At 67.3% G+C, this 111,589-nt stretch carries 103 protein-coding genes, 2 tRNA genes and 1 pseudogene (2 of these 106 running past the window's edge); 56 read left to right on the top strand and 50 right to left on the bottom strand.

Features of this window, described 5'->3' with window-relative positions:
- Positions 1-539 carry the 3' portion of an oligoribonuclease gene (orn, locus tag ACI766_RS26880; RefSeq protein ID WP_003095671.1) on the top strand. The gene continues 4 nt to the left of window position 1, outside the view, so 539 of the gene's 543 nt are visible here — the last part of the coding sequence; the start codon falls outside the window, past its left edge; it ends in the stop codon at positions 537-539.
- A 33-nt stretch (positions 540-572) separates the two neighbouring features.
- Here the strand turns inward: orn and queG are convergent, their stop codons facing one another.
- Entirely contained in the window at positions 573-1,658 is a 1,086-nt protein-coding gene (gene queG, locus ACI766_RS26875; RefSeq protein ID WP_003102040.1) for a tRNA epoxyqueuosine(34) reductase QueG, read from the bottom strand.
- A gap of 81 nt (positions 1,659-1,739) precedes the next feature.
- Here queG and ACI766_RS26870 point away from each other — a divergent pair, with 81 nt between their 5' ends.
- The 12 genes from ACI766_RS26870 (at position 1,740) to ACI766_RS26815 (ending at position 14,747) form a co-directional block, all read left to right on the top strand.
- Positions 1,740-3,248 (top strand): bifunctional ADP-dependent NAD(P)H-hydrate dehydratase/NAD(P)H-hydrate epimerase, encoded by a 1,509-nt coding sequence (locus ACI766_RS26870; RefSeq protein WP_076939051.1) that lies wholly within the window; start codon positions 1,740-1,742, stop codon positions 3,246-3,248.
- Complete coding sequence (gene tsaE / locus ACI766_RS26865) at positions 3,236-3,703, top strand: tRNA (adenosine(37)-N6)-threonylcarbamoyltransferase complex ATPase subunit type 1 TsaE (RefSeq protein WP_003106408.1); 468 nt, start codon at positions 3,236-3,238, stop codon at positions 3,701-3,703. The genes ACI766_RS26870 and tsaE overlap by 13 nt, the downstream gene beginning before the upstream one ends.
- An 8-nt stretch (positions 3,704-3,711) precedes the next feature.
- A complete protein-coding gene (gene amiB / locus ACI766_RS26860) occupies positions 3,712-5,139 on the top strand; it encodes an N-acetylmuramoyl-L-alanine amidase AmiB (RefSeq protein ID WP_003123571.1) in 1,428 nt (475 codons plus the stop codon).
- On the top strand, positions 5,139-7,040 hold the full coding sequence (gene mutL / locus ACI766_RS26855) for a DNA mismatch repair endonuclease MutL (protein ID WP_003106411.1): 1,902 nt from the start codon (positions 5,139-5,141) through the stop codon (positions 7,038-7,040). Before amiB ends, mutL begins: the two co-directional genes overlap by 1 nt.
- A 57-nt stretch (positions 7,041-7,097) precedes the next feature.
- Positions 7,098-8,069: a tRNA (adenosine(37)-N6)-dimethylallyltransferase MiaA gene (gene miaA, locus ACI766_RS26850; RefSeq protein ID WP_003121153.1), complete on the top strand. Its 972-nt coding sequence runs from the start codon at positions 7,098-7,100 to the stop codon at positions 8,067-8,069.
- A gap of 105 nt (positions 8,070-8,174) precedes the next feature.
- Positions 8,175-8,423, top strand: coding sequence for an RNA chaperone Hfq (gene hfq / locus ACI766_RS26845; protein WP_003095657.1), 249 nt, complete (start codon positions 8,175-8,177; stop codon positions 8,421-8,423).
- 12 nt (positions 8,424-8,435) lie between these two features.
- Positions 8,436-9,737: a ribosome rescue GTPase HflX gene (hflX, locus tag ACI766_RS26840; protein ID WP_003113930.1), complete on the top strand. Its 1,302-nt coding sequence runs from the start codon at positions 8,436-8,438 to the stop codon at positions 9,735-9,737.
- A gap of 94 nt (positions 9,738-9,831) precedes the next feature.
- Complete coding sequence (gene hflK / locus ACI766_RS26835; RefSeq protein ID WP_003106427.1) at positions 9,832-11,034, top strand: FtsH protease activity modulator HflK; 1,203 nt, start codon at positions 9,832-9,834, stop codon at positions 11,032-11,034.
- Positions 11,034-11,903, top strand: coding sequence for a protease modulator HflC (gene hflC, locus ACI766_RS26830; RefSeq protein WP_003106429.1), 870 nt, complete (start codon positions 11,034-11,036; stop codon positions 11,901-11,903). The genes hflK and hflC overlap by 1 nt, the downstream gene beginning before the upstream one ends.
- 95 nt (positions 11,904-11,998) lie before the next feature.
- Positions 11,999-12,184 carry a DUF2065 domain-containing protein gene (locus tag ACI766_RS26825; RefSeq protein WP_003095647.1) on the top strand — a complete coding sequence of 62 codons (186 nt, stop codon included), beginning with the start codon at positions 11,999-12,001 and terminating at the stop codon, positions 12,182-12,184.
- Between the two features lie 34 nt (positions 12,185-12,218).
- On the top strand, positions 12,219-13,403 hold the full coding sequence (locus ACI766_RS26820) for an ATP phosphoribosyltransferase regulatory subunit (RefSeq protein ID WP_003095644.1): 1,185 nt from the start codon (positions 12,219-12,221) through the stop codon (positions 13,401-13,403).
- Between the two features lie 51 nt (positions 13,404-13,454).
- Positions 13,455-14,747, top strand: a complete 1,293-nt coding sequence (locus ACI766_RS26815; RefSeq protein WP_003095642.1) for an adenylosuccinate synthase — start codon at positions 13,455-13,457, stop codon at positions 14,745-14,747.
- 156 nt (positions 14,748-14,903) lie between these two features.
- Here ACI766_RS26815 and ACI766_RS26810 read toward each other — a convergent pair.
- Positions 14,904-14,990: transfer RNA gene (locus ACI766_RS26810), tRNA-Leu, on the bottom strand.
- 129 nt (positions 14,991-15,119) lie between these two features.
- Positions 15,120-15,206 (bottom strand) — tRNA-Leu (locus tag ACI766_RS26805).
- Positions 15,207-15,410: 204 nt separating this feature from the next.
- Here ACI766_RS26805 and rnr point away from each other — a divergent pair.
- The 8 genes from rnr (at position 15,411) to alr (ending at position 23,807) form a co-directional block, all read left to right on the top strand.
- Entirely contained in the window at positions 15,411-18,128 is a 2,718-nt protein-coding gene (rnr, locus tag ACI766_RS26800) for a ribonuclease R (RefSeq protein ID WP_004347671.1), read from the top strand.
- Positions 18,125-18,871 (top strand): 23S rRNA (guanosine(2251)-2'-O)-methyltransferase RlmB, encoded by a 747-nt coding sequence (rlmB, locus tag ACI766_RS26795; protein ID WP_004347672.1) that lies wholly within the window; start codon positions 18,125-18,127, stop codon positions 18,869-18,871. Before rnr ends, rlmB begins: the two co-directional genes overlap by 4 nt.
- Before the next feature lie 214 nt (positions 18,872-19,085).
- A complete protein-coding gene (gene rpsF, locus ACI766_RS26790; protein WP_003095636.1) occupies positions 19,086-19,505 on the top strand; it encodes a 30S ribosomal protein S6 in 420 nt (139 codons plus the stop codon).
- Between the two features lie 29 nt (positions 19,506-19,534).
- A complete protein-coding gene (rpsR, locus tag ACI766_RS26785; RefSeq protein ID WP_003095634.1) occupies positions 19,535-19,765 on the top strand; it encodes a 30S ribosomal protein S18 in 231 nt (76 codons plus the stop codon).
- A 36-nt stretch (positions 19,766-19,801) separates the two neighbouring features.
- Positions 19,802-20,671: a hypothetical protein gene (locus ACI766_RS26780; RefSeq protein ID WP_004347675.1), complete on the top strand. Its 870-nt coding sequence runs from the start codon at positions 19,802-19,804 to the stop codon at positions 20,669-20,671.
- A gap of 21 nt (positions 20,672-20,692) precedes the next feature.
- Complete coding sequence (gene rplI, locus ACI766_RS26775) at positions 20,693-21,139, top strand: 50S ribosomal protein L9 (protein ID WP_003095627.1); 447 nt, start codon at positions 20,693-20,695, stop codon at positions 21,137-21,139.
- Positions 21,140-21,267: 128 nt separating this feature from the next.
- The gene (dnaB, locus tag ACI766_RS26770; RefSeq protein WP_003100012.1) at positions 21,268-22,662 is read left to right on the top strand and encodes a replicative DNA helicase; all 1,395 of its coding nucleotides are present in this window, start codon (positions 21,268-21,270) and stop codon (positions 22,660-22,662) included.
- A gap of 68 nt (positions 22,663-22,730) precedes the next feature.
- Positions 22,731-23,807 (top strand): alanine racemase, encoded by a 1,077-nt coding sequence (alr, locus tag ACI766_RS26765; RefSeq protein WP_003100010.1) that lies wholly within the window; start codon positions 22,731-22,733, stop codon positions 23,805-23,807.
- A gap of 1 nt (position 23,808) precedes the next feature.
- On the opposite strand, the gene ACI766_RS26760 is transcribed toward alr, so the two are convergent.
- A complete protein-coding gene (locus ACI766_RS26760) occupies positions 23,809-25,710 on the bottom strand; it encodes a diguanylate cyclase (RefSeq protein WP_003112285.1) in 1,902 nt (633 codons plus the stop codon).
- A gap of 213 nt (positions 25,711-25,923) precedes the next feature.
- Between ACI766_RS26760 and ACI766_RS26755 the strand changes: the two genes are divergently transcribed.
- The 5 genes from ACI766_RS26755 to ACI766_RS26735 all read left to right on the top strand — a co-directional run bounded on the left by ACI766_RS26755 (position 25,924) and on the right by ACI766_RS26735 (position 33,846).
- Positions 25,924-28,167 carry a YgiQ family radical SAM protein gene (locus ACI766_RS26755; protein ID WP_003100007.1) on the top strand — a complete coding sequence of 748 codons (2,244 nt, stop codon included), beginning with the start codon at positions 25,924-25,926 and terminating at the stop codon, positions 28,165-28,167.
- A 261-nt stretch (positions 28,168-28,428) separates the two neighbouring features.
- On the top strand, positions 28,429-30,927 hold the full coding sequence (locus ACI766_RS26750; protein WP_003116170.1) for a circularly permuted type 2 ATP-grasp protein: 2,499 nt from the start codon (positions 28,429-28,431) through the stop codon (positions 30,925-30,927).
- Entirely contained in the window at positions 30,927-31,862 is a 936-nt protein-coding gene (locus tag ACI766_RS26745; protein WP_003121150.1) for a transglutaminase family protein, read from the top strand. The genes ACI766_RS26750 and ACI766_RS26745 overlap by 1 nt, the downstream gene beginning before the upstream one ends.
- A 250-nt stretch (positions 31,863-32,112) precedes the next feature.
- A complete protein-coding gene (locus ACI766_RS26740) occupies positions 32,113-32,964 on the top strand; it encodes a mechanosensitive ion channel family protein (RefSeq protein WP_003457447.1) in 852 nt (283 codons plus the stop codon).
- A 186-nt stretch (positions 32,965-33,150) separates the two neighbouring features.
- Positions 33,151-33,846: a peptidoglycan DD-metalloendopeptidase family protein gene (locus ACI766_RS26735; protein ID WP_003112288.1), complete on the top strand. Its 696-nt coding sequence runs from the start codon at positions 33,151-33,153 to the stop codon at positions 33,844-33,846.
- Between the two features lie 12 nt (positions 33,847-33,858).
- On the opposite strand, the gene ACI766_RS26730 is transcribed toward ACI766_RS26735, so the two are convergent.
- On the bottom strand, positions 33,859-34,446 hold the full coding sequence (locus ACI766_RS26730; RefSeq protein ID WP_023104783.1) for a TIGR00730 family Rossman fold protein: 588 nt from the start codon (positions 34,444-34,446) through the stop codon (positions 33,859-33,861).
- Positions 34,447-34,721: 275 nt separating this feature from the next.
- Here ACI766_RS26730 and azu point away from each other — a divergent pair, with 275 nt between their 5' ends.
- Positions 34,722-35,168, top strand: a complete 447-nt coding sequence (gene azu, locus ACI766_RS26725) for an azurin (RefSeq protein ID WP_003095591.1) — start codon at positions 34,722-34,724, stop codon at positions 35,166-35,168.
- A 68-nt stretch (positions 35,169-35,236) separates the two neighbouring features.
- Here azu and choE read toward each other — a convergent pair whose 3' ends face one another.
- The 4 genes from choE to ACI766_RS26705 form a co-directional block, all read right to left on the bottom strand.
- Entirely contained in the window at positions 35,237-36,160 is a 924-nt protein-coding gene (gene choE / locus ACI766_RS26720) for a cholinesterase ChoE (protein ID WP_003100000.1), read from the bottom strand.
- Positions 36,161-36,293: 133 nt separating this feature from the next.
- Complete coding sequence (gene nadE / locus ACI766_RS26715; RefSeq protein ID WP_003099998.1) at positions 36,294-37,121, bottom strand: ammonia-dependent NAD(+) synthetase; 828 nt, start codon at positions 37,119-37,121, stop codon at positions 36,294-36,296.
- 28 nt (positions 37,122-37,149) lie between these two features.
- On the bottom strand, positions 37,150-38,349 hold the full coding sequence (pncB, locus tag ACI766_RS26710) for a nicotinate phosphoribosyltransferase (RefSeq protein ID WP_003099996.1): 1,200 nt from the start codon (positions 38,347-38,349) through the stop codon (positions 37,150-37,152).
- A 2-nt stretch (positions 38,350-38,351) separates the two neighbouring features.
- Positions 38,352-39,011, bottom strand: a complete 660-nt coding sequence (locus ACI766_RS26705; protein WP_003095584.1) for a nicotinamidase — start codon at positions 39,009-39,011, stop codon at positions 38,352-38,354.
- Positions 39,012-39,120: 109 nt separating this feature from the next.
- Here ACI766_RS26705 and ACI766_RS26700 point away from each other — a divergent pair, with 109 nt between their 5' ends.
- Together ACI766_RS26700 and ACI766_RS26695 are read left to right on the top strand one after the other, a co-directional pair.
- Positions 39,121-39,723 (top strand): adenylyltransferase/cytidyltransferase family protein, encoded by a 603-nt coding sequence (locus ACI766_RS26700; RefSeq protein WP_003123559.1) that lies wholly within the window; start codon positions 39,121-39,123, stop codon positions 39,721-39,723.
- Positions 39,724-39,737: 14 nt separating this feature from the next.
- Positions 39,738-40,433: an NUDIX domain-containing protein gene (locus ACI766_RS26695; RefSeq protein WP_003095579.1), complete on the top strand. Its 696-nt coding sequence runs from the start codon at positions 39,738-39,740 to the stop codon at positions 40,431-40,433.
- A gap of 46 nt (positions 40,434-40,479) precedes the next feature.
- Here the strand turns inward: ACI766_RS26695 and ACI766_RS26690 are convergent, their stop codons facing one another.
- Positions 40,480-42,105 carry a methyl-accepting chemotaxis protein gene (locus ACI766_RS26690; RefSeq protein ID WP_003099990.1) on the bottom strand — a complete coding sequence of 542 codons (1,626 nt, stop codon included), beginning with the start codon at positions 42,103-42,105 and terminating at the stop codon, positions 40,480-40,482.
- A gap of 56 nt (positions 42,106-42,161) precedes the next feature.
- Positions 42,162-43,100, bottom strand: coding sequence for a LysR substrate-binding domain-containing protein (locus ACI766_RS26685; RefSeq protein ID WP_019372223.1), 939 nt, complete (start codon positions 43,098-43,100; stop codon positions 42,162-42,164).
- Positions 43,101-43,719: 619 nt separating this feature from the next.
- On the opposite strand from ACI766_RS26685, the gene ACI766_RS26680 reads away from it, so the two are divergent.
- From ACI766_RS26680 to ACI766_RS26645, 8 genes are all read left to right on the top strand, one after another.
- Positions 43,720-44,844: a branched-chain amino acid ABC transporter substrate-binding protein gene (locus tag ACI766_RS26680; RefSeq protein ID WP_003099985.1), complete on the top strand. Its 1,125-nt coding sequence runs from the start codon at positions 43,720-43,722 to the stop codon at positions 44,842-44,844.
- A 234-nt stretch (positions 44,845-45,078) separates the two neighbouring features.
- Positions 45,079-45,993, top strand: coding sequence for an ABC transporter permease subunit (locus tag ACI766_RS26675; RefSeq protein ID WP_003095571.1), 915 nt, complete (start codon positions 45,079-45,081; stop codon positions 45,991-45,993).
- Positions 45,994-46,003: 10 nt separating this feature from the next.
- Positions 46,004-47,281, top strand: a complete 1,278-nt coding sequence (gene livM / locus ACI766_RS26670) for a high-affinity branched-chain amino acid ABC transporter permease LivM (protein WP_003099983.1) — start codon at positions 46,004-46,006, stop codon at positions 47,279-47,281.
- Positions 47,278-48,150, top strand: coding sequence for an ATP-binding cassette domain-containing protein (locus ACI766_RS26665; protein ID WP_003095566.1), 873 nt, complete (start codon positions 47,278-47,280; stop codon positions 48,148-48,150). Before livM ends, ACI766_RS26665 begins: the two co-directional genes overlap by 4 nt.
- The gene (locus ACI766_RS26660; protein WP_003095563.1) at positions 48,147-48,863 is read left to right on the top strand and encodes an ABC transporter ATP-binding protein; all 717 of its coding nucleotides are present in this window, start codon (positions 48,147-48,149) and stop codon (positions 48,861-48,863) included. Before ACI766_RS26665 ends, ACI766_RS26660 begins: the two co-directional genes overlap by 4 nt.
- Positions 48,864-48,933: 70 nt before the next feature.
- Positions 48,934-49,866: an ornithine cyclodeaminase family protein gene (locus tag ACI766_RS26655; protein WP_003099980.1), complete on the top strand. Its 933-nt coding sequence runs from the start codon at positions 48,934-48,936 to the stop codon at positions 49,864-49,866.
- Between the two features lie 356 nt (positions 49,867-50,222).
- Positions 50,223-50,984 (top strand): SDR family oxidoreductase, encoded by a 762-nt coding sequence (locus ACI766_RS26650; RefSeq protein ID WP_073652123.1) that lies wholly within the window; start codon positions 50,223-50,225, stop codon positions 50,982-50,984.
- A 63-nt stretch (positions 50,985-51,047) separates the two neighbouring features.
- Entirely contained in the window at positions 51,048-51,761 is a 714-nt protein-coding gene (locus tag ACI766_RS26645; protein ID WP_003099978.1) for a GntR family transcriptional regulator, read from the top strand.
- Here ACI766_RS26645 and ACI766_RS26640 read toward each other — a convergent pair.
- A complete protein-coding gene (locus ACI766_RS26640) occupies positions 51,758-52,711 on the bottom strand; it encodes a PDR/VanB family oxidoreductase (RefSeq protein ID WP_003121141.1) in 954 nt (317 codons plus the stop codon). The two genes, ACI766_RS26645 and ACI766_RS26640, sit on opposite strands and share 4 nt — an antisense overlap.
- A gap of 14 nt (positions 52,712-52,725) precedes the next feature.
- Positions 52,726-53,781, bottom strand: coding sequence for an aromatic ring-hydroxylating oxygenase subunit alpha (locus tag ACI766_RS26635; protein ID WP_003146261.1), 1,056 nt, complete (start codon positions 53,779-53,781; stop codon positions 52,726-52,728).
- A 378-nt stretch (positions 53,782-54,159) separates the two neighbouring features.
- On the opposite strand from ACI766_RS26635, the gene ACI766_RS26630 reads away from it, so the two are divergent.
- Positions 54,160-55,494 carry an MFS transporter gene (locus tag ACI766_RS26630; RefSeq protein ID WP_003095547.1) on the top strand — a complete coding sequence of 445 codons (1,335 nt, stop codon included), beginning with the start codon at positions 54,160-54,162 and terminating at the stop codon, positions 55,492-55,494.
- Between the two features lie 14 nt (positions 55,495-55,508).
- On the opposite strand, the gene ACI766_RS26625 is transcribed toward ACI766_RS26630, so the two are convergent.
- The gene (locus ACI766_RS26625; protein WP_003095545.1) at positions 55,509-56,405 is read right to left on the bottom strand and encodes a LysR family transcriptional regulator; all 897 of its coding nucleotides are present in this window, start codon (positions 56,403-56,405) and stop codon (positions 55,509-55,511) included.
- A 100-nt stretch (positions 56,406-56,505) separates the two neighbouring features.
- On the opposite strand from ACI766_RS26625, the gene mdlC reads away from it, so the two are divergent.
- The 4 genes from mdlC (at position 56,506) to ACI766_RS26605 (ending at position 62,372) form a co-directional block, all read left to right on the top strand.
- A complete protein-coding gene (gene mdlC / locus ACI766_RS26620) occupies positions 56,506-58,092 on the top strand; it encodes a benzoylformate decarboxylase (protein WP_003121139.1) in 1,587 nt (528 codons plus the stop codon).
- 86 nt (positions 58,093-58,178) lie between these two features.
- Positions 58,179-59,519 carry an MFS transporter gene (locus ACI766_RS26615; RefSeq protein ID WP_003112299.1) on the top strand — a complete coding sequence of 447 codons (1,341 nt, stop codon included), beginning with the start codon at positions 58,179-58,181 and terminating at the stop codon, positions 59,517-59,519.
- A 22-nt stretch (positions 59,520-59,541) separates the two neighbouring features.
- The gene (locus ACI766_RS26610) at positions 59,542-61,011 is read left to right on the top strand and encodes an aldehyde dehydrogenase family protein (protein WP_003107137.1); all 1,470 of its coding nucleotides are present in this window, start codon (positions 59,542-59,544) and stop codon (positions 61,009-61,011) included.
- 107 nt (positions 61,012-61,118) lie between these two features.
- Positions 61,119-62,372, top strand: a complete 1,254-nt coding sequence (locus ACI766_RS26605; protein WP_003121137.1) for an OprD family porin — start codon at positions 61,119-61,121, stop codon at positions 62,370-62,372.
- A gap of 144 nt (positions 62,373-62,516) precedes the next feature.
- Here ACI766_RS26605 and ACI766_RS26600 read toward each other — a convergent pair whose 3' ends face one another.
- A complete protein-coding gene (locus ACI766_RS26600; RefSeq protein WP_277610290.1) occupies positions 62,517-65,453 on the bottom strand; it encodes a TonB-dependent receptor in 2,937 nt (978 codons plus the stop codon).
- Positions 65,454-65,650: 197 nt separating this feature from the next.
- Here ACI766_RS26600 and ACI766_RS26595 point away from each other — a divergent pair, with 197 nt between their 5' ends.
- Positions 65,651-66,187, top strand: a complete 537-nt coding sequence (locus ACI766_RS26595; protein WP_003112302.1) for a sigma-70 family RNA polymerase sigma factor — start codon at positions 65,651-65,653, stop codon at positions 66,185-66,187.
- A complete protein-coding gene (locus ACI766_RS26590) occupies positions 66,180-67,202 on the top strand; it encodes a FecR family protein (RefSeq protein ID WP_031628302.1) in 1,023 nt (340 codons plus the stop codon). The genes ACI766_RS26595 and ACI766_RS26590 overlap by 8 nt, the downstream gene beginning before the upstream one ends.
- A 16-nt stretch (positions 67,203-67,218) precedes the next feature.
- On the opposite strand, the gene ACI766_RS26585 is transcribed toward ACI766_RS26590, so the two are convergent.
- From ACI766_RS26585 to desT, 5 genes are all read right to left on the bottom strand, one after another.
- Entirely contained in the window at positions 67,219-67,791 is a 573-nt protein-coding gene (locus ACI766_RS26585; RefSeq protein WP_003112304.1) for a HupE/UreJ family protein, read from the bottom strand.
- Between the two features lie 29 nt (positions 67,792-67,820).
- Positions 67,821-68,435 carry an urease accessory protein UreG gene (ureG, locus tag ACI766_RS26580; protein WP_003095530.1) on the bottom strand — a complete coding sequence of 205 codons (615 nt, stop codon included), beginning with the start codon at positions 68,433-68,435 and terminating at the stop codon, positions 67,821-67,823.
- A gap of 10 nt (positions 68,436-68,445) precedes the next feature.
- The gene (locus tag ACI766_RS26575) at positions 68,446-69,117 is read right to left on the bottom strand and encodes an urease accessory protein UreF (protein WP_003095528.1); all 672 of its coding nucleotides are present in this window, start codon (positions 69,115-69,117) and stop codon (positions 68,446-68,448) included.
- A complete protein-coding gene (gene ureE, locus ACI766_RS26570; RefSeq protein ID WP_003095526.1) occupies positions 69,114-69,617 on the bottom strand; it encodes an urease accessory protein UreE in 504 nt (167 codons plus the stop codon). The genes ACI766_RS26575 and ureE overlap by 4 nt, the downstream gene beginning before the upstream one ends.
- Before the next feature lie 229 nt (positions 69,618-69,846).
- A complete protein-coding gene (gene desT, locus ACI766_RS26565; protein ID WP_003107570.1) occupies positions 69,847-70,476 on the bottom strand; it encodes a TetR family transcriptional regulator DesT in 630 nt (209 codons plus the stop codon).
- 158 nt (positions 70,477-70,634) lie between these two features.
- Between desT and ACI766_RS26560 the strand changes: the two genes are divergently transcribed.
- The 3 genes from ACI766_RS26560 to ACI766_RS26550 all read left to right on the top strand — a co-directional run bounded on the left by ACI766_RS26560 (position 70,635) and on the right by ACI766_RS26550 (position 74,380).
- On the top strand, positions 70,635-71,735 hold the full coding sequence (locus ACI766_RS26560; protein WP_010793714.1) for a ferredoxin reductase: 1,101 nt from the start codon (positions 70,635-70,637) through the stop codon (positions 71,733-71,735).
- Complete coding sequence (desB, locus tag ACI766_RS26555; RefSeq protein ID WP_087823874.1) at positions 71,732-72,844, top strand: fatty acid desaturase DesB; 1,113 nt, start codon at positions 71,732-71,734, stop codon at positions 72,842-72,844. Before ACI766_RS26560 ends, desB begins: the two co-directional genes overlap by 4 nt.
- A 219-nt stretch (positions 72,845-73,063) precedes the next feature.
- Positions 73,064-74,380, top strand: a complete 1,317-nt coding sequence (locus ACI766_RS26550; protein ID WP_003095519.1) for an MFS transporter — start codon at positions 73,064-73,066, stop codon at positions 74,378-74,380.
- Here the strand turns inward: ACI766_RS26550 and ACI766_RS26545 are convergent.
- Positions 74,371-75,762: a sensor histidine kinase gene (locus ACI766_RS26545; protein WP_003099516.1), complete on the bottom strand. Its 1,392-nt coding sequence runs from the start codon at positions 75,760-75,762 to the stop codon at positions 74,371-74,373. The two genes, ACI766_RS26550 and ACI766_RS26545, sit on opposite strands and share 10 nt — an antisense overlap.
- Positions 75,741-76,430, bottom strand: a complete 690-nt coding sequence (locus tag ACI766_RS26540) for a heavy metal response regulator transcription factor (RefSeq protein WP_003095515.1) — start codon at positions 76,428-76,430, stop codon at positions 75,741-75,743. Before ACI766_RS26540 ends, ACI766_RS26545 begins: the two co-directional genes overlap by 22 nt.
- Positions 76,431-76,567: 137 nt before the next feature.
- Between ACI766_RS26540 and ACI766_RS26535 the strand changes: the two genes are divergently transcribed.
- The 3 genes from ACI766_RS26535 to ACI766_RS26525 are packed head-to-tail and all read left to right on the top strand — an operon-like array spanning position 76,568 to position 78,623.
- Positions 76,568-77,191 (top strand): hypothetical protein, encoded by a 624-nt coding sequence (locus ACI766_RS26535; protein ID WP_003116116.1) that lies wholly within the window; start codon positions 76,568-76,570, stop codon positions 77,189-77,191.
- Between the two features lie 53 nt (positions 77,192-77,244).
- Positions 77,245-77,859, top strand: a complete 615-nt coding sequence (locus ACI766_RS26530; protein WP_003161310.1) for a cytochrome b/b6 domain-containing protein — start codon at positions 77,245-77,247, stop codon at positions 77,857-77,859.
- Positions 77,856-78,623, top strand: coding sequence for a molybdopterin-binding protein (locus ACI766_RS26525; RefSeq protein WP_003099511.1), 768 nt, complete (start codon positions 77,856-77,858; stop codon positions 78,621-78,623). Before ACI766_RS26530 ends, ACI766_RS26525 begins: the two co-directional genes overlap by 4 nt.
- Positions 78,624-78,736: 113 nt before the next feature.
- Here ACI766_RS26525 and ACI766_RS26520 read toward each other — a convergent pair whose 3' ends face one another.
- Entirely contained in the window at positions 78,737-79,078 is a 342-nt protein-coding gene (locus tag ACI766_RS26520) for a hypothetical protein (protein WP_003123547.1), read from the bottom strand.
- A 275-nt stretch (positions 79,079-79,353) separates the two neighbouring features.
- Positions 79,354-79,887: a ferritin-like domain-containing protein gene (locus tag ACI766_RS26515; protein ID WP_003095503.1), complete on the bottom strand. Its 534-nt coding sequence runs from the start codon at positions 79,885-79,887 to the stop codon at positions 79,354-79,356.
- Between the two features lie 295 nt (positions 79,888-80,182).
- Between ACI766_RS26515 and ACI766_RS26510 the strand changes: the two genes are divergently transcribed.
- The gene (locus tag ACI766_RS26510) at positions 80,183-82,252 is read left to right on the top strand and encodes an AsmA family protein (protein WP_087823873.1); all 2,070 of its coding nucleotides are present in this window, start codon (positions 80,183-80,185) and stop codon (positions 82,250-82,252) included.
- 1 nt (position 82,253) lies between these two features.
- Here ACI766_RS26510 and brlR read toward each other — a convergent pair whose 3' ends face one another.
- The gene (brlR, locus tag ACI766_RS26505; protein ID WP_003095496.1) at positions 82,254-83,066 is read right to left on the bottom strand and encodes a c-di-GMP-binding multidrug transporter transcriptional regulator BrlR; all 813 of its coding nucleotides are present in this window, start codon (positions 83,064-83,066) and stop codon (positions 82,254-82,256) included.
- A gap of 146 nt (positions 83,067-83,212) precedes the next feature.
- Here brlR and ACI766_RS26500 point away from each other — a divergent pair, with 146 nt between their 5' ends.
- Positions 83,213-83,620: a Rho termination factor N-terminal domain-containing protein gene (locus tag ACI766_RS26500; RefSeq protein ID WP_003095492.1), complete on the top strand. Its 408-nt coding sequence runs from the start codon at positions 83,213-83,215 to the stop codon at positions 83,618-83,620.
- Between the two features lie 43 nt (positions 83,621-83,663).
- Here the strand turns inward: ACI766_RS26500 and osmE are convergent, their stop codons facing one another.
- Positions 83,664-84,008 carry an osmotically-inducible lipoprotein OsmE gene (osmE, locus tag ACI766_RS26495; RefSeq protein ID WP_003095488.1) on the bottom strand — a complete coding sequence of 115 codons (345 nt, stop codon included), beginning with the start codon at positions 84,006-84,008 and terminating at the stop codon, positions 83,664-83,666.
- 88 nt (positions 84,009-84,096) lie between these two features.
- Complete coding sequence (locus ACI766_RS26490) at positions 84,097-84,636, bottom strand: MOSC domain-containing protein (RefSeq protein WP_003095483.1); 540 nt, start codon at positions 84,634-84,636, stop codon at positions 84,097-84,099.
- A gap of 154 nt (positions 84,637-84,790) precedes the next feature.
- On the opposite strand from ACI766_RS26490, the pseudogene ACI766_RS26485 reads away from it, so the two are divergent.
- Positions 84,791-84,910 (top strand): annotated as a pseudogene (locus ACI766_RS26485) (PsiF family protein); the annotation flags it as partial.
- A 27-nt stretch (positions 84,911-84,937) separates the two neighbouring features.
- Complete coding sequence (locus ACI766_RS26480) at positions 84,938-85,207, top strand: PsiF family protein (RefSeq protein WP_058133593.1); 270 nt, start codon at positions 84,938-84,940, stop codon at positions 85,205-85,207.
- Between the two features lie 174 nt (positions 85,208-85,381).
- Here ACI766_RS26480 and ACI766_RS26475 read toward each other — a convergent pair whose 3' ends face one another.
- Entirely contained in the window at positions 85,382-86,647 is a 1,266-nt protein-coding gene (locus tag ACI766_RS26475; protein ID WP_003099398.1) for an Hsp70 family protein, read from the bottom strand.
- 207 nt (positions 86,648-86,854) lie between these two features.
- Here ACI766_RS26475 and ACI766_RS26470 point away from each other — a divergent pair, with 207 nt between their 5' ends.
- The gene (locus ACI766_RS26470) at positions 86,855-87,718 is read left to right on the top strand and encodes an isocitrate lyase/PEP mutase family protein (protein ID WP_003121125.1); all 864 of its coding nucleotides are present in this window, start codon (positions 86,855-86,857) and stop codon (positions 87,716-87,718) included.
- Positions 87,719-87,809: 91 nt separating this feature from the next.
- Here the strand turns inward: ACI766_RS26470 and ACI766_RS26465 are convergent, their stop codons facing one another.
- On the bottom strand, positions 87,810-88,424 hold the full coding sequence (locus tag ACI766_RS26465; protein WP_078459239.1) for a hypothetical protein: 615 nt from the start codon (positions 88,422-88,424) through the stop codon (positions 87,810-87,812).
- A 125-nt stretch (positions 88,425-88,549) separates the two neighbouring features.
- Here ACI766_RS26465 and ACI766_RS26460 point away from each other — a divergent pair, with 125 nt between their 5' ends.
- Entirely contained in the window at positions 88,550-88,816 is a 267-nt protein-coding gene (locus tag ACI766_RS26460; RefSeq protein WP_003099395.1) for a DksA/TraR family C4-type zinc finger protein, read from the top strand.
- 9 nt (positions 88,817-88,825) lie between these two features.
- Here ACI766_RS26460 and ACI766_RS26455 read toward each other — a convergent pair whose 3' ends face one another.
- From ACI766_RS26455 to ACI766_RS26355, 21 genes are all read right to left on the bottom strand, one after another.
- Positions 88,826-90,193 (bottom strand): hypothetical protein, encoded by a 1,368-nt coding sequence (locus tag ACI766_RS26455; RefSeq protein ID WP_003162684.1) that lies wholly within the window; start codon positions 90,191-90,193, stop codon positions 88,826-88,828.
- A 118-nt stretch (positions 90,194-90,311) separates the two neighbouring features.
- Entirely contained in the window at positions 90,312-92,012 is a 1,701-nt protein-coding gene (ureC, locus tag ACI766_RS26450; RefSeq protein WP_003095453.1) for an urease subunit alpha, read from the bottom strand.
- A gap of 68 nt (positions 92,013-92,080) precedes the next feature.
- Complete coding sequence (locus ACI766_RS26445) at positions 92,081-92,386, bottom strand: urease subunit beta (RefSeq protein ID WP_003095450.1); 306 nt, start codon at positions 92,384-92,386, stop codon at positions 92,081-92,083.
- A gap of 16 nt (positions 92,387-92,402) precedes the next feature.
- Complete coding sequence (locus ACI766_RS26440; RefSeq protein WP_003121122.1) at positions 92,403-92,921, bottom strand: L-methionine sulfoximine N-acetyltransferase; 519 nt, start codon at positions 92,919-92,921, stop codon at positions 92,403-92,405.
- An 8-nt stretch (positions 92,922-92,929) separates the two neighbouring features.
- Positions 92,930-93,232 carry an urease subunit gamma gene (locus tag ACI766_RS26435; protein ID WP_003099389.1) on the bottom strand — a complete coding sequence of 101 codons (303 nt, stop codon included), beginning with the start codon at positions 93,230-93,232 and terminating at the stop codon, positions 92,930-92,932.
- Between the two features lies 1 nt (position 93,233).
- Complete coding sequence (locus ACI766_RS26430) at positions 93,234-94,076, bottom strand: urease accessory protein UreD (RefSeq protein ID WP_003121120.1); 843 nt, start codon at positions 94,074-94,076, stop codon at positions 93,234-93,236.
- 8 nt (positions 94,077-94,084) lie between these two features.
- Entirely contained in the window at positions 94,085-94,537 is a 453-nt protein-coding gene (locus ACI766_RS26425) for a GNAT family N-acetyltransferase (RefSeq protein ID WP_003121119.1), read from the bottom strand.
- A gap of 83 nt (positions 94,538-94,620) precedes the next feature.
- Positions 94,621-95,319, bottom strand: a complete 699-nt coding sequence (urtE, locus tag ACI766_RS26420; protein ID WP_003105134.1) for an urea ABC transporter ATP-binding subunit UrtE — start codon at positions 95,317-95,319, stop codon at positions 94,621-94,623.
- Positions 95,320-95,455: 136 nt separating this feature from the next.
- A complete protein-coding gene (gene urtD, locus ACI766_RS26415; protein WP_003105136.1) occupies positions 95,456-96,313 on the bottom strand; it encodes an urea ABC transporter ATP-binding protein UrtD in 858 nt (285 codons plus the stop codon).
- Entirely contained in the window at positions 96,310-97,389 is a 1,080-nt protein-coding gene (urtC, locus tag ACI766_RS26410; RefSeq protein ID WP_003112319.1) for an urea ABC transporter permease subunit UrtC, read from the bottom strand. Before urtC ends, urtD begins: the two co-directional genes overlap by 4 nt.
- Positions 97,386-98,975 carry an urea ABC transporter permease subunit UrtB gene (gene urtB / locus ACI766_RS26405; protein WP_087823872.1) on the bottom strand — a complete coding sequence of 530 codons (1,590 nt, stop codon included), beginning with the start codon at positions 98,973-98,975 and terminating at the stop codon, positions 97,386-97,388. The genes urtC and urtB overlap by 4 nt, the downstream gene beginning before the upstream one ends.
- Positions 98,976-99,121: 146 nt before the next feature.
- Entirely contained in the window at positions 99,122-100,387 is a 1,266-nt protein-coding gene (gene urtA / locus ACI766_RS26400) for an urea ABC transporter substrate-binding protein (RefSeq protein ID WP_087823871.1), read from the bottom strand.
- Positions 100,388-100,811: 424 nt separating this feature from the next.
- On the bottom strand, positions 100,812-101,405 hold the full coding sequence (locus ACI766_RS26395) for a MarC family protein (protein WP_003095417.1): 594 nt from the start codon (positions 101,403-101,405) through the stop codon (positions 100,812-100,814).
- Between the two features lie 243 nt (positions 101,406-101,648).
- Positions 101,649-104,477, bottom strand: a complete 2,829-nt coding sequence (gene retS, locus ACI766_RS26390) for a hybrid sensor histidine kinase/response regulator RetS (protein ID WP_003095412.1) — start codon at positions 104,475-104,477, stop codon at positions 101,649-101,651.
- A gap of 103 nt (positions 104,478-104,580) precedes the next feature.
- The gene (gene purD / locus ACI766_RS26385) at positions 104,581-105,870 is read right to left on the bottom strand and encodes a phosphoribosylamine--glycine ligase (RefSeq protein ID WP_023089679.1); all 1,290 of its coding nucleotides are present in this window, start codon (positions 105,868-105,870) and stop codon (positions 104,581-104,583) included.
- A gap of 103 nt (positions 105,871-105,973) precedes the next feature.
- Entirely contained in the window at positions 105,974-107,581 is a 1,608-nt protein-coding gene (purH, locus tag ACI766_RS26380; RefSeq protein ID WP_003105151.1) for a bifunctional phosphoribosylaminoimidazolecarboxamide formyltransferase/IMP cyclohydrolase, read from the bottom strand.
- 79 nt (positions 107,582-107,660) lie between these two features.
- Positions 107,661-107,984 carry a DNA-binding transcriptional regulator Fis gene (fis, locus tag ACI766_RS26375; protein ID WP_003121116.1) on the bottom strand — a complete coding sequence of 108 codons (324 nt, stop codon included), beginning with the start codon at positions 107,982-107,984 and terminating at the stop codon, positions 107,661-107,663.
- Positions 107,981-108,979: a tRNA dihydrouridine synthase DusB gene (gene dusB, locus ACI766_RS26370; protein WP_003095402.1), complete on the bottom strand. Its 999-nt coding sequence runs from the start codon at positions 108,977-108,979 to the stop codon at positions 107,981-107,983. Before dusB ends, fis begins: the two co-directional genes overlap by 4 nt.
- A gap of 203 nt (positions 108,980-109,182) precedes the next feature.
- Positions 109,183-110,460 carry a DUF3426 domain-containing protein gene (locus ACI766_RS26365; protein WP_003161322.1) on the bottom strand — a complete coding sequence of 426 codons (1,278 nt, stop codon included), beginning with the start codon at positions 110,458-110,460 and terminating at the stop codon, positions 109,183-109,185.
- 95 nt (positions 110,461-110,555) lie between these two features.
- The gene (prmA, locus tag ACI766_RS26360) at positions 110,556-111,440 is read right to left on the bottom strand and encodes a 50S ribosomal protein L11 methyltransferase (protein WP_003107506.1); all 885 of its coding nucleotides are present in this window, start codon (positions 111,438-111,440) and stop codon (positions 110,556-110,558) included.
- A gap of 80 nt (positions 111,441-111,520) precedes the next feature.
- Positions 111,521-111,589, bottom strand: the final stretch of a protein-coding gene (locus tag ACI766_RS26355; RefSeq protein WP_003112326.1) for an EI24 domain-containing protein. Its footprint extends 798 nt past the window's final position; the window shows 69 of its 867 coding nt (coding positions 799-867); its start codon lies off the right edge, out of view; the stop codon is at positions 111,521-111,523.

Raw genomic sequence — 111,589 nt, 5'->3', positions numbered from 1 at the left:
AGAACCCGCAGAACCTTATCTGGATCGACCTGGAGATGACCGGCCTCGATCCGGACCGGGACGTCATCATCGAGATGGCCACCATCGTCACCGACAGTGACCTCAACACCCTGGCCGAAGGACCGGTGATCGCCATCCACCAGCCAGAGGAAATCCTCGCCGGCATGGACGAGTGGAATACCCGCCAGCACGGCCAATCTGGCCTGACCCAGAGGGTTCGGGAAAGTACCGTGAGCATGGCCGAGGCCGAGGCGCAGACCCTGGCCTTCCTCGAGCAGTGGGTGCCCAAGCGCAGCTCGCCGATCTGCGGCAACAGCATCTGCCAGGACCGCCGCTTCCTCTATAGGCACATGCCCAGGCTGGAAGGCTACTTCCACTACCGCAACCTCGACGTCTCCACCCTCAAGGAGCTGGCCGCGCGCTGGGCGCCGCAGGTCCGCGAGAGCTTCAAGAAGGGCAACACCCACCTGGCGCTGGACGATATCCGCGAGTCGATCGCCGAGCTGCGCCACTACCGCGACCACTTCATCAAGCTCTGATCCGTCCGGACCGGGCGGCAGGCGCCGGCCGGGCTAGGTTTCCCCGTGGCGCCGCAGGGCCCATTCCACGTGCTCGCGGACCAGCTCCGAAGGGAACCCGCGGCGCGCCTTCAGCGCCTCCAGCACCGGGATGGTCGAGGGCGCGTTGCCCAGCCCCACCGCCAGGTTGCGCAACCAGCGCTCGTAGCCGGCGCGGCGCAGCGGCGAACCCTCGGTGCGGCCGAGGAACTCCTCCTCGCTCCAGAGGAACAGTTCGGCGAGTTCGGCGTTGTCCAGGCTGTGGCGCGGCTGGAAGTCGCCCTGCCCGGTGGGGCGGGCGAAGCGATTCCATGGGCAGACGATCTGGCAGTCGTCGCAGCCGAATACCCGGTTGCCGATCAGTGGTCGCAGCTCCAGCGGAATCGCGCCCTTGTACTCGATGGTCAGGTAGGAGATGCAGCGTCGCGCGTCCAGCCGGTAGGGGCCGACGAAGGCCGCGGTCGGGCAGATGTCCAGGCAGGCCGAGCAGCGTCCGCAATGCTCGCTGTCCATCGCCGGGTCGACGGGTAGCGGCATGTCGACGAACAGCTCGCCGAGGAAGAAGTAGCTGCCGGCCTTGCGGTTGAGCACCAGCGTGTTCTTGCCGATCCAGCCGAGGCCGGCCTGTTCGGCGATGGCCTTTTCCAGCACCGGCGCGCTGTCAACGAAGGCGCGGAAACCGAACGGGCCGACTTCGGCCTGGATGCGCTCGGCCAGTTGTTGCAGACGCTTGCGGATCAGCTTGTGGTAGTCGCGGCCGAGGGCGTAGCGCGAGACGTAGGCTTTTTCCGGCGTCGCGAGGACCTGCGCCATGCGCGTGTCGCCGGGCAGGTAATCCATGCGCAGGGAGATCACCCGCAGCGTGCCGGGAACCAGCTCGGCAGGTCGCGAGCGCTTGCTGCCGTGCGCCGCCATGTAGTCCATCTCGCCGTGGTAGCCGGCCTCCAGCCAGCGCTGCAGGTGCGCTTCGTGCTCGCCCAGCTCGACGTCGCTGATACCGACCTGCTGGAACCCCAGCTCGCGGCCCCAGTCCTTGATGGACTGGGCGAGGCGGGTGGGGTCCGGCGGGGAAAGGTTGTCGGCCAGAGGTTGGGGAGTCATGGGAGGCAACGAAGACGAGGGAAAGCGAAATGGGATAGGTATAATTCTGCCAGACTGCGCGCCTGACGCCGAATCGATCCGATGACCATGACCTTCCAGCACGACGACCTGCCACTCGCCCTCTATTCCGCCGCCCAGGTGCGCGACCTGGATGCGCGCCTGATCGCCGCCGGCACGCCGGGCTTCGAACTCATGCAGCGCGCCGCCCACGCCGCCTGGCGTGCCTTGCGCCGCCGTTGGCCGGAGGCCGCGGCGCTGACGGTGCTCGCCGGGCACGGCAACAATGCCGGCGACGGCTACCTGATCGCGGCGCTGGCGCAACGTGCGGGTTGGCGAGTGCGGGTGCTGGCGGTCGCGGCGCCGCAGCGGCTTGCCGGCGACGCGGCGCAGGCGCATGCCGCCGCGCTGGCGACCGGGGTCGTGGTGGAGCCCTGGAGCGAGTGCGCCGTGCTCGAGGGCGTAGTAGTGGATGCATTGCTCGGCACCGGCCTGGCAGGTGCCGTGCGCGAGCCCTTTGCGCAGGCCATCCGCCTGGCCAACGCCGCCGACCTGCCGGTGCTGGCGGTGGATATTCCTTCCGGCTTGAGCGCCGACACCGGTGCGGTATTGGGGGAAGCGATCAGGGCGGATCTGACAGTGACTTTCATCGGCCTGAAGATCGGGCTGTTCACTGGCGAGGCGCCGGCACGGGTCGGCGAGCTGGTGTTCGACGAACTCGGCAGCGACGCCGTCGTGTTGCAAGGGCTCCAGCCCCGGGCCCACCGTTTGGCACGAAATGCCCTGCCGAGTCTGGCAGCGCGGCCGCGGACCGCGCACAAGGGGCTGTTCGGCCACCTGCTGGTGGTCGGCGGCGACACCGGCATGGGCGGGGCAGTGCTACTGGCCGCGGAAAGCGCCCTGCGCTGCGGCGCCGGGCTGGTCTCGGTGGCGACCCGCGTCGAATATGTGCCGGCGTTGCTGAGCCGTTGTCCCGAGGTCATGGCCCATGGCGTGGCGTCGGCGAACCAACTGCTGGCCCTTGCCGAACGCGCCAGCGTGCTGGTGCTCGGTCCCGGTCTTGGCCAGCGCGCCTGGGGGCGTAGCCTGCTGAGCGCTGTCCGGTCGCGACCGTTGCCGCAGGTCTGGGATGCCGACGCGTTGAACCTGCTGGCCCTGGAACCGGTCGGAGCAGGGCCGCGGACATGGATTCTGACGCCGCATCCCGGCGAGGCCGCGCGCCTGTTGGGTCGCTCGACCACCGAGGTGCAGGCGGACCGCCCGGCGGCGGCGCTGGAACTGGCGCGTCGCTACCAGGCGGTGGTGGTGCTGAAGGGCGCCGGCAGCCTGGTCGCCGCGCCCGACGGACGACTTGCCGTCTGTTCCCAGGGGCATCCGGCGATGGCTGGTGCCGGCCTGGGTGACGTGCTGTCGGGCATCACCGGTGCCTTGCTGGCCCAGCGCGTGGAGGCGTTCGAGGCGGCCTGCCTGGCGGTCTGGCTGCATGCCGCCGCCGGTGAGCGGCTCGGCGCCCAGGGGCGTGGGCTGGCGGCGACCGATCTCATACCTACCGTTCGTCAGTTGCTCGAGGAGTGCAGTCCGTGTCTGAAGTGATCCTGTCCGCCGAAGGGGAAGACGCGATGCTCGAACTGGGCGGGCGCATCGCCCGGGCCAGCGGGGGGCAGGGGGTGATCTACCTGCATGGCGACCTCGGCGCCGGCAAGACCACCCTCTCGCGCGGCATCCTGCGCGGCCTCGGCCATGCCGGCTCGGTGAAAAGCCCGACCTTTACCCTGGTCGAGCCTTACGAAATCGGCGAGCTGCGCGCCTACCATTTCGACCTGTACCGGCTCGCCGATGCGGAGGAATTGGAGTTCTTCGGCATCCGCGACTATTTCGACGGCAGCGCACTCTGTCTGATCGAGTGGCCCGAGCGCGGTGCGGGCGTTTTGCCAACCGCCGATCTGGACATTACCATTACTGCCCAAGCGGGTGGACGGACACTGCGCCTGGTACCGCACGGTGCGCGGGGCGAAGCCTGGTGTGCCACCCTGACCATGGGAGCATGAGAAAAACGATGGGTTGGGGCTTGCGTCTGCGGACGTTGTTGACTGGGGTGATGATTCTGCTGGCCTGCCAGGTCGGCGAGGTTCTGGCCGCCGCGCAAATCAAGAGCGTGCGGATCTGGCGCGCTCCGGACAACACCCGTCTGGTCTTCGATCTCTCCGGTCCGGTGCAGCACAGCCTGTTCACCCTGGCCGCACCCAACCGTATCGTCATCGACGTCAGCGGCGCCCAGCTGGCGACCCAGCTCAACGGTCTCAAGCTCGGCAACACCCCGATCACCGCGGTGCGCTCCGCCCAGCGCACGCCCAACGACCTGCGCATGGTCCTCGACCTGTCGGCGCAGGTCACCCCGAAAAGCTTCGTCCTGCCGCCCAACCAGCAATACGGCAACCGCCTGGTGGTCGATCTCTACGACCAGGGCGCCGACCTGACCCCGGACGTACCCGCGACGCCGACCCCGAGCGTGCCGGTCACTCCGGTGACGCCGACCCAGCCGGTGGCCAAGCTGCCGCTGCCGACCAAGGGCGGTACCCGCGATATCGTCATCGCCATCGACGCCGGCCACGGCGGTGAAGACCCTGGCGCCCTTGGCCCGGGCGGGTTGCACGAGAAGAACATCACCCTGTCGATCGCTCGCGAGCTGCAACGCCAGATCAACCAGGTGCGCGGTTACCGGGCCGAGCTGACCCGTACCGGCGACTATTTCATCCCGCTGCGCAAGCGCACCGAGATCGCCCGCAAGAAGGGCGCTGACCTGTTCGTCTCGATCCATGCCGACGCCGCGCCGAGCCGCAGCGCCTTCGGTGCCTCGGTGTTCGCCCTGTCCGACCGCGGCGCCACTTCGGAAACCGCGCGCTGGCTGGCCGACAGCGAGAACCGTTCCGACCTGATCGGCGGCGATGGCAGCGTCAGCCTCGGCGACAAGGACCAGATGCTCGCCGGCGTGCTGCTCGACCTGTCGATGACCGCCACCCTCTCGTCGAGCCTGGACGTCGGCCACAAGGTGCTGACCAATGTCGGCCGCATCACTTCGCTGCACAAGCGTCGTGTCGAGCAGGCCGGGTTCATGGTGTTGAAGTCGCCGGACATCCCGTCGATCCTGGTGGAAACCGGCTTCATCTCGAACGTCAACGAGTCGCGCAAGCTGGCCAGCGCCAGCCATCAGCAGGCTTTGGCGCGTTCGATCACCAGCGGCATCCGCCAGTATTTCCAGCAGAGCCCGCCGCCCGGCACCTACATCGCCTCTTTGCGCGCCCAGGGCAAGCTCTCCATGGGGCCGCGCGAGCACGTGGTGCGGCCCGGAGAGACCCTGGCGATGATCGCCCAGCGCTATGAAGTGAGCATGGCCGCGCTGCGCAGCAGCAACAGCCTGTCCAGCGACAACCTGAAAGTCGGCCAGGCACTGTCCATCCCGAGCACCGCCCTGGCGGCCCAGTGATGAGTGAAGCACCGCGTATCCAGCTGCTGAGTCCGCGGCTGGCGAACCAGATCGCCGCCGGTGAGGTGGTCGAGCGTCCCGCCTCGGTGGCCAAGGAACTCCTGGAAAACAGCCTTGACGCCGGTTCCCGGCGCATTGATGTGGAGGTCGAGCAGGGCGGCATCAAGTTGCTGCGAGTGCGCGACGACGGTCGCGGCATCCCCGCCGACGACCTGCCGCTGGCCCTGGCTCGCCACGCCACCAGCAAGATCCGCGAGCTGGAAGACCTGGAGCGGGTGATGAGCCTCGGCTTCCGTGGCGAGGCGCTGGCCTCGATCAGTTCGGTAGCGCGCCTGACCATGACCTCGCGTACCGCCGACGCCGGCGAAGCCTGGCAGGTGGAAACCGAGGGCCGCGACATGCAGCCGCGGGTACAGCCGGCGGCGCACCCGGTGGGGACCAGCGTCGAGGTTCGCGACCTGTTCTTCAACACCCCGGCGCGGCGCAAGTTCCTGCGTGCCGAGAAGACCGAGTTCGACCATCTGCAGGAGGTCATCAAGCGCCTGGCGCTGGCCCGCTTCGACGTGGCTTTCCACCTGCGCCACAACGGCAAGACCATCTTCGCCCTGCACGAGGCGCGAGACGAGCTGGCCCGCGCGCGCCGGGTCGGCGCGGTGTGCGGCCAGGCATTCCTCGAGCAGGCGCTGCCGATCGAGGTCGAGCGCAACGGCCTGCACCTGTGGGGCTGGGTCGGCTTGCCGACCTTCTCCCGCAGCCAGCCGGACCTGCAGTACTTCTATGTGAACGGGCGCATGGTGCGCGACAAGCTGGTCGCCCACGCGGTGCGCCAGGCTTATCGCGACGTGCTGTACAACGGCCGGCATCCGACCTTCGTGCTGTTCTTCGAAGTCGATCCGGCGGTGGTGGACGTCAACGTGCACCCGACCAAGCACGAAGTTCGCTTCCGTGACAGCCGGATGGTCCATGACTTCCTCTATGGCACCCTGCATCGTGCGCTGGGCGAGGTCCGTCCCGACGACCAGCTCGCGCCGCCCGGGGCGACCAGCCTGACCGAGCCGCGTCCGACCGGCGCTGCCGCCGGCGAGTTCGGCCCGCAGGGCGAGATGCGCCTGGCCGAGAGCGTGCTGGAGAGTCCGGCGGCACGGGTGGGCTGGAGTGGCGGCTCATCGGCCTCCGGCGGCTCCTCCGGCTATTCCGCCTATACCCGGCCGGAGGCGCCGCCCTCTCTGGCCGAGGCCGGTGGCGCCTACAAGGCCTACTTCGCGCCGTTACCCGCGGGCGAGGCGCCAGCCGCGTTGCCCGAGAGCGCCCAGGACATCCCGCCGCTGGGTTACGCCCTGGCGCAGCTCAAGGGCATCTACATTCTCGCCGAGAACGCCCACGGCCTGGTGCTGGTGGACATGCACGCGGCCCACGAGCGGATCACCTACGAGCGCCTCAAGGTGGCGATGGCCAGCGAAGGCTTGCGTGGGCAGCCGTTGCTGGTGCCGGAGTCGATCGCGGTCAGCGAGCGCGAGGCGGATTGCGCGGAAGAGCATTCCAGCTGGTTCCAGCGCCTGGGCTTCGAGCTGCAGCGCCTGGGGCCGGAAAGCCTGGCGATCCGGCAGATCCCTGCGCTGCTCAAGCAGGCTGAGGCGACCCAGTTGGTGCGCGATGTCATCGCCGACCTGCTGGAATACGGCACCAGCGACCGTATCCAGGCGCACCTGAACGAGTTGCTCGGCACCATGGCCTGCCATGGCGCGGTGCGCGCCAACCGGCGCCTGACCCTGCCGGAAATGAACGCCCTGTTGCGCGACATGGAAATCACCGAACGCAGCGGCCAGTGCAACCATGGGCGTCCGACCTGGACCCAGTTGGGCCTGGACGAGCTGGACAAGCTCTTCCTGCGCGGACGCTGAGCCTTGCAGCTTCGGGCGCAAAGCCCGAAGCTATGCGCTTTGTCCAAGAGCGTTCCGATGTCTTCCCTGCCTCCCGCCATCTTTCTCATGGGGCCGACCGCCGCCGGCAAGACCGACCTGGCGATGGCGCTGGCCGATGCGCTGCCCTGCGAGCTGATCAGCGTCGACTCGGCGCTGATCTACCGCGGCATGGATATCGGTACGGCCAAGCCTTCCCGGGAGCTGCTGGCGCGCTATCCGCACCGCCTGATCGATATCCGCGATCCGGCGGAGAGCTATTCGGCCGCGGAATTCCGCGCCGACGCCCTGGCGGCGATGGCCGAGGCCACCGCGCGCGGCAGGATTCCCCTGCTGGTGGGGGGCACCATGCTCTATTACAAGGCGTTGCTCGAGGGCCTGGCCGACATGCCCGGCGCCGATCCCGAGGTGCGCGCGGCGATCGAGGCCGAGGCCCTGTCCGAAGGTTGGGAGGCGCTGCACCGGCAACTCGCCGAGGTCGACCCGGAGTCGGCTGCGCGCATCCACCCCAACGACCCGCAGCGACTGATGCGGGCGCTCGAGGTGTATCGCCTCGGCGGGGTGTCGATGAGCGACCTGCGTCGCCGGCAAAGCGCTGAAAAGGCGGATTTTGACGCGTCAGGCAGGAATCAATTGCCGTATACTGTCGCTCAGCTGGCGATTGCTCCCGAGCAGCGCCAGGTGTTGCACGCGCGGATTGCGCAGCGTTTTCGCCAGATGCTGGAACAGGGTTTCATCGCCGAGGTCGAAGCACTGCATGCCAGAAGTGACTTGCATGCAGGATTACCGTCTATTAGAGCCGTGGGTTACCGTCAGGTGTGGGATTACCTGGATGGCAAGCTGTCCTACGCTGAAATGACCGAGCGCGGCATCATCGCTACCCGCCAGTTGGCCAAGCGCCAGTTCACCTGGCTGCGAAGCTGGAGCCATCTACACTGGATGGACAGCCTAGCAGGTGACAATCTGCCGCGTGCCTTGAAATACCTGAAAACGGTCTCCATATTGGCCTGAGACCTTAATTTGTCCGTCTGTTTCCGGAACGACTCCGGAGTTTGGACGGCGCCAAGTCACCCTATTCGACTACTTCAAACTACGATCCTTAAAGGAGTGCGGCACATGTCAAAAGGGCATTCGCTACAAGACCCTTACCTCAATACCCTGCGGAAAGAACGCGTCCCGGTTTCCATCTATCTGGTCAACGGCATCAAGCTGCAAGGCCAGATCGAGTCCTTCGACCAGTTTGTCATCCTGCTGAAGAACACCGTCAGCCAGATGGTTTACAAGCACGCGATCTCCACCGTGGTACCGAGCCGTCCGGTGCGTCTGCCGAGCGGTGACCAGCCGGCCGAGCCGGGCAACGCTTGACGGGAGTCCGCTTTGTTCTTTGAGCGCCCAGGTGGTGGGGAACAGGCTGTTCTGGTGCATCTGGAAGGGCAGAACCCCGAGGCGCGTGAAGACCCGCAGGAGTTCCAGGAGCTGGTGCGTTCGGCCGGCGCGGAAACGGTGGCATTCGTCAGCGTCTCCCGCCACCAGCCGAGCGCCAAATATCTTATCGGCAGTGGCAAGGTCGAGGAGTTGCACGACCTGGTCAAGGCCGAAAACGTCGAGCTGGTGATTTTCAACCACACCTTGACGCCCAGCCAGGAGCGCAACCTCGAGCGTGCGTTCGAGTGCCGCGTACTCGACCGGACCGGGCTGATCCTCGACATCTTCGCCCAGCGCGCACGTACCCACGAAGGCAAGTTGCAGGTGGAACTGGCGCAACTGGAGCACATGAGCACGCGGCTGGTACGCGGCTGGACCCACCTCGAACGGCAGAAAGGCGGTATCGGTCTGCGCGGTCCGGGCGAGACCCAGCTGGAAACCGACCGACGCCTGCTGCGCGTGCGCATCCGCCAGATCAAGCAGCGCCTGGAGAAGGTCCGCAGCCAGCGCGAGCAGGCTCGACGCGGGCGCAAGCGCGCGGATATCCCGGCGGTCTCCCTGGTCGGCTATACCAACGCCGGCAAATCGACCCTGTTCAATTCGCTCACCGCCTCCGAGGTGTATGCCGCCAACCAGTTGTTCGCCACCCTCGACCCCACCCTGCGTCGCCTGCAACTGGACGATCTCGGGCCGGTGGTGCTGGCCGACACGGTGGGCTTCATCCGCCACCTGCCGCACAAGCTGGTGGAGGCCTTCCGCGCTACGCTGGAAGAGTCGAGCAACGCCGACCTCCTGCTGCACGTGATCGACGCCTACGAGCCCGAACGGGATGCGCAGGTCGAGCAGGTGCTGGCGGTGCTCGGCGAGATCGGCGCCAACGAATTGCCGATGCTCGAGGTCTATAACAAGGTTGACCTGCTACCCTCGGTCGAGCCGCACATCCAGCGCGACGACTCCGGCAAGCCGGTGCGCGTCTGGCTGTCGGCGCAGACCGGCGAAGGCCTCGACCTGTTGCGCCAGGCCATCGCCGAGCTGCTTGGCGAGGACCTGTTCGTCGGAACCTTGCGCCTGCCCCAGCGGCTCGGGCGCCTGCGCGCCCAGTTGTTCGAACTGGGCGCGGTGCAGTCCGAGGCGCACGATGAGGAGGGTTGTACCCTGCTGCAGGTGCGCCTGCCGCGGGCCGAGTTGAACCGCCTGGCGAGCCGCGCTGGCTGGCAGCCGGCGGAGTTCGTTGCGCAACACACTTTGCAATAAAGCCCGTATCGCTGCTTTTGGCAGCGGGCAGGGCATTCGGTAGCATGGGTGGCCGCGCCGCAGGCGCGTTTCGCGTTACTAGATGGAGAGCGCTATGGCTTGGAACGAGCCGGGTGACAACTCGAACAACAACGATCGAGACCCGTGGGGAGGCCGCCGCGGTGGTGGTGGCGGCGGTGGTGACCGCAAGGGGCCGCCCGACCTGGATGAGGCTTTCCGCAAGCTTCAGGACAGCCTGAACGGGCTGTTCGGTGGAAAAAAACGCAGTGGCAACGGTTCCGGCTCCGGTTCCGGCGGCAAGGGCGGTGGCCTGGGCCTGTTCGGCATCGGCCTGGCGATCCTCGCCGTGCTCTGGCTGTACAACGCCATCTATGTGGTGGACGAGCAGGAGCAGGCGGTCATCCTGCGCTTCGGCAAGTATTACGAGACGGTCGGTCCCGGCCTGAACTTCTACTTCCCGCCGATCGACAAGCGCTTCCAGGAGAACGTCACCCGCGAGCGTGCGTACAGCAAGCAGGGGCAGATGCTCACCGAGGACGAGAACATCGTCGAAGTGCCGCTGACCGTGCAGTACAAGATCAGCAACCTGCAGGACTTCGTGCTCAACGTCGACCAGCCCGAGGTCAGCCTGCAGCAGGCGACCGAGAGCGCGCTGCGGCATGTCGCCGGCTCCACCACCATGGACCGGATCCTCACCGAAGGCCGCGAGCAGATGGCGACCGAGGTGCGCGAGCGCCTGCAACGCTTCCTGGATACCTACAGGACCGGTATCACCGTGACCCAGGTGAACATCCAGAGCGCCCAGGCACCGCGTGAGGTGCAGGAAGCGTTCGACGATGTGATCCGGGCCCGCGAGGACGAGCAGCGCGAGAAGAACCAGGCCGAAGCCTATGCCAACGGCGTGGTGCCGGAGGCACGTGGCCAGGCCCAGCGCATCATCGAAGAAGCCAACGGTTACCGCGACGAGGTGATTTCGCGCGCCCAGGGCGAGGCGGATCGCTTCTCCAAGCTGCTGGTGGAATATCGCAAGGCTCCGGAAGTGACGCGCGAGCGTCTGTACCTGGACACCATGCAGGAAGTCTTCAGCCAGACCAGCAAGGTGCTGGTGACCGGTCAGCAGGGGCAGAACAACCTGCTCTACCTGCCGCTGGACAAGATGATCGATGGTCGTAACGCCGCGCCCGCTACGGGGGCCGGTGCTTCCGCCGGTGGTGGCAGCGCCAGCGCTTCCGACCTGGGGTCGCGGATCGTCAACGATCTGCGGCAGCAAGACGCGCGTACGAGGGAGAGCCGCTGATGGGCAACAAGTCTTTGATCGCTCTGATCGTCGGTGTCGTCGCCGCCATCGTCCTGTGGAACAGCGTCTACGTAGTCCAGCAGACCGAGCGCGCGGTCATGTTGCGCTTCGGCCGGGTGGTCGAGTCCGACGTCAAGCCGGGCCTGCACTTCAAGATCCCGTACGTCAACCAGGTGCGCAAGTTCGACGCTCGCCTGCTGACCCTGGATGCCCCGACCCAGCGCTTCCTGACCCTGGAAAAGAAAGCGGTGATGGTGGATGCCTATGCCAAGTGGCGGGTGGCGGATGCCGAGCGCTTCTACACCGCTACCTCGGGCCTCAAGCAGATCGCCGACGAACGCCTGTCGCGGCGTCTCGAAGCGGGTCTGCGCGACCAGTTCGGCAAGCGTACCCTGCATGAAGTGGTATCGGGCGAGCGCGACGCGCTGATGGGCGACATCACCGCTTCGCTGAACCGCATGGCGCAGAAGGAACTGGGTATCGAGGTGATCGACGTGCGGGTCAAGGCCATCGACCTGCCGAAGGAAGTCAACCGCAGCGTCTTCGAGCGGATGAGCACCGAGCGTGAGCGCGAGGCCCGCGAGCACCGCGCCAAGGGTCGCGAACTGGCCGAAGGCATTCGTGCCGACGCCGATCGCCAGCGCCGGGTAATCGTTGCCGAAGCCTACCGCGAGTCGGAAGAGACCCGCGGTGACGGCGACTCCAAGGCTGCCGCGATCTATGCCAAGGCCTACAACCAGGATCCGGAGTTCTATTCCTTCTACCGTAGCCTGAAGGCGTATCGCGAAAGCTTCGCCGAGAAGCGCGACGTACTGGTGCTCGATCCGAGCAGCGAGTTCTTCCGCTATCTGAACAAGGCCAACAAGTAATACTCGGTTCTCCGGCGGGCGGCAGCGCCCGCCGGAGAAATCGTGTTATGATGAGCCAGCCGGGAAATCCCGGCTTTTTTGCGTCCGCGAGAATCATGTGGCAGGAATTCGGCATCGCTTTTTGTCTCGTGCTGGTGCTGGAAGGCATCCTGCCGTTTCTGTGTCCGCGACAATGGCGCGAGGCGGTCACCGGCATCGGCCGGCTGAGCGACCGTCACCTGCGTCTCGTGGGGCTGGGCAGCATGCTGCTCGGCACCCTGCTTCTTTACTGGATTCACTGATGATGTGCCGCCCGGCTGAAAGGGGAGAGGCGAAATGGCAACGGTAGACCGCTGGCTGCTGCCAGATGGGATCGAAGAGGTGCTGCCCCCGGAGGCGGCGCGCATCGAAGCAGCCCGCCGTCAGGTGCTGGATCTGTTCCACCGCTGGGGTTACGAGTTCGTCGTGACCCCGCATATCGAATACCTGGAGTCGCTGCTCACCGGCGCGGGACAGGATCTTGACCTGCGCACCTTCAAGGTGACCGACCCGGCGTCCGGCCGGCTCATGGGTTTCCGTGCCGACATTACGCCGCAAGTGGCGCGGATGGATGCGCACAGCCTGCGCCGCGAGGGACCGAGCCGCCTGTGCTATGCCGGCAGTGTGCTGCATGCGCAGCCGCGCGCGCTGTCCACTTCGCGTAGTCCGATCCAGCTGGGCGCCGAGCTGTACGGCGATCCGAGCCCTGCCAGCGATGTCGAGGTGATCAGCCTGATGCTGGAAATGCTCGAGATGGCGGAAGTGCCGGACGTGCACATGGACCTCGGCCATGTCGGTATCTACCGCGGCCTGGCGCGCGCGGCAGGGCTGTCCGGCGAAGTCGAGCAGCAGTTGTTCGATGCCTTGCAGCGCAAGGCGGTGGACGAGGTCGAGGCGCTGACTGCAGACCTGCCTGCCGAGCTGCGCGGCATGTTGCGTGCGCTGGCCGAGCTATGCGGCGGCCGCGATGCGCTGGAGCAGGGCCGTGCCCGTCTGGCGGCGGCGCCGGCCGATGTCCAGGTGGCGCTGAACGAGCTGATCGAGATCGCCGATTCGCTGGCTGGACGTTTCCCCGGCTTGCCGCTGTATTTCGACCTCGGCGAGCTGCGTGGCTATCACTATCACACCGGCGTGGTGTTTGCGGCCTTCGTGCCCGGCGTTGGCCAGTCCATCGCCCAGGGCGGTCGCTATGATGATATCGGTGCCGATTTCGGGCGCGCCCGCCCGGCCACCGGTTTCTCCACCGATCTGAAAAGCCTGGTCACTCTCGGCCAGGCCCGGTTGGACCAGGCTGTATCGGGTATCTGGGCGCCGGCCGAAGGGGCCGGGCTCTGGCAGGCGGTGCAACGACTGCGCCGCGACGGGCAGCGTGTCGTCCAGGCTCTGCCCGGGCAGGATGCGGCTTCTGCGCGCGAGGCGGGCTGCGACCGGCAGCTGGCGCTGCGCGATGGCAATTGGCAGGTGGCGCCGCTGGCGTCCTGAGATTCCGCCGGCCGCGGCCGGCATCGAACTTCCACGATGGGGACAAGTGTTATGGGTAAGAATGTCGTAGTCCTGGGCACCCAATGGGGTGATGAGGGCAAGGGCAAGATCGTCGACCTGCTCACCGAGCAGGCGGCTGCCGTAGTTCGCTACCAGGGTGGTCACAACGCTGGCCACACCCTGGTGATCGATGGCGAGAAAACCGTCCTGCATCTGATTCCATCGGGCATCCTGCGCGAAGGCGTGCAGTGCCTGATCGGCAATGGCGTGGTGCTGGCGCCGGATGCGCTGCTGCGCGAAATCACCAAGCTGGAAGAGAAGGGCGTGCCGGTGCGCGAGCGCCTGCGCATCAGTCCTTCCTGTCCGCTGATCCTGTCCTATCACGTCGCCCTCGACCAGGCGCGCGAGAAGGCCCGCGGCGAAGCCAAGATCGGCACCACCGGTCGTGGCATCGGCCCGGCATACGAGGACAAGGTGGCGCGTCGCGGCCTGCGCGTCGGCGACCTGTTCCACCGCGAGCGCTTCGCCGCCAAGCTGGGCGAGCTGCTGGACTACCATAACTTCGTCCTGCAGCACTACTACAAGGAGCCGGCCATCGACTTCCAGAAGACCCTGGACGAGGCGATGGAGTATGCCGAGCTGCTCAAGCCGATGATGGCCGATGTCGCTGCGACCCTGCACGACCTGCGCAAGCACGGCAAGGACATCATGTTCGAAGGCGCCCAGGGATCGCTGCTGGACATCGACCATGGCACCTATCCCTACGTGACCAGTTCCAACACCACCGCTGGCGGTACCGCCACCGGTTCCGGCTTCGGCCCGCTGTACCTGGACTACGTACTGGGTATCACCAAGGCCTATACCACTCGCGTCGGCTCCGGTCCGTTCCCGACCGAGCTGTTCGACGACGTCGGCGCCTACCTGGCCAAGCGCGGCCACGAGTTCGGCGCCACCACCGGTCGCGCTCGTCGCTGCGGCTGGTTCGATGCCGTGATCCTGCGCCGCGCCATCGAGATCAACAGCATCTCCGGCCTGTGCCTGACCAAGCTCGACGTGCTCGATGGTCTGGACGTGGTGCGCCTGTGCGTCGGCTACAAGAATGCCGATGGCGATGTGCTGGAAGCGCCGACCGATGCCGACAGCTACATCGGCCTGCAGCCGGTCTACGAGGAAATGCCCGGCTGGAGCGAGTCGACCGTGGGTGCGAAGACCCTGGAAGAGTTGCCGGCCAACGCCCGCGCCTACATCAAGCGCGTGGAAGAACTGGTGGGTGCGCCGATCGATATCATCTCCACCGGTCCGGATCGCAACGAAACCATCATCCTGCGCCATCCATTCGCCTGAGGCGGATAGCGGGGCGATGACGGAACGGGCTGCGCATGCGGCCCGTTTTCATTTCCGGGGTCGGCGCCGCGGCGAGCGGGGGGAGGTGGCGTGGCTCGAAGGGAAAAATCGCGGACAACAAAAAGCCGAGCGATGCTCGGCTGTTTGTCTTGAAGATGGTGCCCAGGAGAAGACTCGAACTTCCACGGTGTTGCCACCGCTAGGACCTGAACCTAGTGCGTCTACCAATTCCGCCACCTGGGCATGCTTTTCAGCATTGTGCGATGATCGCTCATCGACTTGGGTGTTGCAAACCTTGTCGCAGTTTCAATGCCTGGTAGTGGCTGAACTGCTGAAACAAAAACGGTCTAATGTCCGGCTTTGTCTGAAATATGGTGCCCAGGAGAAGACTCGAACTTCCACGGTGTTGCCACCGCTAGGACCTGAACCTAGTGCGTCTACCAATTCCGCCACCTGGGCACTGGAGTCGATGATCGCTCATCGTTTCCGTGTTACAACGTCTCAGCAACGTTGTGGGCGCGAACTATACGAGTACGTATTCTGCTTGTAAACCCCTGATGCGATAAAAATTATTCTGTTGCCGAAGCTGACCGACGAAGCGTTTTCGCGCTTCAATAGAGCAATGGCAGCAAACGCTAAAGAAGAAAAGGTGACCTACCTCTAATGGCCGATTGGCAAAACCTCGATCCCGAGGCCGCTCGCGAAGCGGAAAAGTACGAAAACCCCATCCCCAGCCGGGAACTGATCCTGGCTCACCTATCCGAGCGGGGCGCTCCGGCGACTCGCTCCCAGTTGCTCGACGAGTTCGGGCTCGCCGGCGAGGAGCCGGAAGAGGCCTTGCGTCGTCGCCTGCGCGCCATGGAGCGCGACGGGCAGCTTATCTATACGCGTCGTGGCGCCTATGCGCCGGTGGACAAGCTGGACCTGATCCGCGGCCGCATCAGCGGGCACCGCGACGGCTTCGGCTTCCTGATCCCCGACGATGGCAGCGACGACCTGTTCCTCAGTCCCACCCAGATGCGCCTGGTGTTCGACGGCGACCGCGCCCTGGCCCGGGTGTCCGGCCATGACCGGCGCGGACGCCGCGAAGGCCAGCTGGTCGAGGTGATCGAGCGGGCCCACGAGATCGTGGTCGGCCGCTACTTCGAGGAAAGCGGCATCGGCGTGGTGGTCGCGGACAACCCGAAGATCCAGCAGGAAGTCCTGATCCCGCCGGGCAAGGCCGGCAAGGCCAGGCACAACCAGTTCGTCCAGGTGCGCATCGAGCAATGGCCGAGCATCCACCGCCAGGCCCAGGGCGAGATCGTCGAGGTGCTCGGCGACTACATGGCGCCGGGGATGGAGATCGAAGTCGCCCTGCGCAGCTACGATATCCCCCACGTCTGGCCGGCCGCAGTGGAGAAGGAAGCGGCCAAGCTCAAGCCGGAAGTGGCGGAGAAGGACAAGGAAAAGCGTGTCGACCTGCGCCAGGTGCCCTTCGTCACCATCGACGGCGAGGATGCCCGCGACTTCGACGACGCGGTGTACGCCGAGGCCAAGCGCGGCGGCGGCTGGCGCCTGTTCGTGGCGATCGCCGATGTCTCGCACTACGTGAAGGTCGGTTCGGCGCTGGACGAAGAGGCGGCCAGGCGCGGCAACTCGGTGTATTTCCCCGAGCGGGTGATCCCGATGCTGCCGGAGGTGCTGTCCAATGGTCTCTGCTCGCTGAATCCGCTGGTCGACCGGCTGGCCATGGTCTGCGAGATGACCCTGTCCAAGGCCGGCAAGCTGACCGGCTATCAGTTCTACGAAGCGGTGATCCACTCCCATGCGCGCCTGACCTACACCAAGGTCAGCCAGTTGCTCGAGCATCCCGACAGCGTCGAGGCCGAGAACCTGCGCCAGCAGTTGCCCGGCGTGGTGCCGCACCTGCAGCAGTTGTATGCGCTGTATAAAGCGCTGCTGGCCGGCCGCCATGTCCGCGGCGCGATCGATTTCGAGACCCAGGAAACCCGCATCGTCTTCGGCGCCGACCGGAAGATCTCGGAAATCCGCCCGACCCAGCGCAACGATGCGCACCGCCTGATCGAAGAGTGCATGCTCTGCGCCAACGTGGCGACCGCACGCTTCCTGCAGAAGCACGCCATCCCGGCGTTGTACCGGGTGCATGACGGCCCGCCGCAGGAGAAGCTCAACAACCTGCGCCAGTTCCTCGGCGAGCTGGGGTTGAGCCTCGGCCGCGGCAAGGCCGCGCCGACCCCGGGCGACTACCAGGAGTTGCTGGAGAAGATCCACGACCGCGCCGACTTCCGCCTGATCCAGACGGTCATGCTGCGTTCGCTCAGCCAGGCGGTGTACAGCCCGGACAACAATGGCCACTTCGGCCTCAACTACGACGCCTACACCCACTTCACCTCGCCGATCCGGCGCTACCCGGACCTGCTGGTGCACCGTGCGATCCGCAGTGTGATCCGCTCCAAGGCGGAGACTCCGCACGTGCAGCGGGCCGGCGCGGCGAGCATGCCCAAGGCGCGCATCTATCCGTACGACGAATTGCGCCTGGACCAGTTGGGCGAGCAGTGCTCGATGACCGAGCGGCGTGCCGACGAGGCCACCCGCGACGTGACCAACTGGCTGAAGTGCGAATACATGCGCGAGCGGGTCGGCGAGACCTTCCCTGGCGTAATCACCGCGGTCACCGGTTTCGGTCTGTTCGTCGAGCTGACCGACATCTTCGTCGAAGGCCTGGTCCATGTGACCGCGCTGCCCGGCGACTACTATCATTTCGACGCCGTGCACCATCGCCTCAGCGGCGAGCGCACCGGGCGCAGCTTCCGTCTCGGCGACACCACGGAAGTGGTAGTGGCGCGGGTCGACCTGGACGAGCGGAAGATCGATTTCGAGCTGGCCGGAAACGTGCTGAGCGCGCCGATCGGACGCAAGAAGCGCAACGGCGACAAGTCGGCGAACGCCGGCAAGGCGCCGAAGGGGCGCAAGGGCGCATCCGTGCCCGAGGTCGACCTGGAGCCGGCGCTGGCCAGTCCCGACGCCGCGGTGGTGCCGCGGCGCAAGGCCGGCAAGGTGCAGGCGCTGCCGCCGGTCGCGCCGGAGCTGCTGGCGCAGGCCGCGGAGATGCTCGGCAACACCGACGTGCGCAAGAGTCGCGAGGTGAAGCAGGCGCTGCTCGCCGAGGCGCGCGTCGGCGGCGGCAAGGACAAGGGCGGGAAGAAGGGCAAGGTCGTTCCTGCGGGCAAGAGCGCGAAGGGCAAGGCCAAGGGCGGCAAGCCCGCCGCTGCCGCCAAGCCGGGAAAGCCGACCAAGCATCGCAAGGGGCCTTCCAAGCCGAAGGCCGACAACGCTCCGGCCGCCACCGGGGCGCGCAAACGTAAGGCCAAGTCATGAGTCAGTGGGAAAAGGTCTACGGCGTGCATGCCGTGGAAGCGTTGTTGCGTCATCACCCGAAGCGGGTCAAGCAGTTGTGGCTGGCCGAGGGGCGGCATGATCCGCGGGTCCAGGTGCTCACCGAGCTGGCCGCCGGGTTCCGTATTCCGGTAGGGCAGCGCGACCGGCGCGAACTCGACGAGTGGGCGGAAGGCGTCCACCAGGGCGTGGTCGCGGAAGTCAGCCCCAGCCAGGTCTGGGGCGAAAACATGCTCGAGGAACTGCTCGAGCGGGGCGAGGGCGTGCCGCTGCTGCTGGCCCTGGATGGCGTCACCGATCCGCACAACCTCGGCGCCTGCCTGCGTACCGCCGATGCGGCGGGGGTGCAGGCGGTGATCGTGCCCAAGGACAAGTCCGCGACCCTCAACGCCACCGTGCGCAAGGTCGCTTGCGGCGCCGCCGAGGTGATCCCGCTGGTGGCGGTGACCAACCTCGCGCGCACCCTGGAAAAGCTCCAGCAGCGCGGCCTGTGGGTGGTCGGCACCGCTGGCGAGGCGGACAAGACCCTCTACCAGCTCGACCTCAAGGGGCCGACCGTGCTGGTGATGGGCGCGGAAGGCAAGGGCATGCGCCGGCTGACCCGCGAGCACTGCGACTTCCTCGCCAGGTTGCCGATGGCCGGCAGCGTCAGCAGCCTGAACGTCTCGGTCGCCACCGGCGTCTGCCTGTTCGAGATCCTCCGCCAGCGCACCCCGCTGGAGTGAGCGCGTGCGGGGCCGCCGCGGCGCGGCCCCGCGCCATTCCATCCGCTGTACAAATATTCGCCAATCTTCCTTGCTTCGCCGGTTGCCCTTCTCTAGAATGTCGCCCCTTGCCGCGTGGGCAGGCGTTCGTTCGCCTCTCCACCAGGCAAGCCAAGAAAACATTCACTCCTTGCCTGACCGTTCTGCGGCAGGCTGCAACCCGTAAGGAGCATTTATGCGTCATTACGAAATCGTGTTCCTGGTTCACCCGGACCAGAGCGAACAAGTCGGTGGCATGGTCGAGCGTTACACCAAGGCCATCGAAGAAGACGGCGGCAAGATCCACCGTCTGGAAGACTGGGGCCGTCGTCAGCTGGCCTACGCCATCAACAACGTGCACAAGGCCCACTACGTTCTGATGAACGTCGAGTGCAGCGCCAAGGCCCTGGCTGAGCTGGAAGACAACTTCCGTTACAACGATGCCGTGATCCGTAACCTGGTCATGCGTCGCGACGAAGCTGTCACCGAGCAGTCCGAGATGCTCAAGGCTGAAGAAAGCCGCAACGAGCGTCGCGAGCGTCGTGAGCGTCCGAACGATAACGCTGAAGGCGCCGATGGCGACGACAACAGCGATAGCGATAACGCTGACGAGTAATTCCGGACCAGTATTGAGGAGCCAATCACATGGCACGTTTCTTCCGTCGTCGTAAGTTCTGCCGCTTCACCGCCGAAGGCGTGAAAGAGATCGATTACAAGGATCTCAACACCCTGAAGGCCTACGTTTCCGAAACCGGCAAGATCGTTCCGAGCCGTATCACCGGCACCAAGGCCAAGTACCAGCGTCAGCTGGCGACCGCTATCAAGCGCGCCCGCTACCTGGCCCTGCTTCCTTACACCGACAGCCACGGCCGTTGAGATCGGGCAGTCGAACGCTGGTAAGGGATAGATCGCATGCGCGCACTGGCTGAGTTCACCATGCGCGGCCGCATGCAGGCCACGCTCGCCGTGGCAGGCTCCGCGGTTGTTCCACTGTTGTTCTGGCTGAGTGCCGCCGCCGGTAGCCTGTTGCTGCTGCGGCGCGGATTCGGCGACGCCTTCGGCGTCCTGGCCTGGGCGGTGCTACCGGCGATGTTCTGGTGGTACCTGGGCGATCCGAGCATCCTTCTGGTCCTGCTCGGTACCCTGACGCTGGCGCAGATCCTGCGCGCCAGCACGTCCTGGAGCCATGTGCTGCTGGGCAGTGTTGCAGTTGGCGTGGTATTCGCGCTGGTGCTGGGGCATACCTCCAGCGAGCTGATCGGCGCCCTGGCGACGGAAGTCACCAAGGTCCTGACCCAGCTTCGCGGGGAGTCCCAGCTGTCGGGCGAAGAGCTGGACAAGTTGCAGGTGGCGCTGGTGCCGACCCTGACCGGGGTCATGGCTTCCTCGCTGCAGGTGACCTGCCTGCTCTGCCTGATGCTCGCGCGGTACTGGCAGGCTTCGCTGTACAACCCGGGCGGCTTCGGCCGCGAATTCCGGAGTTTGCGGCTGGCGCCGGCGGTTGCCGTGATCCTGCTGCTGGGGGCCGTCGTGGTCCCGGCGCTGGAAGTGCAGGCCGCGGTGCTCGGTCCGTTGTGCAGCGTGCCGCTGATCATCGCCGGCGTGGCGCTCGGGCATGGCCTGATCGCCCTGAAGCGCCTCGCGGGTGGTTGGCTGGTGGGCCTGTACCTGGCTGTATTGCTGCTGGGGAACCTGATCTGTCTTTTGGCGGTTGTCGACAGTCTGTTTGATTTTCGTGGACGCCTGGCCCGGCGCCAGGGTTCCACGAACGGTGAAGGTTAAAAGTTAAGAGGTAAGACTCAAATGGAAGTCATCCTGCTGGAAAAAGTCGCCAACCTGGGCAACCTGGGCGACAAGGTGAACATCAAGGGCGGTTACGCCCGTAACTTCCTGCTGCCGCAGGGCAAGGCCACCGTCGCCACCGCCGAGAACGTCGCTGCGTTCGAAGCACGCCGCGCCGAGCTGGAAAAGGCTGCCGCCGAGAAGAAGGCCGCTGCCGAAGCCCGTGCTGCCCAGCTCTCCGAGCTGGTGGTAACCCTCGGCGCCCACGCTGGCGACGAAGGCAAGCTGTTCGGTTCGATCGGCACCCGCGACATCGCCGAAGCCGTTTCCGCTGCCGGTTACCCGCTGGAAAAAGCCGAAGTTCGCCTGCCCAACGGCGCGCTGCGCAACACCGGTGAGTTCGACGTCGCCGTGCACCTGCACACCGACGTGGAAACCACTCTGAAGCTGATCATCGTCGCTGAGTAAGCGATCCGATCGGTAGGGCTGGGCGGGCATATGCGTGTCCGCGGCAGTCCGCTAACATCGGGCACGGTACCGGCAACGGCACCGTGCCCGTTGTTTTTTCCGCTGTTCCTTTTTCTTGCGTCGAGTCTATGAACGAGATCACCAGCCCCGAGCAATACGACCTGGAAACCACAGCCCTGAAGGTGCCGCCGCACTCGATCGAGGCCGAGCAGGCCGTGCTGGGTGGCCTGATGCTGGACAACAACGCCTGGGAGCGTGTGTCGGATTCGGTGTCCGACGGCGATTTCTACCGCCATGACCATCGCCTGATCTTCCGCGCCATCTACAAGCTGGCCGAGGCCAACCAGCCGATCGACGTGGTGACCCTCTCCGAGCAGTTGGAGAAGGAAGGACAACTGGCCCAGGTCGGCGGCCTGGCCTATCTCGGCGAACTGGCGAAGAACATTCCCTCGGTCGCCAACATCAAGGCCTACGCGCAGATCATCCGCGAGCGCGCCACCCTGCGCCAACTGATCGGCATCAGCAACGAGATCGCCGACAGCGCCTTCCACCCGGAAGGGCGCGGCGCCAACGAGATCCTCGACGAGGCCGAGCGGAAGATCTTCGAGATCGCCGAAGCGCGACCGAAGACCGGCGGGCCGGTAGGGATCAGCGATATCCTGGTCAAGACCATCGACCGCATCGACTACCTGTTCAACACCACCGAGGCGCTGACCGGGGTGTCCACCGGTTTCACCGACCTCGACGAGAAGACCAGCGGCCTGCAGCCGGCCGACCTGATCATCGTCGCCGGGCGTCCGTCGATGGGTAAGACCACCTTCGCCATGAACCTGGTCGAGAACGCGGTGATGCGCACCGACAAGGCCGTGTTGGTGTACTCCCTGGAGATGCCCTCCGACTCGATCGTGATGCGTATGCTCTCGTCGCTCGGGCGTATCGACCAGACCAAGGTGCGTTCCGGCAAGCTCGACGACGAGGACTGGCCGCGCCTGACTTCGGCGATCAACCTGCTCAACGACAAGAAGCTGTTCATCGACGATACCGCTGGCATCAGTCCCTCGGAAATGCGCGCGCGGACCCGTCGCCTGGTGCGCGAGCACGGCGACCTGGCGCTGATCATGATCGACTACCTGCAACTGATGCAGATACCCGGCTCCAGCGGCGACAACCGGACCAACGAGATTTCCGAGATTTCCCGCTCGCTGAAGGCCCTGGCGAAGGAATTCAACTGCCCGGTGATTGCCCTGTCGCAGCTCAACCGCTCCCTGGAGCAGCGACCCAACAAGCGCCCGGTGAACTCCGACTTGCGCGAATCCGGGGCGATCGAGCAGGACGCCGACGTGATCATGTTCGTCTACCGCGACGAGGTGTACCACCCGGAGACCGAGTTCAAGGGCGTCGCCGAAATCATCATCGGCAAGCAGCGTAACGGTCCGATCGGTACGGTGCGCCTGGCCTTCATCGGCAAATACACGCGCTTCGAGAACCTTGCCGCCGGCATGTACAACTTCGAGGACGAATGACCCGGCTTGGGTCTTGCCCGGCGGGCGCCTTACCATAGGCACCCGTTTCAGTTGCAGGACCCGATGCCATGCGTCCCCTCGTTGCCACCGTCGACCTTTCCGCCATTCGCCACAACTATGCCCTGGCCAAGCGCTGCGCGCCGCAGCGCCAGGCGTTCGCGGTGGTCAAGGCGAACGCCTATGGCCACGGTGCGCGCGAAGTGGTTACCGCGTTGCACGACGATGCCGATGGCTTCGCCGTGGCCTGCCTGGAGGAGGCCGCGGAAGTCCGCGCCTTGCACGCCAGCGCGCGCATCCTGTTGCTGGAAGGCTGCTTCGAGGCGAGCGAATACGCCCTCGCCGGGCAATTGCGCCTGGACCTGGTGATCCAGGGCGCGGAACAGGGCGAGGCGTTCCTCGCCGCCGGCCTGGATATTCCACTCAACGTCTGGCTCAAGCTCGACTCCGGCATGCACCGCCTGGGCTTCGATCCTGCCGCGCTGCGCGCCTGGCATGCGCGCCTGCGCAACCATCCTGGTGTGCGCGAGCTGAACCTGATCAGCCATTTCGCCTGCGCCGACGAACGCAACCATCCGCTCACCGAGCAGCAGCTGGAGAGTTTCCTCGGCCTGCTCGACCTGGATTTCGACCAGCGCAGCCTGGCCAATTCGGCGGCGGTGCTGACTATCCCGGCCGCCCACATGGACTGGCTGCGGCCGGGAATCATGCTCTACGGGTCGACCCCGCTGGCCGACCTGAGCGCCGCCGAACTGGGCCTGAGGCCGGCCATGAGCCTGGGCGCGCAGTTGATTTCACTGCGCGAGGTGGCCGTGGGCGAGAGCGTCGGCTACGGCGCCACCTGGATCGCCGAGCGGCCGGCGCGGATCGGCACGGTCAGTTGCGGCTACGCCGACGGCTATCCGCGTACCGCGCCAGCCGGGACTCCGGTACTGGTCGGGGGACGCCGCGCGACCCTGGCCGGGCGGGTCTCGATGGACATGCTGGCGGTCGACCTCTCCGACCTGCCGGAGGCTCGCGTTGGCGACCCGGTGGAGTTGTGGGGCGCCGGGTTGTCGGTGGACGAGGTCGCCCGTGCCTGCGGCACCCTTGGCTACGAGCTTCTGAGCAAGGTCACGGCTCGGGTTCCGCGACGCTACAGCCACTGATTCAGGAGATACGCTCCGGTGCCAGGGCGGTCGGCCAGGGGAGCGCCGGCGCGGTCTCGCGTTCATCGTCGGCAGCCATCGCATAGCCGGCGCGCCCGGCGCCCTTGACCCGGTACAGCGCCTGGTCGGCGGCCTTGTAGAGTTTGCCGAACTGCAGGGCGTCGCCGGGAAACAGGGCGACGCCGATGCTCGGTGTGATCACCAGCCACTGCTTGGCGAACTCCACCGGTTTCGCCAGTTCTCGCAGCAGGCGTTCGGCGATGTCGCGGGCATGCTGCTCGGCATTCGACCCGCCGACCAGCACGGCGAATTCGTCGCCGCCGAGGCGCGCCACGCAATCCTCGGTGCGCACGCAATGGCGCAGCCGCTGGGCCACGTTCTGCAGGACGAAGTCGCCGGCATCGTGGCCATGGGTATCGTTGATCGGCTTGAAGTGATCCAGGTCGATCAGCAGCAGCGCCATGCTGTTGCCGTGGCGGCGCGCGTCGTCCAGGGCGCTTTCGGCGAACTCCATCAGGTGCCTGCGGTTGCCAAGCCCGGTCAGCGGGTCGTGATGGGCGGCGTACTGCAGTTGCGCTTCGCGCATCTGCAACTGGCGATTGGCCTCGCTCAACTCGTTGGTACGGACTTCCACGGCGCGTGCCAGGTCGCGCTGGGCGCTGTGCAGCAGGGCCAGGCGCGCGTTCTTTTCCTGGTCGGCCTGGTCCAGGGCCAGGGCCCTTTCCTGCTTCAGATCCTGGATGCGCGAGGCGAGCGCCAGGGAGAACAGCAGGGCCTCCAGGGTCAGCGCCAGCGGGAAGACCATGGCGTTGGCCGAGGTCGGCTGGACCAGCGCGGTGGCGCGCATCACGCCAAGGCTGACGCTGCCGAGCACCAGGCCGAAGCCGACCAGGTACAGGCGCGCCGTGGCCGAACCCTGGCGCCAGCGCTGCACTGCCAGGCCGATGGCGATCGGCAGGTTGGCCAGCAGGGTCAGCGCCAGCACGCCGGCCGCCTGCCAGCGCCAGCCGGCGGCGTTGAACGCCAGGCAGGCAAGGAACAGCAGGCAACAGGCGTTCAGCAGGTGATGGGCCCAGCGTGCGTGCTGCCGGCTTTGCAGCAGGTTCTGGCTGAAGCGGATCACGCAGATGCCCCAGATCGCCAGCAGCGCCAGGCGGTCAAGCCACCAGGGCACCGCCCGCTCGGGCCAGAAATACTCGAAACCATGGCCGCTGATGCTCAGGGTCAGCACCAGCGCGCTGGCAGCGGTCAGCACGTACCAGAAATAGGCGCGATCGCGCAGGCTGGTGAAGAGGAACAGGTTGTACAGCAGCAGGGCGAGGATCAGCCCGTAGGCCATGCCGAACAGCAGGTTGCCCTGGCTGCGGTATTCCAGCAGTTCGTCGTGGCTCCAGAGCCTCAGCGGAAAGGCGTTGCCGCCGGGATCGTAGCTGCGCAGGTAGACGCGCAACGGCCCATCGCCGGGAGGGATCCGGAACAGCGGATGACGATAGGCGTGGTCGCGGCCCTCGGCGAAGGGCACCGCTTCGCCGCTGCGATGTTCACGGAACCCGCCGCGCTCGTCGGGGAGGTACAGGCGCAGGTCGTGCAGGCTGGCGCTGGCGACTTCCAGCCACCAGCCGCCGGATACCGCCTCGCGTCTCGGCAGGTCGAGGCGCAGCCACCAGGCGCTGCGGCTGAGGCCGACGCTGGTGCGGCCGGCGGCGGCGACGAAGCGGCCGGCCTGCTCCGCTTGTTCGAGGTCCTCCACCGCCAGGTTGCCATCGGGGTCTTCGAGCAGGTCCAGCGAGCCGTTCAACCAGGCGCCGCTGGCCGGAGGCGCCGGAAACTCCGGCGCGGCGCGCGAAACGGCGCTGGCCAGTAGCAGGAAGATGACCGCGAGCAGGGCAAGAGGATGGCGCACGATGACTCTCCCGGGGGCCTGCCTTAGAGGCCGGGTGAGATGACGATGAATGGAGTATAGAAACAAGATGGCTAAATGATGGCATTTTTTCGAAGCCGGCCGACGACAGGCAATACCCAGTGAAAACGTCGGAATTGCTCATTTTTTGTGCTATATTCCGCGCCCCGCGTTTTCGCGACCCCCCATTCCTAGAGATACCCCCTGGTGCCCGTGATGCAAGCCGCCAAGCCGCTGTTCGACTATCCCAAGTACTGGGCCGAGTGTTTCGGTCCGGCGCCCTTCCTGCCTATGAGTAGAGAAGAGATGGATCAGCTCGGCTGGGACTCCTGCGACATCATCATCGTCACCGGCGATGCCTACGTCGACCACCCGTCCTTCGGCATGGCCATCATCGGCCGCCTGCTGGAGGCCCAGGGGTTCCGCGTCGGCATCATCGCCCAGCCGGACTGGCAGTCGAAGGACGACTTCATGAAGCTCGGCGAGCCGAACCTGTTCTTCGGCGTGGCGGCCGGCAACATGGACTCGATGATCAACCGCTACACCGCGGACAAGAAGGTCCGTTCCGACGACGCCTACACCCCCGGCGGCCTGGCCGGCAAGCGCCCGGACCGCGCCAGCCTGGTCTACAGCCAGCGCTGCAAGGAGGCCTACAGCCATGTGCCGGTGATCCTCGGCGGGATCGAGGCCTCGTTGCGGCGCATCGCCCATTACGACTACTGGCAGGACAAGGTCCGCCGCTCGATCCTGATGGACGCCACGGCCGACATCCTGCTCTACGGCAACGCCGAGCGTGCGGTGGTGGAAATCGCCCAGCGCCTGGCCCAGGGCGAACTGGTGAGCGCGATCACCGACGTGCGCGGCACCGCCTTCGTCCGTCGCGACACCCCGGAGGGCTGGTTCGAGATCGATTCCACGCGGATCGACCGGCCGGGCAAGATCGACAAGATCATCAATCCCTACGTGAACACCCAGGACACCGCCGCCTGCGCCATCGAGCAGGAAAAGGGCGCGCAGGAGGACCCGCAGGAAGCCAAGGTCGTGCAGTTGCTGGCGAACCCCAGGCTGACCCGGGAGAAGACCGTGATCCGCCTGCCGTCTTTCGAGAAGGTGCGCAACGACCCGGTGCTCTATGCCCACGCCAACCGCGTGCTGCACCTGGAGACCAACCCGGGCAACGCCCGTGCCCTGGTGCAGAAGCACGGCGAAGTGGATGTCTGGTTCAACCCGCCGCCCATTCCGATGAGCACCGAGGAAATGGACTACGTGTTCGGCATGCCCTATGCCCGCGTGCCGCACCCGGCCTACGGCAAGGCGAAGATTCCCGCCTACGAGATGATCCGCTTCTCGGTGAACATCATGCGTGGCTGCTTCGGCGGCTGCACCTTCTGCTCGATCACCGAGCATGAGGGACGGATCATCCAGAACCGCTCGCACGACTCGATCATCCGCGAGATCGAGGAGATGCGCGACAAGGTGCCCGGCTTCACCGGCGTGGTCTCCGACCTTGGCGGACCGACGGCGAACATGTACCGCATCGCCTGCAAGAGCCCGGACATCGAGCGGCACTGCCGCAAGCCATCCTGCGTGTTCCCCGGCATCTGCGAGAACCTCGATACCGACCACAGCTCGCTGATCGAGCTGTACCGCAAGGCCCGGGCGCTGCCGGGGGTGAAGAAGATCCTGATCGCCTCCGGCCTGCGCTACGACCTCGCCGTCGAGTCGCCCGAGTACGTCAAGGAACTGGTGACCCACCACGTCGGCGGCTACCTGAAGATCGCCCCGGAGCACACCGAGCGCGGTCCGCTGGACAAGATGATGAAGCCGGGGATCGGCACCTACGACCGCTTCAAGCAGATGTTCGAGAAGTTCTCGAAGGAAGCCGGCAAGGAGCAGTACCTGATCCCGTACTTCATCGCCGCCCATCCCGGGACCACCGACGAAGACATGATGAACCTGGCCCTGTGGCTCAAGCGCAACGGCTTCCGCGCCGACCAGGTCCAGGCGTTCTATCCTTCGCCGATGGCCACTGCCACCGCGATGTATCACTCGGGCAAGAACCCGCTGCGCAAGGTCACCTACAAGAGCGATGGCGTGACCATCGTCAAGAGCGACCAGCAGCGGCGCCTGCACAAGGCCTTCCTGCGCTACCACGACCCGAAAGGCTGGCCGCTGCTGCGCGAGGCGCTGGAGCGGATGGGGCGCGCCGACCTGATCGGCAATGGCAAGCACCACCTGGTCCCGACCTACCAGCCGGATACCGGCGAATACCAGAGCGCCCGGCGGAAGAACTCGACGCCGGCCGGCAGCAAGAAGGCCGGCAAGCTGCTGACCCAGCATACCGGCCTGCCGCCACGCGCCAGCGACGGCGGCAAGCCGTGGAGCAAGGGCCAGCAGAACAAGGCGACGGCCTTCGCCAAGGGCAAGAAGAAGTCGCGCCAGCCGAACATCCCGCGCTGATCGCCGGGGCGGCCCTGCCGCCCGCAAAGCGTGCGCGGCTGCAACCTTGCCTGCGGTCGCGCACCGTCGCAGTGCATTGCCGCGGCACGACCTCCTGGCCGCCCGGGCCTGACGGCGCTGGCACAAGTCTTGCGCTTCCGGGGCATCCCGGTCTTCACGAAGAACCGTCGTGGCGGACCCGGCAACGCCTCGTCGCTTCGCTCCGGCGTCGCGCCGCCGACTCCGCTACAGTGACCGCAACCCCAGCCCCGCGAGCCTTCGATGCCCGAGCTGCTTGCCCACTATCCGTTCACCGATACGGCCTACCACGAGTTGCTCGATCGCCAGGGCGGCGTGCGTCCCCATTGGCAGCGGCTGTTCCGCCAACTGGAGCGCAGCAGCCCTGAGCAATTGCGCCAGCGCCAGGCCCTGGTGGAACGGCAGATCCAGGAGAACGGCGTCACCTACAACGTTTACGCCGATCCCAAGGGCACCGACCGCCCCTGGGCGCTGGACCTTCTGCCGAACCTGCTGTCCGCCGCCGAGTGGCAGCCGATCGCCGCTGGTGTGGCGCAGCGTGCTCGGCTGCTCAATGCGCTGCTGGCCGACCTGTACGGGGACCAGCGTCTGCTCGCCGAAGGGCTGCTGCCCAGCGAACTGGTCTTCGGCCATCCGAACTTCCTCTGGCCGGCGCTCGGCATCCGGCCGCCCGGCGGGATTTTCCTGCACAGCTATGCCGTGGACCTGGCGCGCGATGCCGACGGACGCTGGCAGGTCCTTGCCGACCGCACCCAGGCTCCGTCCGGCGCGGGCTATGCGCTGGAGAACCGGCAGATCGTCTCGCGGGCCTTGCCGGAACTCTATCGCGACCTGCGCGTGCAGCATCTCGCCGGGTATTTCCGCACCCTGCAGGAGACCCTCGCCAGCCAGGCCGCCGGCGACGGCGAGACGCCGCTGGTGGTGCTGCTGACTCCCGGACGTTTCAACGAAACCTACTTCGAGCATCTCTACCTGGCGCGCCAGCTCGGTTTTCCGCTGGTCGAGGGGCACGACCTGACGGTGCGCGACGCCACCCTCTATCTCAAGACCCTCGGCGGCCTGAAACGGGTGCACGCGGTATTGCGGCGCCTCGATGACGATTTCTGCGACCCACTGGAATTACGTACCGACTCGGCGCTGGGCATTCCCGGCCTGCTCGAGGCGGTACGCCAGGGACGCGTGCTGGTGGCCAACGCACTGGGCAGCGGAGTGCTGGAGTCGCCCGGCCTGCTCGGCTTCCTGCCGCAGGCCTGTCGCCGCCTGCTTGGCGAGGAACTGGCGCTGCCCTCGCTCGACACCCGCTGGTGCGGCGAGCCGCAAGCCCTCGAGGCGATACTCGCGGCACTGCCCGACCTGGTGATCAAGCCGGCCTTTCCCGGCCAGCGCTGCGAACCTCTGTTCGGCCACGCCCTCGACAGTGCCGGCCTGGCATCCCTCGGCGAGCGCTTGCGCGAGCGCCCGCAGGCCTACGTGGCGCAACGCCTGGCGCAGTTGTCCCAGGCACCGGTCTGGCGCGACGGCAAGGCCGGCGTCGGCCTGCAGTCGCGGGCCATCGGCATGCGCGTATTCGCCGTCGCCGCCAGCGACGGCCGCTACTGGGTGATGCCCGGCGGCCTGACCCGCGTAGCCTCGGCGGCGGACGCCGAAGTGGTGTCGATGCAGCGCGGCGGGGCGAGCAAGGACACCTGGGTGCTGGCCGAGCGAGCAGTCGGCGGCGAGCCGTTGCGACCGCGCCGGCTCGGCGTGCGCGACCTGGTCCGCGAAGACCCCTACCTGCCGTCGCGGGTGGTGGAGAACCTGTTCTGGTACGGCCGCTATGCCGAGCGTTGCGACGACCATGCGCGCCTGTTGCGGGTGGTGCTGTCGCGCTACGTGGATGCCGATGGCGACGAAGAGGCGTTGCGCAGCGCCCTGGCCCTGGCCGGCGGCATCGGCCTGCTGCCCGGGGATGGCGAGCCGTTGGAAAGGTGCCTGTTGCGGGCGTTGCTCGACGAGCACTGGCCGGCGAGCCTGTGCGCCAACCTGCGGCGCCTGCACTGGGCGGCGGCGCAGGTGCGCGGGCGCTTGTCCGGGGAGAACTGGCTGGCCTTGCTGGAGCTGCAACGCGACATGCAGGCGCTCGATCCGGCACGCACCGACCTCGGCGAAGCGCTGGACTTCCTCAACCGGCTAGTGATGTCCCTGGCCGCGTTGTCCGGTTTCGCCCTCGACGACATGACCCGCGACGACGGCTGGCGTTTCCTGATGATCGGCCGGCGCATCGAGCGCGTGCGCTTCTTCGCCGAGAGCATCGCCGCCTTCCTCGACGGCGGTAGCGCCTGGGACGCCGGCGCGCTGGAGTGGCTGCTGGAGCTGGGTAACAGCGGCATCACCTACCGCTCGCGCTACCTGGCGTCGCCGCAGCTGGTCCCGGTGCTCGACCTGCTCCTGTTGCACGAGCAGAACCCGCACTCGCTGCGCTTCCAGTTGCAGGCCCTGGAGCGTTCGCTGGAGCGCCTGCACGAGGAGTTCGGCGCGCCACGCGAGCGGGAACTCAGGACCCTGGGCGAACGCCTGCGCAGCTTCGATCTGGCGGCCCTGGAAAGCCCGCTGTTCGGCGCGGCAGGACTCGACGAGGTGCTCGTCGGGCTGGCGCGACTGCTGCGCGACATCGCCGCCTGCGCCGGACAGGTCTCCGATCGGCTAGGCTTGCGCTATTTCGCCCATGTCGACGATGTCAGCCAGAGAACGGTATCCACCTGATGTCCGCACCCGCGCTTCGCTCCGTTCCGCTCCAGGGCGCCCGCTACCAGGTGCTGCACGACACCCATTACCGCTATGCGACGCCGGTCTCGCTGTCGCGGCAACTGGCGCATCTCTGGCCACGCGAATGCGCCTGGCAGGCCTGTCATGAGCGGGCACTGTTGATCGAGCCGGGGCCGAGCCGGCGCGAGGATGGCCACGACGCATTCGGCAATCCGCTGAGCCGGCTGGCCTTCGAGCGTCCTCACGAGGCGCTGCGGGTCAGTGCGCGACTGCAGGTCGAAGTGTTCGCCCATGCGCCGGCGCAACTGACCGCGTCGCCGGCATGGGAAACCGTCGCCGCCGGGCTGGCATTTTCCGGGCGGGCGCTGTCCGCCGCCGAGCTGGAAGCCTGCCGCTATCGCGTCGAGTCGCCCTATGTGCGCATCCAGCGGCGATTCGCCGAGTTCGCCGCCGACTGCTTCCCGCCCGGACGGCCGTTGCTGGTGGCGGCGGCGGCACTGATGGAGAAGATCTTCCGCGAGTTCGCCTTCGATGCGCAGGCCACCCAGGTGGCGACGCCGCTGGACGAAGTGCTGGAGCGCCGTCGCGGGGTCTGCCAGGACTTCGCCCACCTGATGCTCGCCTGCCTGCGCGCGCGCGGACTGGCGGCGCGCTACGTCAGCGGCTACCTGCTGACCCGCCCGCCGCCCGGACAGGCGCGACTGATCGGTGCCGACGCCTCGCATGCCTGGGTCTCGCTGTATTGCCCGGAGAACGGCTGGGTGGATTTCGACCCGACCAACGACCTGTTGCCCGACCTGGAGCACATCACCCTGGCCTGGGGGCGGGATTTTTCCGATGTGTCGCCGCTGCGCGGGGTGATCCTCGGCGGCGGTAGCCATGACCCGGAGGTGCGGGTGACGGTGCTGCCGCTACGGGAAACTGCCGGCTGATCAAAAAGTGATCGGTTCCGCGGAGGCCCTGCCGCCCGGGACTCCCGGACCTTTTCACTCAGGTTGTCCACAGCCTCGCCCACGCCGTTTGGGGACAACGAAGCGGTGCTCCGGCAAATTCGCGGCGCCGTGCTAGCTTTTCCAGAATCCGCTACGGACGTTGTCGGGCCAAGGGCCGGAGCCTGCCTTTCCGGTGCCAGGGGCGGTTCTCGTACGGAGCCAGACTCCTTCCTTGCGCACGGTGAGCGATATGGATGACACGACGATCGTCAACGTAGGTACCGAGAAGATCAACGCGCTCTGGGCGACGGTGTCCCAGTACGCCTTCGCCTTCGGCATCAAGATTCTCGCGGCCATCGCCTTCTGGGTGATCGGTCGTTGGCTGATCGGCTTCGCCGTCGGCATGGTGCAGAAATCCCTCGAGCGGCAAAAGGTCGATCCCACCGTGCTGCGCTACGTGGGTTCGTTCATCACGGTGACCCTGAACGTGCTGCTGGTGGTGGGCATCCTCGGTTTCTTCGGCATCCAGACCACCAGCCTGGCGGCGCTGATCGCGGCGGTCGGCCTGGCCATCGGCATGGCCTGGTCGGGATTGCTGGCGAACCTGGCGGCCGGCGGCTTCATCATCGTCCTGCGGCCGTTCAAGGTCGGCGACTTCATCTGCGCCGGCGGAGTGACCGGCACGGTCAAGGAGATCGGCCTGTTCACCACGGCGATCAACACTCCGGACAACGTGCTGACCATGGTCGGCAACAACAAGATATTCGGCGACAACATCCAGAACTTCACCCACAACCCGTTCCGCCGGGTCGAGTTGAAGGCGCAGCTTTCCGGTGCCGCCGACTACCAGGCGGCCATCGCCCTGCTCAGGCAGCGCGTCGCGGCGATTCCCAACGTGCTCGGCGAGCCGCCGGTGGACGTGGAAATCCTCGAGTTCAACCTGGTCGGGCCGGTGCTGGCGGTGCGCCCGTATTGCCACAACGACCATTACTGGCAGGTCTATTTCGATACCAACAAGGTGATCAAGGACGCCCTCGGCGCCGACTTCCCGGCACCGATGCCGGCGCAGACGGTGATCGTGCAGCAGTCCGCCGGCGCCTGACGTTTCCCGCTCGGCACCGACGCCCCGCCCTGCGGGGCGTTGGCGTTTGTGCGCGGACCGGGTGGCGGGCCGCGCGGAGAAAACGGGCCATCGGCGAGTCCAACGGGCACCCCGGCGAACAAGGTATAGTGCGGGCCTGCAACCGTCGCCGCAGCCGGCCGGGTTTCATCGGGAAAAGGATTCCGTGTGTTCTTCAGATTGCTCTTGATCGCCGTCCTGCTGGCGGTATCCGCGTGCAGCTCCAAGGCTCCCGGCCCGGGGGCGTCGGTGCCGAAGGTCGTGCGCGGCGAGTATCGCGTCAAGCGCGGCGACACCCTCTATTCGATCGCCACCCGGCACGGCTGGAACTACAAGGACCTGGCGCGCGCCAACGGCATCCGCCCGCCCTACGCGGTCAAGGTCGGCCAGGTGGTGCGCTTCGACGGGCGCAAGTCGACCTACGTCGCCAGTAGCCGCTCTTCGTCTAACACCCGTGCGCGCAAGCCGCCGCCTCCGCCGCCGTCGGTGACCCTGCGCGGCTGGCAGTGGCCGATGAAGGGGCCGGTGATCCGCCGCTTCTCAAGTTCCGACAAGCTCAACAAGGGCATCCGCATCGCCGGCACCCTGGGCCAGCCGGTGCAGGCCTCGCTGGCCGGCAAGGTGGTGTTCGCGGTGAACAACATGCGTGGCTACGGCAACCTGGTGATCATCCAGCACGGTACCTCGTACACCAGCACCTACGCGCACAACAGCCGCTTGCTGGTGAAGGAGGGGCAGATGGTCGGCAAGGGCCAGAAGATCGCCGAGGCCGGTTCCTCGGATGCCGACCGGGTGCAGCTGTACTTCGAGATCCGCCAGAACGGCCGGCCGCTCGACCCGCTGAGCCTGCTGCCGCCGTCCTGAGAGAGGAGCGGATCACTGCGGGGTGCGGTCGACCCACTTCGGCGCCACGCTCGGCGTCCAGGCGGCGAGGGCATCGAGCAGCGCCTCCGGGCTGGCGCCGCGCTGCAGCATGCCGCGGTGTTCGGCGCGGACGAAACGTTCGTCGACCAGGTGGTCGAGGAAAGTCAGCAGCGGGTCGTAGAAACCGTTCACTTCGAGCAGGCCCAGCGGCTTGGCGTGGTAGCCCAGTTGGCCCCAGGTCCAGACCTCGAACAGCTCTTCCAGGGTGCCGAGCCCGCCAGGCAGGGCGATGAAGGCGTCGGCCAGTTCGGCCATGCGTGCCTTGCGCGCGTGCATGCCGTCTACCACTTCCAGGCGGGTCAGGCCCTTGTGGCCGATCTCGGCCTCCTGCAGGCTCTGCGGGATGATCCCGATCACTTCGCTGCCGGCGGCCAATGCGGCGTCCGCCACGGTGCCCATCAGACCGACCGCGCCGCCACCGTAGACCAGGGTCAGGCCGCGCTCGGCCAGGTGCCGGCCGAGGGCCACGGCGGCTTCCTGGTAGACCGGGGAAGCGCCGGGGCTGGCGCCACAGAATACGCAGACGGAACGCAAGGTCATGATCGACTCCTGTCGGGGGTGGAAAAAGGCGCACAGGGTAGCGGCTGGGAGCGCTTCGACCAAGCCGTGCGAAGCGTTGCCGGACGTTGCGTCGCAGGCGCGAAGCGGCACATCTGTGCTAAAACAGGAGTTCCCCGTAGTAAACGCCGGGCAGATCCCGCTCGATGCCCCGCCACGTCCGGTTCGGGTTTGACCTGAATCAGTGGAACTCGGTGCCCGATCGGGCAGTCTGCTCTTTCAGGATTCATCGCCCAACCTGCCTAGGAGGCTGCTCCATGCTACGTAAACTCGCTGCGGTATCCCTGCTGTCCCTGCTCAGTGCGCCGCTGCTGGCTGCCGAGTGCTCGGTGGACATCCAGGGTAACGACCAGATGCAGTTCAACACCAATGCCATCACCGTCGACAAGAGCTGCAAGCAGTTCACCGTCAACCTGTCCCACCCCGGCAACCTGCCGAAGAACGTCATGGGCCACAACTGGGTACTGAGCACCGCCGCCGACATGCAGGGCGTGGTCACCGACGGCATGGCTTCCGGCCTGGACAAGGATTACCTGAAGCCCGACGACAGCCGCGTCATCGCCCACACCAAGCTGATCGGCTCGGGCGAGAAGGACTCGGTGACCTTCGACGTCTCCAAGCTGAAGGAAGGCGAGCAGTACATGTTCTTCTGCACCTTCCCGGGCCACTCCGCGCTGATGAAGGGCACCCTGACCCTGAAGTGATGCGCGAGCGATCCGCTGCATGAAAAAGCCCGGCCGCTGCCGGGCTTTTTCATGGGCGCGCGCCGGGCTCAGCGCGCGTAGCGTGCCGCCATCGCCTCGCCGGCCAGTTGGTGCACGCGCCGGGTCGGATGCCACTCGTCCCAGAAGTAGTACTGGTCCGGGTTGGCGCAGGCCGGGCGGACGCTGGGCTGGGTCGGCTGGCAGGGCGCGTCCAGCTCCACCAGGCCATAGCGCGCCGGGTTGCGCCGCAAGTGGCGGCTGAAGGTGAGATGGTCGAACCAGCTCAGCTCCAGGCCGCGGGTCTTGCGCAGGGCGGCGAGCTGGATCGGCAGGCTGGCGTTGACTGCCTGCAGGTAGCGCTGCGCCCGCTCGACCCGGTTACCGGCGACCACCGCCGGGACCACGCTCAGGTCGGTCGAACTGACCACCAGGAAGCGTCGTGCGCCGGCCTCTCCGAGACGCTGCACCGCGGCGCGGATGTTCGCCACGCTGCTGCCGGCCAGTTGTTCCAGGGGCTGCTCGCCGGCGAAATCCTCGTGCTCGAAGAAATCGTTGGCGGAGACGAAGATGAAGTGCAGCGCCTGGCCATCGACCGGCTTGCCGTCCAGCGTGGCGAGGTAGGCGTCGACCTGGCCGGCGAGGCCGGTATGGCGGTAGGCGCTCATCCAGCCGTAGTAGTTGTCCGCTCCGCTCTTGGCGCCGCCCACCGCATGGTCGGCCAGTTGCGCACCAAGCTGGCGGGCGAGCACCTCGACGGCGGTCGGGCCGTTGCTCCAGCGGCCCTGCCAGTAGACTTCGCCGGGCAATGCCTGGGCGCCGGCGATGCCCTTGGCGAGCATCTCGCGGGTCAGTCGCTGGCTTTCGCCGTTGTCCGAATAGCTGTCGCCGAAGGCGTGGATCTGCCGTACCGGCGCGAGCAGCGGGGATGTGTGTCCGCAGGCCTGGCCGGCCAGCAGGACACCGAGGAGCAGGGCGGGGAGACGGGTGCGCATGGCTGGCCTTCGCAGGGATACAGCTTCCTTCTAGCGCGCCGCCGCGCGGACTTGAAGACCTGGTTGCGACAGGCACATTCCCGCCCGCGACAAAGGCCCGTCGACGACGGGCCTGCCGCACGGACCGGGAGGCTCAGGGCGCCTTCGGCAGTTCGCGCTTGTGCTGGGTCTTGTGGTAGGTGTCGACGATCACCCGCGCAGCTTCCTCGCGCAGCGGCTGGCCGTGCAGGAAGGCGTCGATCTCGGCATAGGTGACGCCGTGGGAAGCCTCGTCCGGATGGCCGGGGCGCAGGTCCTCGAGGTCGGCGGTGGGGATCTTCTCCACCAGGTTCTCCGGAGCGCCGAGGGCGCGGGCGAGGGCGCGCACCTGATGCTTGGCCAGGCCGCTGAGCGGAGCCAGGTCGCAGGCGCCATCGCCGAACTTGGTGAAGAACCCCATGACCGCCTCGGCGGCATGGTCGGTGCCGATCACCAGGCCGCCGCGGGCGCCGGCGATGGCGTACTGGGCGACCATGCGGATGCGCGCCTTGATATTGCCGATGACGAAGTCGCTCTTCGCCGGCTCGAGTCCTTCCAGGGCTTCCAGCTGTTCCGCCAGGGCTTTCACCGACGGACCGATGTTGACGGTCTGCTCTTCGTCGGCGCGGATGGTCGCCAGCGAGGCCTGGGCATCGGCCTCGTCCTGCTGCACCTGGTAGGGCAGGCGCACGGCGATGAAGCGGTAGGCCTGGTCGCCGGTCTGCTCGCGCAGTTGCTCGACGGCGCGCTGGGCCAGCAGGCCGGCGGTGAGCGAGTCGACGCCGCCGCTGATCCCCAGCACCAGGGTCTTCAGCCCGGAATCCTTCAGGCACTGCTGGATGAAGGCGATGCGCCGGGCGATCTGCGCCTGCACGTCGGCCTCCGACTGGAACGGCGGCTGGACCTGCAGGGCTTGGGCGATGTCGCGTTGGATCTGTTGCATGTTCGGGCTCCCGTTAGGTGCGAAAGGATTAGGCCGGCACGTTGAAGACGTGGCGGAGGTAGGCGACGAAGTTCTCGTCGCGGCATTGGGTCTTGCCCGGGGCGTCGGATATCTTCGCCACCGGATGGCCGTTGCAGGCCGTCATCTTCAGGACGATGTTCATCGGCTCGACCCCCGGGATGTCGCAGGTCAGGTTGGTGCCGATGCCGAAGCTGACGTTGATCTTGCCACGTAGCGCGCGGAACAGCTGCAACGCCTTGGGCATGTCCAGCCCGTCGGAGAACACCAGGGTCTTGCTCAGCGGGTCGATACCCAGGCGGCGGTAGTGGGCGATGGCTTTCTCCGCCCAGGCCAGCGGGTCGCCCGAATCGTGGCGCAGGCCGTCGAAGAGCTTGGCGAAGTACAGGTCGAAGTCGTCGAGGAAGGCATCCATGGTAATGCAGTCGGTCAGGGCTATGCCGAGCTGTCCGCGGTACTCGCGGACCCAGCAGTCCAGCGCCGCTTGCTGGCTGTCGACCAGCCGCGGGCCGAGTTGCTGATGGGCCATCAGCCATTCGTGGGCCATGGTGCCGATCGGCTTGAGGTCGTACTCGCGGGCCAGGTGCACGTTGCTGGTGCCGACGAAGCGCCCGGGGAAGTCGCGCTTGAGGATATGCACCACTTCCTCCTGGGTGCGGTAGGAGAAGCGCCGGCGGGTGCCGAAGTCGGCGACCTGGAATTCCGCGAGTTCCTCGCTGCTGGCCTGGGCGGAGAGCCAGTCGAGCTTGCGATAGAGCTGCTCGCCGACCTGTTCCAGGACCACCTCGCGGTAGCGATAACGGTTGCGCACCTCGCTGACGATGGCCAGCAGCGGCACCTCGAAGAGGATCACGTGCAGCCATGGGCCGCGCAGGCGGATTGCCAGTTGGCCATCCTCGATGCCGGTGTGCACGTAGCGCAGGTTGAAGCGGAACAGGCTGAGGAAGCGGATGAAGTCCGGCTTCATGAACGGGATGCGTTCGAGGAAGGCGAGCTGGTCGGCGGTTACCTCGACTTCGGCGAGGCGCTCGATCTGGTAGCGGATCTCCGCCAGGTACGGACGCAGGTCCTCGGCGTTGCGGCAGCGGAATTCCCACTCCACTTCGGCGTTGGGGTAGTTGTGCAGCACCGCCTGCATCATGGTCAGCTTGTAGAAATCGGTATCGAGCAGGTTCTGCACGATGCGCTCGGCAAAGACGCTTTCGGCCATGTTCACTTCTCCTTGTCGGCGCCGGCGAGGGCGCTATCCAGTCGTTCCAGGTCGGCGCAGAGGATCACCCCGGCGTCGCGCATCTCGTCGCAGGCCCGCTGCGCGGTGTCCTCGGCGATGGCCCGGCAGGCGGGCAGGTAGAGCAGCACCTCGAAACCGGCGCGGCGCAGTTGCAGGGCGGTGTTCTTCACGCAGTAGTCCAGCGCCAGGCCACCCACCAGCACATGGCTCACGCCATTCTGCCTCAGGTATTCGATGACCCCGGTGCTGCGGCGTTCCGCCAGATCGTGGTAGCAGGCGCCGTAGGGATGCAGGTCCGGCTCCACGCCCTTCCAGACGAAGAAGTCGTAGTCGATCGGCCGCGGCAGTTCGTCGAGCAGCTCGAAACCCGGCGTACCCGGTACGCAGTGGCTCACCCAGGTCAGGTCGGCATCCGGATAGGCCAGCGGCCGCAGCATCTGCTCGGCGCTTTCCACTACCCAGGCAGCCTTCGGGCTGTGCGCGTCCTTGCTGCCCAGGCGCAGCGCGGCGCGGCTGGCCAGTTGGTTGAGGGCGGCGCCGATGGCGTCGCCGCCGGGCACCGGCAGTTCGTCCGGGCACAGCGGGGTGAAGCCTTTCTGGGCGTCGACATCGAAGCTGGCGATCTTGCTGGGACGATTCATGGAAGCCTCCGCTTGACGGGTTGGGGCTGAATGTGGGTACATAATTCATCACGTGAAATAAGTCGTCAAGCACTTGTACTACAAAATTTCGCAGTGGAAGGTATTTTCTATGCGTGATGAAATAAGTTCCCGGATTCGCCGACTGCCTGCCGGGATGAGCGGCGGACGCGCCCCCGACTTCGCCCTCGCGGTCTACGGTGGGGCGTTCGACCCGCCGCACCCCGGCCATGAGTCGGTGATCCGCCGGGCGCTGCTTTGCGCCGAACGGGTCGCCCTGGTGCCGAGCCACCGCCACGCCTTCGGCAAGCGCATGGGCGATTTCGAGCTGCGCTGCCGCTGGCTGGCGCGGCTGGCTCGGCGGATCGATCCGCGGCGGGTGTATTGCGAACCGATCGAAGCAGGATTGATGCCTGATCGTCCGGCGGTCTACAGCATCGACCTGCTGGAAGCGCTGGCCGCGCGTAGCGGCCTGGCGTCACCGCGGATCGCCCTGCTGATCGGCGCCGACAACGAGGCGGAGCTGCCGCGCTTCGAACGCGCCGCCGAATTGTGCTGGCGCTTCGGCCGGCTGGTGGCGGAGGAGCGGCTGCCGCTGCACAGCTCGATGATCCGCCAGCGCCTGCGTGAAGGGCTGGCGGTACCGGAGGCCTGGTGCCTGCCGGAAGTGAAGGACGAACTGCACTGCTATGGCGGCGAACGCCAGGCGGGCTGAAGAGAGGAGTGACGATGAGTTCAGCGGAAGTATTGGCCAGCGTGGATATCGTGGCGTTGCGCCTGAACCCCGGGCACGGACTGGAGCTGTTGCTGATCCGCCGCGCCCAGGCGCCTTTCGCCGGCCAGTGGGCCTTGCCCGGCGTGCTGGTCAACGGCCGCAGCGCCGACCACAGCCTCGACGACGCGGCGGTGCGCGCCCTGCGCGACAAGGCGCGGCTGGAGCCGGCCTACATCGAGCAGGTGGCCACGGTCGGCAACGCGGTACGCGACCCGCGCGGCTGGTCGCTGAGCGTGTTCTACCTGGTGCTGGTCGGTCCGGACACCCGGGTGGAGGACGACGACCTCGACTTCGTGCCGCTGCGCGACGTTCGCAGCGAGCGCTTCGCCCTGCCGTTCGACCACGCCCAACTGGTACAGCAGGCCTGCGAGCGCCTGGCGAGCAAGTCGGTGTACAGCGCCCTGCCGCTGTTCCTGCTGGCGCCGCGCTTCACCGTGGCCGAGGCGCTGAAGGCCTTCGAGTGCGCCATCGGCCAGGAAGTCCAGCATTCCAGCCTGCGCGGGCGCCTGGAGCGGATGAAGGAGGCTGGCTGGGTCGAGGACACCGGCGAACGCCAGCGTCCGCCCATGGGGCGCCCGCAACACGTCCTGCATTTCACCCCGAAGCCGGGCGGCGCCTTCGTTTTCGACCGCAGCCTGCTGGCGTCCTGACAAACGGGTGCGGCAGGGCCGGTGAGGCCGCTCCCTGCCGCGCTTGCTAGACGGTGAAGCGCTGGATCTGCTGCTCCAGTCCGTTTGCCAGCTTCGCCAGCTCGACACTGGAGGTGGAGGTCTTCACCGCGCCCTCGGCGACTTCGCCGATGCTGGCATTGAGCGAGTCGATGTTCTGGCTGACCTCGCTCGCGGTGGCGGTCTGTTCTTCCGTCGCCGTGGATATCTGCGCGTTGCTCTGGGCGATACCTTCGACCGCCTGGGCGATGAGACCGAGCGCCTTTCCCGCCTCGTGGGCGCGCTGGACGCTGACCTGGGCCTGCTCGCGTGACTGCTGCATCACGCTGACCGCGCTGCTGGCGCCTGCCTGCAGGGCTTCGATCATCTCGCGGATGGTTTCGGTGGCCTTGTGCGTATTGGTGGCCAGGCTGCGCACTTCATCGGCGACCACCGCGAACCCGCGCCCGGCCTCGCCCGCCCGTGCGGCTTCTATCGCGGCATTGAGGGCGAGCAGGTTGGTTTGCTGGGCGATGTTCTGGATGACTTCCAGAACGGTGCTGATTTCCTCGGTCTTGTTGCGTAGCGTGTCGATGACGGCTCCCGCCTCTCCGACCATGACCGACAGGCCCTGGATGGCGTCGAGGTTCGCATGCACGAGTCCGGTTCCGGTGTGCGCCTCGCTGTTCGCCGATTCCGCGCTGGCTGCGGCGGCCTGGGCGTTCCGCGCCACGTCCTGGACCGCCATGCTCATCTGGTGTACCGCCGTGGCGACCATGTCGGTCTGGTCGCCCTGGGACGTGGCGACATGGCTGACCTGGTTGCTGATGGCACTCATCTCGTCCGAGGTGATGGTGAGCTTCCTGGCTGTCTCGGCGAGATGCCGAAGCAGCGCCTGCTGGCTTTCCAGCATCATATTGAAGGCGCGCGCCGTATCGGACACTTCGTCGCGCCCGCGCGCATCGGCGCGGAGCGTGAGATTCGAGGAGTCCTGCACGCGGCGGATCACCCCGCGCAGATCGGAAAGCGGGCGCATGATCGACAGGCTGATGAACCAGGCCGCGGCGACGATGAGGACCAGGGCTGCGGCGCCGATGAGCAGGAAGGTGGTGCGCATGGAGTCGTAGCGTTTCTCCATCTGCTCGTTGAGCTTGGCGCCTTCACTGAGCTGCAGGTCGATCAGCGTCGACAGCGCGGTTCCCAGCGGATCGAACGCACCATACATCTCGCGATTGAACGTGCCGGCCTCGACGTTTCGCAGGCTTCCGGCCCTGGCCTGCTCGCCGTATGCCAGGGTCATCCGCTTGACCCGTTCCAGGGTGGGGACCAGCGACTCGATGATTTCCTTCTCGGCGGCAGTCCGGTGGTCTGCGGAATAGTCGGCCCACGACTTCTCGATGCGCGACAGCGCCCCACTCAACTCCTGCTGCAGGCGCTCTTCATCGAAGACCCCCGCACGGTACTTGTGCAGGGCGTCGACCACGCTGACCGCAACGGCGTCGGCGACGATCTTGAGCTGGCTGATGGGCTTCATCCGGTTGTTGAAAAGGTCCTGGAAGCTGGCATCGAGTCGACTGGCGTTGGCCAGCGCCATCGCGATGACCGTGACGAGCATCGTCAGCGGTAGCAGCGCCAGGACCAGCAGGCGGATTCGAACCGTGACGCCAGTGAGCATGGGACGTTCCGAGGTGAACCGAGTGAGAGTAAAGATGGTTCCGCGCAGCGGAAACGTCAAACCGGGCCGTGGCGCGTCTGGCGGGGGCCCGCTGAGGGTTGCTCCTGCTCCAGGCGCTCTACCATCCACTCGATGAAATGGCGCACCTTGGGGACTTCCGCGGCATGCTCGGGATAGGCCAGGTAGTAGGCCTCCTGGCTGGGCAGGGCGTGCGGCCAGGCGATCGCCAGCTTGCCTTCGGCGAGTTCCTCCTCGACCAGGAAGCGCGGTAGCAGGGCTACCCCGCAACCGGCCTGGGCGGCGCGGATGCACATGTAGAAGGTGTCGAAGCGTGGACCGTGGTAGCAACCCTGGCAATTTCGCTCCAGGCTGGTGAACCAGTCGTGCCAGGCCTCCGCGCGGCTGGCGTTCTGCAGCAGCACCAGCCCCGCCAGTTGGGTCGGTTCGTCCAGTCCGCCGGCCGGCAACAGGGATGGCGCGCAGACCGCCACCAGTTGTTCGCCGAACAGGCGGATGCACTCGGCGCCCGGCAGGGTGCCGGGGCCGAAGAAGAACGCCAGGTCGCAATGGCCCTGGCGCAGGTCGTCCGGTTCCAGTTCCTGGCGCAGGTCGAGGTGGATGTTCGGGTGGCGGTGGCGCCAGCCGTTCAGTTGCGGGATCAGCCAGCGCGCGCCGAAGGTCGGCGGGGTCGCCACTCGCAGCACTTCGGTCTCGCCGCCGTAGGAAAGCAGGAAGCGGGTGGACAGCTCTACCTGTTGCAGGATGCGTCGTACCTCGGCCAGGTACAGCTCGCCGGCCGGGGTCAGTTGCAAGCGCTTGCGCACCCGGCGGAACAGGGCGTGCTGCAGTTGCTCCTCGAGTTGCGCGACCTGCTTGCTCATGGCGCTCTGGGTCAGGCTCAACTCTTCGGCGGCGCGGGTGAAGCTCAGGTGCCGGGCTACCGCTTCGAAGCATTGCAGGGCGGTCATCGACGGCAGGCGGCGTTTGTTCAGCATGGCGGGTTTCCTGGCGCGGGTGGAGCGGGCGGAACGCGTTATATGAATAAACGGAATGACGTAGGGAGGAAAGCTCGCTTGCCGGAGTGCCGGGCGACGCTTATTACTGCCGGCAAGTCTCGCGATAGAGCATTCGCTGGCTTATGACGAATCCGTCACAGGGTTTTGCGCCGAACGTGGCGTCGCTAACGGATATGTTCATGTCGTATTCGAATCGACTTTTTCCGCCAAGTACCGAATTCCGGGAAGTTCATGTTCATATTAATTTTAAAAACCGCTCTGTCCTGCACTTTCATTGAAAAAGAGGACCTCAATTAGTGCGTGGAACGCACCAGTGACGTGCAGTTTCTAACCGCTTCAATATCGTTGTAGAGTTATTCCTAGGAACGGTTCAGGCCTTGTGAAGCCTGGGCTGTAGCTCTCCGAAGGGGATTCGGAGAAATGCCTAAATGACTGATTTCCAATAACAAAGATAAAAACGGAAAGGAGGGCTAAAGTTCTTGTGGCCGGCCACTCAGGAAAAAAACGAATGGCACGCCGCTTGCTCTGCCTGTTGAGCGAAACACAACAACAACATCGTAGTTACGAGCGCCAACATCATCCTCAGGAGCAACACCCCATGTCCAAGAAGCTGTTCAGAAAAGGCATCCTGGCTCTCGCGGTTTCATCCGTGATGGGTCTTTCCACGCATGCGCTGGCCGACGTCGTGATCGGCGTGGCCGGACCGCATACCGGCGCCAACGCCTCCTTCGGCGAGCAATACTGGCGCGGCGCGTCCCAGGCGGCGGAAGACATCAACGCGGCGGGTGGGATCAACGGCGAGAAGATCAAGCTGGTCAAGGCCGACGACGCCTGCGAACCGAAGCAGGCCGTGGCCGTGGCCAACCGCCTGGTGGACCAGGACAAGGCCATCGCCGTGGTCGGCCATTTCTGCTCTTCTTCGACCATCCCCGCATCCGAGGTCTACGACGAGGCCGGGATCATCGCCATCACCCCCGGTTCCACCAACCCGCAGGTCACCGAGCGCGGACTCTCCGGGATGTTCCGCATGTGCGGCCGCGACGACCAGCAGGGCGTGGTCGCCGGCGACTATATCGTCAACGTGCTCAAGGCCAAGAAGGTCGCGGTGATCCATGACAAGGACACCTACGGCCAGGGCCTGGCGGACGCCACCAGGGCGCAACTGAACAAGCTCGGCGTGAAAGAGGTTCTCTACGAGGGCCTGACCCGCGGCGAGAAGGACTTCAACGCGCTGGTCACCAAGATCCGCGCCTCCGGTGCCGAGGTCGTCTACTTCGGCGGCCTGCATCCGGAAGCCGGTCCGCTGGTACGGCAGATGCGTGAACAGGGACTGACCGCCAGGTTCATGTCCGACGACGGCGTGGTCACCGACGAACTGGCGACCACCGCCGGCGGTCCGCAGTACGTCAAGGGCGTGCTGATGACCTTCGGCGCCGACCCGCGGCTGATCCCCGACGGCAAGGCGGTGGTGGAGAAGTTCCGTGCCGGCGGTTTCGAGCCGGAAGGCTACACCCTCTACTCCTACGCCTCGATCCAGTCCCTGGCGGCGGCCTTCAACGGCGCCGGCGCCAACGATCCGGCCAAGGCCGCCGAGTGGCTGAAGTCGCATCCGGTGCAGACCGTGATGGGCAAGAAGGAATGGGACAAGAAGGGCGACCTGAAAGTCTCCGACTACGTGGTCTACGAGTGGGACGACAAGGGCAAGTACCACCAGTTGCCCTGATCGCGCTCGACCGCCATGCGCCGGGCACAGGCCCGGCGCATGGGTAAGTCCGGGAGCTGCTGAAGTGCTCGCCCGTGCTTGCCGCCGTAGTGCGGATTCACCGAAGACGTCTGCGTGTGGTCGGTCTGGAGTCCCGCGATCCGGGGCCGTTTCAGTAGCACCCGTCCGCTTTCACCGGCGAGCGCCGGCGCGCCTTACAAAGGCCGTCGCGATTCGCCCTGAAGAGACTGAAAAATGGACGGCATCTTCCTCCAGCAAATGATCAACGGGCTGACCCTCGGCTCGGTCTACGGCCTCATCGCCATCGGCTACACCATGGTCTACGGCATCATCGGCATGATCAACTTCGCCCACGGCGAGGTGTACATGATCTCCGCCTACCTGTCGGCCATCGCCCTTGCCCTGCTGGCCTTCTTCGGCCTGCAGAACTTCCCGCTGCTGATCCTCGGCACCTTGCTGTTCACCGTGCTGGTGACCTGCACCTACGGCTGGGTGATCGAGCGCATCGCCTACAAGCCGCTGCGCAACTCCACGCGCCTGGCGCCGCTGATCTCGGCGATCGGCATGTCGCTGATCCTGCAGAACTACGTGCAGGTGGCGCAGGGACCGCGCCAGCAGGGGATCCCGACCCTGCTCGACGGCGCCCTGAAATTCCACGTCGGCGACGGTTTCGTCCAGCTCACCTACACCAAGCTGTTCATCCTGATCGCTTCGCTGATCGGCATGGCGGTGCTGACCTACGTGATCCGCTACACCAAGCTCGGGCGCATGTGCCGGGCGACCCAGCAGGACCGCAAGATGGCTTCGATCCTGGGGATCAACACCGACCGGGTGATCTCCTACGTGTTCGTCATCGGCGCGGCGATGGCCGCCCTGGCCGGGGTGCTGATCACCATGAACTACGGCACCTTCGACTTCTACGCCGGCTTCATCATCGGCATCAAGGCGTTCACCGCGGCGGTGCTCGGCGGCATCGGCTCGCTGCCCGGGGCGATGCTCGGCGGCCTGGTGCTGGGAGTGGCCGAGGCGCAGTTCTCGGGGATGGTCAACACCGACTACAAGGACGTGTTCGCCTTCTCGTTGCTGGTACTGATCCTGATCTTCCGTCCCCAGGGCCTGCTCGGCCGCCCGCAGATCGCCAAGGTGTAAGGGGACGACGATGAGCAACGAGACTTCCATCGATCTCAAGCAGTGCGTCCTCGATGCCGTGCTCTCCGGGTTGATCGCCCTGGTGGTGTTCGGCCCCATCGTCGGCGTGGTCCTCGACGGCTACGGCTTCAACCTGCATTACGAGCGGGTCGGCTGGATCATCGCGATCGTGATGGCCGGGCGCTTCCTGCTCAGCCTCTACCTGCAGACCCGCGGCGGGCGCGCCGTGCTGGAGCGCTTCGAGGGGGCTGGCAGCGGCGTCCACGTCCTGCCGCCGGGCTACAAGACCCGCTTGCGCTGGATCGTGCCGCTGATCCTGGTGGCCGCGGTGATCTTCCCGTTCTTCGCCAGCAAGTACCTGCTGGCGGTGGTCATCCTCGGCCTGATCTACGTGCTGCTGGGCCTGGGCCTGAACATCGTGGTCGGCCTCGCCGGGCTGCTCGACCTCGGCTACGTGGCCTTCTATGCCATTGGCGCCTATGGCCTGGCGCTGGGCTACCAGTACCTCGGCCTGGGCTTCTGGACCGTCCTGCCGCTGGCCGCGCTGACCGCCGCGGTGGCCGGGGCGATCCTCGGCTTCCCGGTGTTGCGCATGCATGGCGACTACCTGGCGATCGTCACCCTGGGCTTCGGCGAGATCATCCGCCTGGTACTGAACAACTGGCTGTCCTTCACCGGCGGGCCGAACGGCATGCCGGCGCCGGCGCCGACCTTCCTCGGCCTGGAGTTCGGCCGCCGGGCCAAGGATGGCGGGGTGCCGATCCACGAGTTCCTCGGCATCGCCTACAACCCCAACATGAAGTTCCTGTTCATCTACGTGGTGCTGTTCCTGGTCGTGCTGCTGGTGCTCTACATCAAGCACCGGCTGACCCGGATGCCGGTCGGGCGCGCCTGGGAGGCGCTGCGCGAGGACGAGATCGCCTGTCGCGCGATGGGCCTCAACCATGTGCTGGTGAAACTCTCGGCGTTCATGCTCGGCGCCTCCACCGCGGGACTGGCCGGGGTGTTCTTCGCCAGCTACCAGGGCTTCGTCAACCCGTCCTCGTTCAACTTCTTCGAGTCGGCGCTGATCCTCGCCATCGTCGTGCTCGGCGGCATGGGCTCGACGGTCGGGGTGGTGATCGCCGCCTTCGTCCTCACCGTGGCGCCGGAGCTGCTGCGCAGCTTCGCCGACATCCGCGTGCTGCTGCTCGGGATACTCATGGTGGTAATGATGATCTGGCGGCCGCGCGGGCTGATCCGCATCAGCCGGGTGGGCTTCGCCCCGCGCAAGGGGGTGGCGCCATGAGCGACAAGATCCTCAGCGTCGAGCACCTGATGATGCACTTCGGCGGCATCAAGGCGCTCAACGACGTCAACCTCGACGTCGAGCGCGGTTCGATCACCGCGCTGATCGGCCCCAACGGCGCCGGCAAGACCACCGTGTTCAACTGTCTCACCGGCTTCTACAAGGCCACCGGCGGCAACATCCTGCTCAACACCCAGGGGCGCACCACCGACGTCATCCAGGTGCTCGGCGAGCCGTTCCAGCTGGACGACTTCGTCAAGCCGCCGCAACTGGGCAGTCGCCTCTACTACAAGATGTTCGGCGGCACCCACCTGGTGAACCGCGCCGGGCTGGCGCGGACCTTCCAGAACATCCGCCTGTTCAAGGACATGTCGGTGGTGGAGAACCTGCTGGTGGCGCAGCACATGTTCGTCAACCGCAACCTGCTCGCCGGCATCCTCAACACTCCCGGCTATCGCCGCGCCGAGAGCGAGGCGCTGGACCACGCGTTCTACTGGCTGGAGGTGGTCGACCTGGTGGACTGCGCCAACCGCCTGGCCGGCGAGATGTCCTACGGCCAGCAGCGGCGCCTGGAGATCGCCCGGGCCATGTGCACGCGGCCGGAACTCATCTGCCTGGACGAACCGGCCGCCGGCCTCAACCCGGCCGAGACCCACGCCCTGAGCAACATCGTCCGCTACCTGCGCGACCACCACGGGATCACCGTACTGCTGATCGAGCATGACATGGGCATGGTGATGAACATCTCCGACCACATCATCGTGCTCGACCACGGCGACGTGATCGCCCGTGGCAACCCCGAACAGATCCGCCATGACGAGAAGGTGATCGCCGCCTATCTCGGTGCCGACGAAGAGGAGCTGTCATGAGCGCGGCGTTGCTGGAATTCCGTGAGGTGGACGTGTTCTACGGGCCGATCCAGGCGCTGAAGAAGGTCTCGCTGCAGGTCAACGAGGGCGAGACGGTGAGCCTGATCGGCGCCAACGGCGCGGGCAAGTCGACGCTGTTGATGTCGATCTTCGGCCAGCCGCGTGCGGCGGCCGGGCAGATCCTCTATCGCGGCCAGGACATCCGCCAGAAGTCGGCGCACTACGTGGCGTCCAACGGCATCGCGCAGTCGCCGGAAGGACGCCGGGTGTTCCCCGACATGAGCGTCGAGGAAAACCTGCTGATGGGTACCATTCCCATCGGCATGGACCACGCCGAGGAGGACATGCAGCGCATGTTCGAGCTGTTCCCGCGCCTGAAGGAGCGGCGCAACCAGCGCGCCATGACCATGTCCGGCGGCGAGCAGCAGATGCTCGCCATCGCCCGCGCGCTGATGAGCCGGCCGAAGTTGCTGTTGCTCGACGAGCCCTCCCTGGGCCTGGCGCCGATCGTGGTCAAGCAGATCTTCCAGACCCTGCGCGAGCTGGCCAGGAGCGGCATGACCATCTTCCTCGTCGAGCAGAACGCCAACCATGCGCTGAAGCTCTCCGACCGCGCCTACGTGATGGTCACCGGGGAAATCCGCATGAGCGGCAGCGGCGAAGAACTGCTCGGCAACCAGGAGGTGCGCAACGCCTATCTCGGCGGACATTGAGCGCGCCCCGCCCCGGCTGCCTGGCCGCCGGGGCGGGCGCTGCCCTGGAGCCACGGAGGAAACTCGACTTATGCACAGCCTGCGCTTTTTCAGCAACGCCGAGGTCGCCGAGCGCCTGGCTTATCCACAACTGATCGAGGCGTTGCGCATCGGCCTGGCCAAGCCTTGCAGCGCGCCGCTGCGCAACTGCCATGCCTTGCCGGCGCAGGCCTCGCTGCTACAGATGCCGGTGTGGCAAGCCGGCGCGGGGATCGGCGTGAAACTGGTGACGGTGTTCCCTGGCAATGGGGCGCGTGGCCTGCCGGCGGTGGCCGCGGTGTTCGCTCTGTTCGACGGCGAAGACGGTCGCCCACTGGCGTTGCTGGAGGCTTCGGAGCTGACCGCCCGGCGTACCGCCTGCAGCTCGGCGCTGGCCGCCGACTACCTGGCGCGGGACGATGCGCGGCGCCTGCTGGTGGTCGGCTGCGGAACCCTGGCTGCGCACATGGTGCGGGCCCACGCCTGCGTGCGCGACTATCGCCACATCGACATCTGGGGCCGCGATCCGGCCAAGGCCGCCGCGCTGGCCGCCCGGCTGCGCGAGGAGGGCTACCCGGCGCGAGCGGCCGACGGGTTGCGCGCGGCGGTGGAGGCGGCCGACTGCGTCAGTTGCGTTACCACCTCCCGCGAAGCGCTGGTGCGCGGCGCATGGCTGAAGCCGGGCGTCCATCTCGACCTGGTCGGCGCCTTCCTGCCGTCCATGCGCGAGACCGACGCCCTGGCGGTGGCGCGCGCGCGGGTCGTGGTGGATACCCGCGCAGGCGCGCTGGAAGAGGCCGGCGACCTGTTGCAGGCGATCGCCGAAGGCGCCATCGGGCGCGAGGCGATATCCACCGAACTGCGCGACTTGCTGGGCGGGGCAGGGCGGCGCGGCGATCCCGGGGAAATCACCCTGTTCAAGTCGGTGGGTTATGCGCTGGAGGACCTGGTCGCCGCGCGCCGGGTTGTGGATAACGCCGCCTGAGGTTGTTCAGGATTTCTGTGCGGGGGCTTGTGGATAAGGTGGGTAAGAACCGCCAAACCCCCGAATCGGCGAGGGTTATGCGTGGCTGGTCAGAAAATGAACAGCGCTCGCGCCAGGTACTTATCCCCAGCGCGTGGTCATCCCGCTGCCACAGTTGTTCAGGAAAACTGTGCGACGCCCTGTGGACAAGTTGGTGGCTGTTCGCTGCGGCCCAGGCACGGTGCGGGTTCCGCGAGGTTGGTCGTTTTTTGAGCAGACGCCTCGGCAAACTCGTGCGCAACTGTATGGCCAACCGGGCACGGCGAGGCTCTAGAATCCCCGGACATCGTTTTTCCGCCCCGTACGAGGAGATGCCCATGTCGTCCACCCTGTTCATCACCGGCGCCACCTCAGGCTTCGGCGAAGCCTGCGCCCGTCGTTTCGCCGAGGCCGGCTGGTCGCTGGTGCTCACCGGCCGTCGCGAGGAGCGTCTGCAAGCCCTGGCCGGTGAGCTTTCGGCGAAGACCCGGGTGTTGCCGCTGACCCTGGACGTGCGCGACCGCGCGGCGATGAGCGCGGCCGTGGACAACCTGCCGGAAGAGTTCGCCACCCTGCGCGGCCTGATCAACAACGCCGGCCTGGCGCTGGGCACCGACCCGGCGCAGTCCTGCGACCTGGACGACTGGGACACCATGGTCGACACCAACATCAAGGGCCTGCTCTACAGCACGCGCCTGCTGCTGCCGCGGCTGATCGGCCACGGCGCCGGGGCGAGCATCGTCAACCTGGGTTCGGTGGCCGGCAAGTGGCCCTATCCGGGTAGCCATGTCTACGGCGGCACCAAGGCTTTCGTCGAGCAATTCTCCCTGAACCTGCGTTGCGACCTGCAGGGCACCGGGGTGCGCGTGACCAACCTCGAGCCGGGGTTGTGCGAGAGCGAGTTCTCCCTGGTCCGCTTCGGCGGCGACCAGGCGCGCTACGACAAGACCTACGCCGGAGCCCATCCGATCCAGCCGGAAGACATCGCCGAGACCATCTTCTGGATCATGAACCAGCCCGCCCACCTGAACATCAACAGCCTCGAGATCATGCCGGTGAGCCAGTCCTGGGCCGGCTTCGCCATCCACCGCGAAAGCTGACCGGCGGAGGCGGCCGGGGCACGCTATGATGCCCCGGTCGTCCCGATCGAATAAGCGAATTCCATGAGCAAACCGGGCCAACGCGTGCTGGCCGAGCTACGCAAGCTGATCGCTTCCGGCGAACTCGCCGCCGGCGAGCGCATCGTCGAGATTCCCACCGCCGAACGCCTGCAGGTCTCGCGCATGCCGGTGCGCATCGCCCTGCGTACCCTTGAGCAGGAAGGCCTGCTGTGCAAGACCGGGCGCGGCTACAGGGTGCGCGCGGTGACCCGCGAGGATATCGCCGGCGCGGTCGAGGTGCGCGGCGTTCTGGAAGGCCTGGCGGCACGCCAGGCGGCCGAGCGCGGGCTGTCCGCCGAGGCACGGGCGACCCTGGAGGAATGCCTGGCCGAGGGCGACCGATTGTTCGCCAACGGCCAGGTCCTGCTGGAGGAGCTGGAGCGCTACCAGCGCATGAACATGCGTTTCCACCGCACCATCATCGAGGCCAGCGGCAACCCGGCGATCGCCGTGGCGCTGGCGCGCAACGACCACCTGCCGTTCGCCTCGGTGAGCGCCCTGGCGGTGGATCGCGACAATCTCGAGCAGGAATTCCGCCGTTTCAACTTCGCCCACATGCAGCACCACGCGGTGGTCGACGCGCTGGTCAACGGCCAGGGGGCGCGCGCCGAGGCGATCATGCGCGAGCACGCCAACGCGACCCTGCGCTACGCCGACTACTTCGATCCGGCGCGGCAGGGTGTCACCGTGCTTCACGGCGACGTCGCCGCCGACTAGAGATCCAGCACCAGCCGTGGGCTGCGCGAACGCGAACAGCAGGGCGTGAAGCAATCGTTGGCGGCCTGCTCCTCTTCGCTGAGGTAGAGGTCGCGATGCTCCGGCTCGCCGTCCAGCACGCGGGTCAGGCAGGTGCCGCAGATGCCCTGCTCGCAGGAGGCCGGCAGGTCCACCCCGGCTTCGCGCAGGGCCGCCAGCACGGTCTGCCCGGCGGCGACCCGGATCAGCGCCCCGTTGCTCGCCAACTGCACTTCGAAGGTGCCGTCCGCACTGGCGTCTCGTGGCGCGGCGGCGAAGTGCTCGCGATGCAAGCGGCTTGCTTCCCAGCCCAGTTCGCGGGCGCTTTCTTCGATCCACTGCATGAAGCCCGCCGGCCCGCAAAGGTATAGCTGGGCGTCGCGCGGACTGGTCGCCAGCAGGGCGCGAAGGTCCGCGCGCCGGCTGCTTTCGCCGTGGTCGAAGTGGCAGTGCACGCGGTCGGCGAAGGCGCACCGGCCAAGGTAGTCGACGAAGGCCGCGCGCTCGGCGGAATGCGCGCAGTAGTGCAACTGGAAGTCGGCGCCATCGCGGGCCAGGCGTTCGGCCATCGCCAGCAGCGGCGTGATGCCGATGCCGCCGGCGAACAGCAGGCGCGGACCGGGCTCCGGCGACAGCGGGAAGAGATTGCGCGGCTCGCCGATGTGCAGCCGCTGGCCGACCCGCAGTTCGGCGTGCAGCGTGGCCGAGCCGCCGCGCGAATCGCGGCAGCGGAGTACGGCGATACGGTAGTGGCGCGGCCGTTCGGCGGGGCCGCAGAGGGAGTACTGGCGGACCAGGCCGTTGGGCAGGTGCAGGTCGATGTGTGCGCCCGGCTCGAAGGACGGCAGGGCCGCCCCGTCGGCCCGGAACAGTTCGAAGCTGTGGATATCCTGCGCCTCCAGGCGGATGGCGCCGACGATGACCTCGATCATGGCGAAGGCTCCCGTCAGGCCTGGGCGCGGTTGGGGGCGGCGGCCTGGCGCTCGTCCGCCAGCAGGCGCTCGATGATGCGCCGGGCCTGCACGCCGCCGGCGTCGATGTTCAGTTTCAGCAGGTCGCGCCGTGGATGGCGCAGCAGGTTGCGCTGCTGGCTTTCGAGCATTTCCAGGTCTTCGCCGAAGATCCTTCCCTGGCCTTCGCGAATGCTCTCGGTGAGCGCCTGGTCGTGAGCCTGGAAGTTGCGCGCCATGCCCCAGAAGTACCAGATGGAAGTGGCGCTCTCCGGGGTGATGAAGTCGACCACGATGCTCGCCGCCTTGCGCTCCGCCGGCGCCTGGTAGCCGCCGTGGCCGGCGTGGGCCACGCCGACCTCGATCAGCACGTGGCTGGGCGGCGTGAAGCGGCAGATCTGCCAGCGGTCCACCGCCACGTCGTCGGCCAGGCCGTTGCCGCGCAGAGCCATGCGCCAGAACGGCGGGGCCATGACATTCTGCATGTGGCGGCTGGTGATCACCTCGTCGCCTTCCACCCGCGTGGTCGGCGCGGCCTCGTCGATTTCCTTCTGGCCGATGCTGGACGCATGGACATAGGTCTCGTGGGTCAGGTCCATCAGGTTATCGATCATCAGGCGATAGTCGCAGTGGATGTGGTACAGCCCGCCGCCATAGGCCCAATCGGGGCTTTCCGCCCATTCCAGGCGGGGTATCAGCGCGGCGTCGGCCTGTTCTTCCGCGCCCGGCCAGACCCAGACGAAGCCGTGCCGTTCCTGCACCGGGAAGCGACGGATGCAGGGGAAGCCGCGGACCCGCTGGCCGGGCATCGCGCGGGTGCGACCGTCCTCGCCCATTGCCAGGCCGTGGTAGCCGCAGACCAGCACGCCGTCCTCGACGAAGCCCAGCGACAGCGGCGCGCCACGGTGCGGGCAGAAATCCTCGAGGGCCGCCACGCGGCCGTCCTCGCCTCGGTAGAAAACCATCGGCTCGTCGCAGATGCGTCGGCCGAGCGGCTTGCCGGCCAGTTCGTCGGGGGTGCAGGCCACGTACCAGGCGTTCTTCGGAAACATCGTCGGATCCTCTCGTTGTTTTTGTAATTGGATCCAATGATTCGCGAGGCAACTTTTCCAAGTCAACCGCTTCTGTACAAAAAATAATCTGTTCGATAGTCGCACATAAAAAACTTCAGGAATAAATTGCCAAATTATCTCGTTCCAGAGCCTTTCTCGGATTTCGCTGACAGTGGGATATCCGCTGGCCATCCGTTTTCTTGTCGCCAAAATGGATCCAATAGGATTGCGGCATCGACGCAACGGTGCCAGGGTGCCTGCGCTTGCCGTGCCTACAACAACAAGAAAAAGGGTCTTCCCGATGATGGATTCCTGCATTCCCGCGCCTCGCTCCCGCCTGCCGTCGCTTCTTTCCTGTCCGCTCGGGGAGGGCCGCCCATGAACCGGGACTTGCGCCGCGCTCTCGACGACGAACCGATGCGTCCGTTCCAGTGGCTGGCGGTGGCTGTGTGCATCGTGCTCAACCTGATCGATGGCTTCGACGTGCTGGTGATGGCCTTCACCGCATCCTCGGTGGCCGCCGAATGGAACCTTGGCGGCGCCGAGATCGGCCTGCTGCTCAGCGCCGGCCTCTTTGGCATGGCCGCCGGCTCGCTGTTCATCGCGCCCTGGGCCGACCGCTGGGGGCGCCGCCCGCTGATCCTCGCCTGCCTGGCGCTGTCGGGCCTGGGCATGCTCGCCTCGGCGCTGAGCCAGGCGGCCTGGCAACTGGCGTTGCTGCGCGGGCTGACCGGACTGGGTATCGGCGGCATCCTCGCCAGCAGCAACGTGATCGCCAGCGAGTACGCCTCGCGCCGCTGGCGCGGCCTGGCGGTAAGCCTGCAGTCCACCGGCTACGCGCTCGGCGCGACCCTTGGCGGACTGCTCGCGGTATGGCTGATCGGCGCCTGGGGCTGGCGCTCGGTGTTCGTCTTCGGCGCTGGCCTGACCCTGGCGGTGATCCCGCTGGTCTGCCTGTGCCTGCCGGAGTCGCTGGACTTCCTCCTGGCGCGCCGGCCGCCGCGGGCGTTGCAACGGGTCAACGCGCTGGCCCGGCGCCTGGGCCGCGCGGCGCTCGCGGAACTGCCGAGCCCGCCCGGTGGCGGAGCGGAGCACGGTAGCCGCCTCGCCCGGTTGCTTTGCGTTGCCCAGCGACGTACCACGCTGCTGCTCTGGGCGCTGTTTTTCCTGGTGATGTTCGGCTTCTACTTCATCATGAGCTGGACGCCGAAGCTGCTGGTCGCCGCCGGCCTGTCCACCGCCCAGGGCATCACCGGCGGCACCCTGCTGAGCATCGGCGGGATCTTCGGTGCCGCCTTGCTCGGCGGGCTTGCCGCGCGCTTTCGCCTGGAACGGGTGCTGGCGCTGTTCATGCTGCTTACCGCCGCTCTGCTCGCGCTGTTCTCGCTGAGCGCCGGGCTGCCCGGCGCGGCCTTGCCGCTGGGACTGCTGATCGGGCTTTGCGCCAACGCCTGCGTGGCCGGCCTGTATGCCCTGGCGCCGAGCCTCTACGACGCTTCGGTGCGCGCCACCGGGGTCGGCTGGGGGATCGGCGTCGGTCGCGGCGGGGCGATCCTCTCGCCGCTGGTGGCCGGGCTCCTGCTCGACGACGGCTGGCAGCCGCTGTCCCTCTATGGGGCGTTCGCGGCGGTGTTCGTCGCCGCGGCCGCCGTGTTGCCGCTGCTCGGTGCGCGGCGTCGCGAGCGCTCGCCGACGCTGGGAGACGCTGCGTGAGGGCCGCCGGCGTTTCAGCGTTGGGCGGCGATGATCGCCTCGGCGATGGTGGTGCGGAACCAGTTCAGCGCCGCCGAGCGTTCGCTGCTCTCGTGCCAGTGCAGGGAGACGTCGAACGGCGGCAGGGTGAAGGGCAGTTCGAGCATGCGCATGCCGCCTTCGGCGACGAAGCGATAGGCGATCTGCGCCGGCAGGATGGTCAGCAGCTCGGTACCGGGAATGATCTTCGGCAGCACCGAGAAGTGCGGCACCCGCAGGCTGATGCGGCGCTGCACCTGCATGGCCTCGAGCACGTCCTCGGCGATGCCGTGGCCGGAGGTACGGGTCACCACGATGTGCCGCTCGGCCAGGTACTGCTCCAGGCTCAGGCTGTCGCCGATCCGCGGGTGGCGGTCGCTGAGCAGGCACACGTAGCGCTCGTGCAGGACCCGCTGGCTGCGCGCGCCGGGCACCGGCTGGCGGCAAATCGCCGCGTCGACCTTGGCGCTGCTCAGCCAGGCGCCGACCTCGTCCACCTGCAGCGGCAGCACTTCCACTTCGGCGAACGGCGCGTCGCGGGTCAGGCGTTCGAGGATCAGCGAGAGGAAACCCACTTCGCCGAGATCGGTGAGGGCGATGCGGAAACGTCGCTCGGTGGTCGCCGGATCGAAGTGGCGAACGCTCTGTACCGCGCCCTCGATGCGCGTCAGCGACTCGCGGAAGGTGCCGTAGAGCTGCTCGGCGACGAAGGTCGGCTGGATGCCGTCGCGGGTGCGGGTGAACAACGCGTCGTCGAACAGTTCGCGCAGGCGCGCCAGGGCGTAGCTCACCGATGGCTGGGTGACGAACAGGCGCTCCGCGGCGAGGGTCACGCTGCCGGCTTCGTAGAGGGTGACGAAGGTGCGGATCAGGTTGAGATCGATCGGACTCATATAGACCAGTTCTATTTTTTATAGAAAGAGTATCGATTTGATTGATTATCGAGCGGCTGCAACAGTAGCGCAAATCCAGGAAACGAGCTTGAAGGCCTGCATGAAAACCGTCCATTCCGCGTCTTACGAGATCCTCCGTCGCCACGGCCTGACCACCGTCTTCGGCAACCCCGGCTCCAACGAGCTGCCGTTCCTCAAGGACTTCCCCGAGGATTTCCGCTACATCCTCGGCCTGCACGAGGGCGCGGTGGTCGGCATGGCCGATGGCTTCGCCCTGGCCAGCGGCCGCCCGGCCTTCGTCAACCTGCATGCGGCGGCTGGCACCGGCAACGGTATGGGTGCCCTGACCAACGCCTGGTACTCCCATAGCCCCCTGGTCATCACCGCCGGGCAGCAGGTGCGCTCGATGATCGGGGTCGAGGCGATGCTCGCCAACGTCGATGCCGGACAACTGCCCAAGCCGCTGGTGAAATGGAGCCACGAGCCGGCCTGCGCCCAGGATGTACCGCGCGCGCTGAGCCAGGCGATCCAGACCGCCAGCCTGCCGCCGCGGGCGCCGGTGTACCTGTCGATTCCCTACGACGACTGGGCGCAACCGGCGCCGGCCGGCGTCGAACACCTGGCTGCGCGCCAGGTCAGCGGCGCCGCGCTGCCCGCGCCGGCATTGCTGGCCGAACTCGGCGAGCGCCTGTCGCGCTCGCGCAACCCGGTGCTGGTGCTCGGTCCGGACGTCGACGGGGCGAATGCCAACGGCCTGGCCGTGGAACTGGCGGAGAAGCTGCGGATGCCGGCCTGGGTCGCGCCGTCGGCCTCGCGTTGTCCGTTCCCCACCCGCCATGCCTGCTTCCGCGGCGTGCTGCCGGCGGCCATCGCCGGGATCAGCCGGCTGCTGGACGGCCACGACCTGATCCTGGTGGTCGGCGCGCCGGTGTTCCGCTATCACCAGTTCGCCCCCGGCGATTACCTGCCGGCCGGCGCCGAGCTGGTGCAGGTCACCTGCGATCCCGGCGAAGCGGCACGGGCGCCGATGGGCGACGCGTTGGTCGGCGACATCGCGCTGACCCTCGAGGCACTGCTCGAACAGGTCCGCCCCAGTGCGCGGCCGTTGCCCGAGGCGCTGCCGCGACCGCCGGCGCTGGCCGAGGAGGGCGGACCGCTGCGGCCGGAAACCGTGTTCGACGTGATCGATGCGCTGGCGCCGCGCGACGCCATCTTCGTCAAGGAGTCGACTTCCACCGTGACCGCCTTCTGGCAGCGCGTGGAGATGCGCGAGCCGGGCAGCTACTTCTTCCCGGCCGCCGGTGGACTCGGCTTCGGCCTGCCGGCGGCGGTCGGCGCGCAACTGGCGCAGCCGCGGCGGCAGGTGATCGGGATCATCGGCGACGGCTCGGCCAACTATGGCATCACCGCACTCTGGAGCGCCGCGCAATACCGTGTGCCGGCGGTGTTCATCATCCTCAAGAACGGTACCTACGGCGCCCTGCGCTGGTTCGCCGGGGTGCTCGAGGTGCCCGATGCGCCGGGGCTCGACGTGCCCGGCCTGGACTTCTGCGCGATCGCCCGCGGCTATGGCGTCGAGGCGCTCCACGCGGCCACCCGCGAAGAACTGGAAAGCGCCTTGAAGCATGCCCTGGCCGCTGATCGCCCGGTTTTGATCGAGGTGCCGACGCAAACCATCGAACCCTGATGTTCCACGGCGCCGCCCCATGCCAGAGTGGGCGGTGCCGACCGACGCCCGCGTGCGCCCATAACAAGAACAAGAGAGAGGTTGGTATGAACAGGCAATCCGCTGCGGCGGTGATCGACGCTGCCCGCTTTAACCGTACTCACTGGCTGATCCTCGGCTGGGGGTGTTTCATCATGCTGTTCGACGGCTACGACATGGTCATCTACGGCTCGGTGGTGCCACGCCTGATGCAGGAGTGGCAGCTGAGCCCGGTGCAGGCCGGCACCCTCGGCAGTTGCGCGCTGTTCGGCATGCTCTTCGGCGGCACCCTGCTGGCGCCGCTGGCGGACCGTTTCGGCCGGCGCCGCCTGGTGATCGCCACCACCCTGCTGGCGAGCCTCGCCGCCTTCCTCACCGGGCACGCCCGCGACCCGCTGGAACTGGGCGCCGGACGCTTCTTCACCGGCCTGGCACTGGGCGCGCTGGTGCCCAGCGCGATCAACCTGATCAGCGAATTCGCCCCGGCCGGGCGGCGCAGCACCCTGGTCACGGTGATGTCGGCCTTCTACTCGGTGGGCGCGGTGCTCTCGGCGCTACTGGCGATCGCCATGATCCCCGCCTGGGGCTGGCAATCGGTGTTCTACGTGGCGGTGCTACCGGTACTGGCGGTGCCGCTGATGTTGCGCTGGTTGCCGGAGTCGGCGGCGTTCCTCGAACTCAAGGGCCGCCGCGCCGAACTGGACGCGCTGCTGCGCAAGGTCGATCCCGACTACCGGCCCGGCGCCGAGCGGGCGAACGCTGTCGCGGCCGAAGCGCCGAGCGGACGGGTCGCCCAGTTGTTCGAGGGGCGCCAGGCAGTGGGCACCCTGCTGCTGTGGGTGGCCTTCGCCATGTGCATGCTGATGAGCTACGGGCTCAACACCTGGTTGCCGAAACTGATGGCCGGCGGCGGCTACGCCCTCGGTTCGAGCCTGGCGTTCCTCGTCACCCTGAATGTCGGGGCGACCCTCGGTGCGTTGTTCGGCGGCTGGCTGGCCGACCGCCTTGGCGCCGGCCGCACCCTGGTGCTGTTCTTCGCCCTGGCCGCGGCCTCCCTGGCGGCCCTCGGCCTGGGGCCAGGCCCCTGGCTGCTCAACGGCCTGCTGGTGGTGGCCGGCGCCACCACCATCGGCACCCTGGCGGTGATCCATGCCTACGCCGCGCAGTTCTATCCGGCCTGGGTGCGCTCCACCGGGGTCGGCTGGGCCGCCGGCGTCGGCCGCCTCGGCGCCATCGCCGGGCCGATGCTCGGCGGCAGCCTGCTGGCCCTGGAGCTGCCGTTCCAGCAGAACTTCCTGGCCTTCGCCGCGCCCGGCGTGATCGGCGCGCTGGCGATCGCCTGCATCCACCTGCGGCCGCGCGTGCCGGCGGAAGCGTCCGTCGACGCGACGGCGAAGAAACCCCTGTGATTTTCGAAAGAGGAGAAGAGCGATGAGCGATTCCCGTTATACCGACCTCGGTCTCCAGCCCCTGGCCGGCGAGTGGCGCCACGGCCGGGCCGGCCGCCGGCTGAAGGTGAGCAACCCGTTCGACGGCAGCCTGTTGCTGGAGATCGAGCAGGCCGACCGCGACGACCTCGATGCCGCCTACGCCAAGGCCGCCGAGGTCCAGCCGGCATGGGCCGCGCTCGGGCCCTCGGCACGCGCGGCGGTACTGTACAAGGCGGTGGAGGTGTTCGACCGCCGCCACGAGGAGATCGTCGACTGGATCATCCGCGAGTCCGGCAGCACCCGCCTGAAGGCCGAGATCGAATGGGGCGCGGCGCGCGCGATCACCCTGGAGTCGGCGTCGTTCCCGGCACGGGTGCACGGGCGCATCGTCGAGTCCGACGTGCCGGGCAAGGAAAGCCGGGTCTACCGCAGCGCCATCGGCGTGGTCGGGGTGATCAGCCCGTGGAACTTCCCGCTGCACCTGACCCAGCGTTCCATCGCCCCGGCCCTGGCGCTGGGCAACGCGGTGGTGGTCAAGCCGGCCAGCGACACGCCGGTCTGCGGCGGACTGCTGCTGGCGCGGATCTTCGAAGAGGCCGGGCTGCCGGCCGGGCTGTTCAGCGTGGTGGTCGGCCCCGGCAGCGAGATCGGCGACGCCTTCGTCGAGCACCCGGTGCCGGGCCTGGTGACCTTCACCGGATCGACCCCGGTGGGCCGCAACATCGGCCGCATCGCCAGCGGCGGCGCGCACCTCAAGCACGTGGCGCTGGAGCTGGGCGGCAACAGTCCGTTCGTGGTGCTCGGCGACGCCGATCTGGAGCAGGCGGTGAATGCCGCGGTGTTCGGCAAGTTCCTCCACCAGGGGCAGATCTGCATGGCGATCAACCGCATCATCGTCGAGGACAGCCTCTACGACGCTTTCGCCGCGCGCTTCGTCGAGCGGGTCAAGGGTCTCCGGGTCGGCGATCCGCAGCGCGCCGATACCGCGGTCGGGCCGATCGTCAACGCGCGCCAGCTCGAAGGCCTGCTGGAAAAGATCCGCCTGGCCCGCCAGGAAGGCGCCAAGCCGCTGTACGAGGGCGGCGTCGATGGGCAGTTGCTGGCTCCGCACGTATTCGGCGAGGTCACCGCGACGATGGAGATCGCCCGCGATGAAATCTTCGGCCCGCTGGTCGGCCTGCTCCGCGCGCGCGACGAGGCGCATGCGCTGGAGTTGGCCAACGCCAGCGAATACGGGCTGTCCAGCGCGGTGTTCAGCCGCGACCTGGAACGCGCGGTGCGCTTTGCCCGCCAGCTTCGCGCGGGGATGACCCACGTCAACGACATTCCGGTGAACGACGAGGCCAACGCGCCCTTCGGCGGCGAGAAGAACTCCGGACTTGGCCGCTTCAACGGCGACTGGGCCATCGAGGAATTCACCACCGACCACTGGATCAGCGTGCAGCACGCGCCGCGCCAGTACCCGTTCTGACCCTGGCGGCGGGGCCCGCGCCCCGCTGCTGACCCGACCGTCGTCGCCAGGTGGCCCGCAGAGGCTGCCGGGGCTCGGTCGTCCCTGAAAAACGGAGCACAATAACAATGAAAATCCGTCGTAAAACCGCAGTCCCGCGCAATGCAGGGGCGGTCCTGCCGATGCTCGCCTGTCTTGCCGCGCAAGCTGCCGAGGGCGGCTTCCTGGAGGATGCGAAGACCGACCTGGTCTTGCGCAACTATTACTTCAACCGCGATTTCCGCGACCACGATGCCGGCAAGAGCCTGGTGGACGAGTGGGCGCAGGGCTTCATCCTCAAGTTCAGTTCCGGCTATACCCCGGGCACGGTCGGCGTCGGCCTCGACGCCATCGGCCTGTTCGGCGTGAAGCTGAACAGCGGACGTGGCACCAGCAATTCCGAGCTTCTTCCGTTGCACGATGACGGTCGCGCGGCGGACAACTATGGGCGCGTCGGCGTGGCCGCCAAGCTGCGCGTTTCGGCCAGCGAACTGAAGATCGGCGAGATGCTCCCGGACATTCCGCTGTTGCGCTACGACGACGGACGCCTGCTGCCGCAGACGTTCCGCGGTTTCGCCGTGGTTTCCCGCGAGCTGCCGGGCCTGGCTCTGCAGGCCGGACGCTTCGACGCGGTGAGCCTGCGCAATTCGGCGGACATGCAGGACCTATCGGCCTGGAGCGCGCCGACGCAGAAATCGGACGGTTTCAACTATGCCGGCGCCGAGTACCGCTTCAACCGCGAGCGCACCCAACTGGGCCTGTGGCACGGGCAACTGGAGGACGTCTACCGGCAGAGCTACGCCAACCTGCTGCACAAGCAGCGTGTCGGCGACTGGACCCTGGGCGCCAACCTCGGCCTGTTCGTCGACCGCGACGACGGCGCCGCGCGCGCCGGAGAGATCGACAGCCATACCGTCTACGGCCTGTTTTCCGCCGGCATCGGCCTGCATACCTTCTACCTTGGCCTGCAGAAGGTCGGCGGCGACAGCGGCTGGCAATCGGTCTACGGCAGCAGTGGGCGGAGCATGGGCAACGACATGTTCAACGGCAACTTCACCAACGCCGACGAACGCTCCTGGCAGGTGCGCTACGACTACGATTTCGTCGGCCTCGGCTGGCCCGGCCTGATCGGCATGGTCCGCTACGGCCATGGCTCGAACGCCACCACCAAGGCCGGTAGCGGCGGCAAGGAATGGGAGCGCGATGTCGAGCTCGGCTACACCGTGCAGAGCGGTCCGCTGGCGCGGCTCAACGTGCGCCTCAACCACGCCAGCAACCGACGCAGCTTCAACAGCGACTTCGACCAGACGCGGCTGGTGGTGAGTTATCCGTTGTCGTGGTGACGGACGCTGTCTCGCCGCTCCTCCGGACAGTTCCGGAGGGACGGGGAGCGGGAGGCCCGGTGCTTCGGCGGATAGCCGCTGGGCGGTTATTCGCCCTACCGGAGCGGCGCTCCGCCGACAACGCCTGGAGGGGGAGAGGGCGGCTCAGAACTTCGCCTGCATCCCCACCCGCAGGGTACGCCCGGGCGCGGGCATGAAGCTCTGTGCCAGCGGGTCGAGGTAATAGCGGTCGGTGAGGTTCTGCAGCGAGGCATTCAGTTCGGTGTGCTCGAACAGCTTGTACTTGAGGAACAGGTCGAACAGCTGCACCGAGCGGTACTCGATCTGCGGTGTGGTGGCGCCGACCTGCCAGGGCTTGTCCGCCGTGGCGGTGGGGCCGGAGGTATAGGTCATGCGTCCGCCCAGGGTCAGGGCCTGGTCGAAGAAGCGCAGGCCGGCGGTCAGGTTGGTCGCCAGCCGCGGCGGGTTCTGCGTGTTGGTATAGGAGCCCATGAAGCTGCCCGGCGTGCAGTTCGGCGTGTTCTCGGTGCGCTGGTAGCGGTTGGCGCCGGCGCGCAGCCTGGCGGCGAAGGCGGCGTCGCAGGTCTCGGTCTTCAGGTAGTAGGTCGCCGACAGGTCGGCGAACACCCGCCCTGCGTCGTAGTGCGATTGCAGTTCGAGACCGCTGGTGCGGTAGCTGTCGGTGTTGCTGAAGGTCATCAGGCCCATCTGGCCCGGATCGTAATAGCGGGTGATGTAGTTCTTGATGGTGTTGTTGAAGTAGGCCAGCTTGATCGCCGCCGAGTCGCCGTCGGCCAACAGGCTGTCGCGCAGCGCGCTGGCACCGATCTCCCAGCTGCGCGAACGCTCGGGCTTGAGGTCCTTGCCCGGCTCGACCTGGAGGGTGCCCTGGCTGGTCTCGAACAGCGACGGCAGACGCAGGCCTTCGGTGTAGGAGGCGTAGACGAAGGTATCCGGGGCCAGCTCGAAATTGATCCCGAATGCCGGCGAGAAACCGCCGCCGCGGCTGCTGCCTTTCTTGCTGTAGTTGTAGCCGGTGACCACGTTGGTGACCCGCGAGGGATGGACCGTCACGTTGGCCGGGCCGAACTCGTCGAAGGGAATGCCTTCGAACGGATTGTTGGTGTTGTTGGTGACGATGCCGTTGTTGAGGCGCGGATCGGTGGCGTCGGTGTACTGGCCGTTCTGGTCGGGGAACCACATCATCGAGCCGTAGTAGCCGGGCCTGCTCACCGTGATGAAGCGCATGTCGCGATCCTCGCGCCGCGGCGAGGCGGAGATGCCGTTGTCCTTGCTGTTGAAGTGGCTGTAGCGGCCGCCGCCCCATAGCGTCAGGCGCTCGACCGGCTTGAGCTCGAGCTTGCCGTTGAGGCCGTATTCCTGGCGGGTGGCGTCCCTCAGGGTGCGGTTGGCGTTGATGTCGTGGAGGGTGGTGACCACGCTTTTCTGCGGCTGGATGTCTTCGACCTGGAACGAGCCGCCGAGGTCGAGCTTGAAATCGCCGAAGTCGGTTTCGAAGCGCGCCACGTTGTTCAGGTCGCCGCCGATGCGCCGGTTGTCCTGGCGCGTCCAGTTGCGATCGGAGCGATAGGCCTGGGAGCGCGGCGCCAGCACCGAGGTCAGCATGTCGCTCTTCGCCTCGGTCATCCACAGTCCGGTGCTGAGGTCCACCAGCGGATTGTTCTCGGGCAGGTAACGGTAGCGTGCGGTGTAGGTGTCGATCTTCACTTCGCTCAATGGGTACTGGTAGATGCCGGCGGTGCCGAAACGGAAGATGTCCGACGGCATGATCTCCCCGGTGCGCCCGTCGTAGCGACGATAGCCGAGGTCCAGGGTGTGCTCGTCGGCGATGCGCCAAGTCGCCTTGAGCAGGTAGGACTCGGTCTCCGACGACGAGTTGAGCACTTCCTCTCCCGCGTTGTAGACCTTGGCTACGCTGCTTTCCTCGCGACCGTAGCGGTTGTAGACGCGATAGCGGTCCTGGCCTTTCTTGCCGGAAAAGTAGTTGCCCTGGTTGCGCTGCGCATAGGCGGCGACCAGGTCCAGATGCTCGTTGCGGTAGGCGAAGGCGGCGCTGCCGGACTTGGCCTGGGAGCCGAACAGGCTGCCGCGGTCATCGTGCGGCACGCTGCTGAGATTCTCGGTCTTCGAACTGGCGCTGCGGTGCTGCGGGGCGACGCCGTTGTTCCAGACGTCGCCGGTGAAGCGCACGCCGAGGTCCTTGCCGTCGACCAGGATGTCCTTGACGCCGATGGTGCGCATTTCCACGCTGCCGCCGATCGCGCCCGAGCGGGTCGAGGGACCCTTGTCGACGGTCACGCTGCTGACCAGGTCGGGATCGATGTAGCTGCGCTGCTGGGTGCCGGCGTAGCCGCGGTAGACGTCCAGCGCCTGCTCCGCGCCGTCGACCCGCACCGCCACCCGGCTCTGCCCCTGGATGCCGCGGATGTTGACGTCCAGCGCGCCACCGTTGCGGCTGTCGCCGACCTGTACGCCCGGGATGCCCTGGAGCAGGTCACCCACGGAAACCCGGCCGAAGCGGTCGATGTCTTCGCTGGAGAGGTACACCGACGAGCGTGGCGCGGTATAGGTTTCCTTCTGCGGATCGGCCAGCTCGGCGGCCGAGACCACCACCGGCGACAGGTCGGCCGGGGCTTCTCCGGACATGCGCGGCTCGACCAGCAGGTAGGCGCCGGAGGTTCCCGCCGCGACCTGCAGGCCGGTGTTCGACAGGACTCGCTGCAAGCCTTCCAGTACGCTGTAGCGACCCTTGAGCGCCGGCGCCGTGCGGCCGCGGGTCAGCTCGGGGTCGAAGGACAGCAGCAGGCCCGACTGGCTGGCGAAGGCGCCCAGGGAGGCGCCCAGCGAACCCGCCGGGATGTCGTAGCTGCGCGGCGTGGCGTCGTCCAGGCGGGTAGCCGCGCTGTGCTGGCCGACGCTCTGCGCGTGGGCCAGGCCGCCGCCGAGCAGGCCGGCGCCGGCCGCCGACAGGCCGAGCAGGGCCCAGCGCAGGGCAAGGGTGAGCGGGGAGAGGCGCGACAAGGGGCGCGCCAGGCTGGGGATAGGGCGTTGTAGGGACATGACTTCTTCGCTCGCAGGGTTGGCGCCCGGCATTGCGGGCTCTCATTCCCTCTGTCGCACGAGATCGGAAAAGGGATATTTCGGGTTCGGCGGGCCGGACGGAAAGGGTCGCCGGCATTGTGGTCAACGCAAAATTAGTGATAATAGTTTTCATTTGCGATTGAATCCAGCTGACTATTCCGATGAATGCGCCTCCGATGAATGCGCCGAGTTCCTGCCTGTCCGCGGACCGCGACGGCGTCGCCACGCTCTACCGTGAAAACCATGCCTGGCTGCGCAACTGGCTGGCCTACCGACTCCGCTCCTGGGGACGCGGCGTGGCCGACGACCTGGCCCATGACACCTTCCTGCGCATTCTCGCCAGCCGCGACGGCGGCCAGCGTGAAGCGATCCGTCAGCCGCGCGCCTATCTCACCCGTATCGCCAACTGCGTGCTGGTCAGTTGGCGCCGTCGCCAATCGCTGGAACTTGCCTGGCTGGAGGCCCTGGCCACGCTGCCCGAGCCGTTGCAGCCGTCGCCGGAACAACAGAGCGTGATCGTCGAGACCCTGCACGAGATCGACGCGCTGCTCGATACCCTGCGCCCGCGGGTGAAACAGGCATTCCTGATGGCGACGCTGGACGGCATGAAGCAGAAGGACATCGCCCAGGCGCTGGGCGTCGCGCTGCCGACGGTGAAGAAGTTCATCCACCAGGCCTACGTGACCTGCCTGAGCCTGATGCCCGATGAATGACCGCGCTTCCCGCCGGGCGCCGCAGGCGGGCGATACGGAGCTTTCCGGGCCGCCGGCCGCCGAGGCGATCGCCCCGCAGGTGCTCAGGGAGACCGCCTCCTGGCTGCTGCTGATGCAGGAGGGGCCGCTGGCTCCGGCGCAGCAGGCCGAGCTGGAGTCCTGGCGCTCGCGCAGCCCCGAGCACCAGCGCGCCTGGCGGCGCGCCGAGCGTCTGCTGGCGAATATCGGTTCGCTGCCGCCGGCGCTGGCCCGGCGTGCGCTCGAGCGTCCGTCCGGCAGCGGCCGGCGCGCGGTCCTGCGCGGCCTCGCCCTGCTGCTCGGCGGCGCACCGCTGGTCTGGTGGGGATGGCGCGCGCAGGTCTGGCGCGACGGCTTCGGCGCCGACTACCTCACTGCCGTCGGCGAGCGGCGCGACCTGGTGCTGGAGGACGGCAGCCAGGTCGAGATGAACACCGACAGCGCGCTGGACGTGCGCTACGACGCCGGCCAGCGCCTGCTGCGCCTGTATCGCGGAGAGATCTACCTCCGCACCGCGGCGGATCGGCGCGAGCCGCCGCGGCCGTTCCTGGTGCGCACCGAACAGGGCCTGATGCGCGCGCTGGGTACCGCCTTCAGCGTCCGACGCGAGGGCGCAGAGACAGTGCTGGCGGTGTACGAAGGCGCGGTCCAGGTGCGTCCGGAGGGCGCCGCGAGCGCGGCGGATGGCCGGGTGATCGAGGCTGGCCAGCGGGTGCGCTTCGATCGCCAGCGGATCGGCCCCGTCGAGTCCGCCAGCGAGGCCGCGCTGGCCTGGCGCCAGGGCCTGCTGGTGGCCGACGACATGCCGCTGCGGCAGTGGGCGGGAGAACTGATGCGCTACGGCGGCGAGAGCATCGAGTGCGAGCCGTCGCTGGACGCGCTTCGTGTCTCCGGCACCTTTCCCGTCGACGACCTGCCGCTGGCCCTGGCGATGCTGGCGCAGACCCATGGCCTGCGCCTCGTGCACCAAGGCCGACGGGTGCTGATCAGGCGCTGAGGGGAGGCGCGGCGGCTCAGCCGGCCAGCAACCAGACCCCGGCGCCCGCCGAGGCCAGCCCGGCGAGACGTACCAGGGGCGCGGCCGCCTGCGGCAGGAAGCGCACCAGCGCGTAGCCGGCGGCGTGCAGCGCGGCGGTGGCGGCGACGAAACCGAGCGCGTACAGCCAGGGGCTGGAGAGGTCCGGCAGCTCCAGGCCGTGGGCGACCCCGTGGGCCAGGGCGAACAGCGCGGTGGCGGCCATTGCCAGCGGCAGCGGCGGGCGCACGGCGAGCGCCACGCAGAGGCCGAGGGCGAGCACCGAGGCGGCGATGCCGGTTTCCATGAATGGCAGTTGCAGGCCCTCGAAGCCGAGCAGCCCGCCGACCAGCATGGTGCCGACGAAGGTGCAGGGCAGGGCGAGGCGCGCGGCTCCCTGTTGCTGGGCGGCCCAGAGGCCGACGGCGAACATCGCCAGCAGGTGGTCGAGGCCGGTGAGCGGATGGGCGAGGCCGGCGACCAGGCCGTGTTCGCCGTGGCCGGGGTGGGCGAAGGCCAGCGCCGGAGCGGCGAGCAGGGCGAGGGCGGCGAGCAGCTTGGGCAGTTTCATTGGCGGTTCCTTGTCGTTGCGAAGTGGCGTCAGGCGGCGGTCAGCAGGCCCTGGCGCTCGATGAAGGCGATGATTTCGTCCAGCCCCTGGCCGGTCTTCTGGTTGCTGAACACGAACGGCTTGTCGCCGCGCATGCGCCGGGCGTCCCGGTCCATCACATCGAGGGAGGCGCCGACCAGCGGCGCCAGGTCGATCTTGTTGATCACCAGCAGGTCCGACTTGCAGATGCCGGGGCCGCCCTTGCGCGGGATCTTGTCGCCGGCGGAAACGTCGATCACGTAGAGGGTCAGGTCGGACAGCTCGGGGCTGAAGGTGGCCGACAGGTTGTCGCCGCCGGATTCCACCAGGATCAGTTCGAGGCCGGGGAAGCGCCGGTTGAGCTGGTCCACCGCCTCCAGGTTGATCGAGGCGTCCTCGCGGATCGCCGTGTGCGGGCAGCCGCCGGTTTCCACGCCGATGATCCGCTCGGGGGCGAGGGCCTCGTTGCGCACCAGGAACTCTGCGTCTTCCTGGGTATAGATGTCGTTGGTGACCACCGCGAGGTTGTAGCGCTCGCGCAGTTCGCGGCACAGGGCCAGGGTCAGGGCGGTCTTGCCGGAGCCCACCGGACCGCCGATGCCGACACGCAGGGGTTGGGATGTCATGGGGTTTCTCCTAGGAACGGAACAGACGGCTGTACTGGGTTTCGTGGGTCATGCTGGCCAGCGCCAGACCGAACGCGGCGCTGCCCTCGACGGCGGGCCGCCGCAGCGCCTCGGCGCAGGCGCGGTCGAGTTCCGGCAGCAGGCTGGAAGCAAGTTTCTGCGCGGCCAGTTGGCCGAGCGGCAGGGTTTTCATCAGCACCGCCAACTGGTTTTCCAGCCAGCTCCAGAACCAGGCACTGAGCGCCTCCTCGGCGTCCAGGCGCCAGGCGCGCGCGGCCATCGCCCAGGCGGCGGCGAGATTGGGCGGGTCCTGGCGCGCCAGCCAGGCGCGGCCGGGAGCGTCGAGTTCGGGCAGGGCTTCCAGCAATTGGTGCAGGGAAAAGCCCATCTGCCGGCTCTCCTGGGCCAGCTCGCGGGTCTCGCGGCTGGCCCTATGGCGCTCGCTGGCCGCATCGCAGGCGGCCCAGTCGCCGATCAGCGCGGCGCGCAGCAGGCCGGCCAGCAGCGGCGCCTCGAAGCGCGCCAGGTTCAGTTGCAACTGGTCGACCAGCCAGGTCCGCGCGCTCTCGGCGTCGCGCACCCAGCCATTGTCGAGGGCCGCCTCCAGGCCCTGGGAATAGCTGTATCCGCCGATCGGCAACTGCGAGCTGGCCAGGCGCAGGCGCGCCCAGATGCTGTTCACCGGCGCACGCCGAACTGGTGCAGGCGCGGCGCGTAGTTGAACTCCGCCTCGCCATGGTGCGAGTGGTGGTGGCCTCCGCCGTAGGCACCGTGCTCCGGCTGGAACGGCGCCTCGATGGCCTCCACCGTTGCGCCGAGCTGTTCGAGCATGGCTTTCAGCACGTAGTCGTCGAGCAGGCGCAGCCAGCCGTCGCCGACCTGCAGGGCGACGTGACGGTTGCCCAGGTGGTAGGCGGCTCGGGTCAGTTCCAGCGGGCTGGCGCAGGTGACGTGGAGCAGACGTTCGGAGCGGGCGACGACCCGCACCAGGCGACCGTCGCGGGCCTCCAGGCAGTCGCCGTCGGCCAGCGGCGGCTGGCCGCGCTCGAGGAACAGGCCGACCTCCTCGCCGCTCGCCGCGAAGCAGCGCAGGCGGCTCTTGCTGCGCGCCTCGTAGGTCAGGTGGAGTTCTTCGTCCCAGCGGGGCGAGCGGGCGGGCAGGCGTTGGTGGATGACCAGCATGGGCAGTTTCCGCAATGCGACAGGAAAGGGATCACAACAAGCACCAGCAAGGGCCTTGCCAGGTCGATGCGGGACGCCTGTACCGGGAAAACGGGGCCATAGGGATGTAACAAAATATTGCAGCGCGCCAGGTTGGTGCGCAACGACTTTTTTGCCGCACCGGAAAGGTGCGCGCGCGTCTAGTCCGCGGACGAACGCCGAGCCGGAGGTCCGCTGGGGAGGTGCGGGGTCAGCCGGGCAGGCCGTGCCAGTGCTTGCCGCCGATCATGATGAAACGCAGCTGGTGGGTGATCTTCGCGGCCGGCATCAGGTGCGGCGGCAGATCGGCGGCGGGTGGGTCGATCAGCTCCGGAAGGGTGGCGAAGACAGTCTTCACCACCAGGTCGGCGAACACGTCGAGGGCCGCGCCGTCGAGGTGCGGCATCTTGTTCAGCAGCGCCAGGTCGGCGGCCAGATCGTCGGTGATGCGCTGGCGCAGGCTGGCGATGGCCTGGCGGATCGGCAACGAGCCGCCGTATTGCTCGCGGGCGAGGAAGAGGAACTGCGAGCGGTTGGCGCCGACCGCGTCGAGGAAGATGCGCACCGAGGCGTCGATCAGCCCGCCCAGTTCGAACTCGTTGCGGCGCACCGCGCGCAGGGTGGCGCGGAAGGTCTCGTCGACTTCGGCGACCAGCGCCAGGCCGAGCTGGTCCATGTCGCTGAAGTGCCGGTAGAAGCCGGCCGGGACGATGCCGGCGGCGCGCGTCACTTCGCGCAGGCTGAGGCTGCCGAAGCCGCGCCCGCTTTCCATCAGGTGGCGCGCGGCGCTCATCAGCGCGTGGCGGGTCTGCTGTTTCTGTTCGGCGCGGGGTGAGGACATACGGCTTCCTTTGGCGGACCGGCGACTGTAGCAAAAGCCCTGCGACCCGGTCGAACCGGGGACGGCAGCGGTCGAAGGATACATCAGTGAACGCTTGTTGACTCGATTGCGCGGAACGGGCAAAGTTTTGTGAACGATCGTTCACTGAAATATTTTCCATGGCCTTGCTTCCCCTCGCGCTCCTGACCCCTTTGCTCGCACCCCTGCGCCGTCTCGCCGCCCGTGGCTGGCTGCGTGAGGCCGATGTCGACGGCCTGCTGCGCCACGCCCATCCGCTGGCGTCGTTGAACCGCCACTATGCGCGGGTCGAGGCACGCTACTGGGTGGCCGACGATATGCTCGCCCTGGCCCTGCGTACCGCCCCCGGCTGGCCGCCGGCGCGGCCGGGCCAGCACATCCAGCTGCTGGCGGAGCGCGACGGGGTGCGGGTCGGGCGCAGCTACAGCCTGACCCGGGTGGTCGGCGAGCGCCTGGAAATCGCCGTCAAGCGTCACCCGGACGGGCTGCTCTCGCCCTGGTTGTGCGAACACCTGGCGGTCGGCCAGCGTGTCGAGTTGCAACCCGCGCAAGGCGATCTGCGCTGGCCGATGCAGGCCGAGGCGGTCTGCCTGCTGGCCGCCGGCAGCGGCCTGACGCCCTTGCTCGGCCTGCTCCGCGAGGCGCTGGAGAACGGCTATCGCGGTCCCGTGCTGTGGCTGCACTACGTCCGTCATCCCGGCCAGCGCGCCTGGCTCGGCGAGCTGGAGGCGCTGGCGGCGCGCCACCCGAACCTGGAGTTGCGCTGGAGCCTGACCCGCGGGGCGCGGGCCGATGGCTGCCTGGAGGGGCATTTCCAGCCGCGCCACCTGGACGGCTGGGCAACCGACCTGGCGCGCAGCCAGGCCCTGGCCTGCGGGCCGGCGGCTTTCGTCGAGGCGGTGGGCGAGCAACTGGGGGCACGCTTCGCCGGCTTGCAGACGGAATCCTTCAGCGTCCCGCGCTGGCGCAGCGGGGAGGCGCCGCGCGAAGTGCGCCTGCGCTTCGCCCGGTCGCAGCGGGAAGTCTCCGGCGACAGCGCCGCCAGCCTGCTGGAACAGGCCGAGGCCCACGGCCTGCGCCCGGCCCACGGTTGCCGCCAGGGCATCTGCGCCAGTTGCACCTGCGTCCTGCTCAGCGGCTGCGTGCGCGACCTGCGCAGCGGCGCGCTGTGCAGCGAGCCCGGCCAGCCTATCCGCCTCTGCGTCAGCGCCGCCCACGGCGACCTGGCGCTGGACCTGTGAACCGACCTGCGAGCCCTGCGATGCGCGACGACCGCGAACTGACCCCGGAACAACTGGCGGCCTTCGGCGCCGAACTCGATGCCCTGCGCCTGCGTACCCTGGCCGATCTCGGCGCGGACGACGCGCACTACATCCGCCGGGTCCGCGCGGCGGTGCGCGTCTGCTGCTGGAGCGGCAGGGCGCTGCTGATGTTCGGCTGGCTGCCGCCGACCTGGCTGCTCGGCAGCCTGCTTCTCGGCCTGGGCAAGATCCTCGAGAACATGGAGCTGGGCCACAACGTCATGCACGGCCAGTACGACTGGATGAACGATCCGGAATTCGCCGGCCGCGCCTACGAGTGGGACATCGCCGGGCCGTCCGACTTCTGGCGGCACACCCACAACCATATCCACCACACCTACACCAACGTGCTGGGCAAGGACGACGACGTCGGCTATGGGGTCGTGCGCCTGTTCCCGGAGCAGCGCTGGAAGCCGTTCTACCGCTGGCAACCGCTGTGGGTGACGCTGCAGGCGCTGCTGTTCCAGTACGCGGTGGCGATCCAGCATCTGCGCCTGGACAAGTACGCCAAGGGGCGCCTGGACAAAGCCGAACTCATGCCGCTGCTACGCCGCCTGCGTGCCAAGCTGGGTCGCCAGTGGACCAAGGACTACCTGCTGTTCCCGCTTCTCGGCCTGTTCGCCGGCGGCTTCGGCGCGGTGTTCGTCGGTAACCTGCTGGCCAACGTGCTGCGCAACCTGTGGACCTTCACGGTGATCTTCTGCGGCCACTTCACCGAGAAGGCGGTGGTCTTCCCGCCCTCGGTGCTGGAGGGAGAGACCCGTGGCCACTGGTACCTGCGCCAGTTGCGCGGCTCCAGCAACCTGGAGGGCGGGCCGCTGTTCCACATCCTGACCGGCAACCTCAGCCACCAGATCGAGCACCACCTCTACCCGGACCTGCCGGCGCGTCGCTACGCCGCGTTGTCCCGCGAGGTCCGCGAAATCGCCCGGCGCTACGGGCAGACCTACAACAGCGGACGCCTGGGACGGCAATTCCTCACTGTCTTGCGGCGCATCTGGGTATATCGGCTGCCGCCGCGCGAGCCCCTCCCGGCGGGGCGCGGCTGAGCCGACGGAACGCTCGCGGCGCCCGTGGCGGGGCCGCTCCGGAGCGGGGATAATGCCGCCCTGTGCACCGCGACGTGGCTTCCGGCCGCCGCGTGGCGTCGGAGTCTCGCCGAACGCAGGACGGCCTGCGCCCGCGATCGGCCAGCAGCGTCGATCCTTCCCGAATCTAACAATGCTCGGCGGATGCCGGCCGTGGGGCCCGTCCGTCCAGGAACCGTCATGTTCAGCCCGCTCGTCACCTTTCCCGCGCTCTACACCGCCACCCTGCTCATGCTGGCCGGCTCCGGCCTGTTCACCACCTACATCGGCCTGCGCCTGACCCAGGAAGGCGCAGGCGACCTGTGGGTCGGCGGGCTGATGGCGTCCTACTATTTCGGCCTGGTCTGCGGTGGAAAATTCGGACACAAGCTGATCGCCAGCTTCGGCCATATCCGTTCCTACGTGGCTTGCGCCGGGATTGCCACCGTGACCGTGCTGCTGCATGCCCTGGTCGATCAGCTGGAAGTCTGGCTGCTGCTGCGCTTCATCACCGGCGCGGTGATGATGAACCAGTACATGGTGATCGAGAGCTGGCTCAACGAGCAGGCCGAGAGCCACCAGCGCGGCAAGGTGTTCGCCGGCTACATGGTCGCCGTCGACCTTGGCCTGGTGCTCGGCCAGGGCCTGCTGGCGCTGAGCCCGACCCTCGACTACAAGCCGCTGCTGCTGGTCGCCATCTGCTTCGCCTCGTGCCTGATCCCGCTGGCCATGACCCGGCGCGTGCACCCGGCCAAGCTGGTCGCCGCGCCGCTGGAAGTGCGTTTCTTCTGGCAGCGCGTGCCGCAGGCGCTGGGCACCATCTTCATCGCCGGCCTGATGGTCGGCGCCTTCTACGGCCTGGCGCCGGTCTACGCCAACCGCAACGGCCTGGATGCCTCGCAATCGAGTTTCTTCGTCGGCATGTGCATCGTCGCCGGCTTCTGTGCGCAGTGGCCGCTGGGTTGGCTGTCCGACCGCCTCGACCGCAGTTGGCTGATCCGCGGCAATGCGGTGCTGCTGTGCCTGGCCTCGATCCCGATGTGGGGGCTGGTGACGCTGCCGTACTGGTTGCTGCTGGCCAACGGGTTCGTTACCGGCATGCTGCTGTTCACCCTTTATCCGCTGGCGGTGGCGCTGGCCAACGACCACGTCGAGCAGCCGCGCCGGGTCGCGTTGTCGGCGATGCTCCTGACCACCTACGGGGTCGGCGCCTGTATCGGTCCGCTGGTGGCCGGCGCGCTGATGCGCCACTTCGGTCCGGGACTGTTCTACATGCTGGTGTCCGGCTACGCGGTGCTGCTGGTGTTCTGGGTGCAGCCCAAGCGCGTCACCGGCGAACACCGGGTCGACGAGGCGCCGCTGCAACACGTGGCGATGCCGGACACGGTCAGCCCGATGGCCGCCACCCTCGACCCGCGCGTCGAGGAAGTGCCGGAGGAGCTGGTGGTGGAGGCGCCGGCGAATATCGGCCGCTCCGACGGCGAGCCGGACGCCGGCGAGAAACCCGCTCAGTCCTGAGCCGGGAACGCCAGGTCGAAGCGGATGCGTCCCGGAGCCGGTGCACTCGCTTCGGCGCGGCCGCCGTGCAGGCGCATGATCGCCTGGACGATGGCCAGGCCGAGACCGCTGGACTGGGCGTCGCTGCGCGCGGCGTCGCCACGGTAGAAACGGTCGAACAGGCGCGACAGCGGTTCGGCCGGCAGCCTGTCGCAGGCGTTCTCCACGCTCAGCAGGAATTCCCCCGATCGGCGCAGGCCGCGCACTTCGATCAGGCTGTCGGCGCTGGCGTAGCGGATGGCGTTGGCCAGCAGGTTGCTCAGCGCCCGGCGGAACAGTTGCGGATCGGCGCGTAGCTGGCCGCTGACCTGGACGTCGAGGCTCAGCCCACGTTCCTCGGCCAGCCCTTCGAAATACTCCGCCTGGCGCCGCAGTTCTTCGCCCAGGTCCAGGCGGCTGCGCTCCACCGCTGCCCGTACGTCGTCGGCGCGAGCGAGGAACAGGATGCTCTCGACCATCCGCGCGATGCGCTCCAGCTCTTCCTGGTTGGAGGCGATCAGCGCCTGGTACTCCTCGTTGCTGCGCGGCTGGCGCAGGGCCACCTGGCCGTGGCCCATCAGCGAACCGATGGGCGTGCGGATCTCATGGGCGAGGTCGGCGGAGAACTGCTGCAGACGCTGGTAGCCGTCGTCTAGGCGTTCGAGCATGGCGTTGAACGACTGTGCCACCTGCTGCAACTCGGCAGGCGCGGCGGCGACGTCGAGGCGGGTATCCAGGCTGGTCGGATGGATCTCCGCCGCCTTCGCCGCCAGCGTGCGCAGCGGGCGCAGGCCGTGGCGCAGGACCAGCCAGCCGAGCAGGGCGGTGCCAAGGAACGCCAGCAGCACGGCGGCGATGACCCGGTCGCGGTACTGGGCGAGCATCCGCGTCTCGCCCAGCAGCAGGTGTGCGGCGGTGATCTGCAACGGCTCGCGGCCGCCGACCAGGACCTCGGCGGCGAGCACGCGCATCGGGATGCCGTCGTGGGTCAGCGCGGCGTGCACGACGGACGGATTCAACGCCTGGCCGGCGGCGACCACCCGTAGCGACGGCAGGCGTTCGTGGCGCGGGTTGACCGCGACGATCGGCGCCTCGCCGGGCTGACCGAGGAGCAGGATGTCCTGCTCGTTGCCGAGCATGTTCTCGAACAGACGCGGGCGCGCCTTCAGCTCGGCCAGGGTGAGGTTGTCGCGCAGCAGGTTGCGGAAGTGCTCGACCCGGCCGGCGACCATCACGTCGCTGCGCCGCAGCATCGCCTCTTCCACCGAGCGGTACAGGTAGAAGCCGACCGCGCTGACCACCAGCGCCGCCACCGCGGCGAACAGCAGCGCCGCGTAGAGGGTCAGGGAGCGGCGGGCGGGCACGGGCGCTCCTCGCAGACGTAACCGATGCCGCGCACGGTATGGATCAGCTTGTTCGGGAAGGGATTGTCGACCTTGGCGCGCAGGCGCTTGATCGCCACGTCGACGACGTTGGTGTCGCTGTCGAAGTTCATGTCCCAGACCTCCGAGGCGATCAGGGTGCGCGACAGCACCTCGCCCTCGCGGCGCATCAGCAGGTGCAGGAGGGCGAACTCCTTGTTGGTCAGGGCGATCACCTGCCCCTGGCGGCTGACCTTGCGCCGCAGCACGTCCAGCTGCAGATCGGCCAGTTGCACCTGCTCTGCCTCGCGGACCACGCCGCGGCGCAGCAGGGTACGGATACGCAGCAGCAACTCGGTGAAGGAGAAGGGTTTCACCAGGTAGTCGTCGGCACCCAGTTCGAGGCCGCGGATACGGTCTTGCAACTGGTCGCGGGCGGTGAGGAAGAGCACCGGCACATCGTGCTTCTTGCGCAGCACTTCCATGATCTGCCAACCGTCCAGGCCGGGCAGCATCACGTCGAGGACCACCAGGTCGTAGCGGTTCTCCAGCGCCAGGTAGAGACCGTCGGCGCCGTGCTGCGACCAGTCGACCGCATAGCCCGACTCGCCGAGGCCCTTCTTCAGGTACTCGCCGGTCTTCGTATCGTCTTCGATCACCAGGATGCGCATGTCTCGTTCCCCCTCGTTCGCCGCCATTCTAGCCAGCGCGCGGCGCGGATTCGGTGACATTTTTGTCATGCGAAAGTCATCTCCGGGTACCGCCGGCGGGGCGACCATCGAGGCTCAACCCCACCGAGGATCGACCGATGCTTCGACTCAAGGCTTCCCCCGCGCTGTTCTTCGGCCTGCTCCTGGCCAGTGCCGCCAGCTTCGCCGCGCAACCGCCTGCGGGCATGCTGCAGCCGCTGCGCGGCACCATCCAGCAGGCCGCCGACGACCACCTGCAACTGAAGGCCCGCAACGGCCAGCAACTGACGGTCAGACTCACCGACAAGACCGCGATTCGCGCCGTGTCGCTGGCGAAGCCGGAGGACATCCAGCCCGACAGCTTCATCGGCACCGCCGCCGTGCCGCAGCCCGACGGCACCCTGAAGGCCCTCGAGGTGCATGTCTTCGCCCCCAGCCTGCGCGGCAGCGGCGAAGGCCACCGGCCCTGGGAGAACGCCGATGGCAGCGCCTCGACCATGACCAACGGTACGGTCGGCAACCTGGTGGTCAGCCAGGGCCGGCGCATGACCGTGAAATACGGCGATGGCGAGAAGACCGTGGTGGTGCCGGACGACGTGCCCATCGTCAGCCTGGAGCCGGGCGAGCGCAGCCTGCTCAAGCCTGGCGCCAAGGTCGTGCTGTTCCCGCAGAAGGGCGCCGACGGCAGCCTCACCGCCCTGGCCATCTCGGTCGGCAAGGACGGCGTGACCCCGCCGATGTGAGGTTTCGCCGGGACGGCGCGTCCGTCCCGGCCGGGTTTCCTGGGAGAAAAGCCATGAACCGTGCGTTGCACGCCTGGCCGGTGAGACTCTGCCACTGGCTCAATGCCTATGCCATGGCCTGCCTGATCGGCAGCGGCTGGGGCATCTACAACGCTTCGCCGCTGCTGGATTTCCGTTTTCCCGCCTGGGCGACCCTCGGCGGCTGGCTCGGCGGTTCCATCGCCTGGCATCTCGCCGCCATGTGGCTGCTGCTCGGCAACGGCCTGTGCTACCTCGCCCACGGACTGTCCAGCGGGCATTTTCGTCGCGACTTCCTGCCTTTGAGCGCGGCCGGCGTCTGGCGCGACCTGCGCCTCGCCCTCGGCCTGCGCCTGGTCCATGAGCCGGGCCGCTACAACGCGGTGCAGCGCCTGCTGTACTGGCTGGTCCTGGCGCTCGGTGCGCTGCTGGTGCTGTCCGGGCTGGCGATCTGGAAACCGGTGCAACTGCACGGGCTGACCGCGCTGTTCGGTGGCTTCCAGGGTGCGCGCTGGGTGCATTTCCTGGCCATGGCCGGGGTCGTCGGGTTCGTCGTCGTGCACCTGCTGCTGGTGCTGTTGGTGCCGCGCACCCTGCTGCCGATGATCATCGGACGCGAGTGGCGGCGCGGACGGAGGAGCGAAGGATGAAGGGGCCGGAGAAGAAGCGCGCGAAGATCGCGGTCGACCCGTCCAGCGAGCGGCAGATGGTCGATTTGCAACGCCGCCTGCTGTTGCGCGGCGGCCTGTCCCTGGGCGCCCTGGCGATGCTCTCGGGGTGCCGGCTACAGGATGGCGATTCGGTCGACAAGGTACTCTGGGCCATGTCGCGCTGGAACGACCGGGTCCAGGCCTGGCTGTTCAGCCGTACGCGGCTGGCGCCGACCTTCGATCCGTCGCAGGTGGCCTCGCCGTTCCCCTTCAACGCGTTCTACCCGGCCTACAACGTGCCGGAGATCGACCTGCCGGAATACCGCCTGCAGGTTTCCGGGCGGGTCCGCGACAAGCGCCCCTGGAGCCTGGAGCAACTGCGCCGGCTGCCGCAGGCCAGCCAGGTCACGCAACTGATCTGCATCGAGGGCTGGAGCGCGATCGGCCAGTGGAGCGGAGTGCCGCTGCGCACCTTTCTGGAGCTGGTCGGCGCCGACACCTCGGCGAAGTACGTTGGCTTCAAGTGCGCCGACCGCTACTACTCCAGCCTCGACATGCCCAGCGCGCTGCATCCGCAGACGCTGCTGGCGCTGGAGATGTCCGGACAGGCGCTGCCGGAGGAGAACGGCTATCCGCTGCGCCTGCGGATTCCCACCAAGCTCGGCTTCAAGAACGCCAAGCACGTGGTGGAGATCTTCGTCAGCAACAGCAATCCCGGAGGTTACTGGGAGGACCAGGGCTACAACTGGTTCAGCGGAGTCTGAGGCGGGAGAGTGCGGCTTGCCTCGGGCCATGCGCCCAGCGCGACAGGGATGGGAAAATAGGAAAGCCCGGCATCGAGCCGGGCTTTTCTCGCGCCTTGCGGCGTAGCGAGCGGTCAGGCGGTGCGCAGGTCGAAACGGCTCATGCTGCGATGCAGGCGGTCCACGGTCTGTTCGCTGCCGTTGTCGGCCAGGCGGGCTTCGGCCTTGGTCATGTCCTTGTGCAGGCGGTCGACGGTCTGCTCGCTGCCGTCGTCGGCCAGGCGGGCTTCGGCTTTGGTCATGTCCTTGTGCAGGCGGTCGATGGTCTGCTCGCTGCCGTTGTCGGCGATGCGCAGTTCGACGCTGGACATATCCTTGTGCAGCCGGTCGATGGTGCGGCTGGAGCCGTCGGCGGCGAAGGCGGCGTTGGCGGTCAGGGTGGCGAGGGCGAGGCCGAGGATCAGGGAAGCTTTCATGACGGTGACTCCGAGTGGGTTGTCGATTGCGTTGGAGTCATTTTCAGTTCGGATAAGTCGATTTAAAAACGAAGTGCGATGATAGTGTCTATCGACATGGGTGATTATGTGTTTTCTTATTATTTATCAGTAAGTTATTTGATTATTTTTGTGATTTCGAAGATTTCGTAAAGGATAGTTAGCTTTTCTCTATTTAATCGATAAATTGGATAAATAAGGCGAAAAGAAAAGCCGGCGCTGCGGGCGCCGGCTCTCGGACGGGTCTTGCTCTGGAGTCAGGCGAGGTCGTCGAGGATGTCGGCCATGTCGTCTGCGTGTTCTTCTTCCTGGGCCAGGATTTCCTCGAAAATGCGTCGGGTGGTGGGGTCGTCGTTACCGAGGTAGGTGATGATCTCGCGATAGCTGTCGATGGCGATGCGCTCGGCGATCAGGTTCTCGGTGACCATGTCCTTCAGGGTCTTGCCTTCGACGTATTCGGCATGGGAGCGCTCCTCCAGGCCGCGCGGATTGAAGTCCGGCTCGCCGCCCAGTTGCATGATGCGCTCGGCCAACTGGTCGGCATGCTGCATTTCCTGGTTGGCGTGCTCGAGGAACTCGGCGGCGGCGATGCTCGCCTTAAGGCCGGTGGCCATGAAGTAGTGGCGCTTGTAGCGCAGGAAGCAGACCAGCTCGGTGGCGAGCGCTTCGTTGAGCAGGCGCAGGACGGTCTGGCGATCGGCCGAATAGCCTTCGGTGACCGCGCCTTCCTGGATGTTCTTGCGGGCACGGTCGCGAAGGGTCTGGACGTCCGTCAGTTGAACGGTGGTCATCGGTTTTCTCCTTGAGGCTGATCCGGTGAAAAGGGCCGGCTCTGCGGCCGGCTTTTTCTGCTTACCTAAGGTGTGAGTCCCACGCGGTCGAAAAAGTTTTATCGACCCGCCGCCGAACTGGCCTTTTGCCTGAAATGCGTGGGACGGGGAGCAATGCCGGCGTTTCGCCGGTCCTAACGGAACGGGCCGGCGTATTTGCGCTGGCGAGTCCATGGGCCAGCCTGCACACTGACGGGCTGAGCGAGGCGCGCTGCCGCGCCTGCCCGACAACCGACGCGGCGAAAAGGAGTTGTGCATGACGCGCGGCCGAAAGATCCTGACCTGGAGCCTCGCCAGCCTGGTCCTGCTGCTGGCGGCGTTGGTGGTGTTCATCGCCACCTTCGACTGGAACCTGATCAAGCCCACCCTCAACGAAAAGGTCTCGGCGGCGCTGAACCGCCCGTTCGCCATCAACGGCAACCTCGCCGTGGCCTGGCGCCGCGAGGAGGGCGAGGAAGGCTGGCGCGCCTGGATCCCCTGGCCGCGCTTCAGCGCCGAGGACATCACCCTCGGCAACCCGGAGTGGACGGCGGGCAAGACCAAGGCGAGCGAGTTCGCCAGCCTGGAACGCATCGAATTCCGCCTCGCGCCGTTGCCGTTGCTCTGGCAGACCATCCGCATTCCACAGATCAAGCTGACCCAGCCGCGCGCCGAGCTCCTGCGCCTGGCCGACGGCCGCGCCAATTGGGATTTCGACCTGCCTGCCAGCGACAGCGACGAGCCGTCCGCCTGGCAACTGGACATCCGCGAGATCGGTTTCGACAAGGGTAGCGTCAGCCTCGACGACCAGCGTTTGAAGACCCGTCTGGAAGTGCTGGTCGACCCGCTCGGCAAGCCGGTGCCGTTCGGTCAGTTGGCCGGCAAGGCGCTGGCCACGGGCGATGCGGCGAACGCCCAGGACTATGTGTTCGGCTGGAAGGTCAAGGGCACCTACAAGGGCCAGGCTCTGGCCGGCTCGGGCAAGGTCGGCGGGATGCTGGCGTTGCAGGATGCGAGCAAGCCCTTCCCGCTACAGGCCGAGGTCAGTGCCGGCAGCACCCGTGCCGCGGTGGTCGGCACCCTGACCGACCCGCTCAACCTCGGCGCCCTCGACCTGCGCCTGAAGCTGTCCGGGACCAGCATGGCCAATCTCTATCCGCTGACCGGCATCACCCTGCCGGACACCCCGGCCTACTCCACCGACGGTCACCTGCTGGCGTGGCTCAAGGAGGAGGGCGGCGCACTGTTCCGCTACGAGAACTTCAACGGCAAGGTCGGCGCCAGCGACCTGCACGGCAGCCTGACCTTCGTCGCTCGCCAGCCTAGGCCGAAGCTGTCCGGCAAGCTGACCTCCGAGCAACTGCGCTTCGCCGACCTCGGCCCGCTGATCGGCGCCGACAGCAATGCCGAAAAACAGAAGCGCGGGCAGACCAGCCGCCAGCCGGGCGACAAGGTGCTGCCGGTGGAGGAATTCCGTACCGAGCGCTGGCGCGACATGGACGCCGACGTGGAATTCACCGGCAAGCGTATCGTCCACAGCGACCAGTTGCCGATCAGCGACCTCTATACCCATCTGGTGCTCAACGACGGCCTGCTGCGCCTGGAGCCCCTGCGCTTCGGCGTGGCCGGCGGCAAGCTGGAGTCGGACATCCGCCTGGACGGCGGCAAGCAGCCGATGCAGAGCCGAGTGAAGATGAGCGCGCGGGGCTTCAAGCTGAAACAGTTGTTCCCCGGCTTCGCGCCGATGCAGACCAGCTTCGGCGAGCTGAACGGCGACGCCAGTCTCAGCGGCAGCGGCAATTCGGTGGCGAAGATCCTCGGTGGCGCCGATGGCGAACTGAAGATGCTGATCAACGACGGTGCGATCAGCAAAGGCCTGACCGAAATCGCCGGCCTCAATGTCGGAAACTACCTGGTGACCAAGCTGTTCGGCGACGACGAGGTGAAGATCAACTGCGCGGCCGCCGACTTCGGCCTGCAGAAGGGCCTGATGACCAGCCGGCTGTTCGTCTTCGACACCGAGAACGCGCTGGTCAACGTCGACGGCACGGTGAACTTCGCCAACGAAAAGCTCGATCTCGATGTCACCCCGCACAGCAAGGGCTTGCGGATCTTCTCGCTGCGCTCGCCGCTGTACGTGCGCGGCACCTTCGCCAAGCCCGACGCCGGGGTCCATGCCGGGCCGCTGGTGGCGCGCGGCGCGGGAATGATAGCCCTCGGCGTGACGGTGGGCCCGGCGGCCAGCCTGCTGGCGCTGGTGGCGCCGAGCAAAAGCGACGACAACCAGTGCACCGCGCTGCTGCAGCGCATGCGCTTGCCAGCCAAGGTGCCGGCCGGCAAGCGCTGATTCAGTAGATGGGGATATACAGGTCGACTTGCGAGTTCGGATCCAGCGGTCCGCGGAAACGCTGGTCGTAGTATTCGAAGTCGACCCCCGCCTTGGGCTCCAGGCCGCGTTCGGCGAGCAGGTGGCTGTAGATCGCCTGGAAGCTCTCGGCGATCTGCGGCGCCGTGCCCTTGTGGGTGAACACCGCGTACTTCTGCGCTGGCACCTGGAAGCGCACCATGCCCTCCGGCACCGGCCAGCCCTCCTGCACCTCGAAGCCGGCGACGTAGTGGAATTCGCCGTTGGGCTGCTGCGCGCAGATGCCATAGGAGACCTCGGGATCGTGCTTGCCGGCGATCTCGTGCTCGCGCGGGATGAAGCGTTCCCAGAGCTGGCCGATGGTGTCGCCGGGGGCGCTGCCGAAGTATTCCATGCCCACCACGCTGAAGGCGGGACGTTCGACGATTCGTGCATGCATGTTGCGGATCCTCCAGTGGGCGAGCGTCGCCAGGGTTCGGTCGAGTTCCGCCAGCAGGCGCTGGCGGGCGCTGATCTCTTCGCGCAGGGTGTGCTGGTGTCGTTGCAGGAAATGCCGCAGGCGTTGCGGGTCGTCCAGCGCGCCATCGCGTTTCAGGCGGTCGATGGCTTCCAGCGGAACGTCCAGCCGGCGCAGCGCGAGTATGCGCGAGAGCTGCTCGATCTGTTCCGGCTGGTAGTAGCGGTAGCCGTTGTCGCTACCGGTGCGCGCGGGGACGAACAGGCCGATGGCATCGTAGTGGCGAAGCGTCTTGGTGGAGATCTCGAAGATTCGCGCCAGTTGGCCGATGGTGAGCATTTCCGGTTCCTGCTGCGGGATACCGGCAGACTACGGATTGCCCCTGGGGCAAGGTCAAGGGGTTTGTGCCGGTGCGCACTTTCTCTGAACGTCCGTCGTCGCCTCCCGGTCCCAACAGTGAACCCATCGCAAAGGGAGATATCCCCATGCCCCGTGGCGACAAGAGCAAGTACAGCGACAAGCAGCAGCGCAAGGCCGAGCACATCGAGGAGAGCTACAAGGCCAAGGGTGTGAGCGAATCGGAAGCCGAGGCACGCGCCTGGGCGACGGTGAACAAGCAGTCCGGCGGCGGCGAGCGCAAGGGCGGTTCCGGCCGCGCCAAGAGCGAGACGGCCAAGCGCGCCGACCGCAAGGACTCGGCCCATCGCGCCGCCCAGGCCCGCTCAGGGAGACCGGCCAACCGCGGCTCGGCGAGCCGTGGCAAACGTCAAGGCAGCACCTCGGTGAGCGAGATGACCCGCGAGGAATTGATGCAGCTGGCGCGCAAGCGCGACATCCGCGGTCGTTCGACGATGCGCAAGGCCGAACTGATCGAGGCCCTGTCCCGGGCCTGAACGCAGACGCCCCGCCTCCGTAAGGAAGCGGGGCGTCGAGCCGTCAGGGGCGGGCGTCGCGCTCGTGGCGGTCCAGCTCGGAGCAGCTCAGGAAGCCCGAGCCGTCGACCTTGCCGCTGCCGTCGAAACTGACGTAGAACGGCTGCTGCTGGCCGTCCTTGTTGAGGATGTAGCTGTTGCAGCTCCCCGGTTTCATCAGGCGCTTCTGGGTGCCGGAAGGCGTGCCGCCGATGCGCAGGACTTCCTGCTGGCTCATGCCTTTCTCGACATCCTTGACCAGCGGTTCGTTGCGGAAGGTGATGTAGTTGACCGGGTTCTGCACCTTGGTCGACGCGCAGCCGGCCAGGGTTGCCATCACGAACAGTGCCGCCAGTGACTGCTTGTACATGCTGTGACTCCTTGTGGTTGAGCGGTGCTTGCCAACATTGGAACGCAGGCCCTCGCGCAGAGTTCGCCCGGAATCGCGGCGGATTGCCTCAGACCTTCTCCAGGGCCCGGTGCGGCAAGGGGGGCAGCTGGATATCGATGGCGTCGCCGGGGCGAACCTCGCCGTCTTCCAGGACGATCGCCATCACCCCGGCCTTGCGAATCAGGTTGCCCTGTTCGTCGCGGCCGAGCACGGCGGCGGTCAGTCCGGGCTGGTAGTTGTCCAGCTGCGAGCAGGGATTGCGCAGGCCGGTCAGCTCGACCAGGGCGCTTTCCCCCAGGCGCAGGCGGGTGCCGGTGGGCAGGCCGAGCAGGTCGACGCCACGGGTGGTGATGTTCTCGCCCATGGTCCCCGGGCCGATGGCGAAGCCGCTGGCGCGTAGCTCGTCGTGCAGTTCCTCGTGGATCAGGTGGACCTGGCGCAGGTTCGGCTGGGTCGGGTCCTGCCGCACCCGCGAGCGGTGCTTCACGGTGACGCCGTGGTGGGCGTCGCCCTCGACGCCGAGGCCTTTCAGGAGGCGGATGGCGGGACGCACCTGCTTGCTGAACGCGTGGGTGGCGCAGAGGCTCACCGCGATGACCTGTTGCATGGAACTCCTCCTCGTGCGAGGCGTCAGTCTAGCCGCGAAACATGACGCTTGTCGCAAGCGCACAGGACGCGTTCCCAGCCCCTGCAAAGCCCGCCGCAGTCGCTAGACTTCAGCGCACCTGCATGCGAACGTGCAGCCCTTCAAGGAGAGTTCGATGAATATCCTGCGTATCCCGATGTTCGTATTGGCCATGGCCGTCTCGGCCCATGGTTTCGCTGCCACCGCGCAGCAGGAGAAGATGACCGCCTGCAACGCCGAGGCCACCACCAAGGCGCTCAAGGGCGACGAACGCAAGGCGTTCATGAGCGGCTGCCTGAAGGCCGGCGCGCCTGCCGGCGGCAAGGCCACCGCCCAGCAGGAGAAGATGAAGAGCTGCAACGCCGACGCCAGTGCCAAGTCGCTCAAGGGCGACGAACGCAAGGCGTTCATGAGCAGTTGCCTGAAGGCCGGCGGCAGCGCCAAGGCGGCGACCCAGCAGGAGAAGATGAAGACCTGCAACGCCGATGCCACCGCCAAGGCGCTCAAGGGCGACGAACGCAAGGCGTTCATGAGCACCTGCCTGAAGAAGTGAGCCCCACCCTCGTCGGGCTCGGTGTGGCGGCGGATAACGCCTGTGGCGCTATCCGCCCTGCGGACGGGTGTGGCGTGGTCTTGGCGTAGGGCGAATAACCGCTCGCGGTTATCCGCCATGGCGGGCCCGGTGTGACCTTATCCCCCTATAGGGCAGGGGCGCGGCCAGGGCGGCTCAGCCGTAGCGCTTCTTCGCCTCGATGGCCAGGCCACTGCCGATGCTGCCGAACAGGTTGCCCTCGACATGACGGGCGTTGGGCAGCATCGCCGAGACGCTCCGGCGCAGCGCCGGAATGCCGCTCGAACCGCCGGTGAAGAACACCGTGTCGACCCGGTCCGGGTCGACCCCGGCCGAGGCCAGCAGTTGCGCGACGCTGTTGCGCACGCGCTCCAGCAGTCCGTCGACGGCGTTCTCGAACAGCCCACGGGTCAGCTCCACGCCGAGCCCGGCCTCGATGCGCTCCAGCGAGAGGTGCAGGCGCTCGGTTTCGGTCAGGCGGATCTTGCTGTCTTCCACCTGCATCGCCAGCCAGTGCCCGGCGCGTTCCTCGATGAGCCTGAAGAGGCGGTCGATGCCGGTGCTGTCGACGATGTCGTAGCGCATGTTCTTCAGCGCCAATTGCGACTTCTGCGCGTACACCGCGTTGATGGTGTGCCAGGTGGCCAGGTTCAGGTGGTAGCTGGTGGGCATGAAGGCGTCGCTCTTCATCCGGCTGCCGTAGCCGAACAGCGGCATCACGCCTTCCAGGCTGAGCTGCTTGTCGAAGTCGGTACCGCCGATGTGCACGCCGCCGGTGGCCAGGATGTCGTCCTGGCGCTCGGCCAGGTTGCGCCGCTCCGGCGCCAGGCGCACCAGGGAGAAGTCCGAGGTGCCGCCGCCGATGTCGACGATCAGGACCAGTTCCTCGCGCTGGATGCAGCGCTCGTAGTCGAAGGCCGCGGCGATCGGTTCGTACTGGAAGGAAACCTCCTTGAAGCCGAGCTTGTTGGCCACCTGCACCAGGGTGTCCTGGGCCTCGCGGTCGGCCTCCGGGTCGTCGTCGACGAAGAACACCGGGCGACCCAGCACCACCGCGTCGAAGGCTTGCCCGGCGGCGGCCTCGCCGCGCGCCTTGAGCTGGCCGATGAACAGGCCGAGCAGGTCCTTGAACGGCAGGGCGCTGCCGAGCACGGTGGTCTCGCTCTTCAGCAGCTTGGAGCCCAGCAGGCTCTTCAGCGAGCGCATCAGCCGGCCCTCGTAGCCCTCCAGGTACTCGCCGAGCGCCTGGCGGCCGTAGACCGGGCGGCGCTCCTCGACGTTGAAGAACACCACCGAGGGCAGGGTGATCTTGCCGTCCTCCAGCTCGATCAGCGGTTCGACCTCCGGCCGCCACCAGCCGACGGTGGAGTTGGAGGTGCCAAAATCGATGCCCAGGGCGCGGGCGGCGGTGCTCGGGTTCATGGCGCGAAACGGTCCGGGAAAAAAACGGCCGCGCAGTGTATGCGAGAGCGTCGTAGATTTCACCGCCGGCGATCGGCAGGAAGCGTCCTGGGACGTCCGTGCGGGCCGCCCCGACCTTTGTATACGGATTTGCCAAGGGGCCTGCGCATGGTGCTATGTTGGCGCTGCTTTCCCACTCCGTCTTGCCGTGTTGTCCTGGATTTCGCCATGCATAGAGCCTCACACCATGAGTTGCGTGCGATGTTTCGCGCGCTGTTGGACTCCTCCCGTTGCTACCACACCGCTTCCGTGTTCGATCCCATGTCGGCGCGTATCGCCGCCGACCTCGGCTTCGAGTGCGGCATCCTCGGCGGTTCGGTGGCTTCCCTGCAGGTCCTGGCGGCGCCGGACTTCGCCCTGATCACCCTCAGCGAATTCGTCGAGCAGGCCACCCGCATCGGCCGGGTGGCGCGCCTGCCGGTGATCGCCGACGCCGACCACGGCTACGGCAACGCGCTGAACGTGATGCGTACGGTGGTCGAACTGGAGCGCGCCGGAATCGCCGCGCTGACCATCGAGGACACCCTGCTGCCGGCGCAGTTCGGGCGCAAGTCCACCGACCTGATCTGCGTCGAGGAAGGCGTCGGCAAGATCCGCGCGGCCCTGGAGGCGAGGGTCGACCCGGCGTTGACCATCATTGCCCGGACCAACGCCGAACTGATCGACGTCGATGCGGTGATCCAGCGCACCCTGGCCTACCAGGAAGCCGGCGCCGATGGCATCTGCCTGGTCGGCGTGCGCGACTTCGCCCACCTCGAGGCGATCGCCGAGCACCTGCACATCCCGCTGATGCTGGTCACCTACGGTAATCCGCAACTGCGCGACGACGCCCGCCTGGCGCGGCTCGGCGTGCGTGTCGTGGTCAACGGCCACGCCGCCTATTTCGCCGCGATCAAGGCGACCTACGACTGCCTGCGCGAGGAGCGCGGTGCGGTGGCCTCGGACCTGACCGCCTCGGAGCTGTCGAAGAAGTACACCTTCCCCGAGGAATACCAGGCCTGGGCCCGCGACTACATGGAAGTCAAAGAGTAGGCGACCTCAGGCCAGGCCCATGTTGCGCTGCCGCGCCTGCAGGTCGGCGGCGCCCGCCAATGCGCAGAAGGTCGCAGGGCGACAGTCTGGTTCAGGATCGCCCGGAGCGCTCGCGTCGCTTGCGTTCGCGGTAGGCGGCCTGGTTGGCCAGGCGCCGCTGCGCCGAACCGGGGCGGTTGGTCGACTGGGCGCGGTACAGGCGCTGGGCGTAGACCAGTTCCATGTAGCGTTGCATCGCCCGGCTGTTGAACAGCAGCCAGGCACAGGCGCCGCCGCCGAGCGCCACCAGGCCCGACGTCTCGCCGCTGGCCAGGCGCAGCAGGAGCCCGGTGGCGACCAGCAGCAGGCTGGCGTCGCGGGCCAGGCGCGGGCCGAGGCTGGCGCCACGGGAGAGCAGGGCGATCAGCCACAGCCAGGCCGCCAGCAGCGGCAGGGCGGAGAGCCAGCCCAGCGGCCGCAAAGGAGCCTCCGGCAATGCCAGGCGCAGCGCGGCAAGACCCAGCGGCGCGGCACCGAGCAGCAGCGCCAGGCTGCCGAGCAGCGGTGCGTAGAGACCGGGATGACGGCGCGGATACAGGCCGTGCAGTTGCCGGACGCTATAGCGGTCCTCCGGCGCCGGCAGGGCGAACGGATCGCCGGCGAGCGCGGCGTCGAGCTGGCGGCCCTGGTCGATCAGGTGGGCGAGGCGGCGGAACGGTCCCATTATGCGGTGTACCTCCAGGCTTGGCTGGCGATTGTGCCACGCCAGGCCGATGGTCGCGCCGCCCTTGCAAAGCCGCGGGCGAACGCCCATATCTGGAGGTTCCAGGGTTTCAGCCAGAGGAGTCAGTCATGGCCAGCGGGTGGGCGAACGACGGTGCGGTGCAGGAACAGATCGACAGCACGATCGAGGATGCCATCGCTCGTGCGCGCAGCCAGTTGCCTCGTGGCGAGAGCCTGACCCATTGCGAAGAGTGCGACGCGACTATCCCCGAGGCGCGGCGCCGGGCGATTCCCGGCGTGCGCCTGTGCGTCAACTGCCAGGCCGAGCACGACAGGGAACAGGCGAAGTTCAGCGGCTACAACCGCCGCGGCAGCAAGGACAGCCAGTTGCGCTGAAGGCCTGCCTCAGTTTTCCCGATAGCGTTCCTTCACCCATTGCTCCACCGGCGACAGGGTGCGCATTCCCACGCCCAGCGGATCGTCCATGTCATGCTGGCTGGAGGCGGTCCAGCGCGGGTCGATGAAGGACCAGGCCAGGCCCGCCGGGCCCTGGTCGCGGTAGGTGCCGAAAACGTCGTTGAGGCCCAGCGGCTCCGCGTTGCGCAGCCATTGCCCGTTGAAGCTGTCGCCGTTGATGGTGCGGTCCGAGATCCAGCGACCGTCGTCGTAATGGAAAGCCATCACTCGCCAGCGATGCTCGCACCAGTGGCAGGCGTCGTCGTCGACGTAGAAGGCTTCGACGAAGATTTTCTTCCCGCCGATGTCGAGGAAGGTCGAGTAATCGTCGGTATGGCGCGGGGCCAGGGTCAGTCGGCTGCCGTCGCCGAGGTCGATGAAGCGATCGGGGGCGTAGGGCGAGCGCGGCGAAAGGCTCATCAGGACCCTGGCGTAGTCGTCCCGCTGCGGCGGGTCGGCGACCAGTGCCTGGCGCTCCGCGGCGGTCAGCGCGAAGCGCTCGCTGCCTCGGCCGACCACGTCTTCCAGCTGACGCTGGTCGCGTGGCAGGGTGCCGTCGAGGCCGGCGTACAGGTTGACCGCCTGGATGAACCGGGCGACGTCGATGTCGAGCATTTCCGGATAGCCGGAATGGGCGGTCAGCGCGCCGTCCTTCAGGTCGTAGATCACCGACCAGCGCGTCCCTCCCGAACCGCCGGCGTAGGACAGGTAGCCCAGGCGCAGTTCGTCGCGGCCGTCGCCGTCGTAGTCGGCGACTTCCATTTGGCTGAGGCTGAACAGCTGGGGGAAGGCATAATCGGTTTCGAACTGCTCGCGCGGTTTCCGCTTCGCGTCCGGATCGAAGGGGACCAACTGGATCTTCCGGTATTCCCGGAGGCTCAGCTCGACCATGTTCTTCTGGATATCCAGGAACGGGGAGAGGTTGAGCAGCGAGGAGAGGAGGCCGGGTTCGGCGATGTAGAACACCTTCACCAGCGGCAGGTTGGTCCGTCCCTGGTTCCGCTCCAGGCGCTCGATGACCTGGTCGTCCATGGCGAAGGCCTTGCCGACGAAGCGCCGATTGCCGTAGGCGACCAGGAATTTCTCGCCGAAGCCGAGCAGGTCGGCGCCCTTGATCTCCACCTCGTAGTCCGCCGGAAAGCGCGCGAGGATGGCTTGGCGCAGCATCACGTCCTTCTTGCTGATGGGAATCTCGCCGTACTGGTAGAGCTGGTAGGTCCAGTAGAGGAAGTAGCTCACCACGACGATGGCCGTTGCCTGGAAGGCCTTGGCCAGATACGGGGTGGAAGCGTTGCGGGACGATTGGCGGGAGGACATGGACGGACTGCCGGCGGCTACGGGTAGGCGCCATTGTCGCCGCTAGCGCCGACAAGCCAAGCTGTCCGAACGGAGCGGTCGACGTCCCGGCGTGGCGCCGGGACCCGTCGCGTGGGAATCAGAACAGGAAATAGCGCTGCGCCATCGGCAGCACGTCCGCCGGTTCGCACCAGAGCAACTGGCCGTCGGCGCGTACCTGGTAGTTCTGTGCGTCGACCTCGATGGTCGGTAGGTAGCCGTTGTGGATCAGGTCGGTCTTCTGCACACCGCGACAGCCGCTGACCACGCCGATGGCCTTGCGCAGGCCGAGCTGCTGCGGTACGCCGGCGGCGAAGGCGGCCTGGCTGACGAAGGTCAGGCTGGTCGCGTGACGGCTGCCGGCGTAGCTGGCGAACATCGGTCGGTAGTGCACCGGCTGCGGCGTGGGGATCGAGCCGTTGATGTCGCCCATCAGGCTGGCGGCGATGGCCCCGCCCTTGAGGATCAGGCTCGGCTTGACGCCGAAGAAGGCCGGGCGCCAGAGCACCAGGTCGGCCCACTTGCCGGCTTCGACGGAGCCCACTTCATGGCTGATGCCGTGGGTGATCGCCGGGTTGATGGTGTACTTGGCGATGTAGCGCCTGGCGCGGAAGTTGTCGTTGCGCGCACCGTCGCCGTCGAGGCGGCCGCGCTGGCGCTTCATCTTGTCGGCGGTCTGCCAGGTGCGCGTGATCACTTCGCCGACCCGGCCCATGGCCTGGCTGTCGGAGCTGATCATGCTGAACGCGCCGAGGTCGTGGAGGATGTCCTCGGCGGCGATGGTCTCGCGGCGGATGCGCGACTCGGCGAAGGCCACGTCCTCGGCGATGGCCGGGTCGAGGTGGTGGCAGACCATCAGCATGTCCAGGTGCTCGTCGATGGTATTGCGGGTGAACGGCCGTGTCGGGTTGGTCGAGCTGGGCAGCACGTTGGCGAAGCCGCAGGCCTTGATGATGTCCGGTGCGTGGCCGCCACCGGCGCCCTCGGTGTGGTAGGTGTGGATGGTGCGGCCCTTGAAGGCGCCGAGGGTGGTCTCGACGAAGCCGGATTCGTTGAGGGTGTCGGTGTGGATCGCCACCTGGATGTCGTGGCGCTCGGCGACCTCCAGGCAGTTGTCGATCGCCGCCGGGGTGCTGCCCCAGTCCTCGTGCAGCTTCAGGCCGATGGCGCCGGCGAGCACCTGCTCCTCCAGCGGCAGCGGCAGGCTGGCGTTGCCCTTGCCGGTGAAGCCGATGTTCATCGGGAAGGCGTCGGCGGCCTGGAGCATCCGCGCCATGTGCCAGGGACCGGAGGTGCAGGTGGTGGCGTTGGTCCCGGCGGCGGGGCCGGTGCCGCCGCCGATCATGGTGGTGACCCCGCTCATCAGCGCCTCTTCGATCTGCTGCGGGCAGATGAAGTGGATGTGCGTGTCGATGCCGCCGGCGGTGAGGATCATGCCCTCGCCGGCGATCACCTCGGTGCCGGCGCCGATGGCGATGTTCACCCCGGGCTGGATGTCCGGGTTGCCGGCCTTGCCGATGGCCTGGATGCGCCCGTCCTTGAGACCGACGTCGGCCTTGACCACGCCCCAGTGGTCGAGGATCAGCGCATTGGTGATCACCGTGTCGACCACCTGCGCCGCGCCCAGCTGGCTCTGGCCCATGCCGTCGCGGATGACCTTGCCGCCGCCGAACTTCACTTCCTCGCCATAGACGGTGAAGTCCCGTTCCACCTCGAGCCACAGGTCGGTGTCGGCCAGGCGCACGCGGTCGCCGACGGTGGGGCCGAACATGTCGGCGTAGGCTTGTCTGCTGATTTTCATCGAACGCTCCTTTGGCGATCGTCGGTGTTCGCTGTCTTTCCTCGGACCTGGCCAGTTGGGAATGGGCCCTAGAGGTCCCCCATCACCCGCCCGGCGAAGCCGTATACCCGCCGTCCGCCGCCGATTTCCACCAGCTCCACCTCGCGGCTCTGCCCCGGTTCGAAGCGCACCGCGGTGCCGGCGGCGATGTTCAGGCGCATGCCACGGGTGGCCGGACGGTCGAAGGCGAGGGCGTCGTTGACCTCGAAGAAGTGGTAGTGCGAGCCGACCTGGATCGGCCGGTCGCCGGTGTTCGCCACGCTCAGGGCGAGGGTGCGGCGGCCGGCGTTGAGTTCGATATCGCCGGGCTGGATGTCGTATTCACCGGGGATCATGGGGGCTCCTTGGGGCTCAGGGCGCGCTGCGCGTCGGGTCGAGGTTTAGTTGCATGAAGGTCAGGTCGAGCCAGCGGCCGAACTTCTGGCCCACCTGCGGCATCTGCCCGCTGATCTCGAAGCCGAGGCGCCGGTGCAGGCCGATCGAGGCGGCATTGCCGCTTTCGATGGCGGCCACCATGACGTGCAGTCCCTGGGCCCGCGCACGTTCGATCAGCGCCTGTAGCAGTTGCACGCCGAGGCCTTTGCCGCGCTGGTCGTCGCGCACGTAGACGGAGTGCTCGACGGTGCCGCGGAAGCCCTCGAAGGGTCGCCAGTCGCCGTAGGAGGCGTAGCCGAGCACTTCGCCGGCGGCGTCGCTTGCCACCAGGATCGGGTGGCCCTGGCGGGCGCGGGTGTCGAACCAGGCCTGGCGGTTGGCCAGGTCCACCGGGGTTTCGTTCCAGATCGCCGTGGTATTGCCCACGGCGTCGTTGTAGATGGCGAGGATGCCGGGCAGGTCGGCGACGCCGGCGTCGCGGATCGAAGCGCTCATGGCCGGCCTCAGGCGATGGGCTGGTGGACGGTCACCAGCTTGGTGCCGTCGGGGAAGGTGGCCTCCACCTGGATGTCCGGGATCATCTCCGGCACGCCCTCCATCACCTGCTCGCGGTTCAGCAGGGTGGTGCCGTAGTGCATCAGCTCGGCGACGCTGCGGCCGTCGCGCGCGCCCTCCAGCAGGGCGGCCGAGATCAGCGCCACCGCCTCCGGGTAGTTCAGCTTGAGACCGCGTGCCAGCCGGCGCTCGGCGAGCAGGCCGGCGGTGAAGATCAGCAGCTTGTCTTTCTCGCGAGGGGACAAGTCCATCTCAGGTACTCCAGATGCGTGGGGGAACGGCCTCGCGGCCGAGCAGCGCCGGCCGCAGCAGGCGCCAGAGTTCGATCAGCCAGGCACGCGCGTGCAGCGCCTCGTCGGCCAGGCAGCGCGCCACCAGCAGGCCGCCGGGCAACTGGCTGAGGTTGCCGCGGCCGGCGCAGGGGAGCGCGCGGCAGCGTTGCAGCAGGTCGGTGTCGATCTCGCCGCTGGCGACCAGGGTCGCCAGCACCGGATGCCCGGCGAGGCCGATCGGCGAGTCGAGCAGGCGGTCGCCGCCGTCGATGCGCTGGCGCTCGTGCCAGAGCAGGCGGTCGTCGCGACGGATGTCCAGGGCCGCGACGAAGTGGCCGCTGACGAAGCGCTCGCCGCTGGCCGGGCGGCCGAGCGCGACCATGTCCCAGTAGAACAGGCGGGCGTCGCCGCGCAGCTGGATACGGGTTTCCAGTTCGGCCTGGGCGCCGGCGAAGACGATGCTTTCCTGCGGCAGCCATTCCAGGGTGGCGCCGGGCTCCAGGTGGATCTCCAGGGTCTGCCGCGACGGGCAGGCGGCGCGGTACCACTTGGCCGCGCCGGGGCTGGTGAGCTGGGCCCAGGCGCGTTCGCCGAGGCGCACGTCGAAGGCCAGGCTGTCGCCGCCGGCGATGCCGCCGGGCGGATGCACGAGGATGTGCTGGCAGACTTCCGGGCCTTCGGCGTAGAGGTGCTTCTGCACCCGCAGCGGTCCGGAGTGGCGCCGCGTCACCGGGCGGGTGGCGTCGCCGGCGCGGGCGTAGGCCAGCTCCAGTTGGGCGTGCCAGGCGGGGTGGAAGCTCAGGTCGGGGAGGGCGGCGGTCATCGGTCGGGTCAGGCCAGGGCCTTGCGCATGAACACGCGGCGGAATCCCTCTTCCTGGCGGCGTTCGTATTCGAGGTAGCCGACCCTGGCGTAGAGCTCGATGTTTTCCGTCATCCGCTCATTGGTGTAGAGGTACAGCGAGCGGTAGCCGAGGCTCGTTGCGTCGCGCTCGGCACGCTCCAGCAGTTGTCGGCCGATGCCCTGGCCCTTGCATTCGGGAAGCACGGCGAGGTTGTCGACGAGGAAGCCGTCGGCGGTTTCCCGCGTCACCAGCAGGCCGACCGGCTGGCCGTCGTGCTCGGCGATGAGGACCCGGTCGCTGGCGATCACCTCGTGGTAGTCCTGGGTCATCGGCCAGGGCTTGCGGCCGATCACCGCGATCCACGGGGCATAGGCGGCGGCGACGCAGAGCGCGGCGAAGCCCGCGTCGGCCTGGACGGCCGGGCGCAGAGTGACGGTCATTTCGACCTCCTGCGGAAAGACGAGGGCATAGAGATTGCCAGCGCAGGCCCCGGTTGCGCCAGCGGCAGTGTGTCCCAGTCCGTTCAAATCGCCACCAGCCCGCGCACGCCCTCGCTCTCCATGTCGCGGCCGCGGCCCTGCTGGACGATCTCGCCGCGCGCCATCACCAGGTATTGGTCGGCCAGTTCGGCGGCGAAGTCGTAGAACTGCTCGACCAGCAGGATCGCCATGTCGCCGCGCGCCGCCAGGCTGCGGACGACCGTGCCGATCTCCTTGATCACCGAAGGCTGGATGCCTTCCGTGGGTTCGTCGAGGATCAGCAGTCGCGGCTGGCTGGCCAGGGCGCGGCCGATCGCCAGTTGCTGCTGCTGGCCGCCGGAGAGGTCGCCGCCGCGGCGCTGTTTCATTTCGCGCAGGACCGGGAACAGCTCGTAGATGAAGTCCGGCACCGCCCGGGCGTCCCTGGCGCTGAAACGGGACAGTCCCATCAGCAGGTTCTCTTCCACCGTCAGCCGGGGGAAGATTTCCCGTCCCTGCGGCACGTAGGCGATCCCGGCGCGGACCCGCTGGTGCGGCCTGAGTCCGGTGAGCGAACGGCCTTCCCAGGCGACCTGGCCCTCGCGGGCCGGGACCAGGCCCATCAGGCAGCGCAGCAGGGTGGTCTTGCCCACCCCGTTGCGACCGAGCAGGCAGGTCACCTCGCCCACCTTCGCCTCGAAGCTCAGGCCACGGAGGATATGGCTACCGCCGTAGTACTGGTGGAGCTTGTCGACTTGCAGCATGGTTCTCTTCCATTTGTCCCGTGATGGTTCTTCACTGCGATTCCCAACCTGGCTCGGCGGATAACCGCGAGCGGTCATTCGCCCTACGCGACGGGCGCCACTTGGCAGGCGCTACCCGCCGAGCGGATGGCTGGCGTCAGCGACCGAGGTAGACCTCGATCACCTGTTCGTCGGCCTGTACCTCCGCCAGCGAGCCTTCGGCCAGCACGTGGCCCTGGTGCAGCACGGTGACATGGTCGGCGATGCTGCCGACGAAACCCATGTCGTGCTCCACCACCATCAGCGAGTGCTTGCGCGCCAGGGACTTGAACAGCTCGGCGGTGAATTCGGTCTCGGCATCGGTCATGCCCGCCACCGGCTCGTCGAGCAGCAGCAACTGCGGTTCCTGCACCAGCAGCATGCCGATCTCGAGGAACTGCTTCTGGCCGTGGGACAGCAAACCCGCCGGACGCTGCCGCGACTCCAGCAGGCGGATGGTGGCGAGCACCTCCTCGATGCGTTCCCTCTGCGTGCCGTCGAGCCGCGCGCGCAGGCTGGCCCACACCGACTTGTCGGCCCTCTGCGCCAGTTCGAGGTTCTCGAACACGCTCAGGGCCTCGAACACCGTAGGCTTCTGGAACTTGCGACCGATCCCGGCCTGGGCGATCTGCACCTCGCTCATGCGGGTCAGGTCGAGGGTGTCGCCGAAATACGCGGTACCGCTCTGCGGGCGGGTCTTGCCGGTGATCACGTCCATCAGGGTGGTCTTGCCGGCGCCGTTGGGGCCGATGATGCAGCGCAATTCGCCGACGCCGATGTACAGGGTCAGGTCGCGCAGGGCCTTGAAGCCGTCGAAGCTGACGTTGATGTCTTCCAGGCTGAGGATGGTGCCGTGGCGCGCGTCCAGCCGGCCGCTGGTGGCGGCGCCCAGGCCGATGGCGTCGCGGCCGCTGCCGGCGGTATCGAGGCCGGGGTGGAAGGCCGGTTCGAGCATCAGGTGCGGGGTGGTCCTCATTGCTCCTTCTCCTTGCGCAGCAGGCCGAGCAGGCCGCGCGGCAGGTACAGGGTGACGACGATGAACAGCGCGCCGAGGAAGAACAGCCAGTATTCCGGGAAGGCCACGGTGAACCAGCTCTTCGCGCCGTTCACCACGCCGGCGCCGAGCAGCGGGCCGAGCAGGGTGCCGCGTCCGCCGAGGGCGACCCAGACGGCGGCCTCGATGGAGTTGGTCGGCGACATCTCGCTGGGGTTGATGATCCCCACCTGTGGCACGAACAGCGCGCCGGCGAGGCCGCAGAGCACCGCGCTCAGGGTCCAGACGAAGAGCTTGTAGCCGCGCGGGTCGTAGCCGCAGAACATCAGGCGGTTCTCGGCGTCGCGCAGCGCGGTGAGGACCCGGCCGAACTTGCTTCGCGCCAGGCGCCAGCCGAGCAGCAGGCTGGCCGCGAGCAGCGCGACGGTGGCGAGGAACAGGGCGGCGCGGGTGCCCGGCGCGGTGATCGGGAAGCCGAGGATGCTGCGGAAGTCGGTGAAGCCGTTGTTGCCTCCGAAACCGGTCTCGTTGCGGAAGAACAGCAGCATGCCGGCGAAGGTCAGGGCCTGGGTCATGATCGAGAAGTACACGCCGCGGATCCGCGAGCGGAAGGCGAAGTAGCCGAAGGCGAAGGCCAGCGCGCCGGGCACCAGCACCACCAGGCACAGCGCCCAGAGGAAGTGCTGGGTGCCGGCCCAGTACCAGGGCAGTTCGTTCCAGGAAAGGAAGGTCATGAACGCCGGCAGGCTGTCGCCGGAGGCCTGGCGCATCAGGTACATGCCCATGGCGTAGCCGCCGAGGGCGAAGAACAGCCCGTGGCCGAGGGACAGCAGGCCGGCGTAGCCCCAGACCAGGTCGAGGGCGAGGGCGACGATGGCGTAGCAGAGGATCTTGCCGGTCAGGGTCAGGCTGTAGGCCGAGAGGTGCAGCGCGCTGTCCGCCGGCAGCAGGTGCAGCAGCGGCATGACCAGCAGCGTGGCGAAGGCTGCGCCGAGCGCGATAGCGGTGACGCGGCCGCCGGCCCGGCGGGCGAGGGTGACGGTGAGTGGCTGGTTCAATCGATGACCCTCCCTTTCAGGGCGAACAGTCCCTGCGGGCGTTTCTGGATGAACAGGACGATCAGCGCGAGGATCAGGATCTTGCCCAGCACCGCGCCGATCTGCGGTTCGAGGATCTTGTTCGCCACGCCGAGGCCGAAGGCGGCGAGGACGCTGCCGGCGAGCTGGCCGACGCCGCCGAGCACCACCACCAGGAAGGAGTCGATGATGTAGCCCTGGCCGAGGTCCGGGCCGACGTTGCCGACCTGCGACAGGGCTACCCCGCCGAGCCCGGCGATGCCCGAGCCGAGACCGAAGGCGAGCATGTCCACGCGCCCTGTGGGCACCCCGCAGCAGGCCGCCATGTTGCGGTTCTGGGTCACCGCGCGGACGTTCAGGCCGAGCCGCGTGCGGTTCAGCAGCAGCCAGGTGAGGAGCAGCACGAACAGGGCGAAGCCGATGATGACGATGCGGTTCCACGGCAGCACCAGGTTCGGCAGCACCTGGATGCCGCCGGACAGCCAGGCCGGGTTGGCTACCTCGACGTTCTGCGCGCCGAACAGCATCCGCACCAGTTGGATCAGCACCAGGCTGATGCCCCAGGTGGCGAGCAGGGTTTCCAGCGGCCGGCCGTAGAGATGGCGGATCACCGTGCGCTCCAGGGCCATGCCGATGGCGGCGCTGACGCAGAACGCCACCGGTAGCGCCAGCAACGGGTAGAGCGCCAGCCATTCCGGCGCCAGGCGCTGGAACAGCAGTTGCACCACGTAGGTGGAGTAGGCGCCGAGCATGAGCATTTCGCCGTGGGCCATGTTGATCACCCCGAGCAGGCCGTAGGTGATCGCCAGGCCGAGCGCCGCGAGCAGCAGGATCGAGCCCAGCGACAGGCCACTGAAGGCCTGGCCGAGCAGGTCGCCGACCAGCAGCCGGCGCTTGACCTGGGCCAGGCTGGTGGCGGCGGTGATGCGCACGCCTTCCTCCGGTTCCACCGCCGGGTCGAGCAGGTTCTCCAGGCGGGTTCGCGCCAGCGGATCGCCGGACTCGCCGAGCAGGCGCACGGCGGAAAGGCGTAGCGCCGGGTCGGGATCGCCGAGTTGCAGGTTGGCCAGGGCCAGGCCGAGGGCTTCCTTCACGCCAGCGTCGCTCTCGATCCGCAGGCGCGCTTCGAGCAGCGGCCGTTGCGCGGCCTTGGCGGTTTTCTGCAACTGCTGCGCGGCGGCCTGCCGCAGCGGCACTTCGTTGGCCACCAACTGGTGGCTGGCCAGGGCGGTGTTGAGCAGGCCGCGCAGGCGATTGTTCAGGCGCAGCGGCTTCGGCTCGCCGTCCGGCAGGGCGTCGCCTTCGGCGGCCTGGAAACGCTGGTCGGCGCCGAGGATGAATGGCTGCTGGCGGCTGTCCAGCGCAATGCGGTTGTGGCGCAGCGCTTCGAGAAAGGCCAGGCGATCGGCGTCGGGCGTCGCCGCCCAGTGTTCGAGCAGGTGGGCGCGACCGCCGTTGTCGGCAGCGGCGAAGTCCTGCGCCGGTCCGGCGTAGGCCGTCACCGCGAGAAGGGCGGCCAGGACCAGGACACAGGCATGGAGCGGGCGGGTGAGGAGGGCAAGGGGCATGCTGGGGTTCCTGGGCGACGTGCGGTATGGCCGGTCCCCCGCTCTCTCCCTGAAGGACGAGGGGGCCGTTAGGCGCGCGACCGGGGCGTTCCCGTTCCGTTCAGGGGAACGCCTGGTCAGGGGGGCAGGGTTCTTCACGGCAGAACTCAGTTGCTCTTCAGCGCATGCTCCGGCTTCTTCTCGTTGCCCGGGATGAACGGGCTCCAGGGTTGCGCGCGAAGCGGCTCGGGGGTCTTCCAGACCACTTCGAACTGGCCGTCGTCCTGGATCTCGCCGATCATCACCGGCTTGTGCAGGTGGTGGTTGCTCTTGTCCATGACCAGCGTGTAGCCGGATGGCGCCTTGAAGCTTTGCCCGGCCATCGCCTCGCGAACCTTGTCGACCTCGGTGCTGCCGGCCTTTTCCACGGCCTGCGCCCACATGTGGATGCCGACGTAGGTGGCTTCCATGGGGTCGTTGGTCACCGCGGTGCCGTAGTTCGGCAGGTTCTTCGCCTTGGCGTAGGCTTTCCAGTCGGCGACGAACTTCTCGTTGACCGGATTGCTCACCGACTCGAAGTAGTTCCATGCCGCGAGGTTGCCGACCAGCGGCTTGGTGTCGATGCCGCGCAGTTCTTCCTCGCCTACGGAGAAGGCCACCACCGGCACCTCGGTGGCTTCCAGGCCCTGGTTGGCCAGTTCCTTGTAGAAGGGCACGTTGGAGTCGCCATTGACGGTGGAGACCACCGCGGTCTTGCCGCCTGCGGCGAACTTCTTGATGTCGGCGACGATGGTCTGGTAGTCGCTGTGGCCGAACGGCGTGTAGACCTCCTGGATGTCCTTGTCGTCCACGCCCTTGCTGTGCAGGAAGGCGCGCAGGATCTTGTTGGTGGTGCGCGGGTAGACATAGTCGGTGCCGAGCAGGAAGAAGCGCCTGGCGCCGCCGCCGTCCTCGCTCATCAGGTACTCCACCGCCGGGATCGCCTGCTGGTTCGGCGCCGCGCCGGTATAGAAGACGTTCGGCGAGAGTTCCTCGCCCTCGTACTGGACCGGGTAGAACAGCAATCCGTTGAGTTCCTCGAACACCGGCAACACCGATTTGCGCGACACCGAGGTCCAGCAACCAAAGACCACCGCGACCTTGTCCTGGGTCAGCAACTGGCGGGCCTTTTCCGCGAACAGCGGCCAGTTCGACGCGGGATCGACCACCACCGCCTCCAGCTTCCTGCCGTTGACCCCGCCCTTGGCGTTGATCTCGTCGATGGTCATCAGGGCCATGTCCTTCAGCGAGGTCTCGGAGATCGCCATGGTCCCGGACAGCGAGTGGAGGATGCCGACCTTGATGGTTTCGGCGGCCTGGATGGACCAGGACAGGCCCATGGAAGCCATGGACGCGGACAGCGTGAAGGCCTTGAGCAGACTGCGACGTTTCATTGGTGTTGTTCTCCATTCACCAGCGGTCGGGGCGGCAGTTTTCAGGAGGCGTCGTGCTTGTCGTCGGGCATCCGTCCGGTGGACGGCGGGGTGCGCACTGCGGCCTGGATCTCTTCGTCGAGGCTCCAGAGCAAAGGCTGTGCCTCTTCTTGGCGCTGGCCGGTATCGGTCGGCGAAAAGGCGCCGCGAGTCGCCGGGGAAGCATGCCGAGCAGGTCTGGCTATGCCGGGGAAGGCTGCGTTTTCAACGGGTTTTCGCCGGATATCGACGGAGAAGGCGCCGTGGGCTCCGGAAGGGGAGGCGTCGCGCTGACCTCCCTCCTTGCCGCCGGCGGCGCGTCCATGGGTACGCCGTCGCTCCGTCCTGGCACCACCGCGGTGCGTCAGGGCGCGGCATCCAGGGCGTCCGCCTCAGGCTGGTGCGCTCAGCCTGGGAACAGCGAACCCTTCAGGCCGGTGACGATGATCTGCGCCGCCAGTGCGCAGACGAACAGGCCCATCAGGCGACTGACGATCTGTAGCCCCTGGTCGCCAAGCAGGCGTTCGATGCGGTCGGAAAGATAGAGCGTGGTGCCGAGGGTCAGGCAGGCGAGGAAGATCGCCACCAGGGAGATCAGCTTGGCCTCCCAGCCCTGGCCGACGCCCATCACCAGCAGCGCGCCGATGGTGCCGGGGCCGACGGTGAGAGGAATGGTCAGCGGGACGATGGTCACGTCCTGCTGCACGTTGTCGCTCTGCACCGCCGCGCGACCCTGGGCCATGCCCAGCGCGGAGATGAACAGCACGCTGCCGGCGCCGATGCGGAAGGCGTCGGCGGTGATACCGAAGAGGATGAAGATGTAGCGGCCGAACAGGTACAGCGCGACGCTGGCGATCAGCGCCGCCAGGGCCACCCGCCAGGCCATGCGCTTGCGGTCGCGCGGGCCGAAGCCGCGGCTGAGGCTGATGAAGCAGGACAGCACGAAGAAGGGGCTATAGAGCACCAGCATCTTCAGGTAGACGCTGAACAGCAAATGCATGGAGGCGCTTCCGGTCCGGGTGTGGGCATGAGCATAGCGTGCGACGGGCCGGTGCGATGTCCGGCGGGTTGGCAATATGCCGGTTCGCGTGGCATGTGACAACGAGGCCGGATGTCGGCGGATAACGCCGTTGGCGTCATGCGCCCTACGGGAGCCGGGACCACCGGGGCGTAGGGCGAATAGCCGCGTGCGGTTATCCGCCGTGGCGGAGGCCGGGTGCAGCGCCGGAGCACGTCGCTGCCCTCAGGAGGGCAGGGCGTCGCCCTGGCGGCGGCGATCGCGTTCGCCGACCCAGTAGGCGATCAGCTCACGCAATTGCGACAGCTCCACCGGCTTGGCCATGTGCCCGTCCATGCCGACCAGCCGCGCGCGTTCCTTGTGTTCGCTGAGGATGTGCGCGGTGAGCGCCACCACCGGGGTATGCGGGCGCTGTTCGTGGGCTTCCCAGGCGCGGAGCTGCTCGGTGGCGGAGAAGCCGTCCAGAACCGGCATCTCGCAGTCCATCAGCACCAGGTCGTACTGGGTCGCCTTCATCGCGCTGAGCGCCTCCTGGCCGTTGCTGGCGGTGTCCGGCTGGAGGTTGAGCTTGTTCAACATGCCGCGGATGACCTTGGTGGAGATGCTGTTGTCCTCGGCGACGAGGATCCGGAAGTCGCTCGGCAGGCTCGGCGCCTGCGCTTCCTTGGCCGGTTGCAGGTAGTTGGTGACGCCGCTGACGCCGCGCTGGGCGAGTTCGTCGGCGAGGGTCGCCTTCAGCGTGTAGCCGGCCACCGGCTTGGCCAGGATGCGCTTGATCCCGGCGTTGCGGGCGATGATCTTGCTCGGCGCGTTGCTGATCCCGGTGAGCATGATCAGCAGGATGTCGTGGTTGAGGTTGGGGTCTTCCTTGATCTTCGCCGCCAGTTGCATGCCGGTCATGCCGGGCATGTCCTGGTCGAGCAGGACCACGTCGAAGTACTCGCGCAGGTGCGCCTTGGTGCGCAACTGGGCCAGCGCCTCCTTGCCGGACGACACCGCGCTGACGTTCAGGCCCCAGCCGCTGCACTGCTGCACCAGCACCTTGCGGCAGGTTTCGTTGTCGTCCACCACCAGCAGCCGGGCGCCCTGCAGCGGGCCGTCGAGGTCGGCGGTGGGGTTCTCCAGCTGCTGCGGGTCGAGCGGCAGGGTCAGCGACAGGGTGGTGCCCTGGCTGCTGCCGGACTGGATGCCGAACTCCCCGCCCATCAGCCGCACCAGTTGGCGGGCGATGATCAGGCCGAGGTGGCTGCCGAGCTTGCTGGCGGAAAGGAAGTCGCCGCTGTGCAGCTCGGCGGTGAGCAGCGCCTCGCGCTCCTTGGCGTCGAACGGGTGGCCGCTGTCCTGCACGGCGATGCGCAGGCGTGGCGTCTCGCCCTGGTCGTCGAGGGCCACCACCAGCAGGATCTCGCCTTCCTCGGTCTGCTTGAACGCGTTGTCCAGCAGGCTCAGGACCACCTGGCGCAGGCGCGTCGGATCGCCGCCGATGACCCGCGGCACCTGCGGCTGGGTGAAGCTGATCAGCTCGATGCGCTGCTGCTCGGCCTTGACCCGGAAGATATCCAGGCAGTCCTCGATCAACGCGTTGAGGTCGAACTGCACTTCGTCCAGCTCGATCTGCCCGGACTCCAGCTTGGAGATGTCGAGGATCTCGTTGATCAGCGTGAGCAGCTCGTTGCCGGCGCTGTGGATGGTCTGCACGTAGTCGCGCTGCTTCGCCGACAACGGGGTGCCGAGGAGCAGTTCGGTCATGCCCAGCACGCCGTTCATGGGCGTGCGGATCTCGTGGCTGATCTTGGCCAGGAACTCGGCCTTGGTCTGCAATTCCGCGGTGTGCGCCGCCTCGCTGGTGCGCTGTTGCAGGTTGAGCTGCTGGATCAGCCGCTGGCGTTCGGTGAGCGAGACGCTCAGGACCAGCCCGGCGAGGGTGGCGAAGCTGAACACGCCGAGCACCAGCCAGCCCGGATCGAGTTGCTTGGTGCCGAACAGTACCGGCAGGAACACCATGAAGCCGGCGTTGAACACGATCATCCCGGCAACGATCAGGCGCGCCGGCTGGTAGCCGCGATACCAGTGCCAGGCCGCGATCAGCGGGACGCTGAGCGAACTGAGGATCACCAGCAGGTAGATCAGCCAACTGAACCAGAGTTGCTGGGTGAAGGCGATGATCGCGCCGACCGCCAGGATCAACAGCGCCTCGCCTTGCAGGAGGCGGTTCAGGCGGCTTTCCGCAGTGCCGCGGAAGAAGCTGCAGGCGAACCACAGCAGGCTCACCGCGGCGCCGAGGGCGCCGAGGTCGGCGGTCAGCGACTGGTTGAACTTGAGTCCCGGCAGCCAGAACGCCACCAGCCCCAGGTTCGCCGCGGCGCAGACCGCCAGCGCCGCGTGCACCGCCGCCAGCCACAGGCTGCTGGCGCTGCGCGAGTAGGCGAAGCGGATCAGGTTGTACATCAGCAGCAGGAGCATGCCGCCGAGCAGCATGCCGAAGGCGTAGGCGGGCTTCTCCAGGCCGACCAGGCCGGCTTCGTCGATCTGGTCGAACCAGGCCATCAGCGGATGGTTGGAGGTCATCCGCACGTACAGGGTCATCGGCTTGCCGTCGACCGGCAGCGAGAACAGGTAGGAGCGCGAGGGCAGCGGGCGCTCCTGGAACGGTCGCGACTCGCCGGTGTGCTGGTCCCGCACCAGTTGGCCGTCCTGCACCAGGTAGTAGTCCAGGTACTGCACCCGCGGGGCGAAGATCCACAGCCAGCTCGGCACCTTCTGCGCGGGAAGCTGGACCTGCAGCCAGACCGCCTGGGGGCTGGCGGGGAAGATGAAGGAGCGCTTGGCCAGCGGGCGGAACTGCTCCTTGCGCTGGAGGACGTCGGCGATCCGCAGTTGCGCGCTCTCGTCGCGCAGCAGGCGCCAGTTCTGGTTGACGCTGGGGGTGGTGGCGGTGGTTTGCAGGGGAACGCTGGAAACGCCGGCGTCGTCCGCGACCGCCGGCGACATCGGACCGAGCAGAAGCAGCAGGAAGCTGACGAGTAGTCCTATGGCGATCCGAAGCCGTACCACGGCGAAGTCCCTTCGAAGGTGAATGGCCGGATTATAGCCAAGTGGCCGTGGCAACGGCATAGGCCGCGGAAGCGCCGTGCGGCGCCCGCGGCTTCGGGCCCGGTCAGGACTCGCCGCGCTCGCGGGCGATGGCACGGTAGCCGATGTCCTTGCGGTAGAAGCAGCCGTTCCAGCGGATCTTCTCGGCCAGGCGATAGGCCTGTTGCTGGGCGGCGGACACGCTCTCGCCGATGGCGGTGGCACAGAGCACGCGGCCGCCGGAGGTGACCACCTGGCCATCCTTCAGCGCGGTGCCGGCGTGGAACACCTTGCCGTCCAGCGCGGCGGCCTCGGCCAGGCCTTCGATGACCTCGCCCTTGGCGTAGTCGCCCGGATAGCCGCCGGCGGCCAGTACCACGCCCACGGTCGGACGCGGGTCCCAGGTCGCCTCGACCTTGTCCAGCGCCTTGGCCAGGGCGGCCTCGACCAGCAGGACCAGGGAGGACTCCAGGCGGACCATGATCGGCTGGGTTTCCGGATCGCCGAAGCGGCAGTTGAATTCGATGACCTTGGGCGCGCCGCTCTTGTCGATCATCAGGCCGGCATAGAGGAAGCCGGTATAGACGTTGCCTTCCTCGGCCATGCCGCGCACGGTCGGGTAGATCACTTCGTCCAGCACCCGCTGGTGGACCTCGGCGGTGACCACCGGGGCCGGCGAGTAGGCGCCCATGCCGCCGGTGTTCGGCCCGCTGTCGCCATCGCCGACGCGCTTGTGGTCCTGGCTGGTGGCCATCGGCAGCACGTTCTGGCCGTCGACCATGACGATGAAGCTGGCCTCCTCGCCATCGAGGAACTCCTCGATCACCACGCGCGAGCCGGCGTCGCCGAAGGCATTGCCGGCGAGCATGTCGCGCACGGCGGCTTCGGCTTCGTCCAGGTTCATGGCGACGATCACGCCCTTGCCCGCGGCCAGGCCATCGGCCTTGATGACGATGGGTGCGCCCTGCTCGCGCAGGTAGGCCAGGGCCGGCTCGACCTCGGTGAAGTTGCGATAGGCGGCGGTGGGGATCCGGTGGCGGGCGAGGAAGTCCTTGGTGAAGGCCTTCGAGCCTTCCAGCTGGGCGGCGCCGGCGGTCGGGCCGAAGATATCCAGGCCGCGCTCACGGAACAGGTCGACCACGCCTGCCACCAGCGGCGCCTCGGGACCGACGATGGTCAACTGGACGTTCTTCGCGGCGAAGTCGGCCAGTTGCTCCAGGGCCAGCAGGTCGATGGCGACGTTCTCGCACTTGGCTTCGGTGGCGGTGCCGGCGTTGCCCGGGGCGACGAAGACCTTCGCCACGCGCGGGTCCTGGGCGACTTTCCAGGCCAGGGCATGTTCACGACCGCCGCTGCCGATGATGAGTACGTTCATGGGGTTCTCCTGGCGCAACGGCGGGTAACGCGCCGCGTTATCCGCCCTGCGTGAAATTCGTGGGTAGGGCGGCTGACCGCATCGCGCTCAGCCGCCGTGATACTCAATGGCGGAAATGGCGCATGCCAGTGAACACCATCGCGATATCCGCCTCGTCGGCCGCCGCGATCACTTCGTTGTCGCGCATCGAGCCGCCCGGCTGGATCACCGCGGTGATGCCGGCCTTGGCCGCGTTGTCGATGCCGTCGCGGAACGGGAAGAAGGCGTCGGAAGCCATCACCGCGCCTTTCACTTCCAGGCCAGCGTGCTCGGCCTTGATCGCGGCGATCCGTGCGGAGTTGACCCGGCTCATCTGGCCGGCGCCGACGCCGACGGTCTGGCGGTTCCTGGCGTAGACGATGGCGTTGGACTTGACGAACTTGGCCACCTTCCAGGCGAAGATCAGGTCGTGGATCTCCTGCTCGGTGGGCGCGCGGCGAGTGACGATCTTCAGGTCCTCGGCCTTGATCATGCCGATGTCGCGGCTCTGTACCAGCAGGCCGCCGTTGACCCGCTTGAAGTCCCAGCCCGGGGCGCGCTCGGCTGGCCATTCGCCGCATTCGAGCAGGCGTACGTTGGCCTTGGCGGCGACCACCTCGCGGGCGGCGGCGGAAATCTTCGGCGCGATGATCACCTCGACGAACTGGCGCTCGACGATGGCCTTGGCGGTTTCGCCGTCCAGCTCGCGGTTGAAGGCGATGATGCCGCCGAACGCCGATTCGCTATCGGTGGCGTAGGCCAGGTCGTAGGCCTTGCGGATGCCGCCTTCGTCTTCCGGCACCACGGCGACGCCGCAGGGGTTGGCATGCTTGACGATCACGCAGGCCGGCTTGAGGAAGCTCTTCACGCATTCCAGGGCGGCGTCGGTGTCGGCGACGTTGTTGAACGACAGTTCCTTGCCCTGCAACTGGATGGCGGTGGAGACGCTGGCCTCGCCTTTCTTCGCCTCGACGTAGAACGCCGCGCTCTGGTGCGGGTTCTCGCCGTAGCGCATTTCCTGGGCCTTGACGAACTGACTGTTGAAGGTGCGCGGGAAGGCGCCGCGGTCGGCGGTGCCTAGGGTATCGCGGGTCTGGTCGATGGTACCCAGGTAGTTGGCGATCATGCCGTCGTAGGCGGAGGTGTGCTCGAACGCCTTGAGGGCCAGGTCGAAACGCTGGGCGTAGGTCAGGCCGCCGGCCTTGAGGGATTCGATCACGGCGGCGTAGTCGCCGGCATTGACCACGATGGCGACATCCTTGTGGTTCTTCGCCGCCGAACGGACCATGGTCGGCCCGCCGATATCGATGTTCTCGATGGCGGTAGGCAGGTCGCAGTCGGGCCTGGCCACCGTGGCCTCGAAGGGATACAGGTTGACCGCCACCAGGTCGATCGGCTTGATGCCGTGCTGCTCCATGACCGCGCCGTCCAGGTCGCGGCGACCGAGGATACCGCCATGCACCTTCGGGTGCAGGGTCTTCACCCGACCGTCCATCATTTCCGGGAAGCCGGTGTAGTCGGCCACTTCCACGGCAGAGATGCCGTTGTCCCGGAGCAGCTTGTAGGTGCCGCCGGTGGAAAGGATTTCCACGCCGAGGGCGACCAGCTCACGGGCGAAGTCGACGACGCCGGTCTTGTCGGAAACGCTGATCAGCGCGCGGCGGATGGGCAGGCGGGTGGTTTGGTCGGTCATTGCAAGGGTCCTGAGGGCTGGCTTCCGGCCGCGGGTGCCGGCCGGGACGCGCGCCCTTGGCCGGAGCCCGCCGCCGCTCTTAAAGAAGATCGTATTGCTTGAGTTTCTTGCGCAGGGTCCCGCGGTTCAGGCCGAGTAGCTCGGAGGCCTTGGTCTGGTTCCCCTTGACGTGGTTCATGACGGTTTCCAGCAGCGGCGCTTCGACTTCGCAGAGCACCATGTTGTAAACGTCCGTGACCGGCTGCCCTTCGAGGTGGGCGAAGTAGTTGTGCAATGCCTTCTCCACGCTGTCGCGCAGGGTCTGCCCTTCTTGCGTCGGCGTGGTGAGGTGCTGTTTCAGGTTGGCGTTGTCGCTCACGGGCGTTGTTCCACTCACTAAAGTCTCGGTCGTCATCGTTGTCATGCGGCCACCCCTGTTCCGTTGTTCTGGCGCTCGGCGAAGAACTGCCTGACGCTGGCGCACTGCGCATCCGTGTCCTGCAAACGATTGAACTGGGCGCGGAATTCCCTTGCGCCCGGCAGAGTCGCGAGATACCACCCCACATGCTTGCGGGCGATCCGCACACCCATTTCTTCCCCATAAAAAAGGTGCAGCTCCGCGAGGTGTTCGAGCAGGATGCTCTGCACTTCGGGAAGCGGCGCCGCCGGCAGGTGCTCGCCGGTCCGCAGGTAATGGTCGATCTCGCGGAAAATCCACGGTCTTCCCTGGGCGGCCCGACCGATCAGCAGGGCATCCACCCCGGTCTGCTCGATGACTTTCCTGGCCTTTTCCGGCGAATCGATGTCGCCATTGGCGAACACCGGTATCGACACGGCCTGCTTGATCGCCGCGATGGTCTCGTACTCCGCCTCCCCGGTGTACAGGTCGGCGCGGGTCCGGCCATGCACCGCAAGAGCCTGGATCCCCGCCTGTTCGGCGAGCTTCGCGACGGTGACGCCGTTACGGTTGTCCCGGTCCCAGCCAGTCCGGATCTTCAGGGTGACCGGTACGTCGACCGCCCTGACCACGGCATCGAGGATCTCGGCGACCAGCGCCTCGTCCCGCAGCAGGGCGGACCCCGCTGCCTTGTTGCATACCTTCTTCGCCGGGCAGCCCATGTTGATGTCGATGATCTGCGCACCGAGTTCCACATTGCGCTGCGCGGCCTCGGCCAGCATGGCCGGATCGCCACCGGCGATCTGCACCGAGCGCGGCTCGTCCTCGCCATCGTGGATCAGGCGCAGGCGCGACTTGCGGCTGTTCCACAGGCGGACGTCGCTGGTCACCATCTCCGATACCACCATCCCGGCGCCAAGGCGACGGCAAAGCTGACGGAACGGACGATCGGTCACCCCGGCCATCGGCGCGAGGATCAGTCTGTTGGGCAGTGTATATGGGCCGATGCGTACCACCGACATGGGGCTTCCCTGTCTTGCGGTGCTGCGAAAAAAGGGAGGGCATGATACCCGCTCTGGATGACCGGATAAAGGCTGTTTTGGATAAATTCTGAACAGCCGATTCCTTAGTTCTTACAGTTGGAAGACGAGCGGCACTTGCGCCTGGCGCTCCGCGCGAGCGGGTGGGCGTAGCGGCCCGGCGGCGACCGGCGAGGTCTTTCCGGTCACTCCGGGGAATGGAAGCTCAGGCTGTAGTTCACCGCCTTCGGACCCGGGTCGAGGATGTCCAGCGACACGTGGATCGGTACCTGCGGTGGCATTTCCGTTCGTCCGGCCAGCTCGCCGCCGAGGTACTCGCCGGGCTTGAAGCGGCGATTGGCGATGAGGTGGCCGTTGAGGTCGGCGAAGCGCAGTTCCAGCAGCGGGAACGGCTGCGAGAAGCTGGCGCGGTTGTAGATGATCGCGTCGACCACCAGCGCGCCGCTGAATTCGGGATGGCTGCGGACCACCAGGTTGCTGCTCCTGATCTGCTCCACGTCGACCTTGGAGGGAAGGGTGCAGCCGATTTCCGGGCAGAGCTGGGCGAACCAGGGGCGATAGGCGTCCTGGCGCGCCAGTTCGTCGAAATGGTAGGCGATGTACTGAGCGGCGAGACCGCCCAGCGCCAGCAGGATCAGCAGCAGCCAGCCGAGACGCCGCGGCCATTGGCGCCGGGGCTTCTCCCAGGCCAGTTGCAGCGGCTCGTCGCGCAACTGGTCGAGACTCTCGACCGGCGCCTCGTCCGGTTTGCGGGCGCTGCCCAGGGGCGCGACGGACTGTTCCTCGGCGCTTTCCTCGTCGTCTTCATCCAGGGCGCTCAGGCCGTGGCGGCGCTTGCCGAGGCTGGGCTCGTCGTCATCGTCGTCATCGAGGCTGAGGCGAAGTTCCGGCGGATCCTCGGCGCGGCGCAGCGGCACGAAGGATACCCGCTCTTCCGCCAGCGGTTCGCCGAGGCTCGGTTCCTGGCGCGGATTGCCGCGCGCCGGCTGGGCCGGTTCGGCATCGGCGATCAGCGCCTCGGCCCAGCGTTCGTCATGTGGATCGCGTTCGTCGTCGCGGCGCGCCAGCAGGCTTTCCGCCGGTCGCGGGGCCTTCTCGATGCTGGAGAATTCCTGGTTCAGCTCGAATTCGTCGAGCTTGGCCAGTTCCTCGTCGAGGTTGAGGCTGTCCAGGTCGAGGTCGTCATGGATCCACAGGGTTTCGTCGCGCGGGCGCGCTGCCGGGGGCGCGGCCGAGGTGGCGGCCGCGACGCTGGGCGCGGGTGGCGGAGCGGCGGCCGGCTTCGCTTCGGCTGCCGAAGGAGCGTTCGCGCGCGGCGCGCCACCGACCTGGTGTTGCAGGGCGTTGAAGACTTTCAGGCAGGTGCCGCAGCGGACCGCGCCATTGGCGGCGCCCAGTTGCGCGTCGTTGACGCGGAAACTGGTGCTGCAATGGGGACATTGGGTGATGACGCTTTCGCTCATGCGGCGATCCGTAGGGAAAATCCGGCGGCTAGTCTACCCCAAGCTTCTTGCACGAAGGCAGTGGGGCGGGATCAGTGGTGGCTGGCAGCGCGCCATCAATCGGCGCGGCGGCGGCCGCTGATGCGGATCCAGCCTTCGCGCTCGGCGGTCGGGTCGAGATCGAAGTGTGCGGAGTAGGCCGCGCGGACCTCCGCGGCCTGCTCGGCGAGGATGCCGGACAACGCCAGCAGGCCGCCGGGACGTACCAGGCCGGTCAGTTGCGGGGCGAGGGAAACCAGCGGGCCGGCGAGGATATTGGCGACCAGCACGTCGGCCTGTCGCTGCGGCAGGTCCGCCGGCAGGTAGACAGGGAACCGCGCGGGCTCGATACCGTTGCGCGAGGCATTGTCGCGCGAGGCTTCCAGGGCCTGTGGATCGATGTCGGTGCCGACCGCCCGTTCGGCGCCGAGCAGCAGCGCGGCGATGGCGAGGATTCCCGAGCCGCAGCCGAAGTCGAGCACCTGCCGGCCGGCCAGTTCCTGGCCGTCGAGCCATTCCAGGCACAGCGCGGTGGTCGGGTGGGTGCCGGTGCCGAAGGCCAGGCCCGGATCGAGCAGCAGGTTGACCGCGTCCGGCTCGGGGGCGGCGTGCCAGCTCGGCACGATCCACAGGCGGCGGCCGAAACGCATCGGCTGGAAGTTGTCCATCCAGCTGCGTTCCCAATCCTGGTCGGCGATTTCCTCGACATGGTGCTCGGGCAGGTCGCCGCCGGTAAGCAAGGCGAGGTGGGCGAGCAGGGCGGTCTCATCGGTGTCCGCTTCGAACAGCGCCAGCAGGTGGGTGCGCGACCACAGCGGGGTGGTGCCGAGGTCCGGCTCGAAGATCGGCTGGTCTTCGGCGTCCATGAAGGTCACGGAGACGGCGCCGACTTCGAGCAGGGCGTCTTCGTAGGTTTCGGCCTGTTCCGGGGTGATGGCCAGGCGAACTTGTAACCAGGGCATGGGGCGACCTCTGTTGCGGCTGTAAACGAAACGGGCCGCCCAGGGACGACCCGTTTTCCACCGCGCAAGCTTACTTGAGGCTAGCCGGCGCTGCCACTCTCTGCCGTGGCCTCGCCGCGCAGTTGCGCCAGGCCGCGATTGGCCAGGTG

The sequence above is a fragment of the Pseudomonas sp. DL genome, from assembly GCF_047199225.1.
GTDB lineage: Bacteria > Pseudomonadota > Gammaproteobacteria > Pseudomonadales > Pseudomonadaceae > Pseudomonas > Pseudomonas aeruginosa.
Note: the sequence above shows the minus strand (reverse complement) of the source record. Positions and strands in the feature narration are given on the sequence as shown.

Excerpts from the sequence above, each read along its gene's own strand:
- fis (WP_003121116.1), bottom strand. The coding sequence starts at position 107,984 with ATGACAACGATGACGACCGAGACTTTAGTGAGTGGAACAACGCCCGTG.
- ACI766_RS26425 (WP_003121119.1), bottom strand. The coding sequence starts at position 94,537 with ATGACCGTCACTCTGCGCCCGGCCGTCCAGGCCGACGCGGGCTTCGCC.
- ACI766_RS26475 (WP_003099398.1), bottom strand. The coding sequence starts at position 86,647 with ATGAACCCGAGCACCGCCGCCCGCGCCCTGGGCATCGATTTTGGCACC.
- alr (WP_003100010.1), top strand. The coding sequence starts at position 22,731 with ATGCGTCCCCTCGTTGCCACCGTCGACCTTTCCGCCATTCGCCACAAC.
- rlmB (WP_004347672.1), top strand. The coding sequence starts at position 18,125 with ATGAGTCAGTGGGAAAAGGTCTACGGCGTGCATGCCGTGGAAGCGTTG.
- ACI766_RS26525 (WP_003099511.1), top strand. The coding sequence starts at position 77,856 with ATGAAGGGGCCGGAGAAGAAGCGCGCGAAGATCGCGGTCGACCCGTCC.
- ACI766_RS26655 (WP_003099980.1), top strand. The coding sequence starts at position 48,934 with ATGCACAGCCTGCGCTTTTTCAGCAACGCCGAGGTCGCCGAGCGCCTG.
- choE (WP_003100000.1), bottom strand. The coding sequence starts at position 36,160 with ATGCGCACCCGTCTCCCCGCCCTGCTCCTCGGTGTCCTGCTGGCCGGC.
- ACI766_RS26740 (WP_003457447.1), top strand. The coding sequence starts at position 32,113 with ATGGATGACACGACGATCGTCAACGTAGGTACCGAGAAGATCAACGCG.
- ACI766_RS26435 (WP_003099389.1), bottom strand. The coding sequence starts at position 93,232 with ATGGACTTGTCCCCTCGCGAGAAAGACAAGCTGCTGATCTTCACCGCC.
- ACI766_RS26610 (WP_003107137.1), top strand. The coding sequence starts at position 59,542 with ATGAGCGATTCCCGTTATACCGACCTCGGTCTCCAGCCCCTGGCCGGC.
- dusB (WP_003095402.1), bottom strand. The coding sequence starts at position 108,979 with ATGTCGGTGGTACGCATCGGCCCATATACACTGCCCAACAGACTGATC.
- ACI766_RS26500 (WP_003095492.1), top strand. The coding sequence starts at position 83,213 with ATGCCCCGTGGCGACAAGAGCAAGTACAGCGACAAGCAGCAGCGCAAG.
- ACI766_RS26825 (WP_003095647.1), top strand. The coding sequence starts at position 11,999 with ATGTGGCAGGAATTCGGCATCGCTTTTTGTCTCGTGCTGGTGCTGGAA.
- ACI766_RS26460 (WP_003099395.1), top strand. The coding sequence starts at position 88,550 with ATGGCCAGCGGGTGGGCGAACGACGGTGCGGTGCAGGAACAGATCGAC.
- urtA (WP_087823871.1), bottom strand. The coding sequence starts at position 100,387 with ATGAAACGTCGCAGTCTGCTCAAGGCCTTCACGCTGTCCGCGTCCATG.
- urtE (WP_003105134.1), bottom strand. The coding sequence starts at position 95,319 with ATGCTGCAAGTCGACAAGCTCCACCAGTACTACGGCGGTAGCCATATC.
- ACI766_RS26530 (WP_003161310.1), top strand. The coding sequence starts at position 77,245 with ATGAACCGTGCGTTGCACGCCTGGCCGGTGAGACTCTGCCACTGGCTC.
- ACI766_RS26640 (WP_003121141.1), bottom strand. The coding sequence starts at position 52,711 with ATGATCGAGGTCATCGTCGGCGCCATCCGCCTGGAGGCGCAGGATATC.
- ACI766_RS26665 (WP_003095566.1), top strand. The coding sequence starts at position 47,278 with ATGAGCGACAAGATCCTCAGCGTCGAGCACCTGATGATGCACTTCGGC.
- nadE (WP_003099998.1), bottom strand. The coding sequence starts at position 37,121 with ATGCAACAGATCCAACGCGACATCGCCCAAGCCCTGCAGGTCCAGCCG.
- ACI766_RS26480 (WP_058133593.1), top strand. The coding sequence starts at position 84,938 with ATGAGCGGCTGCCTGAAGGCCGGCGCGCCTGCCGGCGGCAAGGCCACC.
- ACI766_RS26445 (WP_003095450.1), bottom strand. The coding sequence starts at position 92,386 with ATGATCCCCGGTGAATACGACATCCAGCCCGGCGATATCGAACTCAAC.
- ACI766_RS26635 (WP_003146261.1), bottom strand. The coding sequence starts at position 53,781 with ATGTTTCCGAAGAACGCCTGGTACGTGGCCTGCACCCCCGACGAACTG.
- hfq (WP_003095657.1), top strand. The coding sequence starts at position 8,175 with ATGTCAAAAGGGCATTCGCTACAAGACCCTTACCTCAATACCCTGCGG.
- queG (WP_003102040.1), bottom strand. The coding sequence starts at position 1,658 with ATGACTCCCCAACCTCTGGCCGACAACCTTTCCCCGCCGGACCCCACC.
- ACI766_RS26690 (WP_003099990.1), bottom strand. The coding sequence starts at position 42,105 with ATGCTCACTGGCGTCACGGTTCGAATCCGCCTGCTGGTCCTGGCGCTG.
- ACI766_RS26605 (WP_003121137.1), top strand. The coding sequence starts at position 61,119 with ATGAAAATCCGTCGTAAAACCGCAGTCCCGCGCAATGCAGGGGCGGTC.
- ACI766_RS26470 (WP_003121125.1), top strand. The coding sequence starts at position 86,855 with ATGCATAGAGCCTCACACCATGAGTTGCGTGCGATGTTTCGCGCGCTG.
- osmE (WP_003095488.1), bottom strand. The coding sequence starts at position 84,008 with ATGTACAAGCAGTCACTGGCGGCACTGTTCGTGATGGCAACCCTGGCC.
- ACI766_RS26745 (WP_003121150.1), top strand. The coding sequence starts at position 30,927 with ATGTCCGCACCCGCGCTTCGCTCCGTTCCGCTCCAGGGCGCCCGCTAC.
- amiB (WP_003123571.1), top strand. The coding sequence starts at position 3,712 with ATGGGTTGGGGCTTGCGTCTGCGGACGTTGTTGACTGGGGTGATGATT.
- ACI766_RS26590 (WP_031628302.1), top strand. The coding sequence starts at position 66,180 with ATGAATGACCGCGCTTCCCGCCGGGCGCCGCAGGCGGGCGATACGGAG.
- ureC (WP_003095453.1), bottom strand. The coding sequence starts at position 92,012 with ATGAAAATCAGCAGACAAGCCTACGCCGACATGTTCGGCCCCACCGTC.
- rnr (WP_004347671.1), top strand. The coding sequence starts at position 15,411 with ATGGCCGATTGGCAAAACCTCGATCCCGAGGCCGCTCGCGAAGCGGAA.
- ACI766_RS26540 (WP_003095515.1), bottom strand. The coding sequence starts at position 76,430 with ATGCGCATCCTGGTGATCGAAGACGATACGAAGACCGGCGAGTACCTG.
- ACI766_RS26630 (WP_003095547.1), top strand. The coding sequence starts at position 54,160 with ATGAACCGGGACTTGCGCCGCGCTCTCGACGACGAACCGATGCGTCCG.
- ACI766_RS26650 (WP_073652123.1), top strand. The coding sequence starts at position 50,223 with ATGTCGTCCACCCTGTTCATCACCGGCGCCACCTCAGGCTTCGGCGAA.
- ACI766_RS26550 (WP_003095519.1), top strand. The coding sequence starts at position 73,064 with ATGTTCAGCCCGCTCGTCACCTTTCCCGCGCTCTACACCGCCACCCTG.
- mdlC (WP_003121139.1), top strand. The coding sequence starts at position 56,506 with ATGAAAACCGTCCATTCCGCGTCTTACGAGATCCTCCGTCGCCACGGC.
- urtD (WP_003105136.1), bottom strand. The coding sequence starts at position 96,313 with ATGAGGACCACCCCGCACCTGATGCTCGAACCGGCCTTCCACCCCGGC.
- ACI766_RS26430 (WP_003121120.1), bottom strand. The coding sequence starts at position 94,076 with ATGACCGCCGCCCTCCCCGACCTGAGCTTCCACCCCGCCTGGCACGCC.
- ACI766_RS26730 (WP_023104783.1), bottom strand. The coding sequence starts at position 34,446 with ATGACCTTGCGTTCCGTCTGCGTATTCTGTGGCGCCAGCCCCGGCGCT.
- ACI766_RS26815 (WP_003095642.1), top strand. The coding sequence starts at position 13,455 with ATGGGTAAGAATGTCGTAGTCCTGGGCACCCAATGGGGTGATGAGGGC.
- ACI766_RS26625 (WP_003095545.1), bottom strand. The coding sequence starts at position 56,405 with ATGAGTCCGATCGATCTCAACCTGATCCGCACCTTCGTCACCCTCTAC.
- miaA (WP_003121153.1), top strand. The coding sequence starts at position 7,098 with ATGTCTTCCCTGCCTCCCGCCATCTTTCTCATGGGGCCGACCGCCGCC.
- ACI766_RS26695 (WP_003095579.1), top strand. The coding sequence starts at position 39,738 with ATGAGTTCAGCGGAAGTATTGGCCAGCGTGGATATCGTGGCGTTGCGC.
- ACI766_RS26600 (WP_277610290.1), bottom strand. The coding sequence starts at position 65,453 with ATGTCCCTACAACGCCCTATCCCCAGCCTGGCGCGCCCCTTGTCGCGC.
- livM (WP_003099983.1), top strand. The coding sequence starts at position 46,004 with ATGAGCAACGAGACTTCCATCGATCTCAAGCAGTGCGTCCTCGATGCC.
- ACI766_RS26780 (WP_004347675.1), top strand. The coding sequence starts at position 19,802 with ATGCGCGCACTGGCTGAGTTCACCATGCGCGGCCGCATGCAGGCCACG.
- ACI766_RS26365 (WP_003161322.1), bottom strand. The coding sequence starts at position 110,460 with ATGAGCGAAAGCGTCATCACCCAATGTCCCCATTGCAGCACCAGTTTC.
- ACI766_RS26750 (WP_003116170.1), top strand. The coding sequence starts at position 28,429 with ATGCCCGAGCTGCTTGCCCACTATCCGTTCACCGATACGGCCTACCAC.
- ACI766_RS26515 (WP_003095503.1), bottom strand. The coding sequence starts at position 79,887 with ATGACCACCGTTCAACTGACGGACGTCCAGACCCTTCGCGACCGTGCC.
- ACI766_RS26615 (WP_003112299.1), top strand. The coding sequence starts at position 58,179 with ATGAACAGGCAATCCGCTGCGGCGGTGATCGACGCTGCCCGCTTTAAC.
- rplI (WP_003095627.1), top strand. The coding sequence starts at position 20,693 with ATGGAAGTCATCCTGCTGGAAAAAGTCGCCAACCTGGGCAACCTGGGC.
- prmA (WP_003107506.1), bottom strand. The coding sequence starts at position 111,440 with ATGCCCTGGTTACAAGTTCGCCTGGCCATCACCCCGGAACAGGCCGAA.
- dnaB (WP_003100012.1), top strand. The coding sequence starts at position 21,268 with ATGAACGAGATCACCAGCCCCGAGCAATACGACCTGGAAACCACAGCC.
- ureG (WP_003095530.1), bottom strand. The coding sequence starts at position 68,435 with ATGACATCCCAACCCCTGCGTGTCGGCATCGGCGGTCCGGTGGGCTCC.
- ACI766_RS26585 (WP_003112304.1), bottom strand. The coding sequence starts at position 67,791 with ATGAAACTGCCCAAGCTGCTCGCCGCCCTCGCCCTGCTCGCCGCTCCG.
- ACI766_RS26560 (WP_010793714.1), top strand. The coding sequence starts at position 70,635 with ATGGCCTTGCTTCCCCTCGCGCTCCTGACCCCTTTGCTCGCACCCCTG.
- ACI766_RS26440 (WP_003121122.1), bottom strand. The coding sequence starts at position 92,921 with ATGAGCGCTTCGATCCGCGACGCCGGCGTCGCCGACCTGCCCGGCATC.
- ACI766_RS26675 (WP_003095571.1), top strand. The coding sequence starts at position 45,079 with ATGGACGGCATCTTCCTCCAGCAAATGATCAACGGGCTGACCCTCGGC.
- ACI766_RS26595 (WP_003112302.1), top strand. The coding sequence starts at position 65,651 with ATGAATGCGCCGAGTTCCTGCCTGTCCGCGGACCGCGACGGCGTCGCC.
- hflK (WP_003106427.1), top strand. The coding sequence starts at position 9,832 with ATGGCTTGGAACGAGCCGGGTGACAACTCGAACAACAACGATCGAGAC.
- brlR (WP_003095496.1), bottom strand. The coding sequence starts at position 83,066 with ATGCTCACCATCGGCCAACTGGCGCGAATCTTCGAGATCTCCACCAAG.
- desT (WP_003107570.1), bottom strand. The coding sequence starts at position 70,476 with ATGTCCTCACCCCGCGCCGAACAGAAACAGCAGACCCGCCACGCGCTG.
- purD (WP_023089679.1), bottom strand. The coding sequence starts at position 105,870 with ATGAACGTACTCATCATCGGCAGCGGCGGTCGTGAACATGCCCTGGCC.
- ACI766_RS26490 (WP_003095483.1), bottom strand. The coding sequence starts at position 84,636 with ATGCAACAGGTCATCGCGGTGAGCCTCTGCGCCACCCACGCGTTCAGC.
- hflC (WP_003106429.1), top strand. The coding sequence starts at position 11,034 with ATGGGCAACAAGTCTTTGATCGCTCTGATCGTCGGTGTCGTCGCCGCC.
- rpsR (WP_003095634.1), top strand. The coding sequence starts at position 19,535 with ATGGCACGTTTCTTCCGTCGTCGTAAGTTCTGCCGCTTCACCGCCGAA.
- ACI766_RS26870 (WP_076939051.1), top strand. The coding sequence starts at position 1,740 with ATGACCATGACCTTCCAGCACGACGACCTGCCACTCGCCCTCTATTCC.
- ACI766_RS26455 (WP_003162684.1), bottom strand. The coding sequence starts at position 90,193 with ATGTCCTCCCGCCAATCGTCCCGCAACGCTTCCACCCCGTATCTGGCC.
- ACI766_RS26685 (WP_019372223.1), bottom strand. The coding sequence starts at position 43,100 with ATGCTGAACAAACGCCGCCTGCCGTCGATGACCGCCCTGCAATGCTTC.
- ACI766_RS26755 (WP_003100007.1), top strand. The coding sequence starts at position 25,924 with ATGCAAGCCGCCAAGCCGCTGTTCGACTATCCCAAGTACTGGGCCGAG.
- ureE (WP_003095526.1), bottom strand. The coding sequence starts at position 69,617 with ATGCTGGTCATCCACCAACGCCTGCCCGCCCGCTCGCCCCGCTGGGAC.
- ACI766_RS26535 (WP_003116116.1), top strand. The coding sequence starts at position 76,568 with ATGCTTCGACTCAAGGCTTCCCCCGCGCTGTTCTTCGGCCTGCTCCTG.
- ACI766_RS26520 (WP_003123547.1), bottom strand. The coding sequence starts at position 79,078 with ATGAAAGCTTCCCTGATCCTCGGCCTCGCCCTCGCCACCCTGACCGCC.
- ACI766_RS26820 (WP_003095644.1), top strand. The coding sequence starts at position 12,219 with ATGGCAACGGTAGACCGCTGGCTGCTGCCAGATGGGATCGAAGAGGTG.
- mutL (WP_003106411.1), top strand. The coding sequence starts at position 5,139 with ATGAGTGAAGCACCGCGTATCCAGCTGCTGAGTCCGCGGCTGGCGAAC.
- ACI766_RS26705 (WP_003095584.1), bottom strand. The coding sequence starts at position 39,011 with ATGAATCGTCCCAGCAAGATCGCCAGCTTCGATGTCGACGCCCAGAAA.
- ACI766_RS26510 (WP_087823873.1), top strand. The coding sequence starts at position 80,183 with ATGACGCGCGGCCGAAAGATCCTGACCTGGAGCCTCGCCAGCCTGGTC.
- ACI766_RS26700 (WP_003123559.1), top strand. The coding sequence starts at position 39,121 with ATGCGTGATGAAATAAGTTCCCGGATTCGCCGACTGCCTGCCGGGATG.
- ACI766_RS26660 (WP_003095563.1), top strand. The coding sequence starts at position 48,147 with ATGAGCGCGGCGTTGCTGGAATTCCGTGAGGTGGACGTGTTCTACGGG.
- ACI766_RS26395 (WP_003095417.1), bottom strand. The coding sequence starts at position 101,405 with ATGCATTTGCTGTTCAGCGTCTACCTGAAGATGCTGGTGCTCTATAGC.
- ACI766_RS26680 (WP_003099985.1), top strand. The coding sequence starts at position 43,720 with ATGTCCAAGAAGCTGTTCAGAAAAGGCATCCTGGCTCTCGCGGTTTCA.
- purH (WP_003105151.1), bottom strand. The coding sequence starts at position 107,581 with ATGACCGACCAAACCACCCGCCTGCCCATCCGCCGCGCGCTGATCAGC.
- pncB (WP_003099996.1), bottom strand. The coding sequence starts at position 38,349 with ATGGCCGAAAGCGTCTTTGCCGAGCGCATCGTGCAGAACCTGCTCGAT.
- ACI766_RS26645 (WP_003099978.1), top strand. The coding sequence starts at position 51,048 with ATGAGCAAACCGGGCCAACGCGTGCTGGCCGAGCTACGCAAGCTGATC.
- azu (WP_003095591.1), top strand. The coding sequence starts at position 34,722 with ATGCTACGTAAACTCGCTGCGGTATCCCTGCTGTCCCTGCTCAGTGCG.
- rpsF (WP_003095636.1), top strand. The coding sequence starts at position 19,086 with ATGCGTCATTACGAAATCGTGTTCCTGGTTCACCCGGACCAGAGCGAA.
- urtB (WP_087823872.1), bottom strand. The coding sequence starts at position 98,975 with ATGCCCCTTGCCCTCCTCACCCGCCCGCTCCATGCCTGTGTCCTGGTC.